Below are 88,277 nucleotides of genomic sequence, written 5' to 3'. Positions count from 1 at the left end.
CGCTTCAGCTTCTTTTAAAATAGCGACGATTTGATGTTCAGTCATTTTTTTCATAATTAAATCCCCTTTACTTTTATCATAGAGAATTTTCTACTTTTTTGCTGTACTATTTTAGGGGATAGTTACAAACGCATTTTCCCATTTTGGAAAACTGAGTGATTCTCCCCAAAATATTAGACAGTGCCCACCTCTATCATTTTGTCGTTAAAGCAGCATAGATCTAGAGACAATTTTTTGAACTCAACACGAATCTATTTATTTTGCCTGTTTATATTTATTCCCATCCATGATAATTCATTTGGTTCTGTATACCTATTATGAGGATCAAAATATCGGGGTAGCAATAAATCCTTTGCAGCATAATAGTATAAAATAGTTATAATATTTTTTTGTATTTCTTTTAAAGTCTCCTTATTTTCGCAACCAGTAATTTTATAAATTTCCTTATCACTACAATTTTCTAAGACATAGTTAATACATGATTCATAAATCATTAACCCATCTTCAGATATATCAAGATGAAATTGATTCACGGTTCCTGACGGATTTATATGCTCTAATAAATACATTTTTCTCTCTAAACTTTATATAATCATAATATACTTTTGAACTCATCAAGTTCACTTTGTGTTAATCTTTGCTACAGGTTAGTATTTTAATTCATTCAATGTTGAACGATTTTCTTAGTGTTAGACATGTTATCAACAAATAAATTTTAATTTAATGATTTATTATAATTTATCTTGGTTTTATTTATTAATAGTTCGCTTTAGTAATAGCTCAATCCATGGATTTGTATTTTTTAACAATTGCTTATCTATAGAAAAATCGGCACTTGATTCAATAAGATGTAATAATGTCCACGCTAACCCATAACTTTCATCCTTACCAAAGAGTGTAATTAGTTTAGTGGCTTCTTCGTTTGATAAGGGTGGTTGAATGCTATGTAAAATATTCTGATATTTCTGAATAAAGTCAATATCAGAACACGTTTCTGAAGGCAAAGGTCCCATTTTAATAAGTTCATTAACAGATTGTCTCATAAAGGTTCTAACCATGTTTTCATTAATTTTAGAAAGTTTATTTTGTAGTCTTTAAGAATATCTTTAATAAGTTTATCGATTTAGAACTAACTATGTCGCTTATATCTTTAATATAATTTTGCTTGCCTGAATAATAATCCAAAATCTTGTATTGTTGTTGTCGCAGCTTGGTATTCATAAGTTATTGGTAAATAGTTTCATGAAGATGATGTTGACCAGCTATATTTTGCTTGCAATGCCCGCCATTATCAATAACAGAAAACAATAAGCTAAATTGTGACATCCAAAGGTTGAATTTAATCAACAACTGAAATAAGGTAGCCCAAATAAAAAATGCTCTATATCATGTCAATCAAAGTCTAAAAATGCATCACTTTTATAATAAAACATGTAAGGCCTAAATAAATCATCTTTAGAATATTTTGGCTATAAGTTATGTGTGTAGATTGACATATTCCTCAAAAAAAATGCTGAATGACGGTGCAAGGATATCTGATATTTTTTTTGAGAAAAGATCATAATTAACTATTTGCCCATAAGTATCTTTTCTACAATCAACACACCAACATACATCGTCATCTTTAAAATAAATAACCGCCATATCTGATGGTAAGGTGTATTCATTGCGACACTGATAAGTGTCATAATAAATTGCTCCTCCAGACTCAGCCAAGGCATCATTATCAACTATGCCTGATATTTCTTCTCCAACAATACCACCGCCACCTACTAATAAAATAAACTCTTTTAATTCATATGGTAACGATAATTTTAGCTTGTTTTCGAGTATATTAATTTGTGATGCATCACAAGCTCCAAGCCAATATACTTCGTCTTGAGCTTCATCATTTAAGCGCTTAACAAGACTGTTAATATCACTCATATAATTACCTCACATAAAATGCAATACACTATTATAGCATTACACAATTAGCTAAATTTTATAACAAGGAAAAACATATTAGGGAAATGTATTGTTATAGTAAAACACTTTGGAAAACTTAGATAGACGCAAAAGCGCTAGTCAAGAAAGAGCAACAAGAGGATTTATTTTGCTGACCATACTCGCATTCAGGTAAAATGAATGCTGATAAATAATTTGTCTGTTAGGTTAATTTTGAACTACCTTTTTGTGTATTGCCAATGATTACGGCAATTTCAAATAGAAAAATTCAATGTTTGTTGCCCAAAATAAATATTAAACGGTATTTACAACTATTACTTTAGTTCATTTTTATATTTTCTTTTATTTATATGGTGACATGAGTCTATTGACTTCCTCAACTGTTAAACTAAAACAATCTATAGTATTCATGTGGATATTTATATTTAACTGTTTATTTATTCGTTTCAACCAATGGTAAAAATCAATAAAAATATTTTCATTATTTTTTGTTAATTCCATAAAACCTGAGTCTCCATGGGATAGCTCTAATGATTCTACGATACATCGAAAAATATCATTATTTTTGATTAAATCATCAGCTTTAAGGTTCATTAATTCTTTTATTATTGATATTTCTGCTGAAATACCCATTATTGTAGGAAGAGATAAAATCTTGTGATTTATTTCTTTTAAATTCATATTAATTACCTTAATAAAATAATCCATCAAGGGAGAACATGCGCACTGTTAGTTTATGTGCTAGTTTATTTGTTTTATCTGTAATCTATCCTTTGTTCCTAGCTTATATAGCTGTAACAAAAAATATCACTGATATATAATCTTTAATTGTATTGACTAAATTTTTCTATCCAGCCACTTTCTGTTAAAAGTTCACCAGATAAACCATCACTAATGTTAACAATGTTTTTTTCATTTTTACCATTTTTAGATATTAATAATCTCATATTTTCTTCATTTTGTTCTAGCATATTTAATGTATTGTAAATAACACTATCAATAGCAATAACAGCAACTTTTTTTAAAATATCAATTTGATTTCTATCAAATATTTTTAGTTCATTATTTAATTTAACCATATTTTCAGATTTCATTTTACCCTGAACCATTGCTTCAAATTCGAAAATGGCTTGATCTCTAACATAACTAATAATCTTTTGACCAAAAATATCAAGTAATTCTTTATCTAACATATTAATCCTCCTTTTATATAGGCGCACCAAATCAGACAGTTCACAATCACAGTTTTTGTTTGACGCAAACAATTAACCCTTTGTTACAATTTATAGTAAAGCGTTAATCACTGGGATATTTGTCTAAATACCCCCGACTTGATGGATATTTTGTAAAAAAAGAAATTTTATTTTTATCGATAAATTGAATATCAAAAATTCTAGAACAATTTTTTTCCAAACCAATATCATACAAATATAATTTTTTCTCAATTTCATCCAAAAGTGATATTGCCATATCATTAATAATTGCATGACATTCATTAATAAAAAAAATTACTTCTTCCGGAAAATTAGACTCAATAATCACGCCTTCATAATAATAATCAAACTTGTCAATTTTGTTATATTCGATAAGAGCATATCTCTGTTTATCTCTAAATGAAATAATATAGTCTTTCATTATTACCCTCTAAATCCGTTGAAAATGCCGAACAGTTTATTTTGTTAGCATTAAAACTATTCATACTTTTTGAACGAATTAATATTGCATTATTTATTTCCAACTTCTCTTTAAATGGAGCATGAATAATAGCAAATCTGATTTTTTAAGATCTGTGATTTTGGTTTTATTTCATCTGTTAGTAATTGAATCAGCACGGTTAACTACAAGACAGAAGCATTTGGCAGATATTAATTTTGTTATAATAGAATAAGTTGCTATTCATAATATTTATTGCAAAATAGCGCCATTGTTCTCCGGTGAAAAATATTTTGGCCAAATGGTATACTTGTCATATATTGCCCCTATAAAACTTGCTTCATTTATTCTCATTGCATTTACATTTGCTCTTTTTAAATTACTTCCATTGAAATTTGCATTAAATAAATCAGCGCCTGATAAATTAGCTCTTTGTAAATTAGCATTTAGTAAAAAAGCGCCATTTAACTTGCAGTTCGACATCTGAGCATTTAATAATGATGCATTGATTAAATTTGAATTCATTAATAATGCATTGGCAAAATCAGCATTATCTAAAATACAATTTGAAAAATTTACACTCCGTAAATTAGCATATTTAAAATTAACATCACGCAATGAATATCCCGTAAATATAGCTGTATGTAATATCGAATTACTAAAATCAAAACCATCAAATGTTGTTACATCAAATTCTTGTGTGCTGCCAGATTCAAAATGAATGGTAATCATTAATAATTCTCCTAGTTACAGAGGTTAACTTTTGTTATAGACATAGATTTAATTTTTAGGATATTACTTGGTGCAAGCATTCCTTACCATAATACCTGAAAGTATGGTAATGTAAGCTGGTTTCTTATAGGATTTTTCGGTTTTAATGACAAGCGTAATTGAGTTGTTGTGTATAGCCGTTTAGATCGGTCTGCTCGATTAATCAGCCATGTTGCTGTATTGGAAAAAAGCTAGAAGCAATTTAAGAAAGAGTAACCATTTCAACTTTTCCATCTGGTAATAAACAGATCACGATTCCTTTTCCTTCAAGTCGAACTCCATCACAAAATTGAGTTACATTCCAATCTTTTATTTTAGACAGCGCTAGCCAATCATCAAGTTTCCAGCTATTTATGCTACCAAGGATGACCATCTTTTTTCTAAAACCATGCATGTCAATATTTATACTTATTACCGTGTTATTTTCAGATAAAATACTGACATTGCCATATAGGTGATTAAATATTTTTGATTTTCTGTTTAGTCTTGCTACAGGTAATTCTGGTTCTCCCATCGTTTCATCAATAAGAGAATCAGATGAGCCGACATGCAATTTTTTGATGTGTAAGCTGTTAATAATATCTATTAACTCTATTTGAAAGATCGGTTCCCATTCTTTATTCATTATTAACAACCTATTCCCTATTCACCATAATCAATAAGCGCTTTAATTTCATCTAATTCTTCGACGGTAAAACTTTTACACAGCAAAGAAATTAATTCAAAAAAATGGGATTCTATTTTCTGATATTCAATATCCATTAGCGATAAATCCTTGAAAAGACTTTATTCGCAATTGTTTAATAAAGTCTAGCATCTGAACGGGGTTCAATTTCTCTTTTTCCAAGTTTGTTTATTTTTTCTAAGATCAAGTCATAGCAATAAAAGGTATCGCCATTTTTTTTTAAAGTTACGCCTTCCAAACAAACTTTATATATTCCCTTCGGAATATCTGCATTATGCCAACCTGTATATTCTTCCCATTCCCAAAAAACAGACATGTCGGCAATATATAAGTTTCCAGTAACATTAAGATAAAAATATTTATCGCTGAATATAACCCGTCTCTCCTCGTTACAGGGAGATTCATTTAAAAACAAACGAACAACATAACCACCATCATCAATGCCCATGATAGGTAACGCAATTCCCTTATCAAGCACAAAGTCGCCTTTGTCTGTTGTTGTAAATGTTTTAAGTATATTTTGCCCATTGTCTATTTTCCCACCAAAAGGGATCTGTATTCCTGGGTAGTCAAAAATAATTATACCGTTAAAATCAACATCAATGAATATTGTCTTAATCACATTTGCCTCCTACACCCATTTTAACAAATTGGATACTGCAAATTACCAAATAATCACGAAACGGTATAGACTCCTGAATATTTTTTACAAAAATATAACCTAAAAAGCAAACGCCGCATTTTCATTAAAGTCCTTATCGCTTTCCGCTCCCATTCATTTGCAGGCAGTTAGGTTTTGTACATGTTTGATTGATACGATGATTATCACCCATTTTAACCAATAGATACTGCAAATTATCAAATAATCATGAAACGGTATAGACTCCTGAATATTTTTCACAAAAAATATAACCCAACAAGTAAAAAGACAGCCATTTGCCAAATTACGGTAAGCAATGCAAATCATTCCTAAAAATAAACTATTTCAATAATGTTGTATCTTTTTGCGGTCACATTTCTTGCTACAATTTTACTCATTGATGAAGTGATTAGATAACCTTTTATATGGAAACAAAATCTAAATAGAAACCCACAAAGTACAAGTTTATTATAGAATATGGGGATAAGATCAACGTCAAATTTTAACGGGCAAATGTACAAAATTTAGGATTTGCATATGTATAATAAAAATAAGCTTAGCGCGCTCGATATCAATCATTTTTTAGATCCAAATGAATATTATATCAAAGAAGATTTTTCATATGCTGAGATACCCGGAACGGCTAATATTTGTGGTTATCACATTATATTTTTTTATATTGACGATAAGATTGAGGTTTTATCCATTGATTCTGACGTTATGGATAATACTTTCCTACTCGATAAAGCCAATCAAATTCTAAATTTTCTGGGTTTTGATTTTAAATTAGGATGTCCGTTTGTTTTAACTGATATGTTTAATCATAACTATATTTTTAAAGATCATATCTATGAAGATCATATGCGTTACTATTATGAAGTGGATGAACAATTAATTGTCCTTGGCATTACTTTTGCAGGGATTTTAGTGTCATTTGAGATAGTGAATAATAAGCGTATTATTGATAATCGTCTTGAATATCTAAAATCTTAAATATAATTTTTATATTTAAATCAATAACTAACCTTAAAACATGATACTGTAAGTATCCGATATCTTATTTTTAACGCTCTTAATTCATGTTATTCCATCAAAAAAGAAAATAATATCTATTATTCTCGATTAAACTTATTTTTATCGAAAAGATCCTTATCTTGCATCATGCTAGGCATAGTTATATTATGGGTATAATGTAATATTATTTAAGGAATAAATTATGCTAAAGTCAATTGATCCAACTACTACCCATTCTTGGAAATCCCTTCAAGCTAGTTACCAAACAAATAAAGATAAAACCATTGCTCAACTTTTAAAAGAGGAGCCTAACCGAGTTGAAAAACTGAGTATTCCTTTTGACGATGAGTTTTTGGTTGATTTATCAAAAAACAGAGTAACACAAGAAACCCTAGAATTGCTGTATAAACTTGCTGATGAATGCGATTTAACTGGTGCGATTAATGCTATGTATAGTGGTGAAAAAATTAATCGCACAGAAAATCGGGCAGTATTACATGTTGCATTACGTAATGTATCAAATACCCCAATTTATGTTGATGGTAAGAATGTGATGGATGATGTTAATGCTGTCTTAGCTAAGATGGAATCATTCAGTAACAAAATCATTAGTGGCGAATGGAAAGGTTATACAGGTAAAGCGATTACTGATGTTGTTAATATTGGCATTGGCGGTTCAGATCTGGGGCCTCATATGATCACCGAAGCGCTACGTCCTTATAAAAACCATTTAAATATGCATTTTGTTTCTAATGTTGATGGTACACATATTGTTGAAGCACTTAAAGGTTTAAATCCTGAAACCACTTTATTTTTAGTGGCATCTAAAACCTTTACTACACAAGAAACCATGACTAATGCACAAACGGCACGATCATGGTTACTTGATGCGGCAAAAGACGATAAAGCGGTTGCTTTGCACTTTATTGCACTATCAACTAATGCAAAGGAAGTTGAAAAGTTTGGTATTGATACCGCCAATATGTTTGAATTTTGGGATTGGGTCGGTGGACGTTATTCATCGTGGTCAGCAATTGGTTTATCAATAGTGTTATCAATCGGTTTTGATAATTTCAAACAATTTTTAGCCGGTGGCCATGCTATGGATAAACACTTCCAAAGTGCGCCAATTGATAAAAATATCCCAACTTTACTTGCGTTAATTGGTATTTGGTACAACAATTTTTGTGGTGCAGAAACCGAAGCGATTTTGCCTTATGATCAGTATATGCACCGTTTTGCGGCTTATTTTCAACAAGGTAATATGGAGTCAAATGGTAAGAGTGTGGATCGAAGTGGCAATAAAACACCTTATACTACCGGTCCAATTATTTGGGGTGAACCGGGAACCAATGGTCAACATGCGTTTTATCAATTAATTCACCAAGGTACTAAACTTATTCCTTGTGATTTTATTGCACCAGCTATTAGTCATAATCCAGTTGGTGATCATCATCCTAAATTGTTATCTAACTTTTTTGCACAAACCGAAGCTTTAGCTTTTGGTAAAACAAAAGAGCAAGTTGAACAAGAATTTATTGCCGCTGGTAAAAACCTTGACGAAGTGAAGTCCGTGGTACCATTTAAAGTCTTTGATGGCAATAAGCCAACTAATTCAATATTAGTGAAAAAAATCACCCCTTATAGCCTTGGTGCGTTAGTTGCCATGTATGAACATAAGATCTTTACTCAGGGGATTATTTTAAATATCTTTAGTTTTGATCAATGGGGAGTTGAACTAGGTAAGCAATTAGCCGGTCGGATTTTACCTGAATTGGCAGATGATAAACCAGTAAATTCACATGATAAATCTACAAATAACTTAATTAATCAATACAAAAAATGGCGTTAAGATGTTTTAGAAAATACCTGTATGTAAGTATAAAACAAAAAACCTTCAGCTTAAGCTGAAGGTTTTTTTATAAGCAATATTTATTACTTTTTAATTCGCATTATTGGTGTTTTACCTGCTTCTACTGTACCTGATAGTTTGGTGAGTTCCACAATTGTTTCCATATTAGAAATAACCACAGGTGTTAATACGGATTTTGCTTTACTTTCAAGTAGTGGTAGGTCAATTTCAATAATGGTATCGCCTGCTTTAACTTGTTGGCCTTCTTCGGCAATTCTCGTAAAACCTTCACCTTTTAGTTCCACAGTATCAATACCAAAGTGAACAAAAAGTTCAATGCCTTCATCTGATTCTAAAGCAAAAGCATGATTGGTTTCGAAGATTTTACCAATTTTACCACTTAATGGTGCAACAATTTTATTGCCAGAAGGTTTAATTGCTACTCCATCACCAACGATTTTTTCAGCAAAAACCACATCTGGTACATCTTCGATTTTGACAATTTCGCCACTTAAAGGAGCAATAATCTCGATGCTATTTTTACTATCATCGGATACAAATTGTTTAATTTTATCGAATAGACCCATCATTGTCTCCTAACAAATTTGCTTTTCAGCAGTGTAATTTTCAATTAAATCAATAATTTCTTTAGCAGTTGCTTTTTCTAGCGCAGCATCAGCAAATTTCTTTGCCTCTTCATAATTCGTATTACGAATTAATTTCTTAATTTTAGGAATAGATACAGCACTCATACTAAACTCATCAAGTCCCATACCAAGTAATAAGATTGTCGCTCTTTCATCACCAGCAAGCTCACCACACATCCCTGTCCATTTACCTTCTTTATGAGAGGCATCGATCACTTTTTTAATCAGTGTTAATACTGAAGGTGAAAGAGGGTTATAAAGGTGAGAGATCAGCTCGTTACCACGATCAACAGCCAGCGTATATTGTGTTAAGTCATTGGTTCCGATACTAAAGAAATCAACTTCTTTGGCTAAGTGATGTGCAATCACAGCCGCTGCTGGCGTTTCAATCATTACACCAATTTCAATATTTTTATCAAACGCTTTGCCTTCGGCATTTAATTGTTCTTTAAGAATATTGATTTCAGATTTTAATATACGGATTTCTTCCACAGAAATAATCATTGGGAACATAATACGCAATTTACCAAATGCTGAAGCGCGTAAAATTGCGCGTAATTGTGCATGAAGAACTTCTTTACGATCTAAACTGATACGAATTGCACGCCAGCCTAGGAATGGATTTTCTTCTTTTGGTAAATGCATATATGGCACATCTTTATCGCCGCCGATATCCATGGTACGGACAATTACCGATAAACCATTGGTTGATTCGGCTACTTCTTTATAGGCTTTAAATTGCTCTTCTTCATCAGGATAAGCTTCGCGATCCATAAATAAGAATTCAGTGCGGTATAGACCAACACCTTCATAACCGTTACGTTCAGCACCCGCAATATCACGCACTGTACCAATGTTGCCACAAATTTCTACTTGGTGACCATCAAGGGTTACAGCCGGTAGATCTTTTAATTTAGCCAATTCTTCTTTATCACTAATATATTTAGTTTGAACTTGTTTTAACTTTTCTTGAGTTGTGTGATCTGGATTGATATAAATAGCATTATTGATCGCATCTAAAATAACGAAATCACCTTGTTTGATTGCTTGAGTTGCATTTGATGTTCCAACAATAGCTGGGATTTCTAAAGAACGAGCCATGATAGAGGTATGTGAAGTACGACCCCCTGCATCAGTAATAAAACCTAATACCATATCTAAGTTTAGCTGAGCTGTTTCAGACGGCGTTAAGTCGGTTGCAACTAAAACACATGGTTGGCTAATGGCACTCAAATCAACAATTTCAATGCCTAAAATATTTTTGAGTAATCGTTTACCGATATCACGAATATCTGCAGCACGTTCTTTTAGATATTCATCATCTAAATTTTCTAGTTCTTTAGCTTGAGTTTCAAAAACAGATTGAACAGCGGCATCTGCGCTTGAATGTTTACTTTGAATACGAGAAATCACTTCTTGCTCAAGATCCTCATCTTCAAGAAGCATAATATGCCCTTCAAAAATGGCGGCTTTATCTTCGCCTAATGTGGATTTTGCGCGTTCCATAATCGCATGTAATTGTTCGCTTGATTTTTCTCGAGCTTCTTTAAAGCGCTCAATTTCAGCGTCAATCTTGCTATCAAGAATTTGTCTATTGCTAATAACAATAGGTTCTTCTTTTAATAATAGCGCTTTAGCAAAAGCGATACCGGGGGAAACAAGTATACCTGAGACCATAACATTTAATCCTTATTCAATTTTAAAACCTTTCATAGCTAATCGGGAGTTATTATTCCAATTCAGGAATTAATTTTACTAAATGATCAACTGCGTCTTTTTCATCTTCACCTTCGGCAGCAATGGTAATGGTTGTGCCTTGTGATAAACCTAATGTTTGTAATTTAAATAGGCTTTTAGCGCTTGCACTTTTTCCATTAGATGTGACGGTGATTTCTGCATTAAAGTTTTTGGCTTCTTTCACAAATTGCGCAGCAGGGCGAGTATGAAGACCGTTAGATGCAGTAATGGTTACATCTTGTTTGTACATATTATTTGACTCCCAAATATTTTTATTTCAACGACCAATATAAATAAAAACCGCCTGAAAGGCTAGTAAGATTTCATATATCTTTTATATTAGGTCAATCGCATTAGCTTTAATTGATAAAGATAGCTATATTTTGTCAGTATCGGTAGATACGGGTGACTTTATCGCTACACTTTTTAAATTCTACCTGTCCATGGATTCCATGTTTAATGTTTTCAAAAACGATTTCTTCACTGCCATCAAGCTTTGATGCGCGGATCTCTTCTCTACAGAAAGTTTCAAATCGCTGTAATTCTTGTTCACTATTACCTAATTTATAAGTTTTAGGTAAATTTTGACTGGTTACATCGGTGTGTATTTTATCTTGCACATCAAGGATAATGACGCCTTTATTCGAGAACAATGAGCTACAGGCGGTTAATGATAATAATCCTGCAAGAAATAATAATTGCAAAGGCAATTTCACGATTAATCCCACAATGTTCAAAATAATTCCTTTATAAAGCACAGTAACCTGTTTATTATTTACAATTGAATACGAATTATATACTAATAATCAGAGAAAGTGCAGGGTGCATTTTTTCATGATGTAATAAAATTAGGGTGAAGTTTATGTCAAATATTATCAATTACGACGAATTTAATCGTCAACTAATCCAAAATAAAATCGGTATTACCGCAGCTGAGTTGCATGGTTTTTTGTCGGGTATATTAGCTGGCGGTAACTATGATGAAAGCTGGCGTCCATTGGTTGAAGATATGTTAAATAATGGTCAAAAAATGCCTGCATCATTAGATGAGAAAATTAGTCAACTTTACACACATATCAAACAACAATTCTTTGATGAAGATTTTAGCTTTCAATTATTACTTAGTGACAAAGATTTATATTCACAGCTTGATGATTTGGTTGGCTGGGTAAATCATTTCTTACTTGGTATTGGCCTTGTGCAACCTAAAATTAATCATATCAAAGGTGATGTTGGCGAAGCGATTTATGACCTACGGCAAATTGTTACACTGGGTTATGATGAAAATGAAGATCAACAAGAGCTTGGTTTTGCTTTTGAAGAGATTAAAGAGTATGTTCGCATCACTTCTATGCTATGTTTTGATGAATTTAATGAACCAGATATCATCCCAACAATCCATTAATAATTATACATTTTCAAGGTCATTACCATGATAAACACTGATATCAAAACAGAACTTTTGGCACGTCGAGAAAGATTATTAGCTCAAATGGTGCCAAATAGTATTGCACTTTTTTTTGCTGCTCCTGAAGCCGCGCGTAGTAATGACACCCATTATCCATATCGGCAAAATAGCGATTTTTGGTATTTTACGCTTTTTGCCGAGCCAGAAGCGGTTTTTGCTGTGGTAAAACAAAATGATAATACGCCTAGATATGTATTATTTAATCGTAAAAAAGATGCACTTGCAGAAACATGGACAGGTTACCGTTTAGGTCAACAAGCCGCATTAGGCGCAATTTGGGTTGATAAGGCGCATTCCTTTGATGAGATAGATACAATATTACCCGATTTATTAAATGGCAAAACGGCGATTTATCATGCCGATCAACAGTATGCCTATGCCGATAAAATTGTTGATAGTGCCATGCGTATTTTACGACAAGGTAGCCGAATGAATCTTTCTGCCCCCAACAGCATGATTGATTGGCGACCGATAGTCCATGAAATGCGTATGTTTAAATCAGATTTTGAAATCAAAATTTTACGCCAAGCTTGTGAAATTAGTGCACAAGCCCATATTAGAGCAATGCAAAAGTGTAAACCATTAATGTTTGAATACCAACTAGAGGCTGAAATATTACACGAATTTGCTTGGCATGGTGCACGTTTTCCATCTTATAACACTATTGTTGGTGGGGGTAATAATGGTTGTATTTTACATTATGAAAATAATAGTGAGCAGCTGAAGGATGGAGATTTAGTTTTAATTGATGCTGGGTGTGAATACCAATACTATGCAGGCGATATTACTCGTACTTTCCCTGTTAATGGCCAATTTAGCCAAGCTCAACGTGAGATTTATGACATAGTGTTAGCAGCGCAATATCAAGCGATTCAATTATTTAAGCCCGGTACATCAATCATGGAAGTGAATAATCATGTGGTCAGAACGATGGTAGCAGGTTTAATTAAATTAGGCATTATGCATGGTGATGTGGAAACGTTAATTGCTAATAAAGCTTATACCGCATTTTATATGCATGGTTTAGGACACTGGCTAGGCATAGATGTGCATGATGTTGGTAGTGGTCGAGATCGTATTTTAGCGCCAGGAATGGTATTAACCGTTGAACCGGGACTCTATATTAATCAAGACGCAGATGTACCAGCACAATATAAAGGCATTGGTATTCGCATTGAAGATAATATTTTAATTACTGAGACAGGAAATGATGTGTTGACCAGTAATGTGCCTAAAGATCCGCATCAAATTGAACAATTGATGGCAAACACACTTACTCATTAGTCACGCTATTGCCGTAATTTCTTAAACAGAAGTTATGGCTCTTTTATTGCTGTCTATATCACTTGTTATTAGTTCAAACTAATTGATTTATCGCGGTTAAAAATAATTTTTATTTTCAAGTCTTTGGCCGCAATTGGCTTATATTTCCATGTTTTCATGGCATTAATCACGGAACGATTAAAGATATTATTAGGCTTTGCTTCTATAATTCGAATATTTTCAACTCGCCCATCACTATTTACATCAAATAGCGCGACCACATAACCCTCTAAGCGCATATCCAGTGCTCGGCGAGGGTATTCGGGTTGGTTGCGCCGAATTGGCGAAGGATTACCAGAATATTGATGATTATCTGAAATCTGCGGTGCTACAGCAGTATTAGCAACGTTGTCGCTAATCACTTCTTGTCTAACTTGCTGACGTGATGCTTTTTGAGCAGGCGGGCGCTTTTTCTTTTGTTTTGGTTCTTTTTTGACGACAATTTCCTTTTTGGGCTCAACAGTGGTGTTATCGGGGATTTTTTCGAGAATAGGTTCAGGCTGTTCTTCTTTAACAACTTCAGGCTCAATAACAGGTTCAACGGGAGTTTCTTCGATTGGTTTGTTATCGATCCGTTCGCTATTTTCCACGCCTTGAATTTCGGGGGTATTTTCTACTAATGATTGCTTTGGTGCAGCCAATTGCGAGATATCGACCATAATAGCTTTAATTGAATTATCACCTTCATCGACAACAATATTTTTAGCAAACAAGGCGGAACTAAAGATCAGTGCAAATAAGACAAGATGTGACAGTATAGATACCGATGTACATGCATAGGCATTTATGGGTTGTTTTTTCGTCGGACACAAAGGGACCTTGGTATTATCGATGTCTATATCAAAGTTAATCTTCATAATAATAATCATTTTTAACTTAAGGTCAGTATTCTAAATGAAAATGCTTATCATTTGTAGTGTTTTTTGAAATATGATAGATGACACCTTGTTGCATCATGATATTTATCAGATAATAGAAAGTAAATATCTGTTATTTATAATGGTTAGGCTGATGAATACTGCATCAATGAATCAAATACTCGATCTTGTTAAAGAAGATTTAATCAAAGTGAATCAAGCAATACAAGCAGAACTCAGTTCTGATGTGGCTTTGATCAATCAGTTAGGCAATTACATCATTAGCAGTGGTGGAAAGCGCATACGTCCAGTAATCGCGTTGTTAATCGCCAAAGCGCTCAACTACCAAGGCGATAAACATATTATTACCGCAGCTTTTATTGAATTTATTCATACAGCGACCTTATTGCATGATGATGTTGTTGATGAATCGGATTTACGCCGTGGCAAATCAACCGCTAATGCACTTTTTGGCAATGCCGCAAGCGTACTGGTTGGCGATTATATATATACGCGCTCTTTTCAAATGATGGTGCGTACCGAATCTTTTAAAGTATTGACGATTATGTCGGCGGCAACCAATGTGATTGCTGAAGGCGAAGTGCAACAGTTAATTAATTGTAACGATCCTGATATCACCAAAGAACAATATTTAGAGGTGATTTATCGCAAAACAGCACGTTTATTTGAGGCAACCTCGCATTCGGCTGCGGTTCTAGCTGGAGCTAATGCGCAGCAAGAACTCGCTTTACAAGAATATGGCAAATTTTTAGGTACAGCCTTTCAAATCATCGATGATTTGCTGGATTATAGCGGCGATAGTAATGAAAAATTAGGTAAAAATTTAGGCGATGATCTAAATGAAGGTAAACCGACTTTACCACTTTTACATGCAATGCACCACACTAAAAATGCCCAAGATGCAGCATTAATTCGTCAAGCAATAGAGCAAGGTAATGGTCGACAATTGTTAGACCGCATTTTAAACATCATGGACGAATGTGGTTCGCTAGATTTTACGTTACAAACCGCTCAAAAAGAAGCGCAAAAAGCATTTGACGTTATTGCCATTTTACCTGATTCGCCTTATAAACAAGCGTTACAAGATCTTGCCTTATTGTCAGTAAAAAGAGAAAACTAACTTACTAATGAGCCAATAAATCAATAAAACCATGCGTTTTTTATACTAAAACGCATGGTTTCCTGAAACTTCTTGTCATGAGTTTTATATACAACAACTTCAATTAAGGTAATTATTTATGCTAAAAAGGTCTTGGCCTGTTTTGTTAATTTTTATTTCGATGATTTCGGTTCAAGGCAGTGCGTCTATAGCCAAATATCTATTTCCAGTGTTAGGACCAGAGGGGATGACAGCTTGGCGATTATTTTTTTCGGCAATTATGTTAGTGTTAATCTTCAAACCATGGCGCAAAGCAATGACAAAACAAGCACTGAAATATATATTTTTATATGGTATTTCAATTGGTTGTATGAATTTAGCGTTTTATAACGCAATCGCCAGAATTCCGCTTGGTATTGCTGTTGCCATTGAACTGACTGGGCCTATTATGGTGGCGATGTGCGCTTCACGGAAAGTGCTTGATTTTATTTGGTTAGGTATTGCAATTATAGGGCTAGCTATGCTTTTACCACTAACTCAAGCGTCAAGTAATTTAGATCCAAAGAGTATTTTATTTGCCTTATTAGCAGGAAGTGGCTGGGCATGCTATATTTTATTTGGACGCAAAGCGAGTGCTATTTATGGCTCAGCAAGTGTAGCGATTGGGTCGGGCATTGCTTCGTGCTTTTTATTTCCTATCGGCATCTGGCAAACAGTCAGTACCCTGTTTTCGTTGGAATTGCTACCACTGATTTTTTTGGTTTCGTTATTAGCATCGGCCATTCCTTATGGTTTGGATATGATTGCACTTCCCAAATTACCCGCGCAAACATTTAGTACATTAATGAGTTTGTCACCTGTTTTTGCCGCACTTTCTGGATTTATTGTTTTGCATGAACAATTAACCGACTATCAGTGGATAGCCATTGTGCTTATTATTATATCATCGATAGGTACAGTACTTACAATGAGCAGGCCAACAAAGGTTAAATCGATTAAACCAAGCAATTAAATTTGTCAATGGCAAGTATTATCGCGCTGTTTATAAGCGCGATATTTTTGTGAAAAAGTGGTAGTTTGCTATCACTCATTATCGTTGAAACAGGTGTTTGTAATGACTTAACGAGGCGGAAATCCCATACCGCCACCCATTAACCCTTTCATTTGACGCATCATCTTCATCATGCCGCCGCCTTTCATTTTCTTCATCATCTTTTGCATATCTTCAAACTGTTTTAAGAGTTTGTTAACATCTTGCACTTGGGTGCCAGAACCGTTTGCAATACGACGTTTGCGTGAACCTTTAATGATTTCAGGATTAGCGCGTTCTTTTAATGTCATTGAGCCAATAATAGCTTCCATTTTGATGGTGATTTTATCATCCATCTGCGCTTTGATATGATCAGGAAGTTGACCAACACCGGGTAATTTAGCTAGCAGAGCACCCATTCCGCCCATATTACGCATCTGCTTGAGTTGGTCTTGAAAGTCATTAAAATCGAACTTATCACCTTTTTTCAGTTTTTTGGCGATTTTCTCTGCTTTTTCACGATCGACATTATGCTGTAATTCTTCAATCAAAGATAGCACATCACCCATACCTAAGATGCGCGAAGCAATACGATCTGGATAAAACGGCTCTAAAGCGTCAGTTTTTTCACCCATCCCTAAGAATTTTATCGGCTTACCGGTAATATGACGAATGGATAGCGCCGCACCACCACGCGCATCACCATCAACTTTGGTTAAAATTACACCGGTAAGTGGTAAAGCATCATTGAAAGCTTTAGCCGTATTGGCTGCATCTTGCCCAGTCATGGCGTCAACCACAAATAATGTCTCAATTGGATTAATGGCTTGATGAAGCGCTTTGATTTCATCCATCATGTTGTTATCAACATGCAAACGACCCGCAGTATCGACAATAAGTACATCAAAGAATTGCAATTTTGCATGAGAAATAGCTTTATTTACAATACTGACCGGTTTTTCAGTAATATCAGATGGAAAGAACTCAACATCAATCGCTTTAGCCAGTGTTTCTAACTGTTTAATTGCAGCGGGTCGATAAACATCGGCAGACACCACGAGTACTTTCTTTTTCTGTTTTTCTTTTAGGAATTTAGCCAGTTTAGCAACGCTAGTTGTTTTACCGGCACCTTGTAACCCTGCCATTAACATAACAGCAGGTGGTTGGGTTGCCAAATTGAGCGAACTATTGACTTCACCCATTGCGCTTGTAAGTTCATCTTGAACTATTTTGATAAATTCTTGACCTGGTGTTAGGCTCTTGCTGACGTCTAATCCAACGGCTTTTTCTTTAACTTGATTAATAAATTCACGAACCACTGGCAGGGCAACATCAGCTTCGAGTAATGCCATACGCACATCGCGCAACGCATCTTTAATATTGTCTTCAGATAGTCGTCCACGACCACTAATATTGCGGAATGTTTGTGATAAACGGTCGGTTAAATTCTCGAACATATTAACTCTCGTAATAAATAAAAAATTGTAATTATCATATCAGAAAATTTCAATAAGTCCCACGATCATAATTTTGCGCCGACTTGACAGCAAATTGCGATCCTGTTGAAATGAGGACAAACAAGAAGCGAATACCTTAACCATTTTTAGTTATAAAAAAGCAGGGTAGATTATAAATAAGGAGAACATCGAGTATGGCAAAAGTAATTAGTACTGACAAAGCACCAGCCGCTATTGGACCTTATGTTCAGGCGGTCGATTTAGGTAATATGTTATTTGCCTCAGGACAAATCCCACTGGATCCCGCCACAGGTGAAATGCCAAGTTGTGTGAAAGAACAAGCCAAACAAAGTTTAGCCAATGTTAAAGCGATTATCACTGCGGCAGGTTATCAAGTCAGTAATATTGTAAAAACAACAATTTTTTTAGCTGATATGAATGATTTTGCTGCGGTAAATGCGGTATACGAAGCATTTTTTACTGAAAATAATGCCTCTTTCCCTGCTCGCTCTTGCGTGCAAGTTGCTCGAATTCCTAAAGATGCTAAAGTCGAAATTGAAGTTATTGCAGCTAAATAAATTGCTTATCTGATTAGCACCAAAAGGTGCTAATTTTTGTCAAAAAGTTTCAGGAAACCCTACGTTTTAGTATAAAAAGCGGGTTAAAACACGTTATATTTTTAGTTATCTCATCTATTACTTTTTACTATCAAAAATACAGATATTTTCTAACCAAAAATCAAATTAATTATTTATTGTTAAACTGTTATTTAATGATTGATTGCCAATAAAGTTGGTGTAATAATCTACAGATATTTATTGTTGTTTTTTGTGCCAATTGGATTGTGAACATGTTTGAAAAAGTAGAATCGTATGCAGGGGATCCCATTTTATCGTTAGTCGCTGAGTTTATGAATGATAGCCGAGATAATAAAACCAATTTAAGTATTGGTTATTATTATGATGAAAACAGCGTGGTTCCCCAATTGCAATGTATAAAAACTGCTCGTGATGATATTTATCATCTCAATCAAGGTGCACAGCTATATTTGCCAATGAGTGGTTTGCCAGCGTATTGCCAATCAATTCAGTCTCTATTATTTGGTGAAGATCATTCGGCTTATAAAGATAAACGTATCGCAACGATACAAACGTTAGGTGGTTCAGGTGCTCTTAAAATAGGAGCTGATTTTTTATTTCGCTATTTCCCAAAATCTGAAGTATGGGTCAGCAATCCAACATGGGAAAATCATATCGCTATTTTTAGCGGTGCTGGGTTTAAGGTAAACAAATATCCCTATTTTGATGAGCAAACTTGTGGCGTAAAATTTGAAGCAATGCTTGAAACATTAAATCAATTACCAGCTAAAAGTATTGTGTTACTTCATCCTTGCTGCCATAACCCAACCGGTGCTGATTTAACACATACGCAGTGGGATAAAGTGATCGAGGTGTTAAAGGCCCGTGATCTTATTCCATTTATGGATATTGCTTATCAAGGTTTTGGCGAAAGTATTGATGATGATGCCTATGCGATTCGAAAAATGGCAGATACCGGATTGTGTGGATTTGTCAGTAACTCATTTTCGAAAACATTTTCACTCTATGGTGAACGTGTTGGCGGATTATCTGTTTTATGCGATAACAGTCAAGCCGCTAGGTGCGTATTAGGGCAGTTACAAGCTACCGTTCGCCAGAATTATTCAAGTCCATCAGCTTATGGTGCGCAGTTAGTTAGTTATGTATTAAATCATCCAGAGCTTAAAGCGCAATGGTTTAAAGAAGTCGAATCAATGAGAAATCGCATTGTAACCATGCGATCAACTCTGGTTGAATTATTAAAAAAAGCTGTACCTGATCGTAATTTTGATTATTTGGTTAAACAGCGAGGCATGTTCAGTTATACCGGTTTTAATAAAGAGCAAGTTACACAATTGAAAGATAATTTTGCTGTTTATTTGGTGGGCAGCGGAAGGATGTGTGTAGCGGGTTTAAATCACCATAATATCGATCGTGTGGCAGAAGCATTTGCTACATTAAAATAAACATGTTACTAAAAGGAGTATATTTTATGTTCCATAAAGTGTTAATGTTAATATTAGGTATAGTAATGGCAACTTTAGTTGTTGGATGTAACACCGTTAAAGGTGTTGGTCAAGATGTTGAATCTGGCGGAAAGGCCATTTCACATACCGCCGAAAAAGTAAGTGATAAAATGTAACTAAGGTTATATATGTCTAGCAATATTTTCGCTTTTTAACTATTTTTAGAGTAAAAATGTTACGTATTTTGTCTATAGTTACATTGTTTTTACTTATTGGGTGCGGTTCGTTAAACTATCGAACTGCACCTTTAACGCTGGAAAATTGCCAGTATTCAAACCTATCAGGTCTTGAATTCTTATTAAAAAAACTCCCCTCAAATACACAAAATTATCAACGTGTTTATATTGCCCAAAGCCGAGAAAGCAAACATTTACCAAGTCATTATGCCGGAATAAAAGGTAAATTAACTGATCAAATTTTGGTACGAGATTATCCCAAAGAAACATTTTGGCGAACTCCAAATTTGTTCGAAAGAGCTTCTTTATATGATGATGGATACGATGACCTTTATATCAGTAAAGCTCAAAAAGAAGCGCGTGACCGTAAAGCCAAATTCGTAGTAAGACAAGCCGTATTGCAAAATTGCCAAATCGTTTATATCGCTATTGATTCTTTAGCCAAAGATAGGGATAATCCTTCACTCATCGAATCTAATGATTTATCAATCCTTAAACAGGCACAAAAATGATCAAGGGAAAAGAACTTAAAGGATTAGGCGGTTGGCTAATTTTAGTTGGTATTGAATTATTTTTTTATTTTATTTTTATTGGATATGTTATTTTTTCTAGACTAAATGTGATTAATTTTATCGGCGTGTGGACACAATTATTGGATCCCTACTCGGAAATGCAAACAATTCATTTAGGGCTATTTATTTTAGGTGACATAAGTCTAAATTGTTTATTTTTGCTTTTAAACGCTTATATTATATTTTTATATTTTACTAAAAGTTATAAATTTCCTAATTTTTTTATTATATTTAGTAGCAGTTTTATTGTTTTTAAGCTAATTCAAAGATGTTGGTATTTTTTTATCGTGTTACCATTTGAATTTAAATTTAAGTTTTCTCTTATAAAAGATATTGTTATAGCAATCATTTATACCTGTATTTGGATTGCTTATATGTTAAAGTCAGTGCGAGTCAAAAATACATTTGTTAATGATCGCCGTCGTGACGGTACCTATAGCTCCACTGTTAGTTAATTGTATTAAGGAAATAAAATGACATCAAATTTAGAAAGTTGTGCAAGTAGAAAAGTCAAAAAAGCGGTTATCCCTGTTGCCGGTTTGGGGACGCGCATGTTACCTGCAACTAAAGCAATTCCCAAAGAGATGCTTCCGGTTGTTGACAAACCACTTATTCAATATGTGGTTAAAGAGTGTATTGCAGCTGGCATAACAGAGATTATTTTTGTAACCCACTCATCAAAAAACTCAATAGAAAACCATTTTGACACCAGTTTTGAATTAGAAGCCATGTTAGAGGCACGTGTTAAACGTCAGTTATTGCAAGAAGTACAAGGTATTTTACCTAAACATGTTACAATAACCAGTGTTCGCCAAGGTTTGGCTAAAGGGCTTGGTCATGCGGTGTTATGCGCATATCCTTTAGTTGGTGATGAACCCTTTGCTGTGGTTTTACCTGATGTGATTATTGATGAATACGAAAGTGACCTTACCAGCGATAATTTAGCGGCAATGATCAACAATTATCACCAAACCAAACATAGCCAAATTATGGTAGAGCCAGTGCCAAAAGAATTAGTTTCATCTTATGGTATTGTTGATTGCCGTGGTGAAACGCTATCTGCAGGTAATGTAGCACAAATGTATAGCGTTGTTGAAAAGCCATCAATTGACGAAGCCCCATCAAATCAATCAGTTGTTGGTCGTTATGTATTATCTGAAAAAATCTGGCCTTTACTTGCTAAAACACCATTAGGCGCTGGCGGTGAAATTCAATTGACCGACGCAATTGCCATGCTACTTGAAGAAGATAGTGTTGATGCTTATTGTATCAAGGGTCGTAGCCACGACTGTGGTAATAAACTCGGTTATGTACAAACTTTTGTACAATATGCAATGCGCCACAAAAGTTTAGGTAAAGATGTTAAAGCTTGGTTAAAGACGCTTTAGTTTTAAAAAAATCATAATAATAAAAAGGACGCGGTTTGCGTCCTTTTTATTATTATGATTTTCATTCTATTTGTCTATCATGTAAATTCCCATCATTAGTCCCCTCCCAGAAAGTTTTGTTTTATATTCAATTAACCTTAGGTTATGTGATGCTTGATAACGTATTTTAGCAGTATAAATGGTTAACCTTTTTTTCGATTACTTCTTTTGCTTGTTCCCAATTATTAAAAAATATAAATCGACTCGATATAGGTTTACTGACTAATTTTTGTTATTACATATGAATTTTTGTACATTATATAAATGTATTTGTAAAACTTGCAGACAAAAGGGTAGCTAAATTTTTTTTTAACGTTATACTTCTGCCCTTACAATTAATTACCCCCAATTTATGGGAAAATGACTATAAAAAAATGATTTATCAAGAAAAAACTTGATGTATAGGATGTTATGCAGTACAATTCTTTTTATCAAATGTGGCAACATTATGCTTTAACTATTTCTAAATACTCTTCAGGCATTATTTGTACCCCCAACTCACTTAATAGATACACACAAGATTGTCGTAAATACTTGTTAATAGTTAACAAGTGGCTATGCTTTACCCTAAAGCAACGATTACTATTAACTAAACGCTCACTATCTTGTTTATCTACCTTGTCATTGCTATTGTCGTATTCATTAAATACACAGGCGTTATCGGCTGTTACAACAAATATAATTCAAGGTTCAGCACCTTATTTAACGTTTGATGGCGGTAAAACTAAAGCCACTACGACCGAAGATCTGTTAAGTATTACGTTATCTGATGGCACAACAATTACGCCTGCAAATAATACTTCAACTGCGAAAAAACCGATAGTCTTACCCAATGCAGAAGAAACTTTAGCTAATGTTGGCATGTTTGTACCAGCATCAAAAGACTCAATAGAATTAAAAGAACTAATTAATTCCTCCTATAACTTCTGGGGTGATGATGATGGTGATGGACAGGGAGAAAATGGTGTAACTGCAACTGGTAGCTTAAGCATTAGCTTCACAGATAGATATAACCAAAAAGTTAGTCGCAGTCATGTCTTAGATATTTGCGGAGCACCTTATAAAGTGGTGTTAAGTAGTACTGGTGGCATGTTAAAGACACAGTATGGCGTGCCTAATAGCAGCACTTTCGGCAAAAGTTCAGTAAGTTACTTTATCACTCCAGTCTTAACTCCTAAAGTTTGCTACATTAAAGCGGGCGATCTAAGGTTAGACGTAAATCAGTTCGCAGGTCCAGCCGGTATGTGGAATCCAGATAAAGGCTTTATCGCATCTGGTAACTTCCCGACCACGGGTATTAATGGTATATTCTTTGATTTATACATAGAAGGTAGTGGTCCACTGACTTGGCCAACTATCACTCAGGCAGGTATAACCGCCAAAATGCGACCCAATTCGGCAGGTAGCAGTGTGCGAATCACACTAACCGGTCCAAAGGTGAACGGAAATCGAAACGCAATTAGCAAACCAGACTTACCTCAGAAATTTGAATTAGTCGGTTACGATAGCAGTGGCAAATCAGTGATTAAATATGGATTTGAATTACAAAAGTGGTTTGTCAATCGCGGAGATAGATTTAATTTATTCTCATCACATGAAAACTGGTGTAAGACATTAGGTTATAGGGTTATGCAGGTGAAAGATGTCACCAATGCAAACTGTACAGGTTTACACAGCAGTTGCCAAGGCGCTAAACCATCATCGGCTAGAAACCATTACCATCGACGAATTGGTGGTGGCTTGCTTAGCGAGTGGGGTTACATGACAGAATACATGGATTTAGTAGGTTTACCTTCTGATAATGCATATTGGACAAGCGATGTAGTAGAGGGTAAAAAGCTTGTTGTTACCGCGGTTGGAGGTCAGGTTAAAACTAGAAATTCTAACGAAACTGCGTACGGAATGTGTGTCTATCCTTAAATTTTTAGCACTTAATCCTTGAACTACAGATGGAATAATATGTATTTAATTTACGTTAAGTAATTAAAGACAAATTGCCCCAGCTTGGGGGCAACCAATCAGTTTATATTAACGGATAATGCGCTTTTGCTGCTCAATAGCAATAAAAGCCTATCCATTTAACATAAAAAATAAAGCTAAAAGCATCTAAAAACCACCGCAATAATAAAAAACACTCAAAAAATGATTGAGTTACTTAAAATTATCGTAATAATCTCAATCAGATATCTCCGTGTTTTTATAGAAAAATACGCTATTTTTATAGCTTCAAAAAGTCAATATAACCATTAATCCCGCCGACTCCTCGGTGAGGTTAAGCACGCCACATAAGGAAATTTGGCGTGCTTATGTTTTGTCAAGAACAAATTTGAACATTTGAGCAAAGCGAAGATGCGAGTATCAGGATGATAAGATTAAATATAAGTAGGCCTCATTCTGTAGCCAAGCGCGAGATTACTAAGGGGATTTGCTGATCCTCCATAGCTTGGACATTGTCAATGTTGCTATTTATTCCCCCAAAAAGCTAAAATGCCAAAAATCTAACTACATATTTTAATTAAATAAATCTACCCTCTAGAAATTCACTTCAACCGAGAGTTGAATTTAAGCACCATTAACAAAACTTTACAGAAACTTAAAAAAACTAGCCAAGAGTCCTTTAAACGGTTATAATTTCGCCGGTTTTAAGGGAGTAGCTTATTTAATGAATAGATGAACAGAAAAAAACGAAGTAAAATATAAATTTATTTGGCAGGTGAATCGTAATGCACTACTATATTAGGCATCAGTCGCCAAGCACTAGGCACTGGCAAACCTATGTTTTAAATTTACCCAATAATCCCATTAGACGAGTTTTTACACGAACCTTGTTTATATCTTCAAAGTTATCACTTAAATTATTATCGAAATTATCTCGAAAAGTCTCGCTGGCGTTGGTGCTGTTATTATTGTCGTATTCATGGAGTTTGCAGGCATTACCCGCTAATAATAGGCGAGCGGGTAATCGTAGTGATGCCATAATACTGCCACCGTCGCCATTAGAAGTTATCAAATTCGTAAGACCAGTTATTAAATATGGTGCAGATGGGTACGCCGGTCCTGCTGACATATGGAATCCCCATTATGGATTCCTAGTTCAATCAACCAATCCCGCATCATACGGGCTTAATTTCCCAACTACGGGCGCTGATGGATTATATTTTGATTTAATCATAATGGGAGAGGCAAGAGACTTAAGATGGGAATCGCCAATTAGAAGGGGGGGGATCACAGTTACCGTGGCGAGAAGACCAATATTTAATAGCGATGGAGATGCCGAATATCGCGTTACGCTAAACGGTCAACATGCAAGAGCTCATATAAACAATCCTCATCCCCGTAGCATAGTCCATGAAATAGAGTTGCCGCAGACCTTTGAGTTAGTGGGTAAAAATAGCAGTGGCGAGGAGATCGTAAGATATGGATTTGTGTTACAGAAGTGGTATGTCAACCGTGGACGTAAATTCGATATTTTTCAAAATCAATTATCTTGGTGTAGTAGTTTGGGTTATCGTATGGTACAGGTTAAGGACCTGACTAATTCAGCCTGTCGTGGTTCTGGCTCAGGTCCCCATTGCAGAGGGGCTATTAGTGCCACACCACACTCAACTGGTAATCATTACCAGCGTCGAATAGGCGCTGGTTTCTCCGCGGAGTGGGGAGATACGGGGATTTACACCCGCGCGGGCTTTGAGAACCACTTCTACTGGACAAGTGACACTGCTGGAGCTGACTACCAGTTCACTGTGTTCATGGGCGGCGGTTATATTGGTAACCATAGTTCTTTGCCGAATAATACTAATTACTATGGACTTTGTACCACTCCTTAGTATTTGATGCTTAGTTCTTAATCCTTAGAATGTGCTTGAGCTTATGATGCAAATAAAGGACAATCCATCCAAGCATCAAGAACCAAGCCCCCCGCGTGTTAGGCGGGGTATTGAGGAGACAGAGCGTACGAGTTTCCGCTTTTGCAAATAGATAGCAAAAAGCTTTTTCCTAAAATGAAAAACAAAATCTACCAATAACAAAATGAAAAACCATCCAATAAGCGTTTGAAGTTAATCCAAACATTAAAAAATAAATAAAATCGAAACTTTAAATGATCTATTTTTATAGGGGGATCTGTTGTTTTGACGGTGTTATTTTAGGAAAGCGTTACCGTTTTTAAGTGTTCAATAAATAGATACTTTATAAAAATCAATTTGCTCATAGTCAAAAAATATAGCCTATGCTAGACTGAATCAAACTCTGAAGCTCTTTTGCCTAAGTGATATTTCAATTCATATGGTGGATTAGCCGCGGTATAGCACAGAAATGGCTATGCTTCCCGATTTGGATAAGGTGTTTAAATATATGCAATTAGTTGATAATTATCAGCGTCGATTTCAATATCTGCGTTTGTCGATTACCGAGCTGTGTAATTTTCAGTGTCAGTACTGTTTACCCAATGGTTATCGACCCAACAAGGCTCATAAATTTTTGTCGCTCAGTGAGATTAATAATGTTGTTGCAACATTTACTGAACTTGGTGTGCGTAAAATTCGGTTAACAGGTGGCGAGCCCACTTTGCGTCGTGATTTTATGGATATTTTGTCGATGATCTCTGCTTACCCAAGTGTAAAAGAACTCGCCATTACAACCAATGGTTCTCGTTTATTAAAAAATATTCATAATTGGCATCAAGCCGGTTTGAATGCGATCAATATTAGTATTGATAGTCTGTCTCCGCATTTATTTAAATTAATTACCGGTCAAGATAAGCTTACAGAACTAATACAATGTGTGGACAGATCATTAGAAGTGGGTATAAAAAAAGTCAAAATTAATACCGTTTTGATGAAAAACAGGAATGATAATTTAGATGATTATTTGTCATGGATTAAATGTCGCCCAGTAGAGTTACGTTTTATTGAGCTGATGGAAACGGGCGAAAGCCTTGATGTGTTTAATCGCTATCACCAGTCCGGTAGTTTGATTGAAACACAGCTAATTGCACAGGGTTGGCAATTGCAATCTAAAAATCCGCTATCAGGCCCAGCTAAAGTTTATGTCCATGGCGACTATCAAGGTAAAATTGGGCTGATTATGCCGTATTCAACAGATTTTTGTAAAAACTGTAATCGATTACGTGTATCATCAATAGGTAAGTTGCATTATTGTTTGTTTGGTGATGCAGCCGTTGATTTGCGTGATTTGCTCCAAAGTCCAGCGCAAAAGCAACAATTAATCGCAAGAATCTTTTCTTCGCTAATGATCAAACCAGAAAAACATCTGTTACATGCTCATAATGTCGGTATTACGCCTAATTTATCCTGTATTGGTGGATAATTGGATATTTTGTTTTGGTACATTTATCAGTTGCCAATGCTGTATTGCCCAATCTAAAAGTTGCTGTTGTGTGGCATCTTGCCAATCTTTTGGCACACATTGCCCTAAAAATTGCAGAGCTTGAACGGTTAATGCTTTAAGATTGTTTAAATCAATCGGGTTGGCATGGTTTTGTTTTGATAGTTTATTGCCGTTGTTATCGAGTACTAGCGGTAAATGGCAGTAGCTTGGCACAGGAAAGCCGAACAGTTGATACAGTGAGATTTGTTTAGCGGTGACCGGTAATAAATCTGCTCCACGCACAATTTCAGTAATGCCTTGCTGATGATCATCTAATACCACCACTAAATTATAGGCAAATAAGCCATCTTTACGATGAATAATAAAATCTTCTTGTGCGCTAGCTTTTTCAACGGTTTGTAGGCCACGAATTTGATCTGTAAATTGAAAAATAGGGTGATTTTGTTTTAAACGAATGGCAAATTGCTGTTTATTCTTAATAGATAAATGCCGTTCACGACAAAAACCATCATAAATACCATGGGTCAGACTTTGAATTCGCTGTCTAGTACAATCACAATAATAGGCTTGTTGATTATCGATTAGCGTTTGTAAAATAGCTTGGTAACGTTCACTGCACGATGATTGGTATAAAACCGCATCATCCCAATATAAATTTAGTGCTTCAAGAGTTTTTAATATCAGTGATGATGCCCCTTTGACTTCTCGTGGTGGGTCGATATCTTCAATACGAACCAGCCATTTACCGAGGCAAGATTTAGCTTGGAGATAACTTCCCAGCGCCGTTACCAATGAACCAAAATGTAATGGTCCTGATGGTGAAGGGGCAAAACGACCGATGTAATGCATAGGTCTAATTTGAGAATGATAGATGAAACAGGCGTTACATGCCCATCTGTTTTTCGCGAAGTTCCGCAAGCGTTTTACAATCGATACATAAATCTGCTGTTGGTCTTGCTTCTAAGCGACGAATGCCAATTTCAACGCCACAAGATTCACAATAACCAAAGTCGTCTGATTCAATTTTCTTTAATGTTTTTTCAATTTTTTTAATCAGTCTTCTTTCTCTATCTCGAGCGCGTAATTCAAGGCTGAATTCTTCTTCTTGCGTTGCTCGGTCAGCTGGATCTGGAAAGTTCGCAGCTTCATCTTGCATGTGGGTAACTGTTTTACCCATTTCACCTTGTAGTTGAGCAAGCCAAGCTTCTAAAATAAGTTTAAAATGTTTTAATTGCTTAGGGTTCATGTACTCCTCGCCTTGTGCCTCTTTATAAGGCTCAAGCCCAGCAATTGAAAGCAGGCTAAGAGAAGATGTATTTACTTTTTGTTCCTTTTTCACAGCAATCCCCTTAAGTACAGATTATTTGAAAGCGCTAAACTATAGCAATAATTCAGCCATTGGCAAATTTTTTTTATCATTTTTTTTTACTTTAAATAAAAAAATAATGTAACCAATTGTTATTGATAAAATTAATTAAATATTCCACATTTTTAAATCATTTTTTGGGCATTTGGCAACTAAATCTTTTAACTTATCGTTGTCAGGTAAAATTAGGTTAGGAGCAATATCAAATAAAGGATAGAGCACAAACTCTCTATTTTTCATATGATAATGAGGGATTGTTAGCCTTTCACTCTGCATGACTAAATCATCATACAATAAAATATCGAGATCTAAGGTTCTTGCTCCCCAACGGTTGTCTTTGCGTACCCGTCCTTGCGCTTTTTCAATGGTTTGCAGTTCATCCAGCAGGGCGATTGGCGATAGGCTTGTCGTCAGTTTAATGACGGCATTAAGATAATCATTTTGATCTTGTGGACCAAGTGGTTTGCTGCGATAAAAAGGGGAAATATCCATAACCGTCGTGTTAGGTAGCTGCTTTAATGCTGCAATTGCACGATTGGCTTGTGCCAATGGATCTTCAAGGTTACTGCCTAAGGCGATATAACAAGTTGACATAATGAGATGTTAAATTTTTGATTTGATTGTTTTTGTTGAAACCATTTTAACATATAAAATAATCGCTCCAAATGATTATATTAATGACTGACGCATTATGATTCTGGGTTATTAGAATATAACTACATAGTCTTTAACTTATAGCTGATGATAGGTTATTTTAGTTGTCTCGAAGTAAACTAATTTCCCTAATCGCTTATCGTATTTGCTTAGTTTGAGAGTTTTGCATGAATTTAGGTCAACAGTTAAGTTTTTTAATCCAAAATACGCCAATAATCAGTGACCCTCAAGTTATTGATTGTGCTATCAATGGGGTAACGGATTATTTTGCTTGCGCTTTACAAGCTTGCCATGAAGATGATGTTTATAAATTGCTAGCATGGATAGCGGATGAAGGTGGAAATGCGAGAGCTTGGTTAATTGGCCAAAAAAAGTTGGCTAGCGCAAGGCAAGCAGCACTTTTTAATGGCTTTCAAGCGCATTGTTTAGATTATGATGATGTACATTCAGATGTTCGAGGTCACCCATCTGCCGTTATTTTATCCGCACTCATTGCAAGTGTTCGATTAGATAATACTGAACAAAAGATTGATGGTAGGCGTTTTTTAACGGCTTATGTGATTGGTATTGAAGTGATGGCTTTATTGGGGCAAAGTGTCAATCCACAGCATTATGAAAAAGGTTGGCATACAACTATTACTTTGGGTGGGATTGCTGCGACTGCGGCTATTTGTTATCTCTATGATGAACCTTTTTTATCACAAGCATTAACGTTAGCTGCGACTCAAGCATCGGGAATGCGTTTATTAATGGGTACGCCGATTAAGTTTTTGCATGCTGGGATCGCAGCCGAGCATGCCATACAAGCGGTTGAATGGTTAAGAGCGGGTATACATGCCGATCAGGATTTTTTAGATGATAAATTAGGTTTTTTGGCTATTTATGGGCAAGGTAATACGCGTTTTGATTTAAGTCATTGGGGCAAAACTTGGAAGATTGTAGATCCCGGATTATGGTTTAAAAATTATTCTTATTGTTCGGCTGCAGCTTATATTGCTGATGCGGGGCAATTGCTTTATCGGAATGCTAACTTTAGTGTTGATAAGATTGAGAGTATTACTATCTTTTTTTCTCCACCACAAAGTGATGCTGCTTTAATTTATCAAATGCCTTTGCTTGCTGAACAAGGGCGTTTTTCAGCTGAGTATGTTTTAGCATTAACCCTTTTAGGATTGCCACTTAGTTTTGAACAGTTTTCAGCAAAGCCTATTGCAAATGGCATAAAACAATTGATGCAGAAGATGAAACGCAGTTATCAAATACAACTTATACCCCATCCACAGGCGTACAATAAACGTTATGTTGTTGTTGAAATTATTAATCGCACCGGCGAAAAGTTGATTCAACGAATTGATATTCCAAAAGGTTCGCCAAAAAATCCATACAGTCAGCGCGAATTATCATTGAAGATGGTCAAAGCCGTAGGTGACCAAAAGACAGCGGATAATTTATTGAAAGATATTCGTGCGCTTGCAATCGGTTTAGATTTGTATACATTTTTATTGTCACATCTTTTTACGCTTTAACGATTAAAAACTAATGTTGTGGTTAAGTCAGTTTTTAATCGTTAAATTTCAAAATCAATTTCATCGGTCAATTGGCGCAAAAAACGTTGTGTTATTTCATTTTGTGGATTATCAATTATTGATTTTGCAGGTCCTTCTTCAACAATTACGCCATCTGCCATAAAGATAACTCGGTCTGCAACATACTTAGCAAACTCCATTTCGTGGGTCACGATAATCATTGTGATATGTTCTTTGGCTAGCTGTAGCATCACTTGTAATACTTCGTGTACACGCTCGGGATCGAGTGCGGATGTTGGTTCATCAAATAATAATACTTTGGGTCTGACCGCAAGTGCTCTTGCGATAGCAACACGCTGTTGCTGACCACCAGATAAGGTGATGGGATATTGTGTAGCATAGGGTAACATACCAACGCGTTCTAATAATGATAAGCCAAGTTGTTCGGCCTCTTTTTTATCTTTCTTTTGTCCAACAATTAATGGATAGGTAATATTTTCTAATGCGGTTTTATTTTTAAATAAATTGTAGTGTTGAAAGACCATTGCAGATTGCTTGCGTAAATGGATTTCTTCTTTATTACTATAATGTTTAGCATCTAGCATTGCTGTGCCAATTTGAATGGTACCGTTGTTCGGTTTTTCTAATAAATTTAAGCAACGTAATAAAGTCGATTTACCTGATCCCGAAGGTCCAATAATTGCAACCACCTCGCCTTGTTTGATGTTTAGGTTGATCTCTTTTAACACTTCATTATTAGCAAAGCGTTTAGATAAATGTGATACCGTAATCATAACACTTCTCCTTAACGATGATAGGGGGCAGTGAGTTTCTGTTCTAACTGTTTTTGTATCCAAGAATAGATAACAACAGTCAACCAGTAAACAATGCCTACAGCTAAATAGGTTTCAAAGTAGAGGAATGAGTTAGCGGTTAACATTTTTCCGGCTGCTAATAGTTCTTGCACGCCAACAAAAAAGGCGACAGACGAATCTTTAAGTAATGAGATAAACATATTACCGGTGTTGGGTAAGGCATTCACCATGGCTTGAGGCAGTATAATACCGCGATAAACTTGTATTTTACTTAACCCCACTGTTAGTCCCGCTTCTTTCTGCCCGTGATCAACCGACTCTAAACTTGCTCGGAAAATTTCGGCTAAATAGGATGAATATTTTAAACTAAAGCAGATAATGGCTGCCGTTGTTGCGCCCATTTGTTTTAAAACAGGAAAAATCTGCGGTAACCCATAATAAATAATAAACAGTAAAACAACGGATGGTATTCCTCGAAATAGTGAAATAAACAGTGCAAAAATCGAATCGATAATGATTATTTTATTGCTACGCAGTAATGCAATTGCCAGCCCTAATATAATGGCAAACATAATCGATATGATGGTAATAAAAAGGGTAACCGGCAGATAAGGCAATATCTGCGGAAACACATTTAAAAAATAGTTTACATTAAAATTCATAAGGTAATATCTTCGCCAAAATATTTAATTGCCAAATTTTTCAATGTGCCATTAGTGCGTAACTTTTCGAGGGCTTGATTGAATTTTTCACGCAGTGCTTGACCTTTTTCATCTTTACTAAATGGAAATGCGACTTGCTCAATAGTAATGGGTTCACCAACTAATTTGAACGGTAGATTTTTACGCTTAATTTCAGCTAGTAATATCGGTTTTGAATTGACATAGCCATCAACTCGTTGATACTCCGTGTCATACATTGCTCCATCTCGTGTTTCATAGGTCTTGATAGTGATTTCATTGTTAGGAAAGGCTTTTTTTAGATTGTTTATATGATTTGAGCCTAGCACACCAGCAATGGTTTTGCCTTTAAAATCAGATAATTGATTGATATCATTGTTATCTTTGTGAGTTACAATTTGGCTACCATAAAAGCTATAGGTGTTGGAAAAATCATATTTGGCTTGACGAGCAGGTGTAATTGCAACCGCATTGGCAATAGTATCTAACCGCCCAGAATCAAATTGTCCCATCAATCCACCAAATTCCGCAATGACCCATTCGACTTTATAGCCTAATTCTTTGGCAATCGCTTCGGTAACCTCAACATCAAATCCGACTAAATTGCCATCTTGTTTATAACCGTTTGGGTAGCTTTGTCCTGTAGAACCTACTTTAATAATATTTTGATCTGTGACTTGATGGTTGGATTGATTATCACAACCCATTAAGGTTAGGCTAGTTAATAATAGAGCGGATAGTAACGAGGTTATTTTTTTCATTGTTTATTACTCCTTTTTTTCCATTCGGTGTAGCTTTTATGATTTAAGATTTTTTCAAAATAGAGCGTGGTATGATCAGGCGTTAAATCTGCTTTCCCTATTTTTTTATAGCCTTTATTTATATATATTTGGGCAAGCCATGGATGATTTGCTGCAGTGCCTAGCGTGACGGCAGGTAACTTTAGTTGGTTAATTAAAATTTGCTGTTCAACAAAATCCCATAATGCATTACCATAGCCTTGACCTTTATAACGTGGATCGGTTGCAAACCAACCTAAATGGGGTAACCCATAAGGTCCTGGGTTATTGCCCCACGGAAAGCGAATGCTTAAGGTTGATAGTAGCTCATCTTCTTGTTCAAATAGATACACGGCATTCGATGCAATATGCTCAGCAATCTGCGGTTGCGTGACTGTCGCTGCGGCAAAATGAATGCCTAATTGAGTTGTGGCTTGATAAGCTCTATGCAGCAGTGTCTGATAAGCTGGAATATCTTTATCAGTCATTAAGCGAAAGCTCATGCTAATACTCCACACTGTTGAGCATATTGAATGACTTGTGCGACTTTTTCAGGAGCAGAGCCAAGATAGTTAATTGGATCTAACCAAGTATCAATTTCCGATTCGGTCAATGTTTGGTTCAAGCTTGGATCTTCTAATAATATCTCTTTAAATGGTCGATTTTGTTCAAACGCTTTCATAGCGCTTTGATAAACCAGCTGATGAGCAGTTTGTTTGCCTAATCGCTTACCAATTTCGAACATCACTTTTTCTGATAACAACAAGCCATTTTGCAGTGATAAATTGGCCAACATCTGATCAGCATTGACTTTAAGACCTTTAAGCACGGCAAGGGCTGTTTGCAGTTGCGCTGAAATGTAAAGGTTAATTTCGGGTAGTGCGATCCATTCGGCACGCCAGCTCATGGCATCGCGTTCATGTTCAACTTTCATTGATTCATGAATTAACGCGACGCTTTTTAAAAGTGGAGCTGTCAAACTGGCTAGACCTTCTAATGCTGCTGGATTGCGTTTATGTGGCATGGTGGTTGAGCCAATTTTTCCTGTCGAGAAAGGTTCTTCGACTTCGTTAATCTCAGTACGCATCAAGTTATAAAATTCATTACCTATTTTGCCTAATGTACCACTGATTAGCGCGATGACTGATGCATATTCAGAAAAACGGTCACGAGCTGCTTGCCAACCGATATTAGGGGTATTTAGTCCGAGTAACGTTAATGCTCGCGATTCTACTTGTGGTCCTAGCTTGCCCATTGATGCATAAGTACAAATTGCGCCACTAATATTACCGACTAATACCCGTTGTTTGATTTCACTTAAACGTTGTAAGTGCCGAATAAATTCATCTAACCATACCGCAAGTTTAAAACCAAAGGTTGTAGGGAGTGCTTGCATGCCATGTGTACGGCCAACCATGGGTAAATATTGATACTGTTTGGCCAAACGTTTTAGCTCAAGTGCCACTAGTTTACTATCGCGTTCAATGACTATAAATGATTGTTTTAATTGTAAAACAGTTGCGGTATCGACAATATCTTGTGTGGTTGCTCCGTAATGAATATATTGACCAGCATCACCGACTTGTTTTTGTAGTGCGTTAATGGTCGACATTAATGAGTGTTTGGCTTTAGCTGCTTCTTCGGCAATGTGTTCAATTGATAGTTTAGATGCATCGGCTTTGGCTATGATTGCATTGGCTGCTTCGGTTGGAATAACGCCTAGCTCGCCTTCCGCTTTAGCTAAAGCGACTTCGACGTCTACTTGTTTTTGCAAGCGATTTTGCTCTGACCAAATCGCTCTCATTTCGCTTGTACCAAAGTTATTGCCTAAAATTAAAAAATCTAAAATATGTGACGCCACCAAACTATCCTCAATCATGGTTATTTTCCTGTTAAATAATTATTAGTAATTATTGAGAGATCGTCTAATAATCTGTTTGTCTATGGATATAACTAATTGGAATAAAAGATTAATGGAAATGGGCATTTTGGTGATTTGAGTGATAATCAGGATACTTTTTGAGTCGTAAGGATGGGGTGCGCTAAACAACTTTATCTTTTTGTAAAACACTATAAAACAATTGATTTTGTTTTTTTGTTTTGTTCGCTTCATATTGTTAGCTATCGTTATTAATAATAGTTAAAAATAAAAGTAAAAAATTAGGATAAGCTAAGAAAAAATAACCAAAATAAAAACTTTTATTTTCTGTTTTTTGAATCGCTAATTATTTGCCAATTATGCTACATCGCCATTAAGGTACGTATCACGCTCGCGACTTACCCATTTATTTTAGGGCTGGCAACTTTGGTGAATTGTTAATTGAGACGATGGCGATCACTCGTTTTTATAAATTGAGATGCTGAAAATTCTCTGTTCATCACGAAACGGTATAGAATCCTGAATATTTTTTACAAAAAATATAGCCTAAAACGTGAATAGCTTTATGAATACCGCATAGCGAGCACACAACTTACCTAGAAAATGACGCTAACCATTTTCGTGTTTTATATTTAATGGTAGTTATGTTATTTAATGCTTAATCAGGTTTTTCGGTACGATAAATGGGACTGACCTTAAAGCGGTTAGTTAAATTGGTGACGGTGATTTTTCTTTATAATGTAGGCGTCATACTGTTTATCTGGGATACGGCGTTATATCTATACATTACAGTCGCTTTTCAAATTACAGTAAACAACGCAAGTAATTCTTACAGTTTATCTTTTATATAGACAAGGGATTTGAAAAAATATCAAAAATAAAAAACAAATAAAATCAATGGTTTTTATGAATGCTTTTTAATAATCAAAATCATCTCAAATTTAAAAGACCAAAGAAAAACACTCTGGTTATTTGAGTGTTTTTCTTGTGACTTAAACAAATAGCATTAACAATATTCTGGTATTTGTTTATTACAATTTTTATAGCACTTGAACAATCGATTCGCAAAGTCTCGACATGTTATCTAAAGTCATACCTGCCACATTGATACGCCCTGAATTAACAATATAGATACCATAATCATGGCGTAATTTGAGCACCTGTTCTTCGTTCAAACCACTGAACGAGAACATACCGTTTTGTTTGGCGATGAAGCTAAAATCTTGATTAGCCCCTTTATCTTGTAATGTTTTTACAAATAGTTGCCGCATGCGGTGAATGCGTTGTCGCATACCAGTTAATTCATCGATCCACTCTTCTTTTAATTCTTCATTGTTTAAAATGTAAGAGACAATTTTAGCACCATGGGCAGGTGGATTAGAGTAATTAGCTCGAATAATTGTTTTGACTTGACTAAAGGCACGATCGGCAATTTCAGCATTTGCAGCAATTAACGTGAATGCGCCTACGCGTTCGTTATAGAGACCAAAATTTTTTGAATATGAGCTTGCAATCAGTAATTCAGGGTGGCTTTGCGTAAATAATCTTAATCCGTAAACGTCTTCTTCGACACCTGTTCCAAAGCCTTGATAAGCTAAATCAAATAGTGGTAACCAGCCATTTTTTAAGGCTAAATCCGAAATTGCTTGCCATTGTTCTGGGGTTGGATCGATACCCGTTGGGTTATGACAGCAGCCATGGAACAATACCGCTTCGCCAGCAACAACTTGGTTTAAGCTACTGATCATGGCATCAAAATCAAGAGTGTGTGTTTGTGCACTATAATAATGGTATTCACGGACTTCAAGGCCAGCAGCTTGAAATACACTACGGTGATTTGGCCAAGTTGGATTACTTACCCAAACACGTTTTACTTTGGTCCGGCGAGCTAAAAAATCCGCCATGATGCGTAAAGCCCCTGTTCCTCCAGGTGCTTGTGCGGTTCTTGCTCGTTCATTTTCGCGACCAAAAAGCAGAATTTGTGTTGCAAGATTGAAAGCGTTGACGCCATCAATAGCTAAGTAACTTTTGGTTGTTTCGTCATTTAATAAAAAATGTTCTGCTTTTTTCACACTTTCTAAAATAGGTGTTTTGGTGGTTTCATCTTTGTAAATACCAACACTTAAATTAATTTTATTGGTGCGTTCATCCTTATTATAAAGATCGGCTAACCCTAAAATGGGATCGGCTGGAGCTGCTGTTAAATATTCAAACATAATTCACCTATCTGATCTAATGACTTTCAACGCATTATATACACATTATTTTGTAAGATACAATTTTGATAATCGTTACTTTTGCAAAAGGTGTATACAAGTATTGTATTATTGCTAAACGACTATTGTTTAACATGTAACAATTAGCTTATCTAAAAAAGTGGTTAAATCGTGCGCTAGGATAGTTAATTCACCAGTAATCAAATCCTCTTTTACAATTTCGCCTGTTAAGTTATTGATGGCAATTATTTCGGTACTTTCATTCGTCGATGCGATAAAAATGGTTGGTATGCGTTTTAATTTTTTTTGTTGAGATAAATGAGCAATTAAATTTTGTTCTAACGTTGCAAAATCATCATCATTCCATGCTTGAATTAAGGTCAAATGGGTATTGGCAAATTGAGCTGTCATATTGCCAGCATATTGTGTGCCATAAAAAAAATGAGCGCAGGCGTGTAATGTGATGCCAATGACTTGTTCAGCAATTGTGAGATCTCTTGGTGGCTCCAATAAAAATGGTTGCCAATATACCGTAAGCTGTTGCGTTTTTAAAATGCAAGGCGAGGGGATAGCATGTAATTCTTCGCTTGCTGGTGCGAAGGTGAATTGGTTAATCCAACGAGTAGTAAAATTAAGTAAAGCGATTTTGTCTGTAGAGCTCATAAACAAATATATCTCATATTCAAATTATCATGTTATTTAATCGTCATTATACTGATTAAGTTTTGCTATGCATAATCGCATCAACGTTTTATTTTTGTGAATTGGGTAATTTATAAGAAAGCTTGTAAAGCTGTTTTAGGTAAATAGACGTTTTAGTATAAAAATTTAAGCAAATCAATTGAGTTATTTATTATGTGGGCACAACAGTTGAAAATGTGAAAAATGACCGCTTAACTGTTTGTAAAACAGCCAGTTTAATTTGCTTGCTATCCTTGGCTGAAACGTTAATAATAGAGAGGGATAATTTTATCCTTGTAATGCAGCAATGGCGTTAGACATTACAGTTTGTCAAAATAAAATAGCGTAAGTAGAATCATTATAATTAGATAATATGTTTATTTTAAACAATTACATAAAGATTTAGTTTGTTTGCCAAAATCAGTAAAATACTGTGGGTTGCAAATTAACCATGTTCATAGCGTCAATAAATTATACAATTAGGTTTTTTGTAAAGTATTTAGTGCTTTTTAATTTAATATTTTGCTTAATGTATTATATTGATGTGGTGTAAGCGGTATCGGATTCACATAAAATAATAACAAAAATAACATAAATAAAATAATGAATGCTGTATACGAATATTTAGTTAAGTACCATTATTCATCATTGTTAAAATAATCACTTATCAATAATAAGATTCTACCTACAGTTAATTAAGATTAATTAAGAGTGTAGAATAATGAAAAGAATGTTAATCAACGCAACCCAGCAAGAAGAGCTGCGTGTTGCGCTTGTTGATGGTCAGCGCTTATATGATTTAGATATCGAAAGCCTTGGTCATGAACAAAAGAAAGCCAATATTTATAAAGGTAAAATTACTAAAATCAATCCAAGCTTAGAAGCAGCTTTTGTTTCTTATGGTGGTGAACGTGATGGATTTTTACCTTTAAAAGAGATTGCGGAAAGCTATTTCCCATCTAATATTAGTGGTCGTCGTAGTATTAAACATCTACAAGAAGGTCAAGAAGTTCTTATCCAAATTGAAAAAGAGATTCGCGGCAAAAAAGGTGCAGCTTTAACAACCTATATCAGCTTAGCTGGTAGTTATTTAGTTTTGATGCCAAATGATCCTCGTGCTGGTGGCGTTTCGCGTCGTATAGAAGGTGAAGAACGAGCCGATCTTAAACGTATTATTGATGCTATCGAAAAACCTAAAGGTATGGGCGTGATAGCTCGAACCGCTGGGGTGGGTAAAAGCCAAGAAGAGTTACAACAAGATTTAGACGCATTAGTCAACTATTGGACTGCCATTCAAAATGAGGCCAAAAAGCATCCTGCGCCAAGTTTAATTCATAAAGAAAGCGATATTATTACGCGAGCATTTCGTGATTATTTGCGTGATGATGTCGGCGATATTTTAATTGATAATCCTAAAGTTCTTGAAATGGCTAAAAAACGATTAGCTGATTTAGGGCGTGTTGAGTACGTTAGTCGCTTAAAACTTTATGAAGGGGATGTTCCATTATTTAATCATTTCCAAATTGAAGGTCAAATTGAGTCGGCATTCCAGCGTGAAGTTCGCTTACCGTCTGGCGGTTCAATTGTGATTGATGCGACAGAAGCACTTACCGCTATTGATATTAATTCAGCTAAATCAATTCGTGGTAGCGATATTGAAGAAACCGCATTTAATACTAACCTTGAAGCAGCCGAAGAAATCGCGCGCCAACTGCGTTTACGCGATTTAGGTGGTTTGATTGTTATCGATTTTATTGATATGACACCAATTCGCAATCAGCGTGAAGTAGAAAATCGCCTTAAAGAAGCGATGAAGACTGACCGTGCGCGTATCCAAACGACCCGTATTTCTCGTTTTGGTTTGCTCGAAATGTCTCGCCAACGTTTAAGCCCGTCATTACGCGAAGCAACTCATCATATTTGTCCGCGTTGTCAAGGAACGGGTACGGTTCGTGATAGTAATTCATTGTCTTTATCGATTCTTCGATTAATTCAAGAAGAAGCGATGAAAGATAATACTGTACAAATCGATGTCATTGTTCCAGTACCAATAGCAAGCTATTTACTCAATGAAAAACGTCGCGCTATCACTAATATTGAAAGCATGCATCCTGATGTCAAAATTGTGATTGCCGGTGATGAAGAGATGGAAACACCGCTTTATAAAGTGATTCGTAAGCGTAGAGGCGAAGAAACGGATGTACTAAGTTATAATCTTCCAAAACTGATTCGTGAACTTGAAGAAGAGGAAGATGAACAGCAAGCTGTGGAAGTTATTGTTGAACAAGCCGTATTATCAGGTCCTAAAGTTGAAGCATGTGTAGCGCCAAAAGAAAAAGTCGAGCCAAAAACGAAAAAATCAGGCAGTTTGTTTAGTGGATTCTTTGGTAAGCTACGTAAATTGTTTGTGACAGAAAAACCAGAACCTCAACCAGAGGTTAAACCCAAAACGGTAAAAAGACGAGATAATCAACGTTCCAACAATCGACGTCAACGCAATAACAGAAACAATAATGTAGCAGGCAATACTGTAGGCTCTACAGAGGAGAGCAAAGAGTCAAGTCGAAATAATCGCCGAGCTAAACAAAATAATAATGCAAATACTCATTTGTCAAACTCAGAAAATAATATTAAGTCAGATAGAGTTGCGGGTGAAGCGGTACAACCGAAGCAACGTGAAGCGAAACCAAGACGCCAACAACGCGCTTTAACTAAAAGTGTTCGTGTCAAAAATGCTGATACTACGATGCAAGTTGAACAAGAAAGAGTCATTATTCCTTCTTTGTTATTACCAATTATTGTCTCTGAACCCTCTAAAGACACTATTATTTCGGAATCTCAACCGAAGCGTCAACGCCGTGCGTCAAGACATTTACGAATGAATGGTCAACGTAATAATAAACGCCGTGTTCGTAATGTCGACCTAAAACAGTCGCCAATGCCGTTACCATTTGCTGCTGCGTCATTAGAATTAGCCTTAGGTCGAGTTGCTGTTGATTACAGTCAAATAACGAATGACGAACCAAATATTGTGGTACCTGTCATCCCTTCACTTTTACTTCCTGTCATTGTTAAAAATGAAGCGAGCCTAAATGACGCTGTTATTGTGGATGATGCATCAAAAAGTTCGTCATTGATTGATGCTAAAGAAGATTTTCAAGGTAGTCAGCAAAATAGTCAGAATATTGATTTGGTCATTACTAATTCACAATCAATAGGTTATTCTTCTTCAGTAATGACTAAAGCACCCGCGCCAGAATATGTGACTTCTGCTATTGCCATAAAATCACGCGAAGAGTTAAATTATCGTTTTGAAGGTAAAGGTAATGCCGGTGGCCTAAGTGCTCAAGATCATGCTTATGCCGCAGCAAGTAAACCGGTGATTCCGGATAACCAATAAATAGATTAAAACGCGGTGATGTGATTATGTCGCCGTGTTTTATTTACTTATAATATCGATAAAGATAAACAATGATTATCTATATTTTCAAAAAAATAGTCACGTTTTTGTTTATTATCTGCGTGTTGGCTCAGATTAGCTTTTGTTTAGTCTATTTTACCCCTCATTCAGCGTTTAACTTTAACAACCTAAGTTTTATTGATGCCTACCGTGTTTTTTTTAAGCAGTTGCTACAAGGCCAATTCAGATTATTAACTGGTGAAACCGTCCCGTTTTTTCATACATTATTGGCTACATTTGAACTTTGTATTCTCGCGTTATTTGTTGCTTTACTGATTGGATTACCTTTGGGTATTTTTCTTGGGCTTAGTAATTTTACTTGGTTAAATAGTACGATTCGCTTAGGATCTTTATTATTATATTCTTGTCCTATTGTTATGTTTGTAATTATCGTCATGTATTGGTTATCACCAACTTGGTCGATATCGATGAATTTCGATGTGTCACCAGCAGTTGCCGGTACTTCGTTATTGGATATTTTTGTTTCATCAAAGACATTTCAATGGCAGGTATTATTTGAGCAGCTTCACTATTTGCTTTTGCCGATCATGATTTTAGCCATTCAACCAAGCATTATGACTATTCAATTAGTCAGTCAAAATGTAAAAAGTACCGCCCGGCAAAATTTTATCAAAATGGCAATTATTCGAGAACGATCACCATTTAAAATTTTACGTCGGCACTTATTACCTAATGCTATTCCTGCGACCATTCCACAATTGACGTATAATACGACAACACTGTTGTTTTCAACTATGGTTATTGAAATTTTATTTAATCGAGTAGGGCTAGGGCAATGGGTGATGATTGCTTATCACCATCATAATTATTTTATTATTTCTATTGCCATTCTAGCTTGTGGCACTGTTATCAGTTTATTAGCGCTATTAGGTGAAATTTCGGCAGTTGTTATTTATCCTTTGCGTCATAAGGAACATTATGTCTAGGCTAGCTAGGTTAATAAAAGGTCTAAAGTTAAGCTTTAGTCGGTTGCACAGCAATCTTTACTTAATTGTTGGCTTTTATGGCATATTGGCGATTACATTTGTAGCCTTATCAACTCAATGGTTTTTTCATGCTCATTTAAACCCTAGTTACCCGGCTTTATTGCCACCTGCTTGGTGGTCTAGTGGTGATATCAATCATATACTCGGTACTAACGCGAAAGGACAAGATATTTTTAATTATTTGTTAATTGGTTATCGTTCAACCATGTCAATGACATTAAAAGCAGTATTTTATGTGGTTGCCATTGGTGGGGTAATTAATTATTTAATGTTTTTTATATCATTTATACGCCCTTTTGTATTGTTTGTTTTTAAATTCTGTATGGTTGTACCTCCGTTACTTGGTGTGATTGTGATTAGCTTATTATTAAAAGATGATATTACCAATATGTTATTGGTGATTGGGTTATCTTATTCCCCACGCTTTATTTACAATATTCATCAACGTGTTATCAACGAATGGAATAAAACGTATATTACGGCCTATAGACTTGATGGACTATCTTCGTTTTCAATTTTAAATCATTATATTCTACCTAACATTTTACCTATTTATGTGACCGAAATTGTTTCCTTATTTGGATCGGTTATTTTGTCAGTTACTACAATAACTTTTTTAGGCTTTGCTAATGATGTTTCCCGACCGGATTTGGGAATGATGATGTTTCAAATGAAAGATATCATTGCTATTAATTATTTGGCCTTTTTATCTCCAGGAATTGCAGTTTCAGCTACAATTATTTTGGTGTATTTATTCAACTTTGGATTATATGGCCGGCGAGCAGGAACTTAATTATGGCATTATTAGATATTCGAAATTTAACTATTGAGTTTATTACGCCAGGGGGTCTTTTGCGTGCAATTGATCGGGTTAATTTGAAGTTGTCAGAAGGTGAAATACGAGGCTTGGTTGGTGAATCAGGCTCAGGAAAAAGCCTTATTGCTAAAGCTATTTTAGGGGTAACTAATCATAACTGGAAGATTTCAGCCGATCGTATTTATTTTAATGATATTGATTTACTTAAACTCACGCCGAGACAACGCCGAAAAGTGATTAGTGCCAATATCTCGATGATATTTCAAGAACCACAATCTTGTTTAGATCCCTCTATGAAAGTTGGGCAACAGTTAATCAGTGCAATTCCAAGAAGAACATTTAAAGGGCATTGGTGGCAGCGATTATTTTGGCGTAAACATCGAGCGATTGAGTTATTGCATCGGGTAGGAATTAAGAATCATAAGGAGATATTAAAGTCCTATCCATTTGAATTAACCGAAGGCGAATGTCAGAAAGTCATGATAGCTATTGCGTTGGCTAATCAGCCAAAGCTACTTATTGCTGATGAACCAACCAATGCAATGGAAGCCACTACCGAAGCACAAATTTTTAGGTTGCTCGCTAGTATGAATCAAAATATGGGGACTACTATCTTGCTTATCAGCCATGATTTGCAAATGGTAACCAGATGGACTGACCGTATCAATGTCCTATATTGTGGACAAACCGTTGAAGTTGCTAATAGCGAAGATTTAATTAAATCACCTTATCATCCTTATACTCAGGCGCTGATTTATGCAATCCCTGATTTTGGCAAAGCAATGCCACATAAAAGTCCGTTAAATACTTTACCCGGTGTGATTCCATCATTGGAGCATTTACCAATAGGCTGTCGATTAGGACCACGATGTCCTTATGCACAAAAAAAATGTATTCAAGCACCCGAATTACTACCGATAAAAGATCGTTCTGTTGCTTGCCATTTTCCGTTAAATATTGATGAGTTACCATAAATAATAGGCATAAAAATGAATCCAATATTAAAAGTACGTAACTTATCAAAGCAATTTAAAATAGCTAAAGGGCTTTTTGGTCATTTACAAATTAATGCGGTTAATCCAATATCATTTTCATTAAATGAAGGTAAGACTTTGGCGATTATTGGGCAGAATGGATCAGGAAAATCGACCTTGGCTAAAATGTTAGTTGGTATGATAAAACCCGATAGTGGTGATATCTGGATTGCTGGTAATAAAGTTGAATACGGCGATTATAGTCATCGTTGTCAACTGATTCGAATGATTTTTCAGCATGTTGAAAGTTCATTTGATCCAAGGCTGCGTATTGGACAATTGTTAGAAATTCCACTTAAATATAATACCAATTATGATGCTCATGAGCGTGAAAAGCTAATTAGTAGTGTATTAAAGCAAGTTGGATTATTGCCTGAGCATGCCTCTTATTATCCTTCTGTGATGGCAGCAGGTCAAAAGCAACGTGTAGCATTAGCAAGAGCTCTAATTTTAAAGCCTAAGGTCATTATTCTTGATGAGGCTTTGGCCGCGTTAGATATTTCGATGCGCTCGCAAATTGTTAATTTAATGCTGTCATTACAAGCTCAACAAAATATTTCTTATGTCTATGTAACACAAGATATTGGTATGATGAAACATATTAGTGATGATATTTTAGTTATGCACAATGGCGATCTTGTTGAGTCTGGCAATACTGCTGAAGTATTGGCTTCACCATTAAGTGATATTACCCAAAAATTGATAAATAGTTATTTTGGTGAGGCGTTGACTGCTGATACATGGCGGACTGATACGCGCACTTTTTAGCTCATAAACTTAGCTATTATTTGCATTTTAGCGTGTGAGGTAATGATCAATTTCTTTGGATTATGCACCTGTTTTTAATCTGATTATTATAATGATTTTGTTAAATAAAAAATCTCGACAAATAAACTAAAAGGCACTATATTTAGCTATATGGATTTCTAGACGTCTATTTTGTGTTAAAACTAATTTATCGTTTTTAGGAGCTTTTGTTATGCCTATTTGTATTCCTGACTCATTACCCGCTGTTGATGTGTTACGTAATGAAAATGTATTTGTTATGACCTCATCACGAGCTAATAATCAAGAAATTCGTCCACTAAAGCTTCTTTTTCTAAACCTCATGCCTAAAAAAATAGAGACTGAAAATCAATTTTTACGCTTACTTTCTAATTCATCTTTACAAGTTGATATTCAGTTATTGCGTATTGATCAACGTGAGTCAAAAAATACACCCGTTGAACATTTAAACAGTTTTTATTGTGATTTTGATGATATTCGTGAACAGAATTTTGATGGACTAATTATAACCGGTGCTCCACTAGGAAAAGTGGCTTTTTCAGATGTTGTATATTGGCCTAAATTAACCGAAATTATTGCTTGGGCAAAAGATCATGTCACCTCAACTATGTTTGTTTGCTGGGCGGTTCAAGCTGCATTAAATGTCTTATACGATTTACCTAAATTCACTCGAGCACATAAGTTATCAGGTGTTTATCAGCATCAAATTGTTCAACCTAATGCAATTTTAACGCGTGGTTTTGATGATACCTTTTTAGCACCTCATTCGCGTTATGCTGATTTCCCAATTGATAAAATTAGAAGTTACACAGATTTATCCATTTTAGCAACGTCTGATATTACAGGGCCTTACTTAATGGCAACTCCTGATAAACGTATGGCTTTTGTGACAGGGCATCCTGAATATGATTCATTTACATTAGCTAATGAATATTTTCGTGACTTGAAGGCAGGTATTAATCCAGATATCCCGTATAATTATTTTCCTGATAATAACCCCGATGTTGAGCCAAAAGCAACGTGGCGTAGCCATGCTTATCTATTATTTAGTAATTGGCTTAATTATTATGTTTATCAATTAACACCATATGATTTGACCACCCGTAATTTGACCATTGATGATTAATTCATCCACTGCTTTTTTCTATCTCATTATTGTCGGATGTGATAATTTTAGCGGATAACTTAATAGCCAATAATAATATTGATAATATTATTATTGGTGTGATATAAGGCTGAACTATGCTGATAGGCTTGATAAATAGGATTTCTGAATGTAACCAATAGTGGGTATAATAAATTGCAATAATTGATGACAGATGATCGGAATGCCTTTTCAGTTATAGAATCAAACTTGTAACCAAAATGTCACAGGACCATCATTAATTAATGATACTTGCATGTCGGCGGCAAATTCACCCGTTTGAGTGGTTATTTTTTGTTGACATTGCTTGACAAAAAACTGATAAAGTCTTTTTGCTTCATCAGGTTTAGCGCCTTTAGTAAAACTTGGGCGCATCCCTTTTTTGGTATCGGCAGCTAAAGTGAATTGAGACACAACTAATACTTCGCCATTAGCTTGGTTCACATTTAGATTCATTTTTCCGTCATTATCACTGAAAATGCGATAGCCTAATACTTTTTCACATAAACGAATTACTTTTTGTTCATCATCATCTTGCTCAACACCGAGTAAAATCAGCAACCCCTGATTAATCTGTCCAATAATGTTATTATCTACTGCAACACTTGCTTGTTTTACTCGTTGAATTAAGGCGATCATAAATTAATTACTCCGGTAAAGGGGGATTATCAACAACAGGCTTTTTTCGTCGATTATAGTCAGTTAAGGTTGCTGCAAACTCGGCACCGAACAAAACAATACACCAAGAAAAGTAGATCCAAACTAACATAATGGGAATGGATGATACTACACCGTAAATGATTTGATAAGTAGGGAATGAAGTAACATATAACGCAAATGCTCGTTTACCTAATTCAAATAATATTGCAGCGATAATAGCACCAATCATTGATTCTTTAAAAGGTACAGATTCGGTAGGAATAATGCTATAGAGTAACCAAAATCCAACCACAGAAATGAAAAATGGTAAACAATTAAGTAGTATATTACCCGTTGCTGCCGTTGATAGCCATTGCATTGAAAAGATGTAAGAGCTTACGGCCACACTAGATCCAACTAAAATAGGACCTAAGGTTAGTATCGTCCAATACATAGTTAGATTGTACATGAAAGCGCGTTTTCGTTTGGTTTTCCAGATATGATTAAGTGCTGTATTAATTGAGTTGATAAGCAATAGTGAGGTCACAATCAACCCTATTATGCCAACAAATGTCATTTGTTTAGTATTGGTGATGAATTGCTCTAGATAATTTTGGATAGTATCACTGGCGGTAGGGACAAGATTATTATAAATTAATTGTTTTAATGAATGACTAATTTCATTAAACATTGGAAACGCAGACAATAAAGAAAAAATAACGGTAATGAGTGGTACTAGTGCAAGTATCGTCGTATAAGCAAGTCCTGCAGAAGAGGTTGTTAGACGATCTTGGTTAATACGAGTCCATAACATTTTCGTAAAAAGTTGTATTTGCTGAAGTGCTTTCATTGTCTTTTTTCTAGTTAGAAATAACACAATCATTAATCCCATTACTATTTAATGAGTTTAATACCTTATTTGCTTCTTGTTTACTGCTATATGGCCCTACTGTGACTCGATATAATTGACCTGAAGATATATTGCCACTAAAGCCTGTCATTGCAAGTTTAGCTTTTAGTGTATCAGCATTGGATTTATCCTTAAATGCGCCACATTGTAGTAGCCATTTAGTCATAGTTTGTGATGTGGCATTTGATGACTGATTTTTCGTCGCTGTATTTTCTTGCGAGGAAGGTGTAATTGTACGAGTGCTATTGACAAAGCTATCTAAGATTTGTTGTCTTTCTCTAGCAATTGAACTTGATGTGGAACCATAGTTTGCATTAGGCGTTTCTAATTCTTTAAGATATGTCCAACGCTCTTGGGGTTGTTCGGGTAATGTTATCACTGGAGGCTGAGTTTTTGCTTTTGGTGGTTTAACATTTTTTTTAGGGGCATTATTCACAACAAAATAGAGAATCGCGGAAAATAGAATAATGACAATAATCGCCAAGAATATCATCAAATTAGGCTTGTTTCGTGACTTATTTTTTTTAGGTTGGCTCTTTTTTCTCACATAATCACACTGAACCACAATAGACTCTCTTCTATTATTTTATTAACATTGCATAAACGTTTAGTATACAAATAAAAAAAGTGGCTTACACCACTTTTTGTCATTTTCTTTAACTATGATAGTTAACAGATAAAACTATTAAGCTAATGCTTTAATGTGTTTAATTAAATTCGCTTTATGACGTGCTGCTTTATTTTTGTGGATTAAGCCACGAGCCGCTTGACGGTCAACAACTGCTTGCATGTCTTTGAATGCTACTTCAGCTGTTTGTTTATCACCAGCTGCAACAGCGGCGTAAACTTTTTTAATATAAGTACGCATCATTGAACGGTTACTAGCATTATGTTTACGACGTTTTTCGGATTGAACCGCACGTTTCTTAGCTGATTTGATATTAGCCAAAGTCAACTCCCAAGTTTATATAAAAATTACATATTAATAAGGTGGCAAAATATGCCTGATTTTCTCTCTTTTGTCAATGCTGTTGCATAAAAAATATGATCGGTAATTTTTATCTCTATAATAAATGTTTACTATTCGACCAATAAAGCCTATAACCTAAAAAGAAATTTTATGTTAGAATATCGAAAGTTTTATTTTTATTCTATTTTATAAGAGGAAGTATCATGTCTATTATTAGAATGCAAGATCTTGATCTAAAAGGAAAACGTTTATTCATTCGCTCAGATCTTAATGTGCCGGTTAAAAATGGTAAGGTCACTTCCGATGCGCGTATCAAAGCATCATTACCTACTATTGAAGATGCCATCAAAAAAGGTGCTAAGGTAATGGTTACCTCTCATATCGGTCGACCAATAGAAGGCGAATATAACCCTGATTTCTCTTTACAACCTGTTGTTGATTATTTAAAAGAGCATGTGTCATTCCCTGTTCGTTTAGTAAAAGATTACCTAGATGGTGTTGATGTTAAAGAAGGTGAATTAGTTATTCTTGAAAACGTCCGTTTTAATGTTGGCGAAAGCAAAGATGATGAAACTTTATCTAAAAAATATGCCGCTCTTTGTGATATTTATGTGATGGATGCATTTGGTACTGCTCACCGCGCTCAGGCATCTACTCATGGTGCGGGTAAATTTGCTCCAGTTGCTTGTGCCGGACCATTACTAGCGGCAGAACTTGATGCTTTAGGTAAAGCCCTTGATAATCCTGCTCGCCCAATGGTTGCTATTGTTGCTGGTTCAAAAGTATCAACTAAATTAACTGTGCTTGATTCGCTATCAAAAATTGCTGACCAAATTATTGTGGGCGGTGGTATTGCGAACACCTTTATTGCCGCAGAAGGTTATAATGTAGGTAAATCTCTTTATGAAGCAGACTTAATCCCAGAAGCTAAAAAATTAATGGCTAATTGTGAAATTCCAGTTCCAACCGATGTGCGTGTTGCAACTGAATTTAGTGAAACAGCAGTAGCTACTGAAAAATCAGTTCAAGATGTTAAAGAAAATGAACAAATTCTTGATTTAGGTGATAAATCGGCAGAGGTATTAGCAAATATCATCAAAAATGCAAAAACCATTTTATGGAATGGCCCTGTCGGTGTTTTTGAATTTGCTAACTTCCGTCGTGGAACTGAAATTGTTGCCAAAGCGATTGCTGATAGCGAAGGATTTTCAATCGCTGGTGGTGGTGATACATTAGCTGCAATTGATCTATTTGGTATTGAAGACAAGATTTCTTATATTTCAACTGGTGGCGGTGCTTTCCTTGAGTTTGTTGAAGGTAAAAAGCTACCTGCTGTTGCAATGTTGGAAGCGAGAGCGAAAGCGTAGTATTTAAGTTCAGTAAAAGGATGAGTCAATTACTCATCCTTTAATTTTTTTAAATAAATTTATAGGTAATAAAATGGCTACTAAGATTTCTGATGTTGTTAAACCTGGTGTTGTGACTGGTGATGATGTTCAAAAAGTGTTTCAAATCGCTCGCGATAATAACTTTGCATTACCAGCAGTAAACTGTGTTGATACAAATACAATCAATGCGGTTATTGAAACTGCTGCTAAAGTTGGATCACCAGTCATTGTTCAATTTTCAAATGGTGGCGCTCAGTTTATTGCAGGTAAAGGTCTAAAACTTGAAGGACAAGAATGTGCAGTCTTAGGTGCGATTTCTGGTGCAAAACATGTTCACCTTATGGCTGAAAAGTATGGTGTGCCAGTTATTGTACATACTGATCATTGTGCTAAAAAATTACTACCATGGGTGGATGGATTACTTGATGCTGGTGAAACGCACTTTGCAAAAACAGGTAAACCACTGTTTTCTTCCCATATGATTGATCTTTCAGAAGAGTCACTAAAAGATAACATTGATATTTGTTGTCAATATCTTGCTCGTATGTCTGCAATGAAAATGACATTGGAGTTAGAATTAGGATGTACTGGCGGCGAAGAAGATGGTGTTGATAATAGTCATATGGATAGCTCAGCGCTTTATACTCAACCAGAAGATGTGGCTTATGCTTATGAGCGTTTAAGTGCCATTAGTCCTCGTTTTACTATTGCTGCGTCATTTGGTAATGTGCATGGTGTTTATAAACCAGGTAATGTTAAATTAACACCAAAAATTCTAGATAACTCACAAAAATATATATCAGAAAAGTTTAATTTACCTGCAAAATCATTGAATTTTGTTTTCCATGGCGGTTCAGGTTCAACGCCAGAAGAAATTGCTGAAGCAGTCAGTTATGGTGTAATCAAAATGAATATTGATACAGATACCCAATGGGCTAACTGGGCAGGTGTTTTAGATTACTACAAAGCAAATGAGGCATATTTACAAGGTCAATTAGGCAATCCAGAAGGTATTGATGCTCCAAATAAAAAATACTACGATCCGCGTGTATGGCTACGCAAAGGTCAAGATTCTTTAATTGCTCGTTTAGAACTTGCATTCAAAGAGCTTAACGCAGTTAACGTTCTTTAACATTATTGGTATTAAGACTAAAAGCAAGGTATTAGCCTTGCTTTTAATTTATCCATTCTTAAATAAATCTTGCTTTTTTATTTGGGTTATAGGATAATCTTGCCCTCATTTAACTTAGGGGAGCTGTCTATTTATTAATAGTTATTATTAATAGAGGCGTTTGCACCCGAGCAAAGGAAACTAAAAATGGCAAAAAAAGTACAAGCTTACATCAAGTTGCAAGTTGCAGCTGGTGCAGCGAATCCTAGTCCACCAGTTGGTCCAGCTCTTGGTCAACACGGTGTTAATATCATGGAATTCTGTAAAGCGTTTAATGCAAAAACAGAAAGCATGGAAAAAGGATTACCAATCCCTGTTGTAATTACAGTATATTCAGACCGTTCATTTACATTTGTAACTAAAACGCCTCCAGCTGCAGTTTTATTAAAGAAAGCTGCTAAAATCAAATCTGGTTCAGGCGAACCTAACAAGAAGAAGGTAGGTAAAGTGACAAGTGCACAAATTCGCGAAATCGCTGAATTAAAAGCTGCAGATATGAATGGTGCTACCATTGAAACGATGATGCGTTCTATTGAAGGAACAGCTCGTTCAATGGGTTTGGAAGTGGAGGGTTAATCAATGGCTAAATTATCTAAGAAAGCTAAACTTATCCGCGAAAAAGTGAATGCGACTAAGCAATATGAAATTAATGAAGCTATCGCGTTATTAAAAGAGCTTGCTACCGCTAAATTTACAGAAAGTGTTGACGTTGCCGTTAATTTAGGTATTGATTCACGTAAATCAGACCAAAATGTTCGTGGTGCAATTGTACTGCCACATGGTACTGGACGCAGTGTGCGCGTTGCTGTCTTTACTCAAGGCGCAAATGCAGAAGCAGCTAAAGAAGCGGGTGCTGAATTAGTAGGTATGGACGATCTTGCTGATCAAATTAAAAAAGGCGAAATGGATTTTGATGTTGTTATTGCATCACCTGACGCTATGCGTGTTGTTGGTCAATTAGGTCAAATTTTAGGACCGCGCGGTTTAATGCCAAATCCTAAAGTTGGGACTGTTACCCCTAACGTTGCTGAAGCTGTAAAAAATGCTAAAGCAGGTCAGATTCGTTACCGTAATGATAAAAATGGTATTATCCATACAACTATCGGTAAAGCTGATTTTGATGCAGATAAGCTTAAAGAAAATTTAGAAGCATTACTTGTTGCGTTAAAACGTGCAAAACCAGCATCTTCTAAAGGTGTATTTGTTAAGAAAGTGAGTCTTTCAACTACAATGGGTGCTGGTGTTGCTATTGATCAAGCAACATTAAATGCAACTGTTTAATCATTTTTATCGTTAAACAAAGAAATCGGTTGGTGTCTGGCCTTAACCAGACCCCGTCCAAGACCGTAGGTGTAGTTGAAGTTTAACTACTTAATTTTCCTACGTAGACGGTGACAGAACCTGATAAGATATATATAGAAGGATTCTGCTCATCGTGGTTGTGCTAGTTACATTTGTAGCTAGTGAAAATTAGTCTAGGCTTTTGCCTAGTATAATCCAGGAGCAATACCAATGGCACTAAATCTTCAAAATAAACAAGAAATTGTTGCTGAAGTTAATGAAATCGCCAAAGGTGCGCTATCTGCAGTTGTCGCTGATTCTCGTGGCGTGACTGTAGAAAAAATGACTGCATTACGTAAATCTGCTCGTGAAGCGGGTGTTTATATGCGTGTTGTTCGTAATACGCTATTGCGCCGTATTGTTGAGGGTACTCAATACGAGTGTTTAAAAGATACGTTTGTTGGTCCAACTCTAATTGCATTTTCAAATGAGCACCCAGGTGCTGCAGCGCGTCTTTTTAAGGCGTTTGCGAAAGAAAATGACAAATTTGAGATTAAAGCCGCAGCCTTTGAAGGTGAGTTAATTACTGCAGCGAACATTGATCGCTTAGCAACATTACCTACTTATGAAGAAGCATTAGCTCGCTTGATGTCAACCATGAAAGAAGCCGCAGCTGGCAAATTGGTTCGCACTCTTGCGGCGGTTCGTGATCAAAAAGAAGCTGCTTAATTGTCAGTTTGATTATGAATATTATCAATTAAAAAAATGTAAATTTAGGAAACTATATTATGTCTATCACTAAAGAACAAATTTTAGATGCAGTTGCTGAAATGTCTGTTATGGACGTTGTTGAGCTTGTATCAATGATGGAAGAAAAATTTGGCGTTTCTGCAGCCGCAGCAGTTGCAGTTGCAGCAGCAGGTCCAGCTGAAGCAGCAGAAGAAAAAACTGAATTTGATGTAATCTTAAAAGATGTTGGTGCTAATAAAGTAGCTGTTATCAAAGCTGTTCGTGGTGCAACAGGTTTAGGCTTAAAAGAAGCTAAAGATCTTGTTGAATCAGCTCCAGCAACAGTTAAAGAAGGTGTTAGCAAAGCTGATGCAGATGAACTTAAAAAGGCACTTGAAGAATCTGGTGCAGTTGTCGAACTTAAATAAGTTTATCGATAATACGATAAATGGCTGGGGGTTTTATACCTCCAGCCTTTTTGCGCTATAATAAGTTAAAGAATTTTATTTGAAGATTATCAATAAAAGTAATATAGAAATAGTATATTTATTAAGCCTAATCAATTGATATTTATAGATATTTTCGATGAGGTGTCAGGTGCCATCAGTTAGCGATAGTACGCCTGATGAATATTTAATCATGCTAGAATAGCAGATAAGCAAGTTGAGGAACTAATGGTTTACTCTTATACCGAGAAAAAACGAATTCGTAAGAATTTTGGTAAGCGTCCACAAGTCTTGGATATACCGTATCTTCTTTCTATTCAACTTGATTCGTTCCAGAAATTTATTGAGCAAGATCCAGAGGGTCAATATGGCTTAGAAGCTGCGTTCCGTTCAATATTTCCGATAAAAAGTTATAGTGGTAACGCTGAGTTGCAATACGTGAGCTTTAAGATGGGCGAACCTGTGTTTGATGTTAAAGAATGTCAAATTAGAGGGATCACTTACTCAGCACCGTTGCGCGTAAAATTACGTTTAGTTATTTATGATAAAGATGCGCCAGAAGGAACAGTTAAAGATATTAAAGAGCAAGATGTCTACATGGGTGAAATCCCTTTAATGACGGATAATGGTACATTTGTGATTAACGGTACAGAGCGTGTAATCGTATCACAATTACATCGTAGTCCTGGTGTGTTCTTTGATAGTGATAAAGGTAAAACACACTCTTCTGGTAAAGTTTTATATAATGCTCGAATTATTCCTTATCGTGGCTCTTGGCTTGATTTTGAATTTGATCCAAAAGATAATCTTTTTGCTCGTATTGACCGTCGTCGTAAACTTCCAGCAACAATTATTTTGCGTGCGTTAGGTTATGAAACAGAAGAAATTTTAGATATCTTCTTTGAAAAAACTATTTTTGAAGTTAGCAAATCTAAGTTAAAGATGGATCTTGTTCCAGAGCGTTTACGTGGCGATACAGCGCTATTTGATATTGAATCAAAAGGTAAAATTTATGCTGAAAAAGGCCGACGTATTACAGCTCGTCACATTCGTGAATTAGAAAAAGACAAAGTTAGCAAAATTGATGTACCAGTTGAATATATCGTTAATAAAGTTCTTGCTAAAAATTATGTTGACGAAGCTACGGGAGAGGTTATTGCTTTTGCTAATACACCAATCTCATTAGAGCTATTACTTCAATTAACCAATGCTGGATATAAAAAAATAGAAACCTTATTCACCAATGATTTAGATCATGGTGCATTTATTTCTGAAACATTAAATGTGGATTCAACTCGTGATCGACTAGGTGCGTTAGTTGAAATTTATCGCATGATGCGTCCGGGTGAACCGCCAACAAAAGAAGCCGCTGAAGGGCTATTTGATAATTTATTCTTCTCTGACGAACGTTATGATTTATCCGCTGTTGGGCGTATGAAGTTCAACCGTTCTTTAGGGCGTGATGATATTGAAGGCGAAAGCGTTTTAACGAAAGATGATATCGTTGACGTAATGAAAAAATTAATCGCTATTCGTAACGGTCACGGTGAAGTCGATGATATCGACCATTTAGGTAATCGTCGTATTCGTAGTGTTGGCGAAATGGCAGAAAACCAATTCCGTATTGGTTTAGTTCGTGTTGAGCGAGCAGTGAAAGAGCGCTTATCTTTAGGTGATCTTGATTCACTAATGCCACAAGATATGATTAATGCTAAACCAATTTCAGCAGCGATTCGTGAATTTTTTGGCTCAAGTCAGCTATCTCAATTTATGGATCAAAACAATCCATTATCTGAAATTACGCATAAACGTCGTATTTCAGCATTAGGTCCAGGTGGTTTAACGCGTGAACGAGCAGGGTTCGAAGTACGTGACGTACATCCAACGCATTATGGTCGTGTATGTCCAATCGAAACGCCTGAAGGCCCAAATATCGGTTTAATTAACTCATTAGCGGTTTATGCTCGTACCAATGAGTATGGATTTTTAGAAACACCATACCGTCGAGTGATTGATGGTGTCGTAACTGACGAAATTAATTATTTATCAGCGATTGATGAAAGTGAATTTGTAATCGCTCAGGCAAACTCAAACCTTGATGAAGATGGCCGTTTTAAAGAAGATTTAGTAACTTGTCGTTTAAATGGTGAATCAGGCTTGTATAGTCCAGAACAAGTTCATTATATGGACGTATCAACCCAGCAAATCGTATCAGTTGGTGCATCATTAATTCCATTCCTTGAACATGATGATGCGAACCGTGCCTTAATGGGTGCGAACATGCAACGTCAGGCAGTACCAACGTTGAAAGCGGAAAAACCGTTTGTTGGAACGGGAATGGAACGTGCAGTGGCTGTTGACTCAGGGGTAACGGCTGTTGCTCGCCGTGGTGGTACAGTTCAATATGTTGATGCTTCACGTATTGTGGTTAATGTTAACGCTGATGAAATATATGCGGGTGAAACCGGTATTGATATTTATAACTTAACTAAATACACCCGTTCTAACCAAAACACTTGTATCAATCAAATTCCATGTGTGGAATTAGGCGAGAAAGTTGAACGTGGCGATGTGCTTGCCGATGGTCCATCAACTGACTTAGGTGAATTGGCATTAGGTCAAAACATGCGAGTGGCTTTCATGCCATGGAATGGTTACAACTTTGAGGATTCTATTTTAGTTTCTGAAAAAGTGGTACAAGATGACCGTTTTACATCAATCCATATTCAAGAATTATCTTGTATTTCTCGTGATACGAAGTTAGGCGCAGAAGAGATTACTGCGGATATTCCAAATGTTGGTGAAGCAGCATTATCTAAACTTGATGAATCAGGTATTGTTTATATCGGTGCTGAAGTTCAAGGTGGCGATATTCTGGTCGGTAAAGTAACTCCTAAAGGTGAAACACAATTAACGCCAGAAGAAAAATTGCTTCGTGCAATTTTTGGTGAAAAAGCATCTGATGTTAAAGATACTTCATTGCGCGTACCGAATGGTGTTTCAGGTACAGTTATTGATGTTCAAGTGTTTACTCGTGACGGTGTACAAAAAGATAAACGTGCGCTTGAAATCGAAGAGATGCAACTTAAACAGGCAAGAAAAGATTTAACTGAAGAACTTAAAATCTTAGAAGCTGCATTGTTTGCTCGTATTCGTGATGTACTGATTTCTGGTGGAATCAAAGCTGATAAATTAGATGCTTTACCGCGTGAAAAATGGTTAACAATCGGTATTGCAAATGAAGATAAACAAGCTCAATTAGAACAGCTTGCTGAACAGCACGAAGAAATCAAAGCTGAATTTAATAAAAAACTTGAAGCTAAACGCATGAAGATCACACAAGGTGATGATTTACAACCGGGTGTGCTCAAAATTGTTAAAGTTTACTTAGCGGTTAAACGTCAAATTCAGCCAGGTGATAAGATGGCTGGTCGTCATGGTAACAAAGGGGTTATCTCTAAAATTAACCCAATTGAAGATATGCCATATGATGACAAAGGTCGTCCTGTTGATATCGTATTAAATCCACTAGGTGTTCCGTCTCGTATGAATATTGGACAGATCCTAGAAACTCACTTGGGTATGGCTGCTAAAGGTATTGGTCAGAAGATTGATGCGATGTTAAAAGAACAGCAAGAGTTAGCTAAATTACGTGAGTTTATTCAAAAAGCGTATGATCTTGGCTTAGGGGCTGCACAAAAAGTTAATGTAGCAGAATTTACTGATCAAGAAGTCATGAATTTAGCGCAAAACTTGCGTAATGGTATGCCACTAGCAACACCAGTGTTTGATGGTGCCAAAGAGCAAGAAATTAAAGCCTTACTAGAGCTGGGTGATTTGCCAACTTCTGGTCAAATTACGTTATATGATGGTCGTACAGGTGAACAATTTGAACGTCCTGTTACTGTAGGTTATATGTACATGCTTAAATTGAATCACTTAGTTGATGACAAAATGCATGCCCGCTCTACTGGTTCATATAGTCTGGTTACTCAACAACCATTGGGCGGTAAAGCTCAATTTGGTGGTCAACGTTTTGGTGAGATGGAAGTATGGGCACTTGAAGCATATGGTGCAGCTTATACCTTACAAGAAATGTTAACCGTTAAATCAGATGACGTAAACGGCCGTACTAAGATGTATAAAAATATTGTAGATGGTGATCATCGTATGGAGCCTGCGATCCCAGAATCATTTAATGTACTATTAAAAGAGATCCGTTCGCTAGGTATTAATATCGAGTTAGATGAAGAATAATTTTTGCTAACTTAAATGATTTCTATTTATAGGGATAACTTATTAGCAATAATAAGTTATCTAATTGGTTTAACTCCATAGGAGTCAATTGTGAAAGACTTACTAAAGTTTCTAAAAGCACAAACAAAAACAGAAGATTTTGATGCTATCAAGATAGGCCTTGCTTCTCCTGATATGATTCGTTCATGGTCTTTTGGTGAAGTTAAAAAACCTGAAACAATTAATTATCGTACGTTCAAACCTGAGCGCGATGGATTGTTTTGTGCGCGTATTTTTGGACCAGTAAAAGATTATGAGTGTTTATGTGGAAAATATAAACGTTTAAAACACCGTGGTGTAATTTGTGAAAAATGTGGAGTTGAAGTAACTCAAGCTAAAGTACGTCGTGAACGTATGGGGCACATTGAACTAGCATCACCAACTGCCCATATCTGGTTTTTAAAATCATTACCATCTCGTATCGGTTTATTACTTGATATGCCTCTTCGCGATATTGAGCGAGTGCTTTATTTTGAATCATTTATGGTTCTTGATGGTGGTATGACGAACCTTGAACGTGGTCAGATTTTAACTGAAGAACAATATTTAGATGCGTTAGAAGAGTTTGGTGACGAATTTGATGCTCGCATGGGGGCAGAAGCTATCCAAGAGTTATTACGTAATATTGATGTGCAAGCAGAATGTGAAGCACTACGTGATGAACTCGCTACCACTAATTCTGAAACTAAGCGTAAAAAGCTGACCAAACGTATTAAGATTATTGAAGCATTTATTCAATCAGAAAATAAACCTGAATGGATGATTCTGAACGTATTACCTGTGTTGCCACCAGATTTACGCCCATTGGTTCCACTTGATGGCGGACGTTTTGCAACATCAGATCTAAATGATCTTTATCGTCGAGTTATTAATCGTAATAACCGTTTAAAACGTTTATTGGACTTGGCTGCACCGGATATCATTGTACGTAATGAAAAACGTATGTTACAAGAATCTGTCGATGCGTTATTAGATAATGGTCGTCGTGGTCGTGCAATTACTGGTTCAAACAAACGTCCATTGAAGTCACTTGCTGATATGATTAAAGGTAAGCAAGGTCGTTTCCGTCAAAACTTATTAGGTAAACGTGTCGACTATTCTGGTCGTTCTGTAATTACTGTAGGTCCATACTTACATTTGCATCAGTGTGGTTTACCGAAGAAGATGGCTCTTGAATTATTCAAACCATTTATTTACGGTAAATTAGAGCGTCGCGGTTATGCAACAACCATTAAAGCAGCGAAGAAAATGGTTGAGCGTGAAGATGCAATTGTATGGGATATCTTAGATGAAGTTATCCGTGAACATCCAGTATTACTAAACCGTGCACCAACATTGCATAGATTAGGTATTCAAGCATTTGAGCCGATTCTAATTGAAGGTAAAGCCATTCAATTACACCCATTAGTTTGTGCAGCGTTTAATGCTGACTTCGATGGTGACCAGATGGCGGTTCACGTTCCATTAACGTTAGAAGCACAATTAGAAGCTCGTGCGTTAATGATGTCAACCAACAATATTCTTTCACCGGCAAGTGGTGAGCCTATTATCGTTCCTTCACAGGACGTGGTTTTAGGTCTTTACTATATGACTCGTGATAAAGTCAATGCCAAAGGTGAAGGCATGATATTAACCGGTCCTAAAGAAGCTGAAAAACTATATCGCTTAGGTCTAGTTGAATTGCATGCCAAGGTTAAAGTCCGTATTACTGAAAGCCAACGTAACAGTGTAGGCGAGTGGGAAGATACTACCTCGGTTGTTGATACAACGGTTGGTCGTGCAATTTTATGGTTAATTATGCCAAAAGGAATGAGCTTCTCTGTTATCAATCAACCTTTGGGTAAAAAAGCGATTTCTAAAATTTTAAATATCTGTTATCGCCAGTTAGGCATGAAAGATACGGTTATTTTAGCTGACCAAATCATGTACACTGGATTTGCTTATGCGGCGCGTTCAGGTGTATCAGTTGGTATTGATGATATGGAAATTCCAGCGAAGAAATCACAAATCATCAACGAAGCTGAAATCGAAGTTGCTGAAATTCAAGAGCAATTCCAATCTGGTTTAGTAACTGCAGGTGAACGTTATAACAAAGTTATCGATATTTGGGCTGCCGCTAATGAACGCGTTGCTAAAGCGATGATGGATAACTTATCAACTGAAAAAGTAATTAACCGTGAAGGCGAAGAAGAAGTTCAATCTTCTTTCAATAGCATTTACATGATGGCCGACTCTGGTGCGCGTGGTTCTGCAGCACAGATTCGTCAGCTTGCTGGTATGCGTGGCTTGATGGCAAAACCAGATGGTTCGATTATCGAAACGCCTATCACTGCGAACTTCCGTGAAGGATTAAACGTACTTCAATACTTTATCTCTACGCATGGTGCACGTAAAGGTCTTGCGGATACTGCTTTAAAAACAGCGAACTCAGGTTATTTAACTCGACGTCTAGTTGATGTGGCACAAGATTTAGTGGTGATTGAAGATGACTGTGGCACCTTAGAGGGTGTGGTGATGACACCTGTTATTGAAGGCGGTGATGTTAAAGAGCCACTTCGTGAACGAGTGTTAGGTCGAGTCGCGGCTGAAGATGTATTAAAACCTGGTAGTGCAGATATCTTAATCCCACGTAACACATTGCTTGATGAAAGTAAATGTGACTTACTTGAAGCAGAATCTGTTGATAGCGTTAAAGTGCGTTCAGTGGTTTCGTGTGATACTGATTTTGGTGTGTGTGCAAAATGTTATGGTCGTGACTTAGCACGCGGTCACTTGGTCAATAAAGGTGAAGCGATCGGTGTTATTGCGGCGCAATCAATCGGTGAGCCAGGTACACAGTTAACCATGCGTACGTTCCACATTGGTGGTGCGGCATCGCGAGCGGCTGCTGAATCAAGTGTTCAAGTTAAAAACAAAGGTAGCATTAAATTAACTAATGCTAAATTTGTAACTAACCCAGACAAGAAACTGGTAATTACCTCACGTAATGCTGAATTAACCATTATTGATGACTTAGGTCGAATGAAAGAAACCTACAAAGTGCCTTATGGTTCGATTTTAAGTAAAGGTAATGGTGTTGCGGTTGATGCGGGTGAAACAGTGGCTAACTGGGATCCACATACTATGCCAGTTATCTCTGAAACTAAAGGTTTTGTTCGTTTTGTGGATATGGTTGATGGTCAAACTATTACTCGTCAAACTGATGAATTAACTGGTTTATCATCTATTGCAATATTAGATGTAGCAGAACGTACAGGTGTAGGTAAAGATTTACGTCCAGCCATCAAAATTGTTGATGCTAAAGGTGATGATATCTATCTTGCTGGTACAGAAATGCTTGCGCAATACTTTTTACCTGGTAAAGCATTAGTACAGTTAGAAGATGGTGCTGAAATCAATATTGGTGATACACTTGCTCGTATTCCACAAGCATCTGTTGGTACCAAAGATATCACCGGTGGTTTACCTCGTGTTGCTGATTTATTTGAAGCACGTAAGCCAAAAGAACCGGCTATCTTGGCTGAAATTGACGGTATCATTTCATTCGGTAAAGAGACAAAAGGTAAACGTCGCTTAATTATCACGCCATTAGATGGTAGTGAACCATATGAAGAGATGATTCCAAAATGGCGTCAACTTAACGTGTTTGAAGGCGAACAAGTTGGCCGTGGTGATGTGATTTCTGATGGTCCTGAATCTGCGCATGATATTTTACGTCTACGTGGCGTTAATGCGGTAACTCGATATATTGTTAACGAAGTTCAAGAAGTTTATCGTCTACAAGGTGTAAAAATTAACGATAAACACATTGAAGTTATCGTACGCCAAATGTTACGTAAAGCAACGGTTATTCATCCGGGTGGCTCACGCCTACTTGAAGGTGAACAACTTGAAGTTTCACGTTTGAAGATTATCAACCGTGAACTTGAAGCGCAAGGTAAAGAACCAATTGTTTATTTACACGATTTACTTGGTATTACTAAAGCATCACTAACGACTGAGTCGTTTATTTCTGCGGCTTCGTTCCAAGAAACAACTCGCGTCTTAACCGAAGCAGCTGTGGCTGGTAAAAATGACGAATTACGTGGTTTAAAAGAAAACGTAATTGTAGGTCGATTAATTCCAGCTGGTACGGGTTATGCTTACCATAAAGAACGCTTACGTAAACGCGCAATGCCATCAACTGATGAGGTTCAAACAACAATTTCAGCGGAAGAAGCAACTGCTAATTTAGCTGAATTACTAAACTCTGCTGAAGAGAATCAATAGTCTCATTAGGTTTAATTTACAAAATAGCACGCATGGCGTGCTATTTTTTTGCTATGCTTAAAACTATAAAAGGAGATTGGTATGTATATTGTAATGAACCGTTTTAAAATTAAACGGGGTCGCGAAGATACATTTATTGAAATATGGCGAAATCGTGATAGCCATCTGAAAGAAATGAAAGGGTTTAACCGTTTTTACTTTTTACAAGGAAAAACAGAAGAAAATTATACACTATTTTCTTCATTTACTGAGTGGCAATCTAAGGCTGATTTTGAAGCTTGGGTTAATTCTGAACACTTTAAGCATACCCACCGTAATACGAATAACCGACCAAATAGCAGTGATATTTACTTAGAACCGGCACAATTAGAGTGTTTCGAAGTCATACTTGAATAAATGCGATATTAAGTATGATGAAAAAGCAATAAAGCTAAATATTCATCACTCAATAATTCATAAGTATTGTGAGCAATAATAAAACGATTTGAACGTAAAGAGCATAATAACAAAAATACAAGATATCTGGAATTTGGCTGAGTTAAAAAAATAATTACCGCATAATGGATTGATTTTATTTAAAATATAAGCATAAGAATTAAATAATATTAATAACCTATCAGAGTGTTTTTTGCAGAAAATAAACAGTTCTTTTTTAACATCCTCAGTTTACCGTTATCATCATTCTCGATATAAACGCAACTATCGTTCATCTCTATGAGTAAAATAAAAGTTAAAGAAATAGGCATTATGCTCTTTGAATAATGGCATCATCTGTAGGAATTACTCGCACTATTTACAGTAATTTGAGGAGTAACGCTAATGAATATACATAAAATACATAACTAACATCTTATCACTAGCAAGAGAGGGCTATGACATCATAAAGAAAATAACCGTCATCAATTTAGTTAAATACTATAACAAAACCTATCGGGGAAAAATGTTATAGGTAGAGACGAAAAATTCACCGTTACTTACAAATGAAAGAAGATAGCATACTATAGAATGTTTATTCGTCGGTATTGATGATTTTTTACGACAGCTGCGAGTATTTATCCAAATAAATCACAATTTAGCTCGGTACAGTTTCTACAAAACGCAGCATTATCCCAATGTCTTTACGCCATTGAATGTGCCTATTGAGATAACGGATACGAATATTAAGGTATAGACAAACATCTATTTGTTAAAGCAGTACAATAAAAATATTATAAATTAATTTTTTAAAAAAATACTTCAAAAAAATGGTAAAACAGAAAAAGTGATGCGCACTTTAATGGATATGCGGCATAATCAGCAAATATTCAAAGATTAAAAATAAATAAAACAAAAGTTTTGGTGATTTATTAACGTTTATTATATGGTTAAACTGCATAAAACGCTTTTGTATAAAGCACCTTATGAATTTTTAGAAGTTTATTTTAATTATCAAGTGTCAACAAATTGGCGTTTACCTACACATCATCTAATTAAGAAATTTATAGCAATAATTTTTATTTAATATATTTATCAGGATCGAATATTATGATCTAACTCACAAAATTGAATATGGATTATAACTAATACCCCCTTGTATTGATAACCACGCTCTCAATTTGTTAATGCGTTTAACTCATTTTATAACAAATTTCCTCTTGCTGATGGAAAAATTCTCTATCCACATTACCTCTTGTTTGATTTACGCTTAAAACATCTAATTCAAAACAATAAGAGATGAGTATTTGCTATGACTCAAATAAAATTTCGAATGATTGAAGATAATCTTGAACCAGAGTTAGTCACAAAACAAACCATTAACCTTATCAATAGCTGGTTAGCACAGCATCAAATTACTCAAAATGATGTTCAAAAAGCGATGCTGTTTTCACATGTAAAAGCAATGGTTGAGCGGGCAAAAACGTTAGAAAAATTACCTGAAGTTGACCCTGCATTATTTGATGAGCTTTCAGAAGAATCTTTAGCGCTCGCACGCAAAACAGTGAATTTATTTGATAATTTACCGATAGAGGAATCGTATTTATTGGCAATTCATTATGAAGTTGCTAAAGCAAATTAAAAGTTTATTAGACAAGTAAAAAACAATAATTAACAGGAGAAATATTATGGCTGACGTAGTCATTGTTATTGGCGATAGAATGGGAAAAGGGCAAAAAATTGCAGAAGGCATTAATTCTGTAGAGGGGTGTCGTGCAATTGTCATTTCTGGTATGGCAGCAGATATGAAGCTAGGCGATGTAATGAATAGCGAAAATGCCGATTTAGGGCTTTCTTTTTGCGGTAGTGGTGGAGCTGGTGCTATTACGGCACAAAATAAATATGGTTATTCACAACGGCATGGTATGCGATCAATTGAAGAGGGCGAAACAGCCATCAATGATGGGTGTAAAGTTCTCGGTTTTGGCTTTATGGACACAGAAGAGCTAGGGCAACGTGTTGCAAAAGCATTTCTGAAAAAATATCCACGCTCATAAGCGGAAAATCAGCATGAAAAAAAAAGAGCAGATACTTGTAAGAGTTAAAGGTCATGGTGATGCTAAGCAGCAAGCATTTGCTATTGCGTTAAGTCAGGCTCAGAAAGAGGTATTTAAAAATACCAATAATATTATGTTGCGAATTGATCCGATTGATATTCAAGTTGTATCAGCAATAGAAAAGACAACCATAGAACGTTTTTTGTTTGTTTTTTTGCCAAGAAAAAAGACTTTTTATGAAATCACACTTGATGTGTCTGTTAATGTAACTTTTGTTGATTTAAGTGATATTAAATTTCTCACTGAATAACATAATGTGAAAGGGAAGTTATGGAAATCTTAATTATTGCATTTAAGTCTATTATCATCGGTGGACTTTGTGGTTTTGGGGTTGGTGCAGGGGCTGCTCGAATGTTTCATGCGCCAACGTATCAAGGTATGGGAGCGTTTCGTACATTAGGTGAGCTTAACGCGTGTGAAGGTGATCCTGCGGCGCACTTTTCATTTGGTTTAGGGTTCTTTTTTAATGCATGGGCTTCATCAGTTGCTGCCGGCTCTTTCACCCAAGATGTCGATCATCGAATTATTCCAAACTGGGGGGCTGCTTTATTGATGATAAAAAATCGTCATCTTGCTGAAACTTTGCATGATCCTAAAAAAATGGCATTTGCTTGCGCATTTATCGGCGTGATTGTTGTATTGTTTTTAAATACAACTACGTCAGTGATCCCCGATTCGCTAAAAATTACTGCAACTAAAGTACTTGTTCCAGCGGCAAATTTACTGGTTGCAACTGTGATGCCTGTTATTTTTTGGTTAGCTGCATTAGATGCAGGGCGTCGTAGTGGCTTTTGGGGCACGTTATTTGGTGGGCTTGCGCAGTTGATTATGGGCAATGCGGTGCCTGGATTAGTATTAGGTATATTGATTGGAAAAGGCGTAGATGATAGTGGCTGGAATCGTGTGATGAAAATCATGTTAGCGGCTGTCATTATTCTCTTTGTAATAAGTGGATATTTCCGTGGTTTTGATATGAAGATGATTAACTCATTTAGGAATGGTCTATCTTATTGGTGTAAATAAATAGGGAACACATTATGAATACACAAGCAATAATCAATAAAAGTTTTTGGTATGGCGATTGGTCATTCCCTATTATTTGTGGACTGCTATCTGCCGGTATTTTTGCAGGAACGCATACTTTTTATGTGTATGGTATTGGCGCATTTAACGAAATCGCATTCGTTGCCATGCTTAAATCAGGTATGACGACTGGTGATTATGGTGCTGTTGCGGCCTTTGGTGCTAGCTTTTTATTTGCCCGCGTTATTGAAGGTTCATTAGTTGGTATATTGGATATTGGTGGTGCACTACAAACCGGTATTGGACTAGGTGTACCTGCGTTATTACTTGCCGGTGGCTATACATTACCTGTTGAAAACTTTTTTGTTGCATTAATTACTGGTTTAGTATTGGGAATACTAATTGGTTTAATGATTATTTTGATCCGTAAATTTACAGTTAATAGCGGTACAGGTTCAACTTTTGGTGCAGACGTTATGATGGGCGCAGGCAATGCTTCAGGAAGATTCCTTGGTCCAATGATTATTTTATCTGCTATGGTTGCTTCAATTCCTATTGGTATCGGTTCGTTATTGGGAGCATTACTTTTTTATGTATGGAAAAAGCCAATCACAGGTGGGGCTATTTTAGGCGCTATGATTTTTGGTGGTTTGTTCCCAATTCTATAATATTAATTACCCTATATAATTTAATAAATTACATAGGGAGTGGAATAACTTATGTATGATTTAATTATAAAAAATGCCAAACTCATTGATGAATCAGTCACCGATATTGCTATTGAGCAAGGCAAGCTTATTGCGATTGCCAATACTATTACGGGGCAATCTCGACGTGTTTTGGATCTAAAAACTAAACATTATGTTAGTTCAGGATGGATTGATTCTCATACGCATTGTTTTGCTCATTCGCCCATTTATCATGATGAACCAGATTTGATTGGGGTTAAAGCTGGTGTTACCGCTGTTGTGGATGCCGGTAGCGTTGGGGCTATTGATGCTGATGAGTTTTATCAATTAGCTCAGCAAGCTAATACGCATGTTTATTCTTTTTTAAATATTTCTAAAATCGGGCTATTAAGACAAAACGAGCTTGCTGACATACAAAATATTGATATGCCTTTATTTGATGCAACACTAGCTAAGTATCCCGATTTTATTATTGGCATCAAAGTGCGAATGAGTCGTAGTGTGGTGGGTGACAATGGCATCGAACCATTAGTGAAAGCCAAAGAAATACAAAAAAATAGTGGGTTACCTTTGATGATTCATGTTGGTAATAATCCCCCAGAGCTTGATGAAATTGCCAATTTGTTAACTAAAGGTGACATTATTACACATTGTTTTAATGGTAAACCTAATCAGATCTTGGATAAAGAGAATAATCTGCGAGAATCAATCAAACGAGCAATCGAGCGAGGGGTAATTTTGGATATTGGTCATGGCGGTGAAAGTTTCAGTTTTGCCGTGGCAGAACGCGCTAAATGTTTAGGTGTTTATCCTAACACGATCAGTTCTGATATCTATTCTAAAAATCGACTACAAGGTCCCGTTTTTAGTTTGGCCAATGTGATGACAAAGTTTATCTGCCTTGGTTATAGTCGAAAAAGAATTATTGATAGTGTAACACAAAATGCGGCACAGATTTTGCATCTTAAAAATAAAGGCGTTTTATCGGTTGGTTATGATGCGGATTTGACTATTTTTGATATCAAACAGCAGGCTGTTTCGTTATTAGATTCAGAAGGTGGAATTAGGAAAAGTGATGAGCAGTTTATCCCTTTGGCATCGATTGTGGCTGATGCTGCAAAACATTCAATAAGCATTGAAATAACAGAAGAAGGTAGTAAAAATGAGCTCAGAATCTCAAACTGAAAAAGATGTTTACAGTAAATATAACTTAAAAAGGGTAATTAATGCGTCAGGGCGAATGACAATTTTAGGTGTCTCAACGCCAAGACCAGAAGTGATTGACACAGTATTACATGGACTAAATGAATATTTTGAAATTAAAGATCTGGTGGATAAAACGGGACAATATATTGCTAAATTACTCAAAGTCGAAAATGCAGTAGTAGTATCGTGCGCTTCTGCTGGCATTGTACAAGCGGTTGCAGGTTTAATTATCAAAGATGATCGTGAACTGTTATTTAATTTACATTCATCAGACAAATATGTTCCTCGTGAAATTATTGTTCCTAAAGGTCATAACGTTAATTTTGGTGCACCAATTGGTACAATGATTGCTTTAGGTGGTGGGACTATGGTTGAAGCTGGATATGCCAATGAGTGTAAACCTGAGCATATTGAATCACTAATTAATCCAGATACTGCCGCAATTTTATATGTTAAGTCACATCATTGTGTACAAAAAAGTATGTTATCAGTCGCACAAACGGCTGTAATTGCTAAAAAATATAATATTCCATTGATTGTTGATGCAGCAGCGGAAGAAGATTTACAAATTTATTATCAACAAGGTGCTGATTTAGTTATTTATAGTGGAGCTAAAGCCATTGAAGGACCAACTAGTGGTTTAGTCATTGGTCGTCATCAAGCGGTGGAGTGGTTAAAACTACAGTCACAAGGTATTGGCCGCCCTATGAAAGTAGGTAAAGAAGGCATTTTAGGATTAACTCAAGCTATTGAGCTTTATGTTCGCAGCCCCAAACCGGAAACAGGACAACAGATGGTGACTAAAATGACACCATTTATTGAAAGTCTAAATACACTTGATGGCATATCGGCCAAAGTCGTTTGGGATGGAGCAGGACGTGATATTGCGCGCGCAGAAATAGTGTTTGATGCAAGCGTGATAGGTAAAACCGCCATTGAAATGATTGACCTGATGAAACAAGGCGAAATTGCAGTGTACTTTAGAGAATATAAAGCCAATGAAGGCAAAGTCGATGCCGATGTGCGTAGTGTGACATCAGCACAACTTGATATTATTTACAATAAAATTAAAAATATTATTCAAGGAGCAAAATAATGCAACTGAGTCCAAATTATTATAATGAGCGTGTTTGTTTAAATGTACTAGCGAATTCAATAGACAATGCAAAAGCAATTTATGAAGCTGCGCAAACCCATGTGGTTGTGGGTATTTTATCTAAAAACTATTCTGATAATAAAGCAGCGATTGCTGATATGAAAAAATATGCAGCAGCTATTGATAATGCTATCTCTGTGGGACTTGGTGCGGGTGATCCTAATCAATCAACAATGGTTTCAGAGATATCAGCCGTGCTTCAGCCACAACATGTTAATCAAGTGTTTACTGGAGTTGCGGCAAGTCGCGCATTATTAGGTCAAAAAGAAACTATCATTAATGGATTAGTTTCGCCAACGGGGGAAGTAGGTTTAGTGAATATTGCAACTGGTTCTATAAGTTCAAAGTTGCCAGCAGCTATCGTTCCTGTTGAAACCGCAATTGCTTTATTGAAAGATATGGGAGGAAGTTCAATAAAATATTTCCCTATGAGCGGTTTAAAGCATAAAGATGAATTTGAGTATGTGGCTAAATGTTGTGCTGAGCATGATTTCTATCTTGAACCAACAGGCGGTATTGACTTAGACAATTATGAGGCAATCTTAAAAATTGCTTTAGATGCAGGTGTGAAGAGAATTATTCCACATATCTATAGTTCTATCATTGATAAAGCAACAGGTGCAACACGTATCAGTGATGTCAAACAACTGTTAGCTATTACACAAAAACTAGTGGATAAATAATGGCATCTAAAGTGCTTTTTTATTATCGGCGATTAGCGTATTTATTTGATACCATAAAAAACGAAACACTACCTCAACGAGAGCTAGCCAATCGTTTTTCGGTTTCTACTCGCACAATTCGTACCGATATTTCAGCACTTAACGATATTTTAGGTGATTATGGCGCCCAAGTTGATTATACCAAAAATGTTGGTTACCAACTTGTGGTAACTGATCCTATTCGTTATGCCACATTACCTATCACTCAAGTGATTGAACAAGTTCCACGAACTAGTAAAGAAAGAGTTTTGGCTTTATTGATTGCTTTTTTAACTCAATCTAATTCTGTAAAGTTAGATGATATAGCCGGCGAATGGTTTTTAAGCCGTAGTACATTGCAAAATGATATTATTGAAGTTAAACAATATTTAGATAAATATAATTTATTTCTCGAAAATAGACCTTATTATGGCATGCGGCTAATTGGCGAAGAGTCGTCTATACGTGCATGTTTAACCGATATTTTATGGCAACGCTATATGGCTGAAGATCTCATTACAGTTAATAGATTGCGCAAAACGATTTTAAATAATATTGATTTAGAGTATCTTGAAAAAATTCTTCGAAATCAACTTGAACGTTTTGAATTAAAATTGAGTGCAGAAGGGCGAGGGTATTTACTTTATAGTTGTGCTGTTTCAATTACACGAATTACCCAAGGGCATGAGTTACTTGAGTATCAAGTTGATAAAATTAATACCACTGTTATCAGCGCAGTGAGTGAAATATCTGAAGATATTTCCTATTTTTTAGGTGGCGTGCTTTCTGATGCGGAATTTAATTATTTATGTGCTCAGATTTATTCTCGCACTATTATGGATTCGCCAAATCAGTCAAAAAGCTTGGCATTGATTAATCATATATTATCTTATATTAATAATACTTATCATTATAATTTATGGGAAGATAAAAAGTTACGTCAAGATATATTAATTCATATTTCATCAATGTTGTCGCGAATTAAATATCAAATCCGCACAACGAATCCTTTATTACGGGAGATAAAACAATATTATCCTTTTGCTTATGATATTACGTTATCTGCGCTTACTAACACTGAACAATATACTGAATCCAAAATGACGGAAGACGAAATTAGTTATTTAGCTGTACATATTGGTGTAGCCTTAGAGCGTAATTATAGTGCAGGACATGAAAGATATGCACAAATTTTACTTGTAAGTGAACTTGGTAATGCAGCTTTGCGTATGATTGAATCAAAAATTAAACGGGATTTTCCACATATTAAAATAAATCGAATCCTTTCTTATAGAGAATACGAGCAACTGGCAAATATTAAAGAAGATTTTGTTGTTTCAACCATTCGTTTAACAGAAAAAAATAAGCAAATAGTTAAAATTTCACCATTTCCGACGCCTTATCAGCTTGAACAATTGGGGCGGTTGGCAATGATTGATAGAACAATGCCTTATATTATTGAGCATTTTTTTAATGAAAAGTTTTTTTTCATTATTGAACAATCAATGACACAAAAAGACCTTTTAAAAAATGTTTGTAAAAAACTTAAGCAAGCGGGGTATGTAGATGTAGATTTCTATCCGTCAGTCATTGAACGAGAGTCAATAGTGTCCACACTATTAGGTGAAAATATTGCTATTCCCCACTCTGTCGGGTTGCTGGCTAAAAAAACCATAGTAACGACTATATTAGCTCCACAAGGTATCGTATGGGATAAGAATAAAATTGCTCATGTTATTTTTTTATTGGCAATCAGTAAAGATGAATATGAAAATGCAATGCGCATTTATAATTTATTTGTAAACTTTGTCAAAGAAAGATCAACTAAGCGTTTATTAGATAGCAAAACGTTTGATGATTTTTGTGCAATCGTTAAAGATAGCTTTGGTCGACTGCCATAATTGGTAGATAAGCATATTTATTGTTTTTAGACGTAAATCTTATTTTTACCGAAACTTTTTTACAAAAGTAAAAAAATATTCAGAATGAATATTAAGGTAATAATCAATGAGTAAAACGAATTATCTTGTTTGTGCCCATTGACGAAATCATGATTTAAAGGTAATATGCGCGCCTTACGGCATTGTGTAGTTTTTAGCTACACTACATAAATTTTTAAGGTAGCATGCATATTTTATGCAAAATAAATTGCCATTAACAATTGATCCAATTAAAGCGGCACAAAAAAGGCTTGATTATATTGGATATTATCCAGCTAAAAGTGTAACAAGGGTTGAAAGTCCGCAAAGTGATCTAGAGTGCAGCTTGTCTTTTGAATTTGATGAGCAACGGCTTTGTATTATTACAATTGATGCAAAAATGACGTTAGAACAAGTTTGTCAACGTTGTTTTAAACCTTTTATCACTGAAGTTCATGTGATGAATAAATTTAGTCCTGTTAAGAGCGATGCTCAAGCAGAGGCGCTACCGGAACATTATGAACCCGTTTTAATCAACGAGTTTGGCGAAGTAGATATATTAGCGTTACTTGAGGACGAAATTATTCTTTCGTTGCCAATTGCGCCGGTACATGATAGTAAACACTGCGAAGTGTCAGAGGCTGATATGGTATTTGGTGACATTCCAAGTGAGAATGAAAAACCGAATCCATTTGCAATTTTAGTTAGTTTAAAGAATAAGGGGTAAATCCATGGCTGTTCAACAGAATCGTAAAACTCGTGCAAAACGTGGTATGCGTCGTTCTCATGATGCATTAACTGTTGCTAATATCTCAGTTGATGAATCAGGTAAAACACATTTACGTCATCATGTAACCGCAGATGGTTATTATCGTGGTCGTAAAGTGATTTCTAAATAATTATTACCTAATTAGAAATCCTCAGGTGACATTTTGGATAATCTAACCATTGCGTTAGATGCTATGAGCGGGGACTTCGGTCCTCGTGTTGTTGTTCCTGCTACAATACAAGCGCTAAATTGTTATCCAAACCTTTCTATTTTTCTGGTGGGCGATCCAGCAGAAATTAGTCTTTTTTTGTCAAAAGAAAATGTAAAACTTGTCTCTCAATATCAGCAAAAGGGGCGGTTAATTTTGACCGAATCGACTACCGTTATAGCTAATGATATGAAGCCTGCTTATGCGATTCGCCATAGTCAAGGGTCATCAATGAGAATAGCGCTTGAACTGGTTAAAGATAACAAGGCTCAAGCCTGTGTAAGTGCTGGCAATACTGGCGCATTGATGGGGTTGTCTAAACTTTTATTGCACTCTTTAACCGGCATTGATCGCCCTGCCTTAGTTGCCACTATTCCTGCATTAAATAATCAAAGTACGGTGGTGCTGGATTTAGGTGCTAATGCTGAATGTGATAGTGATATGCTAGTACAATTTGCCATAATGGGTGAAATATTAGCTAAAACAGTACTAAAAATTGAAACGCCTCGGGTTGCCTTACTTAATATAGGTGAAGAAGACATCAAAGGATTGGATAAAATACGTGCAGCTGCTTCTATTTTAAAATCAAATGATCAGATTAATTATATCGGCTATTTAGAAGGTAATGAGCTTCTAACCGGAAAAACAGATGTATTAGTATGTGATGGCTTTGTTGGCAATGTGACGTTAAAAACAGTCGAAGGCTTAGTTAAAATTTTCATGTCTTCATTTAAGTTGTCCCTTGGTAATAATTCATTATTAATGAAACTATTAAGTAAATGGTTACAGAGAAAGTTCTCAAAAAATTTTGGTTATTTGGAACCTGGACGATATAATGGTGCTTGTTTGCTTGGACTTCGAAGTATTGTGATCAAAAGTCATGGTAGTGCCAATCAAAAATCATTTTTTGCAGCAATTGAACAAGCTATTTTGGCTATACAAACAAATATACCTGAGAAGATAGCAATGAGCCTTTCTTCCGCACTACCCAAGAGCGAATAATTAGATGTATACAAAGATATTAGGAACTGGAAGTTATCTTCCAAAACAGATAAGAACTAATGCAGATCTTGAAAAAATGGTCGATACTAGTGATGAATGGATCACAACACGTACTGGTATCAAAGAAAGACGGATTGCAGAGCTAAATGAAACTGTAACGAGTATGGCTTATGAAGCTGCTATAAATGCAATTGAAATGGCCAATATCGCTAAAGAAGAAATTGGTATGATTATTGTTGCAACGGCAACTTCGGCCAATGCATTTCCAAGTTCAGCAACAGAATTACAAGCGAAATTAGGTATTAGTGATGTTGTTGCATTCGATGTATCTGCCGCTTGCTCTGGATTTGTTTATGCGCTTGATATTGCCGATAAATATATTAAAAGTGGTACAATTAAGAATGCCTTAGTTGTTGGTTCAGACATGTTAACTCGTGGTGTTGATCCAAATGACCGAGGGACTATTATCATTTTTGGTGATGGTGCAGGAGCGGTTGTTGTTGGTGCATCAGAAGAGCCGGGTATTATTGCTTCACATCTTCATGCTGATGGTCGTTATGGTGACTTATTAAAATATCCATATGTTGATCGCCGTGATATAAATGATCCAGTTTACATGACCATGCATGGCAATGAAGTGTTTAAAGTGGCGGTTAAAGAGCTTTCAAATTTGGTTGATGAACTTTTAACTGAGAATGCGTTTAACAAAGCTGATTTAGATTGGTTAGTACCACATCAAGCTAATTTAAGAATTATTTCAGCAACTGCAAAACGCCTAGATATGGATATGAGTAAGGTCATTGTCACATTGGATAAGCAGGGTAACACCTCTGCCGCTTCTGTGCCTTGTGCTTTAGATGCTGGCGTGCGAGATGGTCGAATTCAACGGGGTCACCTAATTTTATTAGAAGCCTTTGGCGGTGGATTTGTTTGGGGTTCTGCGCTAGTTAGATTTTAGTTTACAATGTATTTTTAATGATCAAGGATTTAAATAATGACCAAATTTGCAATGGTATTTCCAGGACAAGGCTCACAAGCTGTCGGCATGTTAAAAGATTTTGCTGATGATTTCTCGATTGTGAAATCCACATTTGATGAAGCTTCTGAAATGCTTGCTTATGATTTGTGGGATTTAGTACAAAAAGGTCCAACAGAAGAGTTAAATAAAACTTGGCAAACGCAACCAGCGCTACTTGCTTCATCTGTTGCAATATTTAGAGTGTGGCAAAGTGTTAATGGTGCTCAACCTGATTTTATGGCAGGTCATAGTTTGGGTGAATATTCGGCATTAGTTTGCGCTGGTGTGATTGATTTCAAAGATGCAATTAAATTGGTTGAATTACGTGGAAAGCTGATGCAAGAAGCAGTACCAAGTGGTACGGGGGCAATGTATGCCATTATTGGATTGGATAACGCATCCATTAGCAAAGCATGTGAACAAGCAGCACAAGATCAAATAGTTGCTCCTGTAAATTTTAATTCTCCGGGGCAAGTTGTTATTGCAGGTAATAAAGAAGCCGTTGAACGTGCTGGCGCATTATGTAAAGAAGCTGGTGCAAAACGTGCATTACCACTTGCTGTCAGTGTGCCATCACACTGCGCATTGATGAAACCAGCTGCTGATAAATTAGCAACGACGTTAAACGAGATATCATTTAGCACGCCAAAGTTTGCGGTTATTAATAATGTCGATGTTAAAGTTGAAACATCAGCAGAAAAAATCAAAACGGCATTGATTTCTCAGCTTTATAGCCCTGTACGTTGGACAGAAACTGTTGAATATATAGCAAAACAAGATGTAACACTTTTAGTTGAAATGGGGCCAGGTAAGGTGTTAACAGGCTTAACTAAACGTATTGTAGATACACTTTCTGGTTTGGCAGTTAATGATAAAGCATCATTAGAAATGGCATTAGAAAACACAAAGTAAAGGATAAAAGAGGTAGTTATGAATCTATCAGGAAAAATTGCTTTAGTTACCGGTGCAAGTCGAGGAATTGGTAAAGCAATAGCAGAAAAATTAGTTTCATGTGGTGCAACGGTTATAGGTACAGCCACAACTGAAAAAGGTGCTGAAGCGATTGGCCAATACTTAGGAAAAAATGGAAAAGGCTTTACTTTAAATGTAACAGATGAAACATCAATTGAATCTGTGATTAGTGCAATAAAAGCTGAATTTGGTGATATTGACATTCTAGTCAATAACGCAGGTATTACGCGTGATAATTTATTAATGCGAATGAAAGAAGATGAATGGCAAGATATTTTAGATACTAATTTAACATCCGTTTTTCGTTTATCTAAAGCATTAATGCGTGCAATGATGAAAAAACGCTATGGCAGAATTGTTACTATTGGCTCAGTAGTTGGTACAATGGGGAATGCCGGCCAAGCTAACTATGCGGCTGCGAAAGCAGGATTAATTGGTTTTAGTAAATCATTAGCTCGCGAAGTGGCATCTCGTGGTATTACGGTTAATGTTGTTGCACCTGGTTTTATTGCAACTGATATGACTGATGCATTGACTGAGGAACAAAAAGCGTTAACATTAGCGCAAGTTCCTGCAGGGCGTTTAGGTGAGCCAACAGAAATCGCTAATGCGGTTGCCTTTTTGGTTTCAGATGAAGCATCTTACATTACTGGTGAAACTTTACATGTCAATGGTGGCATGTATATGGTGTAATTGGCTAGAATAGTGTAAAATGGGTCAACACTTTGATGTTTTGAATAAGAAATAAGCAATTGGGTTGAAAAATGATTGGCATCTTTTTCAACATTTTATAAACTTACATTCACCGCCACTTTCGGCGATTTTTATAGGAAAAAAAAGAGTATGAGCACTATTGAAGAGCGAGTTAAGAAAATTATTGTTGAGCAACTTGGTGTAAAAGAGGAAGAAGTTAAAAACGAATCTTCTTTCATTGAAGATCTTGGCGCTGACTCTCTTGATACGGTTGAATTAGTTATGGCTTTAGAAGAAGAATTTGATACTGAAATTCCTGATGAAGAAGCTGAAAAAATTACAACTGTTCAATCAGCAATCGATTATATTACTGCAAATCAATAAGGTTAGCAGAGTTTTCATAATAGGCGGTCAAATGATCGCCTAGTTTGTATTTGTGTTTATAATTTTTAAACTAAAGAAAACTTGATATAAATCCTTAGAAAACTCGAAATAAAATTTTCAATGATTCAAATTTCATTTCAATCCTTTCCTGGAGGACAATGTGTCTAAACGCAGAGTTGTTGTTACTGGAATGGGCATGATATCTCCTGTAGGTAATACAGTTGAATCCACTTGGCAAGCTTTATTAGCTGGACAAAGTGGCGTTGAACTCATAGAGCACTTTGATACTGCCCCTTTCGCAACGCGCTTCGCAGCGATGGTTAAAAACTTTAATGGCGAAGATTATAATATTTCACGCAAAGATGCGCGTAAAATGGATTATTTTATCCAATATGGTATCGCTGCGGGTATGCAAGCAATGCAAGATGCTGGCATTGAGATCACGGAAGAAAACGCAAAACGTATTGGCTGTGCTATAGGTTCAGGTATTGGTGGACTTGGATTGATTGAAGAGAACCACAGTGCATTAGTCAATGGTGGACCGCGTAAAATCAGTCCTTTTTTTGTACCATCAACAATTGTTAATATGATTGCTGGTCATTTATCCATTATTTATGGATTAAAAGGGCCAAGTATTACTATAGCAACAGCATGTTCTTCTGGTGTGCACAATATTGGTCATGCTGCACGTATGATTGCTTATGGTGATGCAGATGCGATGTTAGCTGGTGGGGGAGAAAAAGCTAGTACTCCACTTGGTATTGGTGGTTTTGGTGCTGCTCGTGCATTATCGACCAATAATGATGATCCTAAAGGTGCAAGTCGTCCATGGGATAAAGATCGTGATGGTTTTGTGCTTGGTGATGGTGCTGGTATTATGTTCTTAGAAGAATATGAACACGCCAAAAAGCGAGGAGCTAAAATCTATGCTGAACTGGTTGGATTTGGTATGAGTGGTGATGCTTATCATATGACTTCACCTCCAGCTGATGGCAGTGGTGCGGCTTTAGCAATGCAATGTGCACTGCGTGATGCAGGCATTAACCATGAGCAGGTTGGCTATATCAATGCTCATGGTACATCGACACCTGCTGGCGATAAAGCTGAAACTGAAGCCGTAAAAAGTATTTTTAAAGAAAATGCCAACAAAGTTATGGTTAGTTCAACTAAATCAATGATAGGTCATTTATTGGGTGCTGCTGGAGCGGTTGAATCTATTTTCACTGTACTTGCACTGCGTGATCAAGCTGTGCCACCAACAATTAACCTTGATAATCCTGATGAGGGTTGTGATCTTGATTATGTTCCGCATACAGCACGTCAAGTTAAGAATTTAGAATACGCACTTTGTAATTCTTTTGGTTTTGGTGGAACCAATGGTTCAGTATTATTTAAGAAAATCTAATTTCTTGCTATCCGCCGATAATATCTATTGGCGGAATATCTTTAATAAATGATTTTTCACTTATAAATCTTATCATGAAAAGAACCTTTATCTTTTCTCAGTTTGAACTAACAATTAAAGAGAATAAGAATATCCCTCTTGCTTGTGTTATAATTTCACAATAACTTTATAGCTTCACTTCTGGTAATTATGGCGGAACCTAAATTTATTCATCTTCATTTGCATAGTGATTTCTCGATGGTTGATGGAATTGCGAAAGTTGGCACATTAGTAAATGAAGTGAGCAAGTTACAGATGCCGGCTTTTGCGATCACAGATTTTACTAATCTTTGTGGATTAGTTAAGTTTTATGGTTCAGCAATGTCAAAAGGTATTAAACCGATCATTGGTGCAGATCTTGCTATTAGAAGTTCTCAAATGCCTGATGATATTTATCGTTTAACTCTTTTAGCAGCTAATAATCAAGGATATCAAAATCTTACTTTGTTGATTTCTAAAGCTTATCAGCGAGGATATGTCGGTGATTTGCCAGTTGTTGATAATGACTGGCTAATTGAGCACCGAGCTGGATTAATTGTATTAGCAGGGCGAGAAAGTGATATTGGGATCGGTATTGTTCGTAATAATCAAATAATCGTTGATAATGCTATTAATTTTTATCTTGAAAATTTTGGTAAGCATTTTTATTTTGAATTAGTACGCACTAAACGAACCAATGAAGAGCTATTTATTCATCGAGCTGTGAATTTGGCTGAACAATATTCGTTACCCGTTGTTGCAACTAATGATGTTCGATTTTTGAAATCTTCTGATTTTGATGCTCACGAGATTCGTGTCGCTATTCATGATGGTAATACGCTAGAAGATCCTTCTAGACCTAAAAACTATTCGGCAGAGCAATATCTACGTTCAGAACAGGAAATGTGCGAACTATTTTCTGATATTCCTGAAGCACTGGAAAATAGTGTTGAAATAGCTAAACGCTGTAATGTTTCTATCCGATTAGGCGAATATTTTTTACCTAAATTTCCAACCGGCGATATGTCTACTGAAGACTTTTTAGTGCATAAATCACGTGAAGGGTTAGAAGAAAGGCTAGCGTTTTTATTTCCCGATCCAGCAATTAGAAAGCAAAGACGACCAGAATATGACGAGCGCTTAGAAACCGAATTAACAGTAATTAACCAAATGGGTTTTCCTGGTTACTTTCTGATTGTCATGGAGTTTATACAATGGTCAAAAGATAATGATATTCCAGTAGGGCCAGGGCGAGGTTCTGGTGCTGGCTCGCTAGTTGCGTATGCTTTGAAAATTACCGATTTGGATCCACTTGAGTTTGATTTACTTTTTGAACGTTTTTTAAATCCAGAACGTGTTTCAATGCCAGACTTTGATGTTGATTTCTGTATGGAAAAACGCGATCTGGTTATTGATCATGTCGCTGATATGTATGGACGAGATGCGGTTTCTCAAATTATAACCTTTGGTACCATGGCAGCTAAAGCAGTAATCCGAGATGTTGGAAGAGTGCTTGGGCATCCTTATGGGTTTGTCGATCGTATTTCAAAATTAATACCTTTAGATCCAGGTATGACACTAACCAAAGCTTTTGAAATTGAGCCTCAGTTACAAGAGTTATATGATAATAATGAAGAAGTCAAATCATTAATCGACATCGCACGGCAATTGGAAGGTGTAACTCGAAATGCTGGTAAGCATGCCGGTGGTGTTGTGATCTCACCAACTAAGATTACTGATTTTTCGCCAATTTATTGTGATCCAGAAGGCCATCATCCTGTTACTCAATTTGATAAAAATGATGTGGAATATGCAGGTCTTGTGAAATTTGACTTTCTAGGCTTACGGACATTAACCATTATTGATTGGGCAATCAAAATGATTAATGAACGTCAGCTGCGAGAGGGTAAAGAAAAAGTCGATATTACTCGAATTCCTTTAGATGATGAAAAATCTTTCGAATTATTATTAAAAGCTGAAACTACAGCGGTGTTCCAACTTGAATCCCGTGGCATGAAAGATTTAATAAGACGTTTAAAGCCTGACTGTTTTGAGGATATGATCGCTTTAGTCGCATTATTCCGTCCAGGTCCCCTACAATCAGGTATGGTCGACAATTTTATTGACCGAAAACACGGACGAGAAGAGGTTTCTTACCCTGATATTAAGTACCAACACGACTCATTAAAACCTATTTTAGAACCCACTTATGGTATTATTTTATATCAAGAACAAGTTATGCAAATCGCACAGACTCTTTCAGGTTATACACTGGGAGGTGCTGATTTATTGCGCCGAGCTATGGGTAAGAAAAAACCTGAAGAGATGGCAAAGCAACGTTCTATTTTTAAAGAAGGTGCTGAAAAACAAGGCGTTGATGGTGAGCTGTCGATGCGAATATTTGATTTGGTTGAAAAATTTGCCGGATATGGTTTTAATAAATCTCACTCGGCAGCTTATGCACTTGTTTCTTATCAAACTTTATGGTTAAAAACTCACTATCCTGCCGAATTTATGGCTGCGGTTATGACTGCCGATATGGATAATACTGATAAAATTGTTGGTTTGGTTGATGAATGTTTACGGATGGGGTTAAAAGTCAATCCTCCTGATATCAATAGTGGCCTGTATCACTTTCATGTAAATGATAAAGGTGAGATTGTTTACGGTATTGGAGCTATAAAAGGTGTCGGTGAAGGGCCTATTGAGGCAATTGTTGAAGCACGTAACAGTGGGGGATATTTCAAAAATATTTTCGAACTTTGTGCTCGAACTGATATGAAGAAGATCAATCGTCGAGTACTTGAAAAACTCACTATGGCAGGAGCTTTTGATAAATTAGGACCGCATCGAGCGGCTATATTGCATAGCATTAATGATGCAATGCAAGCGGCAGATCAATATGCTAAAGCGCAAGATATTGGTCAAGAAGATATGTTTGGTGTTTTGGCGGAAGAGCCTGAACAAGTTGAGCATGCTTATGCTGCAGTTCCCGAATTACCCGATCAAGTTTTGCTTGATGGCGAACGTGAAGCGTTAGGACTTTATTTAACGGGGCATCCAGTAACACAATATTTAAAAGAATTAAACCGTTATACCGGAGGACTGAGAATTAGTGAAGCTTCTCCAACGGGTTGGGGTAAGATGGTTACTTTTGCTGGTATTGTTACTGATGCTCGGGTTCGCATTACTAAAAAAGGTAAAAAAATCGGTTTGTTCACCTTGGACGATCGTTCTGGGCGTATTGACGGTATGCTTTTTGCGGAGTCTTTAGATAATTTCGGGCATTTACTTGTAAAAGATAAGATCTTAATTGTTACCGGTCAAGTTAGTAATGATGATTTTAATGGTGGTTTTAAAATATCAGTGCGCGATATTGCTGATCTAAAAGATGCTCGAGCTAAATATGTAAAAGGATTGTCGATTACTTTAACTGAAAGCGAAACAAATCAAGCAATATTGCAGCGTTTACAACAATTGTTTGAACCTTATCGGCATGGCAGTGTGCCAGTTAACTTATATTATCATCGAGATGATTTAGTTGTTAGGATTCAATTTGGCACGACATGGAGGATCATTCCTGAAGATGCTTTGATAGTTGAGTTAAAGACATTACTTGGTATTGACCGTATTGAATTTGATTTTGAATAATTTAAATAAACTTATGAATAGCAGTTTGATTATTAACATTGGTGAATAAAAAAACTGCTTCTATTAAGTTTATGTAGCTAAATTTTGGAAAAGTTGAAGCCTATTAATATAAATATAGGTGACTTCAATGAGTATTACATAGTAGAATTGGTTTAATTTTATCTTCAGAATTAGTCAGTATACTATTGAATAGTGTATTTTTTAAAGTACCGAATGAATTAAGAGGCAATTACAAACGTTATGAACAATTTTTTGGAATTTGAAAAGCCGATCGCGGAATTAGAAGCAAAAATTAATTCCTTAAAGAATATTGATTCACAACAAGTTGAATTAGATATTAATTTAGATAAAGAGATTAAGCAATTACATAAAAAAAGCCGTGAATTAACAAAAAAAATATTTGCTAATTTAACCCCTTGGGAAATTGCACAACTAGCTAGACATCCAAATCGTCCTTATACATTGGATTATATAAAAGAAATTTTTACTGATTTTGATGAATTAGCCGGTGATAGAGCTTATGCTGATGATAAAGCAATTGTTGGTGGCATTGCACGTATCGATGGGCGGACAGTGGTAGTTATTGGTCATCAAAAAGGTCGTGAAACTAAACAGAAGATTTATCGAAACTTTGGTATGCCAGCCCCAGAGGGTTATCGTAAAGCTTTACGGTTAATGCAATTAGCCGAACGTTTTAAATTACCAATTATCACTTTTATTGATACTCCTGGGGCGTATCCTGGTATTGGTGCTGAAGAACGGGGTCAAGCAGAAGCTATTGCACGTAATTTAAGAGAAATGTCACGCCTTAAAGTGCCCACCATTTGTACAGTCATTGGTGAAGGTGGATCTGGGGGAGCACTAGCGATTGGTGTAGCAGATAAAGTAAACATGCTTCAATATAGTACTTATTCTGTGATCTCACCAGAAGGCTGTGCTTCTATTTTGTGGAAAAGTGCTGATAAAGCTCCTGTTGCTGCTGAAGCCATGAATATGACAGCAGATAATTTATTAAAGTTAAATTTGATTGATTCAATCGTGCCTGAGCCACTTGGTGGGGCTCACCGAGATTATACCGCTATATCTGTTTCACTCAAAACCCAGCTACTTAGTGATCTTGATGAACTTGAAAGTATGGATTTATCTGTATTACTAGAAAGAAGATTTCAACGTTTGATGAACTATGGTTATGTAAGATAATTTAAATCAGGGACAGTATAATGAAAAAATCGACAGGATTACTTCGTATCTTTAATGCGACGAAATACTCTTTAAAAGGTTTAAAATCAGCCATTAAACATGAGGCTGCATTTCGTCAAGAGTTAATTGTATTGGGTTTGGCTTATGTCATTGTAATGCTGGTTGATTTTTCTATTTATGAACGCATCTTATTACTTGGTTCGATCGGTGTTGTGATGATCACCGAGTTAATTAATAGTGCAATTGAGTGTGTTGTTGATCGTATCGGCCATGAAAGACATGAGCTATCTGGCCGAGCGAAGGATTATGGTTCAGCAGCTGTATTTTTATCGTTATTATTGACTGTGATCTTATGGATTTATTTATTTTCTTGTCACTTTTTTCCGTGATTTTTTATTGAAACATATACTTTCCTGAAAGTTTTTGACAATAGATAACTAATAAAACTATTCAGAAACGAGTTCTTTAATAATAAAACTTCCAGTCTTTTCACTATCTAACGTTGTTTTTAGCCATGGCATAACTATACTCATTTGTTCATGTAATTTCCATGGTGGGTTAATTACTATCATCCCTGATGCGGTCATGCCTTTTTGGTTATTGTCTGGTTTTATTGCTAGCTCAAACTGTGAAATTCGTTTAATACCTAAATTCACAATGCCATCAATCATTTTTTGCGTTTGACTACGAGATACTACAGGATACCAAATTAAATAGATACCAGTAGCAAAACGCTTATAGGCTTCAAACAGTGCTGTAGGTATTCTTTGATAATCGTCTTTTATTTCATAGGAAGGATCGATCAATATTATCCCACGGCGTGAATTTGGTGGTAACTTCGATTTTAATTGAGAAAAGCCATCTTCACGTAATACTCTTGTTCGTTTATCTTTATTAAATTCTTGTTTTAATAAAGGATAATCGGTTGGATGTAATTCGGTGAGATTGAGCTTGTCTTGCTCACGTAATAATTGCTTAGCAATTAATGGTGAGCCAGGATAATATTTTAATTCATCAAAAGGATTATATCGTCTTAGTACCGATATATAGGTATTGAGCAATTGAGGGATATTTGATTGTTGCCAAATCAAATTAATTCCTAATAAATATTCACCTGTTTTTGCAGCATGTTCACTCTTTAATAGGTATCGGCCAGCGCCTGAATGTGTATCTAAATATAAAAAAGGTTTTTCTTTTTCTTTTAATGATTCAATACAGAATGTTAAAACAATATGTTTTAATACATCCGCATGATTACCAGCATGATAACTATGACGATAGCTTAACATTATAAATTCTCCTTCTTTTGTTCATTTTTTTGCATATAAAAGGTCGTTAAAGCTAAACAAAGAAGGCAGGGGATTTCCATTAATTCTTCTATTAAATCTTTTCGATCCCTTGTTATAACTAATAATTCATGGCCAATGCGGCGGTGTTCTGCAATATCAGCTATACCCAAGAATAAAAAAGCTAAAAATATATGCCAAACTGGAATTTTTTCAAATTTGTAGCGACGAACAATTTCTCGGCGAATTGTAGGTAAAAATATACTGAGTATTGGAAGTGCTATTAAAAAACTAGCAATAATTTTATAATAAAAACGCGGTACTTCAGGAAAAAAGTCTCGCCCCCAGCTAATTCCCCGACCAAAAAGCATCAACCACCAAAATATTGTCCAAATCCAAAATTTATATAGCTCTGAATGTTCAGCTATTTTTTTTGCATAACAATAGGTATAGCAGCACATAAATAATAAAAAGAGTGATTGAACATGTTCAATAAGAGTAACGGTAAGTCCATTATATAAAGGTATAAAGAAATTACCTATAATATAAAGAATAATACCAAGAATAACAATCGATAAGGAACTTTTGTAAAAATGGAAATCTAATTTACACATACAATATTTTAATATTAATTAGCACGTTTAAGTTTGAGTATAGTACCGCATTTACGACATAAATAACTAGTTTTATTATTTTGAATTTTATTGTGTCTTATAGATGTTAGGTGATGTTGTTGACACTTGCAGTTGTATAAATAAGTATTGCGTTGAACTGTAAAATGATGAGTTGTAGTTGGAATTTTGCCTAATATTTTGGACATAATATATTGCCATTGTTTACCGTGTGGCTTTACTTTTCCAAATTCCTTAAAAACAATTAGATGTGCCAATTCATGAGGTACAACTTCCTCAATAAAATGTGTACCATTTTCTAATAACATTATTGAATTAAGTTGAATTTCCCAACGTAATAAAAAGGCACTACCTGCAATGCTACCTTTGGGCTTATAGACAATTTTAGGCTCTTTATATTGAGTATGTAGAAGTTGATTGGCTTGTATTAAGTAAGTTCTTAAACAAGCCATTACCTGATTATGTAAATAAATTGGGATGCGTTTATAATCCTGCTGCATCGCGAAGTAGTGCTGCTTTATCGGTTTTTTCCCAAGGGAAGATATCTCGCCCAAAATGACCATAACTTGCAGTTTGTTGGTAAATTGGCTGAATGAGGTCAAGCATCTGAATCAATCCATAAGGTCTTAAGTCAAAAAATTCTTTGATAAGTGAAACAATTTTATGGTGATCGATTTTTTCAGTGCCAAAAGTATTAACATAAATTGATGTAGGATTGGCAATACCAATTGCGTAAGATATCTGTAATTCACATCTGTCAGCAAGTCCAGCCGCAACAATATTTTTGGCAACATAGCGTGCAGCATAAGCTGCTGAACGGTCAACTTTTGACGGATCTTTTCCTGAAAAAGCACCACCGCCATGACGTGCGGCTCCGCCATAAGTATCTACAATAATTTTGCGGCCAGTTAACCCACAATCTCCCATTGGACCACCAATAACGAAGCGTCCAGTTGGATTAATAAAGTATTTTGTCCTTGAAGTTAACCATTCGGTTGGTAATGTAGGTTTAATGATTTCTTCCATAACAGCTTCATGTAATGCTTTTTGTTCAATGGCTTCTGAATGCTGTGTAGATAAAACGATAGTATCAACCCCTTTTACTTGACCGTCTTGGTAAATTAATGTGACTTGGCTTTTTGCATCGGGCCTTAACCAAGGAAGTGTGCCATTTTTTCTGACTTCTGCTTGGCGACGCATTAAATCATGAGCATAACTTATGGCTGCAGGCATAAAGTTTGGCATTTCATTGGTCGCATAACCAAACATAATACCTTGATCGCCCGCACCCTGTTCTAGTGGATCTTGTCGATCGACACCTTGATTGATGTCAGGAGATTGCTTGCCAATAGCATTCAGCACCGCACATGAATTTGCATCAAATCCCATTTCAGAACTGGTATAACCAATATCATTAATGGTTTTTCGAGTTAATTCCTCAATATCTACCCAAGCTGAAGTAGTGATTTCACCACCAACTAAAGCCATACCCGTTTTTACATATGTTTCACAAGCAACACGCGCTTTTGGGTCTTGCTTTAATATTGCATCAAGTACGGCATCAGATATTTGATCGGCAATTTTATCTGGATGACCTTCTGAAACAGATTCTGAAGTAAATAAAAATTCTGACATGGATACTTTCCTTAAATTAATTTTGCATAATGATTGAAATATAAAATTCAACTTTAATGTATTTATTTTAGCAGTTTTACCATCTAGACGTCTAGCTTATAATTTATCGAACAAAATGCAGCATTGTGGTTTAGCTAAAATTACTTGCTTTAATTTTTAATCAATTTACGATATTGCGCGTTTCTAATTTATTATTTAATAACCTATAGCTAAAAATGAGCATCACAAAACAATTTCCTTCAGTTTTAGTATTTGATTCAGGTATTGGTGGTTTATCTGTTTATAATGAAATCTATAATAAAATACCTAATGTACATTATATTTATGCATTCGATAATGAAATGTTTCCTTATGGAGATAAATCGTCAGAATTGTTAATTAATAGAGTAAATTCGGTCATTGAAGCTGTTACTCAATTTTACTCAATTGATTTAGCGGTCATTGCCTGTAATACTGCTAGCACTATCTGTTTGCCTAGTTTGCGCTCTAAATTTTCGTTTCCTATCATTGGTGTTGTACCTGCGATTAAACCAGCTAGTTTGCTTACTAAAAATAAATGTATAGGGTTATTAGCAACCAAAGCTACAATTAAAAGAACGTATATAATAGATTTAATCCGGCAATTTGCAACGCATTGTACTGTTCAGTTGTTAGGCCTCTCAGAATTAGCACTTATAGCCGAAAATAAATTACAAGGTGGTACTGTAGATATGCAACAACTGAAAGAATTAATGCAACCTTGGCTTGAATTACAAACAATCCCCGATACAATAGTGCTTGGTTGTACGCATTATCCTTTTATTAAAAAAGAATTACAGATGATTTTTCCTCAAGCTACCTTTATAGATTCAGGCAATGCGATTGCAACAAGAGTTTATAATTTGTTAAATGATAAATACGTTCTGAATCAAAAACCTTTATCAGCATCTGAAAATATTGTACTGAGTACCAACTATAATCAGTCTGTAGAAAAATTGATTAAAAAATTATCTGATTATAATCTTAATAAATATCATACTATTAAAGTTTCTGATGTTTGAATATTGCGCTAACGAATAAATATTTAATCTTTTTTGCTTGCTAAAAAAAAAGAAGCCTCTATAATGCGCATCCACTGACACGCAGTCAGCGACAAGCAGGCGGTGAGTGAGTTAAAAATAAGATCGAAAATTTGAAAAAAGATCTTGACGAATAAAAAAGTGTAGCGTAGTATACGCAGACCTTGAGACAGCAAACTAAATTAACAAAAGTTGATTAGATATTGAAGCTGTCAGCTCTTTAAAAAAAGAAACAGACAATCTGTGTGGGCACTTGCGAGACAAAGAATGAAAAGTCTACGGACTTAAAAATTAAGTCTTGATAAGTGACACTGAAGATTCATTTGAATATGTCAGAGACAGTTATTGA

Annotated in this window: 85 protein-coding genes and 1 riboswitch; of the genes, 52 read left to right on the top strand and 33 right to left on the bottom strand. The window is 35.8% G+C overall.

Annotated elements, in window-relative coordinates:
• Positions 1 to 251: 251 nt before the first annotated feature.
• The 9 genes from ACYIAM_RS06425 to ACYIAM_RS06385 all read right to left on the bottom strand — a co-directional run bounded on the left by ACYIAM_RS06425 (position 252) and on the right by ACYIAM_RS06385 (position 5,678).
• On the bottom strand, positions 252 to 569 hold the full coding sequence (locus ACYIAM_RS06425) for a hypothetical protein (protein ID WP_174797558.1): 318 nt from the start codon (positions 567 to 569) through the stop codon (positions 252 to 254).
• A 180-nt stretch (positions 570 to 749) separates the two neighbouring features.
• Positions 750 to 1,043, bottom strand: a complete 294-nt coding sequence (locus ACYIAM_RS06420) for a hypothetical protein (protein WP_174797559.1) — start codon at positions 1,041 to 1,043, stop codon at positions 750 to 752.
• Between the two features lie 433 nt (positions 1,044 to 1,476).
• A complete protein-coding gene (locus ACYIAM_RS06415) occupies positions 1,477 to 1,926 on the bottom strand; it encodes an SMI1/KNR4 family protein (RefSeq protein WP_483747668.1) in 450 nt (149 codons plus the stop codon).
• A 363-nt stretch (positions 1,927 to 2,289) separates the two neighbouring features.
• A complete protein-coding gene (locus ACYIAM_RS06410; RefSeq protein ID WP_483747667.1) occupies positions 2,290 to 2,628 on the bottom strand; it encodes a hypothetical protein in 339 nt (112 codons plus the stop codon).
• A gap of 143 nt (positions 2,629 to 2,771) precedes the next feature.
• Complete coding sequence (locus ACYIAM_RS06405; protein ID WP_483747666.1) at positions 2,772 to 3,140, bottom strand: hypothetical protein; 369 nt, start codon at positions 3,138 to 3,140, stop codon at positions 2,772 to 2,774.
• Between the two features lie 103 nt (positions 3,141 to 3,243).
• Positions 3,244 to 3,582 (bottom strand): hypothetical protein, encoded by a 339-nt coding sequence (locus ACYIAM_RS06400; protein WP_174797563.1) that lies wholly within the window; start codon positions 3,580 to 3,582, stop codon positions 3,244 to 3,246.
• 270 nt (positions 3,583 to 3,852) lie between these two features.
• The gene (locus tag ACYIAM_RS06395; RefSeq protein ID WP_065639011.1) at positions 3,853 to 4,332 is read right to left on the bottom strand and encodes a pentapeptide repeat-containing protein; all 480 of its coding nucleotides are present in this window, start codon (positions 4,330 to 4,332) and stop codon (positions 3,853 to 3,855) included.
• A gap of 241 nt (positions 4,333 to 4,573) precedes the next feature.
• Entirely contained in the window at positions 4,574 to 4,996 is a 423-nt protein-coding gene (locus tag ACYIAM_RS06390; RefSeq protein WP_483747665.1) for a hypothetical protein, read from the bottom strand.
• Positions 4,997 to 5,171: 175 nt separating this feature from the next.
• Positions 5,172 to 5,678: a hypothetical protein gene (locus tag ACYIAM_RS06385; protein ID WP_483747664.1), complete on the bottom strand. Its 507-nt coding sequence runs from the start codon at positions 5,676 to 5,678 to the stop codon at positions 5,172 to 5,174.
• Between the two features lie 555 nt (positions 5,679 to 6,233).
• Between ACYIAM_RS06385 and ACYIAM_RS06380 the strand changes: the two genes are divergently transcribed.
• Positions 6,234 to 6,689, top strand: a complete 456-nt coding sequence (locus ACYIAM_RS06380; RefSeq protein WP_160430428.1) for a hypothetical protein — start codon at positions 6,234 to 6,236, stop codon at positions 6,687 to 6,689.
• 223 nt (positions 6,690 to 6,912) lie between these two features.
• Positions 6,913 to 8,562, top strand: coding sequence for a glucose-6-phosphate isomerase (pgi, locus tag ACYIAM_RS06375; protein WP_483747663.1), 1,650 nt, complete (start codon positions 6,913 to 6,915; stop codon positions 8,560 to 8,562).
• 83 nt (positions 8,563 to 8,645) lie between these two features.
• On the opposite strand, the gene crr is transcribed toward pgi, so the two are convergent.
• From crr to ACYIAM_RS06355, 4 genes are all read right to left on the bottom strand, one after another.
• Complete coding sequence (crr, locus tag ACYIAM_RS06370; protein ID WP_483747671.1) at positions 8,646 to 9,149, bottom strand: PTS glucose transporter subunit IIA; 504 nt, start codon at positions 9,147 to 9,149, stop codon at positions 8,646 to 8,648.
• Positions 9,150 to 9,158: 9 nt separating this feature from the next.
• The gene (gene ptsI / locus ACYIAM_RS06365; RefSeq protein WP_174797536.1) at positions 9,159 to 10,886 is read right to left on the bottom strand and encodes a phosphoenolpyruvate-protein phosphotransferase PtsI; all 1,728 of its coding nucleotides are present in this window, start codon (positions 10,884 to 10,886) and stop codon (positions 9,159 to 9,161) included.
• A gap of 52 nt (positions 10,887 to 10,938) precedes the next feature.
• A complete protein-coding gene (gene ptsH, locus ACYIAM_RS06360; RefSeq protein ID WP_160430425.1) occupies positions 10,939 to 11,196 on the bottom strand; it encodes a phosphocarrier protein Hpr in 258 nt (85 codons plus the stop codon).
• A 136-nt stretch (positions 11,197 to 11,332) separates the two neighbouring features.
• Positions 11,333 to 11,683 carry a hypothetical protein gene (locus tag ACYIAM_RS06355; RefSeq protein WP_483747662.1) on the bottom strand — a complete coding sequence of 117 codons (351 nt, stop codon included), beginning with the start codon at positions 11,681 to 11,683 and terminating at the stop codon, positions 11,333 to 11,335.
• A gap of 125 nt (positions 11,684 to 11,808) precedes the next feature.
• On the opposite strand from ACYIAM_RS06355, the gene ACYIAM_RS06350 reads away from it, so the two are divergent.
• A complete protein-coding gene (locus ACYIAM_RS06350; protein ID WP_160430423.1) occupies positions 11,809 to 12,351 on the top strand; it encodes a UPF0149 family protein in 543 nt (180 codons plus the stop codon).
• 30 nt (positions 12,352 to 12,381) lie between these two features.
• Complete coding sequence (pepP, locus tag ACYIAM_RS06345; protein WP_483747670.1) at positions 12,382 to 13,698, top strand: Xaa-Pro aminopeptidase; 1,317 nt, start codon at positions 12,382 to 12,384, stop codon at positions 13,696 to 13,698.
• A 68-nt stretch (positions 13,699 to 13,766) separates the two neighbouring features.
• Here pepP and ACYIAM_RS06340 read toward each other — a convergent pair whose 3' ends face one another.
• Positions 13,767 to 14,594 carry a TonB family protein gene (locus ACYIAM_RS06340; RefSeq protein WP_483747661.1) on the bottom strand — a complete coding sequence of 276 codons (828 nt, stop codon included), beginning with the start codon at positions 14,592 to 14,594 and terminating at the stop codon, positions 13,767 to 13,769.
• 154 nt (positions 14,595 to 14,748) lie between these two features.
• Between ACYIAM_RS06340 and ispB the strand changes: the two genes are divergently transcribed.
• Both ispB and ACYIAM_RS06330 read left to right on the top strand, forming a co-directional pair.
• Entirely contained in the window at positions 14,749 to 15,735 is a 987-nt protein-coding gene (gene ispB / locus ACYIAM_RS06335) for an octaprenyl diphosphate synthase (protein ID WP_174797532.1), read from the top strand.
• A 118-nt stretch (positions 15,736 to 15,853) separates the two neighbouring features.
• The gene (locus ACYIAM_RS06330) at positions 15,854 to 16,726 is read left to right on the top strand and encodes an EamA family transporter (RefSeq protein ID WP_483747660.1); all 873 of its coding nucleotides are present in this window, start codon (positions 15,854 to 15,856) and stop codon (positions 16,724 to 16,726) included.
• 107 nt (positions 16,727 to 16,833) lie between these two features.
• On the opposite strand, the gene ffh is transcribed toward ACYIAM_RS06330, so the two are convergent.
• Positions 16,834 to 18,201: a signal recognition particle protein gene (gene ffh, locus ACYIAM_RS06325; protein ID WP_483747659.1), complete on the bottom strand. Its 1,368-nt coding sequence runs from the start codon at positions 18,199 to 18,201 to the stop codon at positions 16,834 to 16,836.
• A gap of 194 nt (positions 18,202 to 18,395) precedes the next feature.
• Between ffh and ACYIAM_RS06320 the strand changes: the two genes are divergently transcribed.
• The 9 genes from ACYIAM_RS06320 (at position 18,396) to moaA (ending at position 27,808) form a co-directional block, all read left to right on the top strand.
• Positions 18,396 to 18,779, top strand: coding sequence for a RidA family protein (locus ACYIAM_RS06320; protein ID WP_174797529.1), 384 nt, complete (start codon positions 18,396 to 18,398; stop codon positions 18,777 to 18,779).
• A gap of 272 nt (positions 18,780 to 19,051) precedes the next feature.
• A complete protein-coding gene (locus ACYIAM_RS06315) occupies positions 19,052 to 20,245 on the top strand; it encodes an amino acid aminotransferase (protein ID WP_483747658.1) in 1,194 nt (397 codons plus the stop codon).
• Between the two features lie 44 nt (positions 20,246 to 20,289).
• Positions 20,290 to 20,421, top strand: a complete 132-nt coding sequence (locus ACYIAM_RS06310) for an entericidin A/B family lipoprotein (RefSeq protein WP_202984995.1) — start codon at positions 20,290 to 20,292, stop codon at positions 20,419 to 20,421.
• A gap of 56 nt (positions 20,422 to 20,477) precedes the next feature.
• Positions 20,478 to 20,993: a hypothetical protein gene (locus tag ACYIAM_RS06305; RefSeq protein ID WP_483747657.1), complete on the top strand. Its 516-nt coding sequence runs from the start codon at positions 20,478 to 20,480 to the stop codon at positions 20,991 to 20,993.
• Positions 20,990 to 21,508 (top strand): DUF2569 domain-containing protein, encoded by a 519-nt coding sequence (locus ACYIAM_RS06300; RefSeq protein ID WP_483747656.1) that lies wholly within the window; start codon positions 20,990 to 20,992, stop codon positions 21,506 to 21,508. The genes ACYIAM_RS06305 and ACYIAM_RS06300 overlap by 4 nt, the downstream gene beginning before the upstream one ends.
• 18 nt (positions 21,509 to 21,526) lie before the next feature.
• Positions 21,527 to 22,441, top strand: coding sequence for a UTP--glucose-1-phosphate uridylyltransferase GalU (galU, locus tag ACYIAM_RS06295; protein ID WP_483747655.1), 915 nt, complete (start codon positions 21,527 to 21,529; stop codon positions 22,439 to 22,441).
• Between the two features lie 450 nt (positions 22,442 to 22,891).
• On the top strand, positions 22,892 to 24,400 hold the full coding sequence (locus ACYIAM_RS06290) for a hypothetical protein (RefSeq protein ID WP_483747654.1): 1,509 nt from the start codon (positions 22,892 to 22,894) through the stop codon (positions 24,398 to 24,400).
• Positions 24,401 to 25,203: 803 nt separating this feature from the next.
• The gene (locus tag ACYIAM_RS06285) at positions 25,204 to 26,307 is read left to right on the top strand and encodes a hypothetical protein (protein WP_483747653.1); all 1,104 of its coding nucleotides are present in this window, start codon (positions 25,204 to 25,206) and stop codon (positions 26,305 to 26,307) included.
• A 407-nt stretch (positions 26,308 to 26,714) separates the two neighbouring features.
• A riboswitch (molybdenum cofactor riboswitch) is annotated at positions 26,715 to 26,840 on the top strand.
• The gene (moaA, locus tag ACYIAM_RS06280; protein ID WP_483747652.1) at positions 26,834 to 27,808 is read left to right on the top strand and encodes a GTP 3',8-cyclase MoaA; all 975 of its coding nucleotides are present in this window, start codon (positions 26,834 to 26,836) and stop codon (positions 27,806 to 27,808) included. Its footprint overlaps the riboswitch before it by 7 nt.
• Here the strand turns inward: moaA and gluQRS are convergent.
• The 3 genes from gluQRS to folK form a co-directional block, all read right to left on the bottom strand.
• A complete protein-coding gene (gluQRS, locus tag ACYIAM_RS06275) occupies positions 27,788 to 28,678 on the bottom strand; it encodes a tRNA glutamyl-Q(34) synthetase GluQRS (RefSeq protein ID WP_483747651.1) in 891 nt (296 codons plus the stop codon). The genes moaA and gluQRS overlap by 21 nt on opposite strands.
• Positions 28,679 to 28,712: 34 nt before the next feature.
• Entirely contained in the window at positions 28,713 to 29,168 is a 456-nt protein-coding gene (gene dksA / locus ACYIAM_RS06270; protein ID WP_065586606.1) for an RNA polymerase-binding protein DksA, read from the bottom strand.
• A 135-nt stretch (positions 29,169 to 29,303) separates the two neighbouring features.
• Positions 29,304 to 29,789 carry a 2-amino-4-hydroxy-6-hydroxymethyldihydropteridine diphosphokinase gene (gene folK, locus ACYIAM_RS06265; RefSeq protein ID WP_483747650.1) on the bottom strand — a complete coding sequence of 162 codons (486 nt, stop codon included), beginning with the start codon at positions 29,787 to 29,789 and terminating at the stop codon, positions 29,304 to 29,306.
• Positions 29,790 to 30,016: 227 nt separating this feature from the next.
• Here folK and ACYIAM_RS06260 point away from each other — a divergent pair, with 227 nt between their 5' ends.
• A complete protein-coding gene (locus tag ACYIAM_RS06260) occupies positions 30,017 to 31,375 on the top strand; it encodes an MmgE/PrpD family protein (RefSeq protein WP_483747649.1) in 1,359 nt (452 codons plus the stop codon).
• Between the two features lie 41 nt (positions 31,376 to 31,416).
• On the opposite strand, the gene ACYIAM_RS06255 is transcribed toward ACYIAM_RS06260, so the two are convergent.
• The 7 genes from ACYIAM_RS06255 to syd form a co-directional block, all read right to left on the bottom strand.
• Entirely contained in the window at positions 31,417 to 32,169 is a 753-nt protein-coding gene (locus tag ACYIAM_RS06255) for an amino acid ABC transporter ATP-binding protein (RefSeq protein WP_483747648.1), read from the bottom strand.
• Positions 32,170 to 32,180: 11 nt separating this feature from the next.
• Positions 32,181 to 32,852, bottom strand: coding sequence for an amino acid ABC transporter permease (locus ACYIAM_RS06250; RefSeq protein ID WP_483747647.1), 672 nt, complete (start codon positions 32,850 to 32,852; stop codon positions 32,181 to 32,183).
• Positions 32,849 to 33,631 carry an amino acid ABC transporter substrate-binding protein gene (locus ACYIAM_RS06245; RefSeq protein ID WP_483747646.1) on the bottom strand — a complete coding sequence of 261 codons (783 nt, stop codon included), beginning with the start codon at positions 33,629 to 33,631 and terminating at the stop codon, positions 32,849 to 32,851. Before ACYIAM_RS06245 ends, ACYIAM_RS06250 begins: the two co-directional genes overlap by 4 nt.
• Positions 33,628 to 34,152 (bottom strand): GNAT family N-acetyltransferase, encoded by a 525-nt coding sequence (locus ACYIAM_RS06240; protein ID WP_483747645.1) that lies wholly within the window; start codon positions 34,150 to 34,152, stop codon positions 33,628 to 33,630. Before ACYIAM_RS06240 ends, ACYIAM_RS06245 begins: the two co-directional genes overlap by 4 nt.
• The gene (purB, locus tag ACYIAM_RS06235; RefSeq protein WP_483747669.1) at positions 34,149 to 35,510 is read right to left on the bottom strand and encodes an adenylosuccinate lyase; all 1,362 of its coding nucleotides are present in this window, start codon (positions 35,508 to 35,510) and stop codon (positions 34,149 to 34,151) included. Before purB ends, ACYIAM_RS06240 begins: the two co-directional genes overlap by 4 nt.
• Positions 35,511 to 36,568: 1,058 nt before the next feature.
• Positions 36,569 to 37,744 (bottom strand): amino acid aminotransferase, encoded by a 1,176-nt coding sequence (locus ACYIAM_RS06230; RefSeq protein ID WP_174797515.1) that lies wholly within the window; start codon positions 37,742 to 37,744, stop codon positions 36,569 to 36,571.
• A 129-nt stretch (positions 37,745 to 37,873) separates the two neighbouring features.
• Entirely contained in the window at positions 37,874 to 38,407 is a 534-nt protein-coding gene (syd, locus tag ACYIAM_RS06225; RefSeq protein ID WP_174797514.1) for a SecY-interacting protein, read from the bottom strand.
• 739 nt (positions 38,408 to 39,146) lie between these two features.
• Here syd and rne point away from each other — a divergent pair.
• From rne to metA, 6 genes are all read left to right on the top strand, one after another.
• Positions 39,147 to 41,825: a ribonuclease E gene (gene rne / locus ACYIAM_RS06220; RefSeq protein WP_483747644.1), complete on the top strand. Its 2,679-nt coding sequence runs from the start codon at positions 39,147 to 39,149 to the stop codon at positions 41,823 to 41,825.
• A 71-nt stretch (positions 41,826 to 41,896) separates the two neighbouring features.
• The gene (locus ACYIAM_RS06215) at positions 41,897 to 42,832 is read left to right on the top strand and encodes an ABC transporter permease subunit (RefSeq protein ID WP_483747643.1); all 936 of its coding nucleotides are present in this window, start codon (positions 41,897 to 41,899) and stop codon (positions 42,830 to 42,832) included.
• Positions 42,825 to 43,685, top strand: coding sequence for an ABC transporter permease subunit (locus ACYIAM_RS06210; protein ID WP_483747642.1), 861 nt, complete (start codon positions 42,825 to 42,827; stop codon positions 43,683 to 43,685). Before ACYIAM_RS06215 ends, ACYIAM_RS06210 begins: the two co-directional genes overlap by 8 nt.
• Before the next feature lie 2 nt (positions 43,686 to 43,687).
• Positions 43,688 to 44,683, top strand: a complete 996-nt coding sequence (locus ACYIAM_RS06205; protein WP_483747641.1) for a peptide ABC transporter ATP-binding protein — start codon at positions 43,688 to 43,690, stop codon at positions 44,681 to 44,683.
• 15 nt (positions 44,684 to 44,698) lie between these two features.
• Complete coding sequence (locus tag ACYIAM_RS06200) at positions 44,699 to 45,511, top strand: peptide ABC transporter ATP-binding protein (RefSeq protein ID WP_174797509.1); 813 nt, start codon at positions 44,699 to 44,701, stop codon at positions 45,509 to 45,511.
• Positions 45,512 to 45,722: 211 nt separating this feature from the next.
• Positions 45,723 to 46,655, top strand: coding sequence for a homoserine O-acetyltransferase MetA (gene metA / locus ACYIAM_RS06195; RefSeq protein WP_174797508.1), 933 nt, complete (start codon positions 45,723 to 45,725; stop codon positions 46,653 to 46,655).
• Positions 46,656 to 46,877: 222 nt separating this feature from the next.
• On the opposite strand, the gene dtd is transcribed toward metA, so the two are convergent.
• The 4 genes from dtd to rpsT all read right to left on the bottom strand — a co-directional run bounded on the left by dtd (position 46,878) and on the right by rpsT (position 49,171).
• A complete protein-coding gene (gene dtd / locus ACYIAM_RS06190; RefSeq protein WP_483747640.1) occupies positions 46,878 to 47,312 on the bottom strand; it encodes a D-aminoacyl-tRNA deacylase in 435 nt (144 codons plus the stop codon).
• Between the two features lie 7 nt (positions 47,313 to 47,319).
• On the bottom strand, positions 47,320 to 48,189 hold the full coding sequence (locus ACYIAM_RS06185; protein ID WP_483747639.1) for a virulence factor BrkB family protein: 870 nt from the start codon (positions 48,187 to 48,189) through the stop codon (positions 47,320 to 47,322).
• Positions 48,173 to 48,787 (bottom strand): SPOR domain-containing protein, encoded by a 615-nt coding sequence (locus tag ACYIAM_RS06180; protein ID WP_483747638.1) that lies wholly within the window; start codon positions 48,785 to 48,787, stop codon positions 48,173 to 48,175. The genes ACYIAM_RS06185 and ACYIAM_RS06180 overlap by 17 nt, the downstream gene beginning before the upstream one ends.
• Positions 48,788 to 48,907: 120 nt before the next feature.
• The gene (gene rpsT, locus ACYIAM_RS06175; protein WP_065638977.1) at positions 48,908 to 49,171 is read right to left on the bottom strand and encodes a 30S ribosomal protein S20; all 264 of its coding nucleotides are present in this window, start codon (positions 49,169 to 49,171) and stop codon (positions 48,908 to 48,910) included.
• Between the two features lie 224 nt (positions 49,172 to 49,395).
• Here rpsT and pgk point away from each other — a divergent pair, with 224 nt between their 5' ends.
• The 29 genes from pgk to ACYIAM_RS06030 all read left to right on the top strand — a co-directional run bounded on the left by pgk (position 49,396) and on the right by ACYIAM_RS06030 (position 83,706).
• Positions 49,396 to 50,559 (top strand): phosphoglycerate kinase, encoded by a 1,164-nt coding sequence (gene pgk / locus ACYIAM_RS06170; protein WP_483747637.1) that lies wholly within the window; start codon positions 49,396 to 49,398, stop codon positions 50,557 to 50,559.
• Between the two features lie 73 nt (positions 50,560 to 50,632).
• The gene (gene fbaA, locus ACYIAM_RS06165; RefSeq protein WP_483747636.1) at positions 50,633 to 51,712 is read left to right on the top strand and encodes a class II fructose-bisphosphate aldolase; all 1,080 of its coding nucleotides are present in this window, start codon (positions 50,633 to 50,635) and stop codon (positions 51,710 to 51,712) included.
• 186 nt (positions 51,713 to 51,898) lie between these two features.
• The gene (rplK, locus tag ACYIAM_RS06160; protein WP_034884321.1) at positions 51,899 to 52,327 is read left to right on the top strand and encodes a 50S ribosomal protein L11; all 429 of its coding nucleotides are present in this window, start codon (positions 51,899 to 51,901) and stop codon (positions 52,325 to 52,327) included.
• A gap of 3 nt (positions 52,328 to 52,330) precedes the next feature.
• Entirely contained in the window at positions 52,331 to 53,032 is a 702-nt protein-coding gene (gene rplA, locus ACYIAM_RS06155) for a 50S ribosomal protein L1 (RefSeq protein ID WP_065638974.1), read from the top strand.
• Between the two features lie 231 nt (positions 53,033 to 53,263).
• Positions 53,264 to 53,761, top strand: coding sequence for a 50S ribosomal protein L10 (gene rplJ, locus ACYIAM_RS06150; protein ID WP_065638973.1), 498 nt, complete (start codon positions 53,264 to 53,266; stop codon positions 53,759 to 53,761).
• A 59-nt stretch (positions 53,762 to 53,820) separates the two neighbouring features.
• Positions 53,821 to 54,189: a 50S ribosomal protein L7/L12 gene (gene rplL, locus ACYIAM_RS06145; RefSeq protein ID WP_034884317.1), complete on the top strand. Its 369-nt coding sequence runs from the start codon at positions 53,821 to 53,823 to the stop codon at positions 54,187 to 54,189.
• A gap of 246 nt (positions 54,190 to 54,435) precedes the next feature.
• A complete protein-coding gene (gene rpoB / locus ACYIAM_RS06140; RefSeq protein WP_174797503.1) occupies positions 54,436 to 58,464 on the top strand; it encodes a DNA-directed RNA polymerase subunit beta in 4,029 nt (1,342 codons plus the stop codon).
• Between the two features lie 90 nt (positions 58,465 to 58,554).
• Positions 58,555 to 62,772 carry a DNA-directed RNA polymerase subunit beta' gene (gene rpoC, locus ACYIAM_RS06135; protein WP_174797502.1) on the top strand — a complete coding sequence of 1,406 codons (4,218 nt, stop codon included), beginning with the start codon at positions 58,555 to 58,557 and terminating at the stop codon, positions 62,770 to 62,772.
• An 81-nt stretch (positions 62,773 to 62,853) separates the two neighbouring features.
• Positions 62,854 to 63,168 carry an antibiotic biosynthesis monooxygenase family protein gene (locus ACYIAM_RS06130; RefSeq protein WP_174797501.1) on the top strand — a complete coding sequence of 105 codons (315 nt, stop codon included), beginning with the start codon at positions 62,854 to 62,856 and terminating at the stop codon, positions 63,166 to 63,168.
• 1,330 nt (positions 63,169 to 64,498) lie between these two features.
• A complete protein-coding gene (locus ACYIAM_RS06125; protein ID WP_483747635.1) occupies positions 64,499 to 64,828 on the top strand; it encodes a transcriptional antiterminator in 330 nt (109 codons plus the stop codon).
• A 46-nt stretch (positions 64,829 to 64,874) separates the two neighbouring features.
• A complete protein-coding gene (locus tag ACYIAM_RS06120) occupies positions 64,875 to 65,243 on the top strand; it encodes an SFCGS family glycine-rich protein (protein ID WP_174797499.1) in 369 nt (122 codons plus the stop codon).
• Between the two features lie 13 nt (positions 65,244 to 65,256).
• Complete coding sequence (locus ACYIAM_RS06115) at positions 65,257 to 65,553, top strand: DUF4312 family protein (RefSeq protein ID WP_483747634.1); 297 nt, start codon at positions 65,257 to 65,259, stop codon at positions 65,551 to 65,553.
• A 20-nt stretch (positions 65,554 to 65,573) separates the two neighbouring features.
• Positions 65,574 to 66,326 (top strand): DUF4311 domain-containing protein, encoded by a 753-nt coding sequence (locus ACYIAM_RS06110; RefSeq protein WP_483747633.1) that lies wholly within the window; start codon positions 65,574 to 65,576, stop codon positions 66,324 to 66,326.
• Between the two features lie 14 nt (positions 66,327 to 66,340).
• Positions 66,341 to 66,994, top strand: a complete 654-nt coding sequence (locus ACYIAM_RS06105) for a DUF4310 family protein (RefSeq protein ID WP_483747632.1) — start codon at positions 66,341 to 66,343, stop codon at positions 66,992 to 66,994.
• 51 nt (positions 66,995 to 67,045) lie between these two features.
• Positions 67,046 to 68,200 carry an amidohydrolase/deacetylase family metallohydrolase gene (locus tag ACYIAM_RS06100; RefSeq protein WP_483747631.1) on the top strand — a complete coding sequence of 385 codons (1,155 nt, stop codon included), beginning with the start codon at positions 67,046 to 67,048 and terminating at the stop codon, positions 68,198 to 68,200.
• Positions 68,178 to 69,317, top strand: coding sequence for a DgaE family pyridoxal phosphate-dependent ammonia lyase (locus ACYIAM_RS06095; protein WP_483747630.1), 1,140 nt, complete (start codon positions 68,178 to 68,180; stop codon positions 69,315 to 69,317). Before ACYIAM_RS06100 ends, ACYIAM_RS06095 begins: the two co-directional genes overlap by 23 nt.
• Positions 69,317 to 70,060, top strand: coding sequence for a 2-dehydro-3-deoxy-phosphogluconate aldolase (gene dagF / locus ACYIAM_RS06090; RefSeq protein ID WP_174797493.1), 744 nt, complete (start codon positions 69,317 to 69,319; stop codon positions 70,058 to 70,060). The genes ACYIAM_RS06095 and dagF overlap by 1 nt, the downstream gene beginning before the upstream one ends.
• Positions 70,060 to 71,979: a BglG family transcription antiterminator gene (locus ACYIAM_RS06085; protein ID WP_483747629.1), complete on the top strand. Its 1,920-nt coding sequence runs from the start codon at positions 70,060 to 70,062 to the stop codon at positions 71,977 to 71,979. The genes dagF and ACYIAM_RS06085 overlap by 1 nt, the downstream gene beginning before the upstream one ends.
• A gap of 235 nt (positions 71,980 to 72,214) precedes the next feature.
• Complete coding sequence (yceD, locus tag ACYIAM_RS06080; protein WP_174797492.1) at positions 72,215 to 72,724, top strand: 23S rRNA accumulation protein YceD; 510 nt, start codon at positions 72,215 to 72,217, stop codon at positions 72,722 to 72,724.
• 4 nt (positions 72,725 to 72,728) lie between these two features.
• Positions 72,729 to 72,896, top strand: a complete 168-nt coding sequence (rpmF, locus tag ACYIAM_RS06075; RefSeq protein WP_025316508.1) for a 50S ribosomal protein L32 — start codon at positions 72,729 to 72,731, stop codon at positions 72,894 to 72,896.
• Positions 72,897 to 72,929: 33 nt separating this feature from the next.
• Positions 72,930 to 73,976: a phosphate acyltransferase PlsX gene (gene plsX / locus ACYIAM_RS06070; protein ID WP_174797491.1), complete on the top strand. Its 1,047-nt coding sequence runs from the start codon at positions 72,930 to 72,932 to the stop codon at positions 73,974 to 73,976.
• A 4-nt stretch (positions 73,977 to 73,980) separates the two neighbouring features.
• On the top strand, positions 73,981 to 74,934 hold the full coding sequence (locus ACYIAM_RS06065; RefSeq protein ID WP_483747628.1) for a beta-ketoacyl-ACP synthase III: 954 nt from the start codon (positions 73,981 to 73,983) through the stop codon (positions 74,932 to 74,934).
• Between the two features lie 36 nt (positions 74,935 to 74,970).
• Entirely contained in the window at positions 74,971 to 75,906 is a 936-nt protein-coding gene (gene fabD, locus ACYIAM_RS06060) for an ACP S-malonyltransferase (RefSeq protein WP_483747627.1), read from the top strand.
• An 18-nt stretch (positions 75,907 to 75,924) separates the two neighbouring features.
• Positions 75,925 to 76,659, top strand: a complete 735-nt coding sequence (fabG, locus tag ACYIAM_RS06055) for a 3-oxoacyl-ACP reductase FabG (RefSeq protein ID WP_483747626.1) — start codon at positions 75,925 to 75,927, stop codon at positions 76,657 to 76,659.
• 150 nt (positions 76,660 to 76,809) lie between these two features.
• A complete protein-coding gene (gene acpP, locus ACYIAM_RS06050) occupies positions 76,810 to 77,043 on the top strand; it encodes an acyl carrier protein (RefSeq protein WP_034910452.1) in 234 nt (77 codons plus the stop codon).
• A 160-nt stretch (positions 77,044 to 77,203) separates the two neighbouring features.
• The gene (fabF, locus tag ACYIAM_RS06045; protein ID WP_174797487.1) at positions 77,204 to 78,448 is read left to right on the top strand and encodes a beta-ketoacyl-ACP synthase II; all 1,245 of its coding nucleotides are present in this window, start codon (positions 77,204 to 77,206) and stop codon (positions 78,446 to 78,448) included.
• A gap of 189 nt (positions 78,449 to 78,637) precedes the next feature.
• The gene (dnaE, locus tag ACYIAM_RS06040) at positions 78,638 to 82,117 is read left to right on the top strand and encodes a DNA polymerase III subunit alpha (RefSeq protein ID WP_483747625.1); all 3,480 of its coding nucleotides are present in this window, start codon (positions 78,638 to 78,640) and stop codon (positions 82,115 to 82,117) included.
• Positions 82,118 to 82,357: 240 nt separating this feature from the next.
• Positions 82,358 to 83,317 carry an acetyl-CoA carboxylase carboxyl transferase subunit alpha gene (accA, locus tag ACYIAM_RS06035; RefSeq protein ID WP_174797485.1) on the top strand — a complete coding sequence of 320 codons (960 nt, stop codon included), beginning with the start codon at positions 82,358 to 82,360 and terminating at the stop codon, positions 83,315 to 83,317.
• Positions 83,318 to 83,337: 20 nt separating this feature from the next.
• On the top strand, positions 83,338 to 83,706 hold the full coding sequence (locus ACYIAM_RS06030; RefSeq protein ID WP_194240631.1) for a diacylglycerol kinase: 369 nt from the start codon (positions 83,338 to 83,340) through the stop codon (positions 83,704 to 83,706).
• 57 nt (positions 83,707 to 83,763) lie between these two features.
• On the opposite strand, the gene ACYIAM_RS06025 is transcribed toward ACYIAM_RS06030, so the two are convergent.
• From ACYIAM_RS06025 to metK, 4 genes are read right to left on the bottom strand one after another with little or no spacing between them, the layout of a single operon-like run.
• On the bottom strand, positions 83,764 to 84,606 hold the full coding sequence (locus ACYIAM_RS06025; protein WP_174797484.1) for a 23S rRNA (adenine(2030)-N(6))-methyltransferase RlmJ: 843 nt from the start codon (positions 84,604 to 84,606) through the stop codon (positions 83,764 to 83,766).
• Complete coding sequence (locus ACYIAM_RS06020) at positions 84,606 to 85,217, bottom strand: hypothetical protein (protein ID WP_483747624.1); 612 nt, start codon at positions 85,215 to 85,217, stop codon at positions 84,606 to 84,608. Before ACYIAM_RS06020 ends, ACYIAM_RS06025 begins: the two co-directional genes overlap by 1 nt.
• 14 nt (positions 85,218 to 85,231) lie before the next feature.
• Complete coding sequence (locus ACYIAM_RS06015; RefSeq protein ID WP_483747623.1) at positions 85,232 to 85,735, bottom strand: SprT family zinc-dependent metalloprotease; 504 nt, start codon at positions 85,733 to 85,735, stop codon at positions 85,232 to 85,234.
• Positions 85,719 to 86,870: a methionine adenosyltransferase gene (gene metK, locus ACYIAM_RS06010; RefSeq protein ID WP_483747622.1), complete on the bottom strand. Its 1,152-nt coding sequence runs from the start codon at positions 86,868 to 86,870 to the stop codon at positions 85,719 to 85,721. Before metK ends, ACYIAM_RS06015 begins: the two co-directional genes overlap by 17 nt.
• A gap of 215 nt (positions 86,871 to 87,085) precedes the next feature.
• On the opposite strand from metK, the gene murI reads away from it, so the two are divergent.
• The gene (gene murI / locus ACYIAM_RS06005; protein ID WP_174797480.1) at positions 87,086 to 87,910 is read left to right on the top strand and encodes a glutamate racemase; all 825 of its coding nucleotides are present in this window, start codon (positions 87,086 to 87,088) and stop codon (positions 87,908 to 87,910) included.
• Positions 87,911 to 88,277 lie beyond the last annotated feature (367 nt).

It is taken from the genome of Gilliamella sp. X-60 (assembly GCF_057063585.1).
The sequence above is the reverse complement of the archived record's forward strand: the minus strand, read 5'-3'. Positions and strand labels throughout refer to the sequence as shown.

Bases quoted from the DNA above. Each gene is read 5' to 3' on its own strand.
- ACYIAM_RS06425 (WP_174797558.1), bottom strand. From the start codon at position 569: ATGTATTTATTAGAGCATATAAATCCGTCAGGAACCGTGAATCAATTT.
- ACYIAM_RS06420 (WP_174797559.1), bottom strand. From the start codon at position 1,043: ATGAGACAATCTGTTAATGAACTTATTAAAATGGGACCTTTGCCTTCA.
- ACYIAM_RS06415 (WP_483747668.1), bottom strand. From the start codon at position 1,926: ATGAGTGATATTAACAGTCTTGTTAAGCGCTTAAATGATGAAGCTCAA.
- ACYIAM_RS06410 (WP_483747667.1), bottom strand. From the start codon at position 2,628: ATGAATTTAAAAGAAATAAATCACAAGATTTTATCTCTTCCTACAATA.
- ACYIAM_RS06405 (WP_483747666.1), bottom strand. From the start codon at position 3,140: ATGTTAGATAAAGAATTACTTGATATTTTTGGTCAAAAGATTATTAGT.
- ACYIAM_RS06400 (WP_174797563.1), bottom strand. From the start codon at position 3,582: ATGAAAGACTATATTATTTCATTTAGAGATAAACAGAGATATGCTCTT.
- ACYIAM_RS06395 (WP_065639011.1), bottom strand. From the start codon at position 4,332: ATGATTACCATTCATTTTGAATCTGGCAGCACACAAGAATTTGATGTA.
- ACYIAM_RS06390 (WP_483747665.1), bottom strand. From the start codon at position 4,996: ATGAATAAAGAATGGGAACCGATCTTTCAAATAGAGTTAATAGATATT.
- ACYIAM_RS06380 (WP_160430428.1), top strand. From the start codon at position 6,234: ATGTATAATAAAAATAAGCTTAGCGCGCTCGATATCAATCATTTTTTA.
- pgi (WP_483747663.1), top strand. From the start codon at position 6,913: ATGCTAAAGTCAATTGATCCAACTACTACCCATTCTTGGAAATCCCTT.
- crr (WP_483747671.1), bottom strand. From the start codon at position 9,149: ATGGGTCTATTCGATAAAATTAAACAATTTGTATCCGATGATAGTAAA.
- ptsI (WP_174797536.1), bottom strand. From the start codon at position 10,886: ATGGTCTCAGGTATACTTGTTTCCCCCGGTATCGCTTTTGCTAAAGCG.
- ptsH (WP_160430425.1), bottom strand. From the start codon at position 11,196: ATGTACAAACAAGATGTAACCATTACTGCATCTAACGGTCTTCATACT.
- ACYIAM_RS06350 (WP_160430423.1), top strand. From the start codon at position 11,809: ATGTCAAATATTATCAATTACGACGAATTTAATCGTCAACTAATCCAA.
- ACYIAM_RS06340 (WP_483747661.1), bottom strand. From the start codon at position 14,594: ATGAAGATTAACTTTGATATAGACATCGATAATACCAAGGTCCCTTTG.
- ispB (WP_174797532.1), top strand. From the start codon at position 14,749: ATGAATACTGCATCAATGAATCAAATACTCGATCTTGTTAAAGAAGAT.
- ACYIAM_RS06330 (WP_483747660.1), top strand. From the start codon at position 15,854: ATGCTAAAAAGGTCTTGGCCTGTTTTGTTAATTTTTATTTCGATGATT.
- ffh (WP_483747659.1), bottom strand. From the start codon at position 18,201: ATGTTCGAGAATTTAACCGACCGTTTATCACAAACATTCCGCAATATT.
- ACYIAM_RS06320 (WP_174797529.1), top strand. From the start codon at position 18,396: ATGGCAAAAGTAATTAGTACTGACAAAGCACCAGCCGCTATTGGACCT.
- ACYIAM_RS06315 (WP_483747658.1), top strand. From the start codon at position 19,052: ATGTTTGAAAAAGTAGAATCGTATGCAGGGGATCCCATTTTATCGTTA.
- ACYIAM_RS06310 (WP_202984995.1), top strand. From the start codon at position 20,290: ATGTTAATATTAGGTATAGTAATGGCAACTTTAGTTGTTGGATGTAAC.
- ACYIAM_RS06305 (WP_483747657.1), top strand. From the start codon at position 20,478: ATGTTACGTATTTTGTCTATAGTTACATTGTTTTTACTTATTGGGTGC.
- ACYIAM_RS06300 (WP_483747656.1), top strand. From the start codon at position 20,990: ATGATCAAGGGAAAAGAACTTAAAGGATTAGGCGGTTGGCTAATTTTA.
- galU (WP_483747655.1), top strand. From the start codon at position 21,527: ATGACATCAAATTTAGAAAGTTGTGCAAGTAGAAAAGTCAAAAAAGCG.
- ACYIAM_RS06290 (WP_483747654.1), top strand. From the start codon at position 22,892: ATGCAGTACAATTCTTTTTATCAAATGTGGCAACATTATGCTTTAACT.
- ACYIAM_RS06285 (WP_483747653.1), top strand. From the start codon at position 25,204: ATGCACTACTATATTAGGCATCAGTCGCCAAGCACTAGGCACTGGCAA.
- moaA (WP_483747652.1), top strand. From the start codon at position 26,834: ATGCAATTAGTTGATAATTATCAGCGTCGATTTCAATATCTGCGTTTG.
- gluQRS (WP_483747651.1), bottom strand. From the start codon at position 28,678: ATGCATTACATCGGTCGTTTTGCCCCTTCACCATCAGGACCATTACAT.
- folK (WP_483747650.1), bottom strand. From the start codon at position 29,789: ATGTCAACTTGTTATATCGCCTTAGGCAGTAACCTTGAAGATCCATTG.
- ACYIAM_RS06260 (WP_483747649.1), top strand. From the start codon at position 30,017: ATGAATTTAGGTCAACAGTTAAGTTTTTTAATCCAAAATACGCCAATA.
- ACYIAM_RS06255 (WP_483747648.1), bottom strand. From the start codon at position 32,169: ATGATTACGGTATCACATTTATCTAAACGCTTTGCTAATAATGAAGTG.
- ACYIAM_RS06250 (WP_483747647.1), bottom strand. From the start codon at position 32,852: ATGAATTTTAATGTAAACTATTTTTTAAATGTGTTTCCGCAGATATTG.
- ACYIAM_RS06245 (WP_483747646.1), bottom strand. From the start codon at position 33,631: ATGAAAAAAATAACCTCGTTACTATCCGCTCTATTATTAACTAGCCTA.
- ACYIAM_RS06240 (WP_483747645.1), bottom strand. From the start codon at position 34,152: ATGAGCTTTCGCTTAATGACTGATAAAGATATTCCAGCTTATCAGACA.
- ACYIAM_RS06230 (WP_174797515.1), bottom strand. From the start codon at position 37,744: ATGTTTGAATATTTAACAGCAGCTCCAGCCGATCCCATTTTAGGGTTA.
- syd (WP_174797514.1), bottom strand. From the start codon at position 38,407: ATGAGCTCTACAGACAAAATCGCTTTACTTAATTTTACTACTCGTTGG.
- rne (WP_483747644.1), top strand. From the start codon at position 39,147: ATGAAAAGAATGTTAATCAACGCAACCCAGCAAGAAGAGCTGCGTGTT.
- ACYIAM_RS06215 (WP_483747643.1), top strand. From the start codon at position 41,897: ATGATTATCTATATTTTCAAAAAAATAGTCACGTTTTTGTTTATTATC.
- ACYIAM_RS06210 (WP_483747642.1), top strand. From the start codon at position 42,825: ATGTCTAGGCTAGCTAGGTTAATAAAAGGTCTAAAGTTAAGCTTTAGT.
- ACYIAM_RS06205 (WP_483747641.1), top strand. From the start codon at position 43,688: ATGGCATTATTAGATATTCGAAATTTAACTATTGAGTTTATTACGCCA.
- ACYIAM_RS06200 (WP_174797509.1), top strand. From the start codon at position 44,699: ATGAATCCAATATTAAAAGTACGTAACTTATCAAAGCAATTTAAAATA.
- metA (WP_174797508.1), top strand. From the start codon at position 45,723: ATGCCTATTTGTATTCCTGACTCATTACCCGCTGTTGATGTGTTACGT.
- dtd (WP_483747640.1), bottom strand. From the start codon at position 47,312: ATGATCGCCTTAATTCAACGAGTAAAACAAGCAAGTGTTGCAGTAGAT.
- pgk (WP_483747637.1), top strand. From the start codon at position 49,396: ATGTCTATTATTAGAATGCAAGATCTTGATCTAAAAGGAAAACGTTTA.
- fbaA (WP_483747636.1), top strand. From the start codon at position 50,633: ATGGCTACTAAGATTTCTGATGTTGTTAAACCTGGTGTTGTGACTGGT.
- rplK (WP_034884321.1), top strand. From the start codon at position 51,899: ATGGCAAAAAAAGTACAAGCTTACATCAAGTTGCAAGTTGCAGCTGGT.
- rplA (WP_065638974.1), top strand. From the start codon at position 52,331: ATGGCTAAATTATCTAAGAAAGCTAAACTTATCCGCGAAAAAGTGAAT.
- rplJ (WP_065638973.1), top strand. From the start codon at position 53,264: ATGGCACTAAATCTTCAAAATAAACAAGAAATTGTTGCTGAAGTTAAT.
- rplL (WP_034884317.1), top strand. From the start codon at position 53,821: ATGTCTATCACTAAAGAACAAATTTTAGATGCAGTTGCTGAAATGTCT.
- rpoB (WP_174797503.1), top strand. From the start codon at position 54,436: ATGGTTTACTCTTATACCGAGAAAAAACGAATTCGTAAGAATTTTGGT.
- ACYIAM_RS06130 (WP_174797501.1), top strand. From the start codon at position 62,854: ATGTATATTGTAATGAACCGTTTTAAAATTAAACGGGGTCGCGAAGAT.
- ACYIAM_RS06125 (WP_483747635.1), top strand. From the start codon at position 64,499: ATGACTCAAATAAAATTTCGAATGATTGAAGATAATCTTGAACCAGAG.
- ACYIAM_RS06120 (WP_174797499.1), top strand. From the start codon at position 64,875: ATGGCTGACGTAGTCATTGTTATTGGCGATAGAATGGGAAAAGGGCAA.
- ACYIAM_RS06115 (WP_483747634.1), top strand. From the start codon at position 65,257: ATGAAAAAAAAAGAGCAGATACTTGTAAGAGTTAAAGGTCATGGTGAT.
- ACYIAM_RS06110 (WP_483747633.1), top strand. From the start codon at position 65,574: ATGGAAATCTTAATTATTGCATTTAAGTCTATTATCATCGGTGGACTT.
- ACYIAM_RS06105 (WP_483747632.1), top strand. From the start codon at position 66,341: ATGAATACACAAGCAATAATCAATAAAAGTTTTTGGTATGGCGATTGG.
- ACYIAM_RS06100 (WP_483747631.1), top strand. From the start codon at position 67,046: ATGTATGATTTAATTATAAAAAATGCCAAACTCATTGATGAATCAGTC.
- ACYIAM_RS06095 (WP_483747630.1), top strand. From the start codon at position 68,178: ATGAGCTCAGAATCTCAAACTGAAAAAGATGTTTACAGTAAATATAAC.
- dagF (WP_174797493.1), top strand. From the start codon at position 69,317: ATGCAACTGAGTCCAAATTATTATAATGAGCGTGTTTGTTTAAATGTA.
- ACYIAM_RS06085 (WP_483747629.1), top strand. From the start codon at position 70,060: ATGGCATCTAAAGTGCTTTTTTATTATCGGCGATTAGCGTATTTATTT.
- yceD (WP_174797492.1), top strand. From the start codon at position 72,215: ATGCAAAATAAATTGCCATTAACAATTGATCCAATTAAAGCGGCACAA.
- rpmF (WP_025316508.1), top strand. From the start codon at position 72,729: ATGGCTGTTCAACAGAATCGTAAAACTCGTGCAAAACGTGGTATGCGT.
- ACYIAM_RS06065 (WP_483747628.1), top strand. From the start codon at position 73,981: ATGTATACAAAGATATTAGGAACTGGAAGTTATCTTCCAAAACAGATA.
- fabD (WP_483747627.1), top strand. From the start codon at position 74,971: ATGACCAAATTTGCAATGGTATTTCCAGGACAAGGCTCACAAGCTGTC.
- fabG (WP_483747626.1), top strand. From the start codon at position 75,925: ATGAATCTATCAGGAAAAATTGCTTTAGTTACCGGTGCAAGTCGAGGA.
- acpP (WP_034910452.1), top strand. From the start codon at position 76,810: ATGAGCACTATTGAAGAGCGAGTTAAGAAAATTATTGTTGAGCAACTT.
- dnaE (WP_483747625.1), top strand. From the start codon at position 78,638: ATGGCGGAACCTAAATTTATTCATCTTCATTTGCATAGTGATTTCTCG.
- accA (WP_174797485.1), top strand. From the start codon at position 82,358: ATGAACAATTTTTTGGAATTTGAAAAGCCGATCGCGGAATTAGAAGCA.
- ACYIAM_RS06030 (WP_194240631.1), top strand. From the start codon at position 83,338: ATGAAAAAATCGACAGGATTACTTCGTATCTTTAATGCGACGAAATAC.
- ACYIAM_RS06025 (WP_174797484.1), bottom strand. From the start codon at position 84,606: ATGTTAAGCTATCGTCATAGTTATCATGCTGGTAATCATGCGGATGTA.
- ACYIAM_RS06020 (WP_483747624.1), bottom strand. From the start codon at position 85,217: ATGTGTAAATTAGATTTCCATTTTTACAAAAGTTCCTTATCGATTGTT.
- ACYIAM_RS06015 (WP_483747623.1), bottom strand. From the start codon at position 85,735: ATGCAGCAGGATTATAAACGCATCCCAATTTATTTACATAATCAGGTA.
- metK (WP_483747622.1), bottom strand. From the start codon at position 86,870: ATGTCAGAATTTTTATTTACTTCAGAATCTGTTTCAGAAGGTCATCCA.
- murI (WP_174797480.1), top strand. From the start codon at position 87,086: ATGAGCATCACAAAACAATTTCCTTCAGTTTTAGTATTTGATTCAGGT.